The 115343-nt window shown below is 66.2% G+C and carries 104 protein-coding genes and 1 pseudogene (1 of these 105 running past the window's edge); 50 read left to right on the forward strand and 55 right to left on the reverse strand.

Annotation, left to right across the window (positions count from 1 at the left end; translation table 11 throughout):
• Positions 1–120: 120 nt before the first annotated feature.
• The 7 genes from paaE to CYD53_RS20610 form a co-directional block, all read right to left on the reverse strand.
• Entirely contained in the window at positions 121–1206 is a 1086-nt protein-coding gene (gene paaE / locus CYD53_RS20585; protein WP_103719963.1) for a 1,2-phenylacetyl-CoA epoxidase subunit PaaE, read from the reverse strand.
• Positions 1207–1216: 10 nt separating this feature from the next.
• Positions 1217–1708 (reverse strand): 1,2-phenylacetyl-CoA epoxidase subunit PaaD, encoded by a 492-nt coding sequence (paaD, locus tag CYD53_RS30540; RefSeq protein ID WP_210202399.1) that lies wholly within the window; start codon positions 1706–1708, stop codon positions 1217–1219.
• 26 nt (positions 1709–1734) lie between these two features.
• Positions 1735–2511 carry a 1,2-phenylacetyl-CoA epoxidase subunit PaaC gene (paaC, locus tag CYD53_RS30545; protein WP_210202394.1) on the reverse strand — a complete coding sequence of 259 codons (777 nt, stop codon included), beginning with the start codon at positions 2509–2511 and terminating at the stop codon, positions 1735–1737.
• Positions 2512–2521: 10 nt separating this feature from the next.
• Positions 2522–2809 carry a 1,2-phenylacetyl-CoA epoxidase subunit PaaB gene (paaB, locus tag CYD53_RS20595; RefSeq protein WP_069693210.1) on the reverse strand — a complete coding sequence of 96 codons (288 nt, stop codon included), beginning with the start codon at positions 2807–2809 and terminating at the stop codon, positions 2522–2524.
• 69 nt (positions 2810–2878) lie between these two features.
• Positions 2879–3868 (reverse strand): 1,2-phenylacetyl-CoA epoxidase subunit PaaA, encoded by a 990-nt coding sequence (gene paaA, locus CYD53_RS20600; RefSeq protein ID WP_103719964.1) that lies wholly within the window; start codon positions 3866–3868, stop codon positions 2879–2881.
• Positions 3869–3988: 120 nt separating this feature from the next.
• Positions 3989–4858 (reverse strand): phenylacetic acid degradation operon negative regulatory protein PaaX, encoded by an 870-nt coding sequence (gene paaX, locus CYD53_RS20605; RefSeq protein ID WP_103719965.1) that lies wholly within the window; start codon positions 4856–4858, stop codon positions 3989–3991.
• A 56-nt stretch (positions 4859–4914) separates the two neighbouring features.
• Positions 4915–5574, reverse strand: coding sequence for a TetR/AcrR family transcriptional regulator (locus tag CYD53_RS20610; protein WP_103719966.1), 660 nt, complete (start codon positions 5572–5574; stop codon positions 4915–4917).
• Positions 5575–5867: 293 nt separating this feature from the next.
• On the opposite strand from CYD53_RS20610, the gene CYD53_RS20615 reads away from it, so the two are divergent.
• From CYD53_RS20615 to CYD53_RS20635, 5 genes are all read left to right on the forward strand, one after another.
• Positions 5868–7043 (forward strand): ABC transporter substrate-binding protein, encoded by a 1176-nt coding sequence (locus CYD53_RS20615; RefSeq protein ID WP_103719967.1) that lies wholly within the window; start codon positions 5868–5870, stop codon positions 7041–7043.
• Positions 7044–7114: 71 nt separating this feature from the next.
• The gene (locus CYD53_RS20620) at positions 7115–7987 is read left to right on the forward strand and encodes a branched-chain amino acid ABC transporter permease (RefSeq protein ID WP_103719968.1); all 873 of its coding nucleotides are present in this window, start codon (positions 7115–7117) and stop codon (positions 7985–7987) included.
• Positions 7987–8934, forward strand: coding sequence for a branched-chain amino acid ABC transporter permease (locus tag CYD53_RS20625; protein ID WP_103719969.1), 948 nt, complete (start codon positions 7987–7989; stop codon positions 8932–8934). Before CYD53_RS20620 ends, CYD53_RS20625 begins: the two co-directional genes overlap by 1 nt.
• Complete coding sequence (locus CYD53_RS20630; RefSeq protein ID WP_103719970.1) at positions 8931–9719, forward strand: ABC transporter ATP-binding protein; 789 nt, start codon at positions 8931–8933, stop codon at positions 9717–9719. The genes CYD53_RS20625 and CYD53_RS20630 overlap by 4 nt, the downstream gene beginning before the upstream one ends.
• Positions 9706–10407: an ABC transporter ATP-binding protein gene (locus CYD53_RS20635; RefSeq protein ID WP_103719971.1), complete on the forward strand. Its 702-nt coding sequence runs from the start codon at positions 9706–9708 to the stop codon at positions 10405–10407. Before CYD53_RS20630 ends, CYD53_RS20635 begins: the two co-directional genes overlap by 14 nt.
• Before the next feature lie 60 nt (positions 10408–10467).
• On the opposite strand, the gene CYD53_RS20640 is transcribed toward CYD53_RS20635, so the two are convergent.
• Positions 10468–11493: a PdxA family dehydrogenase gene (locus CYD53_RS20640; protein WP_103719972.1), complete on the reverse strand. Its 1026-nt coding sequence runs from the start codon at positions 11491–11493 to the stop codon at positions 10468–10470.
• 77 nt (positions 11494–11570) lie between these two features.
• Between CYD53_RS20640 and CYD53_RS20645 the strand changes: the two genes are divergently transcribed.
• Both CYD53_RS20645 and CYD53_RS20650 read left to right on the forward strand, forming a co-directional pair.
• On the forward strand, positions 11571–12536 hold the full coding sequence (locus tag CYD53_RS20645) for an alpha/beta fold hydrolase (protein WP_245928357.1): 966 nt from the start codon (positions 11571–11573) through the stop codon (positions 12534–12536).
• Positions 12536–14134, forward strand: a complete 1599-nt coding sequence (locus CYD53_RS20650; RefSeq protein ID WP_103719973.1) for a rhodanese-like domain-containing protein — start codon at positions 12536–12538, stop codon at positions 14132–14134. Before CYD53_RS20645 ends, CYD53_RS20650 begins: the two co-directional genes overlap by 1 nt.
• Positions 14135–14194: 60 nt before the next feature.
• Here the strand turns inward: CYD53_RS20650 and CYD53_RS20655 are convergent, their stop codons facing one another.
• Positions 14195–15262, reverse strand: a complete 1068-nt coding sequence (locus tag CYD53_RS20655) for an isocitrate/isopropylmalate dehydrogenase family protein (RefSeq protein ID WP_103719974.1) — start codon at positions 15260–15262, stop codon at positions 14195–14197.
• A 2-nt stretch (positions 15263–15264) separates the two neighbouring features.
• Entirely contained in the window at positions 15265–16683 is a 1419-nt protein-coding gene (locus CYD53_RS20660; RefSeq protein WP_103719975.1) for an MmgE/PrpD family protein, read from the reverse strand.
• A gap of 136 nt (positions 16684–16819) precedes the next feature.
• Here CYD53_RS20660 and CYD53_RS20665 point away from each other — a divergent pair, with 136 nt between their 5' ends.
• Positions 16820–17506 (forward strand): FCD domain-containing protein, encoded by a 687-nt coding sequence (locus CYD53_RS20665; RefSeq protein ID WP_103719976.1) that lies wholly within the window; start codon positions 16820–16822, stop codon positions 17504–17506.
• On the opposite strand, the gene CYD53_RS20670 is transcribed toward CYD53_RS20665, so the two are convergent.
• From CYD53_RS20670 to CYD53_RS20680, 3 genes are all read right to left on the reverse strand, one after another.
• Positions 17507–19237, reverse strand: coding sequence for an ABC transporter permease (locus tag CYD53_RS20670; RefSeq protein WP_103719977.1), 1731 nt, complete (start codon positions 19235–19237; stop codon positions 17507–17509).
• Positions 19238–19351: 114 nt separating this feature from the next.
• Positions 19352–20413 (reverse strand): ABC transporter substrate-binding protein, encoded by a 1062-nt coding sequence (locus CYD53_RS20675; RefSeq protein WP_103719978.1) that lies wholly within the window; start codon positions 20411–20413, stop codon positions 19352–19354.
• A 52-nt stretch (positions 20414–20465) separates the two neighbouring features.
• Positions 20466–21527 (reverse strand): ABC transporter ATP-binding protein, encoded by a 1062-nt coding sequence (locus tag CYD53_RS20680; protein ID WP_103719979.1) that lies wholly within the window; start codon positions 21525–21527, stop codon positions 20466–20468.
• Positions 21528–21737: 210 nt separating this feature from the next.
• Here CYD53_RS20680 and CYD53_RS20685 point away from each other — a divergent pair, with 210 nt between their 5' ends.
• The 4 genes from CYD53_RS20685 to CYD53_RS20700 all read left to right on the forward strand — a co-directional run bounded on the left by CYD53_RS20685 (position 21738) and on the right by CYD53_RS20700 (position 25210).
• Positions 21738–22403, forward strand: coding sequence for an FCD domain-containing protein (locus CYD53_RS20685; protein WP_103719980.1), 666 nt, complete (start codon positions 21738–21740; stop codon positions 22401–22403).
• A gap of 11 nt (positions 22404–22414) precedes the next feature.
• A complete protein-coding gene (locus CYD53_RS20690; RefSeq protein ID WP_103719981.1) occupies positions 22415–23845 on the forward strand; it encodes an MmgE/PrpD family protein in 1431 nt (476 codons plus the stop codon).
• A gap of 140 nt (positions 23846–23985) precedes the next feature.
• A complete protein-coding gene (locus CYD53_RS20695) occupies positions 23986–24183 on the forward strand; it encodes a hypothetical protein (protein ID WP_146055960.1) in 198 nt (65 codons plus the stop codon).
• The gene (locus CYD53_RS20700) at positions 24164–25210 is read left to right on the forward strand and encodes a DUF2891 domain-containing protein (RefSeq protein ID WP_103719983.1); all 1047 of its coding nucleotides are present in this window, start codon (positions 24164–24166) and stop codon (positions 25208–25210) included. Before CYD53_RS20695 ends, CYD53_RS20700 begins: the two co-directional genes overlap by 20 nt.
• Before the next feature lie 17 nt (positions 25211–25227).
• On the opposite strand, the pseudogene CYD53_RS20705 reads toward CYD53_RS20700, so the two are convergent.
• The 5 genes and pseudogenes from CYD53_RS20705 to CYD53_RS20725 form a co-directional block, all read right to left on the reverse strand.
• Positions 25228–25401: pseudogene (locus CYD53_RS20705) on the reverse strand (SDR family oxidoreductase); the annotation flags it as partial.
• A gap of 229 nt (positions 25402–25630) precedes the next feature.
• Complete coding sequence (locus CYD53_RS20710) at positions 25631–26683, reverse strand: amino acid ABC transporter permease (RefSeq protein WP_103719985.1); 1053 nt, start codon at positions 26681–26683, stop codon at positions 25631–25633.
• A 5-nt stretch (positions 26684–26688) separates the two neighbouring features.
• Positions 26689–27687: an amino acid ABC transporter permease gene (locus CYD53_RS20715; RefSeq protein ID WP_181011956.1), complete on the reverse strand. Its 999-nt coding sequence runs from the start codon at positions 27685–27687 to the stop codon at positions 26689–26691.
• 167 nt (positions 27688–27854) lie between these two features.
• Positions 27855–28898, reverse strand: coding sequence for an amino acid ABC transporter substrate-binding protein (locus tag CYD53_RS20720; RefSeq protein WP_103719987.1), 1044 nt, complete (start codon positions 28896–28898; stop codon positions 27855–27857).
• A gap of 67 nt (positions 28899–28965) precedes the next feature.
• Complete coding sequence (locus CYD53_RS20725) at positions 28966–29895, reverse strand: aminotransferase class IV (protein ID WP_245928358.1); 930 nt, start codon at positions 29893–29895, stop codon at positions 28966–28968.
• Positions 29896–30178: 283 nt separating this feature from the next.
• On the opposite strand from CYD53_RS20725, the gene CYD53_RS20730 reads away from it, so the two are divergent.
• Positions 30179–31549 carry an aminotransferase family protein gene (locus tag CYD53_RS20730; protein WP_103719988.1) on the forward strand — a complete coding sequence of 457 codons (1371 nt, stop codon included), beginning with the start codon at positions 30179–30181 and terminating at the stop codon, positions 31547–31549.
• Between the two features lie 45 nt (positions 31550–31594).
• On the opposite strand, the gene CYD53_RS20735 is transcribed toward CYD53_RS20730, so the two are convergent.
• Positions 31595–32311: a GntR family transcriptional regulator gene (locus CYD53_RS20735; RefSeq protein ID WP_181011957.1), complete on the reverse strand. Its 717-nt coding sequence runs from the start codon at positions 32309–32311 to the stop codon at positions 31595–31597.
• Positions 32312–32544: 233 nt separating this feature from the next.
• Positions 32545–32817 carry a hypothetical protein gene (locus tag CYD53_RS30760; RefSeq protein WP_245928359.1) on the reverse strand — a complete coding sequence of 91 codons (273 nt, stop codon included), beginning with the start codon at positions 32815–32817 and terminating at the stop codon, positions 32545–32547.
• Here CYD53_RS30760 and CYD53_RS31040 point away from each other — a divergent pair.
• Positions 32720–33076, forward strand: coding sequence for a hypothetical protein (locus tag CYD53_RS31040; RefSeq protein ID WP_425428330.1), 357 nt, complete (start codon positions 32720–32722; stop codon positions 33074–33076). The genes CYD53_RS30760 and CYD53_RS31040 overlap by 98 nt on opposite strands.
• Here the strand turns inward: CYD53_RS31040 and bamA are convergent.
• Together bamA and pepT are read right to left on the reverse strand one after the other, a co-directional pair.
• Positions 32971–35478 carry an outer membrane protein assembly factor BamA gene (bamA, locus tag CYD53_RS20745; RefSeq protein ID WP_103719990.1) on the reverse strand — a complete coding sequence of 836 codons (2508 nt, stop codon included), beginning with the start codon at positions 35476–35478 and terminating at the stop codon, positions 32971–32973. The two genes, CYD53_RS31040 and bamA, sit on opposite strands and share 106 nt — an antisense overlap.
• A gap of 344 nt (positions 35479–35822) precedes the next feature.
• Entirely contained in the window at positions 35823–37070 is a 1248-nt protein-coding gene (gene pepT / locus CYD53_RS20750; RefSeq protein ID WP_103719991.1) for a peptidase T, read from the reverse strand.
• A gap of 274 nt (positions 37071–37344) precedes the next feature.
• Between pepT and CYD53_RS20755 the strand changes: the two genes are divergently transcribed.
• From CYD53_RS20755 to CYD53_RS20775, 5 genes are all read left to right on the forward strand, one after another.
• Positions 37345–38748, forward strand: a complete 1404-nt coding sequence (locus CYD53_RS20755) for an FAD-binding oxidoreductase (RefSeq protein ID WP_425428329.1) — start codon at positions 37345–37347, stop codon at positions 38746–38748.
• Between the two features lie 2 nt (positions 38749–38750).
• Complete coding sequence (locus tag CYD53_RS20760) at positions 38751–39281, forward strand: TRAP transporter small permease (protein WP_103719993.1); 531 nt, start codon at positions 38751–38753, stop codon at positions 39279–39281.
• Positions 39278–40558, forward strand: coding sequence for a TRAP transporter large permease (locus CYD53_RS20765; RefSeq protein ID WP_103719994.1), 1281 nt, complete (start codon positions 39278–39280; stop codon positions 40556–40558). The genes CYD53_RS20760 and CYD53_RS20765 overlap by 4 nt, the downstream gene beginning before the upstream one ends.
• A 24-nt stretch (positions 40559–40582) precedes the next feature.
• Complete coding sequence (locus CYD53_RS20770) at positions 40583–41605, forward strand: TRAP transporter substrate-binding protein (RefSeq protein ID WP_103719995.1); 1023 nt, start codon at positions 40583–40585, stop codon at positions 41603–41605.
• A 162-nt stretch (positions 41606–41767) separates the two neighbouring features.
• Positions 41768–42430 (forward strand): GntR family transcriptional regulator, encoded by a 663-nt coding sequence (locus CYD53_RS20775; protein ID WP_103719996.1) that lies wholly within the window; start codon positions 41768–41770, stop codon positions 42428–42430.
• A 30-nt stretch (positions 42431–42460) separates the two neighbouring features.
• Here CYD53_RS20775 and CYD53_RS20780 read toward each other — a convergent pair whose 3' ends face one another.
• Positions 42461–43333, reverse strand: a complete 873-nt coding sequence (locus tag CYD53_RS20780) for an undecaprenyl-diphosphate phosphatase (protein WP_103719997.1) — start codon at positions 43331–43333, stop codon at positions 42461–42463.
• A gap of 343 nt (positions 43334–43676) precedes the next feature.
• Between CYD53_RS20780 and CYD53_RS20785 the strand changes: the two genes are divergently transcribed.
• Complete coding sequence (locus CYD53_RS20785) at positions 43677–44996, forward strand: hemolysin family protein (RefSeq protein WP_103719998.1); 1320 nt, start codon at positions 43677–43679, stop codon at positions 44994–44996.
• A gap of 115 nt (positions 44997–45111) precedes the next feature.
• Here CYD53_RS20785 and CYD53_RS20790 read toward each other — a convergent pair whose 3' ends face one another.
• From CYD53_RS20790 to CYD53_RS20820, 7 genes are all read right to left on the reverse strand, one after another.
• Positions 45112–45975 carry an alpha/beta hydrolase gene (locus CYD53_RS20790; protein ID WP_103720089.1) on the reverse strand — a complete coding sequence of 288 codons (864 nt, stop codon included), beginning with the start codon at positions 45973–45975 and terminating at the stop codon, positions 45112–45114.
• On the reverse strand, positions 45975–47969 hold the full coding sequence (fhuB, locus tag CYD53_RS20795; protein ID WP_103719999.1) for a Fe(3+)-hydroxamate ABC transporter permease FhuB: 1995 nt from the start codon (positions 47967–47969) through the stop codon (positions 45975–45977). The genes CYD53_RS20790 and fhuB overlap by 1 nt, the downstream gene beginning before the upstream one ends.
• The gene (locus CYD53_RS20800) at positions 47962–48867 is read right to left on the reverse strand and encodes an ABC transporter substrate-binding protein (RefSeq protein ID WP_103720000.1); all 906 of its coding nucleotides are present in this window, start codon (positions 48865–48867) and stop codon (positions 47962–47964) included. The genes fhuB and CYD53_RS20800 overlap by 8 nt, the downstream gene beginning before the upstream one ends.
• A 16-nt stretch (positions 48868–48883) precedes the next feature.
• Positions 48884–51295, reverse strand: a complete 2412-nt coding sequence (locus CYD53_RS20805) for a TonB-dependent siderophore receptor (protein WP_103720001.1) — start codon at positions 51293–51295, stop codon at positions 48884–48886.
• A 113-nt stretch (positions 51296–51408) separates the two neighbouring features.
• A complete protein-coding gene (locus CYD53_RS20810; protein ID WP_103720002.1) occupies positions 51409–52371 on the reverse strand; it encodes a FecR family protein in 963 nt (320 codons plus the stop codon).
• Positions 52372–52473: 102 nt separating this feature from the next.
• Positions 52474–53049, reverse strand: coding sequence for a sigma-70 family RNA polymerase sigma factor (locus CYD53_RS20815; protein WP_181011958.1), 576 nt, complete (start codon positions 53047–53049; stop codon positions 52474–52476).
• 332 nt (positions 53050–53381) lie between these two features.
• Positions 53382–54593, reverse strand: a complete 1212-nt coding sequence (locus tag CYD53_RS20820; protein ID WP_103720004.1) for a M24 family metallopeptidase — start codon at positions 54591–54593, stop codon at positions 53382–53384.
• A 248-nt stretch (positions 54594–54841) separates the two neighbouring features.
• Between CYD53_RS20820 and ggt the strand changes: the two genes are divergently transcribed.
• A complete protein-coding gene (gene ggt, locus CYD53_RS20825) occupies positions 54842–56449 on the forward strand; it encodes a gamma-glutamyltransferase (protein WP_103720005.1) in 1608 nt (535 codons plus the stop codon).
• A gap of 31 nt (positions 56450–56480) precedes the next feature.
• On the opposite strand, the gene CYD53_RS20830 is transcribed toward ggt, so the two are convergent.
• On the reverse strand, positions 56481–57071 hold the full coding sequence (locus CYD53_RS20830; protein WP_245928360.1) for a TetR/AcrR family transcriptional regulator: 591 nt from the start codon (positions 57069–57071) through the stop codon (positions 56481–56483).
• A 258-nt stretch (positions 57072–57329) separates the two neighbouring features.
• Between CYD53_RS20830 and CYD53_RS20835 the strand changes: the two genes are divergently transcribed.
• The 3 genes from CYD53_RS20835 to CYD53_RS20845 are packed head-to-tail and all read left to right on the forward strand — an operon-like array spanning position 57330 to position 63158.
• A complete protein-coding gene (locus tag CYD53_RS20835) occupies positions 57330–58508 on the forward strand; it encodes an efflux RND transporter periplasmic adaptor subunit (protein ID WP_472837395.1) in 1179 nt (392 codons plus the stop codon).
• A 2-nt stretch (positions 58509–58510) separates the two neighbouring features.
• Positions 58511–61660 (forward strand): efflux RND transporter permease subunit, encoded by a 3150-nt coding sequence (locus tag CYD53_RS20840; RefSeq protein ID WP_103720008.1) that lies wholly within the window; start codon positions 58511–58513, stop codon positions 61658–61660.
• A 34-nt stretch (positions 61661–61694) separates the two neighbouring features.
• Positions 61695–63158, forward strand: coding sequence for an efflux transporter outer membrane subunit (locus CYD53_RS20845; RefSeq protein ID WP_245928362.1), 1464 nt, complete (start codon positions 61695–61697; stop codon positions 63156–63158).
• Positions 63159–63220: 62 nt separating this feature from the next.
• Here the strand turns inward: CYD53_RS20845 and CYD53_RS20850 are convergent, their stop codons facing one another.
• Genes CYD53_RS20850 through CYD53_RS20900 form a run of 11 tightly spaced genes read right to left on the reverse strand, consistent with a single transcriptional unit; the run spans position 63221 to position 76621 of the window.
• Positions 63221–64519, reverse strand: a complete 1299-nt coding sequence (locus tag CYD53_RS20850; RefSeq protein WP_103720009.1) for an aspartate aminotransferase family protein — start codon at positions 64517–64519, stop codon at positions 63221–63223.
• A 48-nt stretch (positions 64520–64567) separates the two neighbouring features.
• On the reverse strand, positions 64568–66832 hold the full coding sequence (locus CYD53_RS20855) for a molybdopterin-dependent oxidoreductase (RefSeq protein WP_103720010.1): 2265 nt from the start codon (positions 66830–66832) through the stop codon (positions 64568–64570).
• 10 nt (positions 66833–66842) lie between these two features.
• Positions 66843–68348 (reverse strand): ABC transporter substrate-binding protein, encoded by a 1506-nt coding sequence (locus CYD53_RS20860; protein ID WP_103720011.1) that lies wholly within the window; start codon positions 68346–68348, stop codon positions 66843–66845.
• A gap of 56 nt (positions 68349–68404) precedes the next feature.
• On the reverse strand, positions 68405–69319 hold the full coding sequence (locus CYD53_RS20865; RefSeq protein WP_103720012.1) for an ABC transporter ATP-binding protein: 915 nt from the start codon (positions 69317–69319) through the stop codon (positions 68405–68407).
• The gene (locus CYD53_RS20870; protein ID WP_103720013.1) at positions 69316–70329 is read right to left on the reverse strand and encodes an ABC transporter ATP-binding protein; all 1014 of its coding nucleotides are present in this window, start codon (positions 70327–70329) and stop codon (positions 69316–69318) included. Before CYD53_RS20870 ends, CYD53_RS20865 begins: the two co-directional genes overlap by 4 nt.
• 11 nt (positions 70330–70340) lie before the next feature.
• Positions 70341–71516 (reverse strand): M24 family metallopeptidase, encoded by a 1176-nt coding sequence (locus tag CYD53_RS20875; protein WP_103720014.1) that lies wholly within the window; start codon positions 71514–71516, stop codon positions 70341–70343.
• A gap of 2 nt (positions 71517–71518) precedes the next feature.
• Positions 71519–72370 (reverse strand): ABC transporter permease, encoded by an 852-nt coding sequence (locus CYD53_RS20880; RefSeq protein WP_103720015.1) that lies wholly within the window; start codon positions 72368–72370, stop codon positions 71519–71521.
• Position 72371: 1 nt separating this feature from the next.
• Positions 72372–73292, reverse strand: coding sequence for an ABC transporter permease (locus CYD53_RS20885; protein WP_103720016.1), 921 nt, complete (start codon positions 73290–73292; stop codon positions 72372–72374).
• The gene (locus CYD53_RS20890; RefSeq protein WP_103720017.1) at positions 73289–74152 is read right to left on the reverse strand and encodes an alpha/beta fold hydrolase; all 864 of its coding nucleotides are present in this window, start codon (positions 74150–74152) and stop codon (positions 73289–73291) included. Before CYD53_RS20890 ends, CYD53_RS20885 begins: the two co-directional genes overlap by 4 nt.
• Positions 74139–75626 (reverse strand): NAD(P)-binding domain-containing protein, encoded by a 1488-nt coding sequence (locus CYD53_RS20895; RefSeq protein ID WP_103720018.1) that lies wholly within the window; start codon positions 75624–75626, stop codon positions 74139–74141. Before CYD53_RS20895 ends, CYD53_RS20890 begins: the two co-directional genes overlap by 14 nt.
• Positions 75623–76621 carry a LysR family transcriptional regulator gene (locus CYD53_RS20900; RefSeq protein WP_103720019.1) on the reverse strand — a complete coding sequence of 333 codons (999 nt, stop codon included), beginning with the start codon at positions 76619–76621 and terminating at the stop codon, positions 75623–75625. Before CYD53_RS20900 ends, CYD53_RS20895 begins: the two co-directional genes overlap by 4 nt.
• Before the next feature lie 143 nt (positions 76622–76764).
• On the opposite strand from CYD53_RS20900, the gene CYD53_RS20905 reads away from it, so the two are divergent.
• From CYD53_RS20905 to CYD53_RS20955, 11 genes are all read left to right on the forward strand, one after another.
• Entirely contained in the window at positions 76765–77880 is a 1116-nt protein-coding gene (locus tag CYD53_RS20905) for a PLP-dependent cysteine synthase family protein (RefSeq protein ID WP_103720020.1), read from the forward strand.
• Positions 77881–77918: 38 nt separating this feature from the next.
• Entirely contained in the window at positions 77919–78398 is a 480-nt protein-coding gene (locus tag CYD53_RS20910; protein ID WP_103720021.1) for a CMD domain-containing protein, read from the forward strand.
• Positions 78395–78970, forward strand: a complete 576-nt coding sequence (locus CYD53_RS20915; RefSeq protein WP_103720022.1) for a peroxidase-related enzyme — start codon at positions 78395–78397, stop codon at positions 78968–78970. Before CYD53_RS20910 ends, CYD53_RS20915 begins: the two co-directional genes overlap by 4 nt.
• Positions 78971–79274: 304 nt before the next feature.
• Positions 79275–80600 (forward strand): LLM class flavin-dependent oxidoreductase, encoded by a 1326-nt coding sequence (locus tag CYD53_RS20920; protein ID WP_103720023.1) that lies wholly within the window; start codon positions 79275–79277, stop codon positions 80598–80600.
• 502 nt (positions 80601–81102) lie between these two features.
• Positions 81103–81309 carry a hypothetical protein gene (locus CYD53_RS20925; protein ID WP_103720024.1) on the forward strand — a complete coding sequence of 69 codons (207 nt, stop codon included), beginning with the start codon at positions 81103–81105 and terminating at the stop codon, positions 81307–81309.
• Between the two features lie 40 nt (positions 81310–81349).
• Positions 81350–82309, forward strand: a complete 960-nt coding sequence (locus tag CYD53_RS20930; protein ID WP_103720025.1) for a sulfonate ABC transporter substrate-binding protein — start codon at positions 81350–81352, stop codon at positions 82307–82309.
• A gap of 46 nt (positions 82310–82355) precedes the next feature.
• On the forward strand, positions 82356–83303 hold the full coding sequence (locus tag CYD53_RS20935) for a sulfonate ABC transporter substrate-binding protein (protein ID WP_103720026.1): 948 nt from the start codon (positions 82356–82358) through the stop codon (positions 83301–83303).
• Positions 83300–84475: an FMNH2-dependent alkanesulfonate monooxygenase gene (gene ssuD, locus CYD53_RS20940; RefSeq protein WP_103720027.1), complete on the forward strand. Its 1176-nt coding sequence runs from the start codon at positions 83300–83302 to the stop codon at positions 84473–84475. Before CYD53_RS20935 ends, ssuD begins: the two co-directional genes overlap by 4 nt.
• Entirely contained in the window at positions 84472–85308 is an 837-nt protein-coding gene (gene ssuC, locus CYD53_RS20945; protein ID WP_103720028.1) for an aliphatic sulfonate ABC transporter permease SsuC, read from the forward strand. Before ssuD ends, ssuC begins: the two co-directional genes overlap by 4 nt.
• A gap of 10 nt (positions 85309–85318) precedes the next feature.
• Positions 85319–86149, forward strand: coding sequence for an ATP-binding cassette domain-containing protein (locus CYD53_RS20950; protein ID WP_103720029.1), 831 nt, complete (start codon positions 85319–85321; stop codon positions 86147–86149).
• Positions 86150–86163: 14 nt separating this feature from the next.
• Complete coding sequence (locus CYD53_RS20955) at positions 86164–86733, forward strand: flavin reductase family protein (RefSeq protein ID WP_103720091.1); 570 nt, start codon at positions 86164–86166, stop codon at positions 86731–86733.
• A gap of 166 nt (positions 86734–86899) precedes the next feature.
• Here CYD53_RS20955 and CYD53_RS20960 read toward each other — a convergent pair whose 3' ends face one another.
• The 10 genes from CYD53_RS20960 to CYD53_RS21005 all read right to left on the reverse strand — a co-directional run bounded on the left by CYD53_RS20960 (position 86900) and on the right by CYD53_RS21005 (position 95802).
• Positions 86900–87679 carry a VOC family protein gene (locus CYD53_RS20960; RefSeq protein ID WP_103720030.1) on the reverse strand — a complete coding sequence of 260 codons (780 nt, stop codon included), beginning with the start codon at positions 87677–87679 and terminating at the stop codon, positions 86900–86902.
• A 200-nt stretch (positions 87680–87879) separates the two neighbouring features.
• The gene (locus CYD53_RS20965) at positions 87880–88194 is read right to left on the reverse strand and encodes an NIPSNAP family protein (protein WP_103720031.1); all 315 of its coding nucleotides are present in this window, start codon (positions 88192–88194) and stop codon (positions 87880–87882) included.
• A gap of 5 nt (positions 88195–88199) precedes the next feature.
• The gene (locus tag CYD53_RS20970) at positions 88200–88799 is read right to left on the reverse strand and encodes a nitroreductase family protein (RefSeq protein ID WP_103720032.1); all 600 of its coding nucleotides are present in this window, start codon (positions 88797–88799) and stop codon (positions 88200–88202) included.
• A gap of 202 nt (positions 88800–89001) precedes the next feature.
• The gene (locus CYD53_RS20975; protein WP_103720033.1) at positions 89002–89541 is read right to left on the reverse strand and encodes a flavin reductase family protein; all 540 of its coding nucleotides are present in this window, start codon (positions 89539–89541) and stop codon (positions 89002–89004) included.
• Positions 89538–90446 (reverse strand): NAD(P)-dependent oxidoreductase, encoded by a 909-nt coding sequence (locus CYD53_RS20980; protein ID WP_103720034.1) that lies wholly within the window; start codon positions 90444–90446, stop codon positions 89538–89540. The genes CYD53_RS20975 and CYD53_RS20980 overlap by 4 nt, the downstream gene beginning before the upstream one ends.
• The gene (locus tag CYD53_RS20985; protein WP_245928363.1) at positions 90443–91795 is read right to left on the reverse strand and encodes an LLM class flavin-dependent oxidoreductase; all 1353 of its coding nucleotides are present in this window, start codon (positions 91793–91795) and stop codon (positions 90443–90445) included. The genes CYD53_RS20980 and CYD53_RS20985 overlap by 4 nt, the downstream gene beginning before the upstream one ends.
• A 36-nt stretch (positions 91796–91831) precedes the next feature.
• The gene (locus tag CYD53_RS20990) at positions 91832–92632 is read right to left on the reverse strand and encodes an ABC transporter ATP-binding protein (protein ID WP_103720035.1); all 801 of its coding nucleotides are present in this window, start codon (positions 92630–92632) and stop codon (positions 91832–91834) included.
• 28 nt (positions 92633–92660) lie between these two features.
• A complete protein-coding gene (locus tag CYD53_RS20995; RefSeq protein ID WP_245928364.1) occupies positions 92661–93482 on the reverse strand; it encodes an ABC transporter permease in 822 nt (273 codons plus the stop codon).
• Positions 93482–94471, reverse strand: coding sequence for an ABC transporter substrate-binding protein (locus CYD53_RS21000; protein ID WP_103720036.1), 990 nt, complete (start codon positions 94469–94471; stop codon positions 93482–93484). The genes CYD53_RS20995 and CYD53_RS21000 overlap by 1 nt, the downstream gene beginning before the upstream one ends.
• A 92-nt stretch (positions 94472–94563) precedes the next feature.
• Positions 94564–95802, reverse strand: coding sequence for an MFS transporter (locus tag CYD53_RS21005; RefSeq protein WP_103720037.1), 1239 nt, complete (start codon positions 95800–95802; stop codon positions 94564–94566).
• Positions 95803–95894: 92 nt separating this feature from the next.
• On the opposite strand from CYD53_RS21005, the gene CYD53_RS21010 reads away from it, so the two are divergent.
• Positions 95895–96938 carry a substrate-binding domain-containing protein gene (locus CYD53_RS21010; RefSeq protein ID WP_103720038.1) on the forward strand — a complete coding sequence of 348 codons (1044 nt, stop codon included), beginning with the start codon at positions 95895–95897 and terminating at the stop codon, positions 96936–96938.
• A gap of 58 nt (positions 96939–96996) precedes the next feature.
• On the opposite strand, the gene CYD53_RS21015 is transcribed toward CYD53_RS21010, so the two are convergent.
• The 3 genes from CYD53_RS21015 to CYD53_RS21025 are packed head-to-tail and all read right to left on the reverse strand — an operon-like array spanning position 96997 to position 99220.
• Positions 96997–97839: a transporter substrate-binding domain-containing protein gene (locus CYD53_RS21015; protein ID WP_245928365.1), complete on the reverse strand. Its 843-nt coding sequence runs from the start codon at positions 97837–97839 to the stop codon at positions 96997–96999.
• Between the two features lie 47 nt (positions 97840–97886).
• Positions 97887–98537 carry an amino acid ABC transporter permease gene (locus CYD53_RS21020; RefSeq protein WP_103720039.1) on the reverse strand — a complete coding sequence of 217 codons (651 nt, stop codon included), beginning with the start codon at positions 98535–98537 and terminating at the stop codon, positions 97887–97889.
• An 11-nt stretch (positions 98538–98548) separates the two neighbouring features.
• Positions 98549–99220, reverse strand: coding sequence for an amino acid ABC transporter permease (locus CYD53_RS21025; RefSeq protein WP_103720040.1), 672 nt, complete (start codon positions 99218–99220; stop codon positions 98549–98551).
• Positions 99221–99566: 346 nt separating this feature from the next.
• Between CYD53_RS21025 and CYD53_RS21030 the strand changes: the two genes are divergently transcribed.
• The 14 genes from CYD53_RS21030 to CYD53_RS21095 all read left to right on the forward strand — a co-directional run.
• A complete protein-coding gene (locus CYD53_RS21030) occupies positions 99567–100709 on the forward strand; it encodes an acyl-CoA dehydrogenase family protein (protein ID WP_103720041.1) in 1143 nt (380 codons plus the stop codon).
• A gap of 279 nt (positions 100710–100988) precedes the next feature.
• Entirely contained in the window at positions 100989–102512 is a 1524-nt protein-coding gene (locus tag CYD53_RS21035; RefSeq protein WP_103720042.1) for a xylulokinase, read from the forward strand.
• A complete protein-coding gene (locus CYD53_RS21040) occupies positions 102509–103288 on the forward strand; it encodes an SDR family NAD(P)-dependent oxidoreductase (RefSeq protein WP_103720043.1) in 780 nt (259 codons plus the stop codon). Before CYD53_RS21035 ends, CYD53_RS21040 begins: the two co-directional genes overlap by 4 nt.
• Before the next feature lie 4 nt (positions 103289–103292).
• The gene (locus CYD53_RS21045) at positions 103293–104249 is read left to right on the forward strand and encodes an ABC transporter permease (protein ID WP_103720044.1); all 957 of its coding nucleotides are present in this window, start codon (positions 103293–103295) and stop codon (positions 104247–104249) included.
• 22 nt (positions 104250–104271) lie between these two features.
• Positions 104272–105213 carry a sugar ABC transporter substrate-binding protein gene (locus CYD53_RS21050; protein WP_103720045.1) on the forward strand — a complete coding sequence of 314 codons (942 nt, stop codon included), beginning with the start codon at positions 104272–104274 and terminating at the stop codon, positions 105211–105213.
• 166 nt (positions 105214–105379) lie between these two features.
• Positions 105380–106144, forward strand: coding sequence for an ATP-binding cassette domain-containing protein (locus CYD53_RS21055; protein ID WP_103720095.1), 765 nt, complete (start codon positions 105380–105382; stop codon positions 106142–106144).
• A 4-nt stretch (positions 106145–106148) separates the two neighbouring features.
• Complete coding sequence (locus CYD53_RS21060) at positions 106149–107075, forward strand: nucleoside hydrolase (protein ID WP_103720046.1); 927 nt, start codon at positions 106149–106151, stop codon at positions 107073–107075.
• 76 nt (positions 107076–107151) lie between these two features.
• Positions 107152–107673, forward strand: coding sequence for a hypothetical protein (locus tag CYD53_RS21065; RefSeq protein ID WP_146055961.1), 522 nt, complete (start codon positions 107152–107154; stop codon positions 107671–107673).
• Between the two features lie 232 nt (positions 107674–107905).
• On the forward strand, positions 107906–109498 hold the full coding sequence (locus tag CYD53_RS21070; RefSeq protein WP_103720096.1) for an ABC transporter substrate-binding protein: 1593 nt from the start codon (positions 107906–107908) through the stop codon (positions 109496–109498).
• Positions 109499–109699: 201 nt separating this feature from the next.
• A complete protein-coding gene (locus tag CYD53_RS21075; protein WP_103720097.1) occupies positions 109700–111316 on the forward strand; it encodes an ABC transporter substrate-binding protein in 1617 nt (538 codons plus the stop codon).
• A 159-nt stretch (positions 111317–111475) separates the two neighbouring features.
• The gene (locus CYD53_RS21080; protein WP_103720048.1) at positions 111476–112486 is read left to right on the forward strand and encodes an ABC transporter permease subunit; all 1011 of its coding nucleotides are present in this window, start codon (positions 111476–111478) and stop codon (positions 112484–112486) included.
• A gap of 13 nt (positions 112487–112499) precedes the next feature.
• On the forward strand, positions 112500–113411 hold the full coding sequence (locus tag CYD53_RS21085; RefSeq protein WP_103720049.1) for an ABC transporter permease subunit: 912 nt from the start codon (positions 112500–112502) through the stop codon (positions 113409–113411).
• Between the two features lie 4 nt (positions 113412–113415).
• Complete coding sequence (locus CYD53_RS21090; RefSeq protein ID WP_103720050.1) at positions 113416–114441, forward strand: ABC transporter ATP-binding protein; 1026 nt, start codon at positions 113416–113418, stop codon at positions 114439–114441.
• A protein-coding gene (locus CYD53_RS21095; RefSeq protein ID WP_103720051.1) for a peptide ABC transporter ATP-binding protein crosses the window boundary here: on the forward strand, positions 114438–115343 show its 5' portion. Its footprint extends 75 nt past the window's final position; the window shows 906 of its 981 coding nt (coding positions 1–906); it begins with the start codon at positions 114438–114440; its stop codon lies beyond the right edge, outside the window. Before CYD53_RS21090 ends, CYD53_RS21095 begins: the two co-directional genes overlap by 4 nt.

The raw sequence follows: 115343 nt of genomic DNA on the forward strand, positions 1-115343 counted from the left end.
CGCACCAACAGGCCGGACACATGACCGCAAGCGACCAGATCAACCAGACGCTTCCATCTTGCAAACAACGGGCCGTCCACACATGGATTGCTTCGCTCCGCTCGCAATGACGCGCTGCAATCAAACCTGATCGAAATCCACCACCACCCGCGCGCTGGTCGGATGAGCCTGGCAGGTCAGGATGAACCCGGCCTTGAGCTCCCATGGCTCCAGCGAGTAGTTCACCGTCATCTGCGCCTCGCCCTCGACGAGCTTGGCCCGGCAGGTCGAGCACATGCCGCCCTTGCAGGCGAAGGGCAGGTCCATGCCGGCGCGCAATGCCGCGTCGAGGATGGCTTCGCCCGCGGCGATCGGGATTTCGCGGCGCTTGCCATCGACGATCATCGCCCCGAGATGGGCGGGCGGAGCGCTCGCCTCGACGATGACGGGTTTGGGCCGAGGCCGGCCGCCGAGTGCCGAGACGAAGCGCTCGACATGGATGGCGTCCTCGGCAATGCCGATCTCCCGCAGGGTCGCTTCCAGATCCTCGCTCATCGCGGCCGGGCCGCAGATGAAGACATGGTCGACCGCGGCCGCCGGGATGATGCTGCGCAGCAGGAGCCGCGCCTTCTCGCCATCGAGCCGTCCGTTCAGGATCGGCAGATCCTGCTCCTCGCGCGACAGCACGTGAAAGATCGCAAGCCGCCCGAGGAAGCGATCCTTCATCTCCTCGAGGCTCGCCCGGAAGAGAATGTCCTGCGTCGAGCGGTTGCCGTAGAACAGGAAGAAGCGGCTCGTCGGCTCGCGCTGGAGCACGCCACGGATGATCGACAGGATCGGCGTGATGCCCGAGCCCGCCGCGAAGCCGACATGGACGCGCCCGTCGCCCGGATCGCGCTCCAGGCCGAAGCGGCCGGTCGGGGTCATCACATCGACCGCATCGCCGATGGCGATATTGCCGTTGATCCAGGTCGAGAACAGGCCGTTATCGACCTGCTTGACTGCGATCCTGAGTTCGCCGTCCTGCGGACCCGAGCAGATCGAGTAGGAGCGGCGCGTGTCCTCGCCTTCGATTGTCGCGCGCAGGGTCAGATACTGACCGGGTGCGAAATGATAATCGGCGGCGAGGTCCTCGGGCACCGCGAAGGCGATCGAGACAGCGTCCTGCGTCTCACGCTTCACTTCGCGGACGGTCAGGCGATGGAAGCGGGGTGTGGCGGTGGACATGGCGCCCCTACTAATGGCAGCGGAAATAGTCGAAAGGCTCCAGGCAGGCATTGCAGCGCCAGAGCGCCTTGCATGAGGTCGAGCCGAATTCGGCGAGCCGGGATGTATCGAGCGAGCCGCATTGCGGGCACGCGACCTCTTCCGCGCCGAACAATGCCCGTCGTCCGGCGCCTCTCACAGGGGGCGCGATGCCGTATTCGGTCAGCTTGCGCCTGCCGTCTTCGCTCATCCAGTCGGTGGTCCAGGCCGGCGACAGCACTGTCGCGACCGTGACGGGGCCGAAGCCGGCTTGCTCCAGCGCGAGTTCGATCTCCAGCGCGATCATCGTCATCGCCGGGCAGCCCGAATAGGTCGGCGTGATCAGGACCTCGATCCTGCCGTCATTGAGGCGCACTTCGCGCAGCACACCGAGATCGGCGATCGACAGCACCGGAATTTCGGGATCGACGACGGCGCCCGCGATCCGCCGGGCCTCGTCGAGCCGGACCTCGTCGATCACAATGGCATCGCGATGGAGCGCGAGGGCGTTCACCAGACGGCACCGGGGAAAGAGCGCTGCAGATATTGCAGCTCGCTCAAGAGATGGCCGAGATGCTCGGTATGATGGCCGTTGCGCCCACCCTTCTGCATCCAGTCGTTTTGCGGCACGGCAAGCGTCGCCTGGGCCAGCACGCTGGCGACGGTCTCGCACCAGCCGGCGCGCAGGCTCTCGGGCTCGATCGCCACGCCTTCTGCAATCAGCTCCCGCTCGCTCGGATCGACCTCGAACATCTCCCCGGTAAAGGGCCAGAGCGCATCGAGCGCGGCTTGTGCCCGCCTGTGGCTCTCCTGTGTGCCGTCGCCCAGCCGCACCACCCATTCCGAGGCGTGGCGCAGATGGTAGGCGCTCTCCTTCTCCGCCTTGGCGGCGATCGCAGCCAGCGTCGCATCGGTACTATCCATCATGGCGCGCCACCATGGATCGATGAAGGCCGAGTAGAGAAACTGGCGCAGCATGGTCTGGGCGAAATCGCCATTGGGCTGCTCGACCAGGAGGAGATTGCCGTAGCCGCGCACGTCGCGCAGATAGGCATAGGCATCCTCGTCGCGACCGGCGGCTTCGACCCTGGCCGCATAGGCGTAGAGCGAGCGCGCCTGCCCGATCAGGTCGAGGCCCATATTGGCCAGCGCCATGTCCTCTTCCAGCATCGGCGCGTGGCCGCACCATTCCGAGAGGCGATGGCCCAGGATCAGGGCGTCGTCAGCGCGCCGCAGAGTGTAGCGCAGCAGCGGCGTGTCGGAGACGGAGATCGATGCGACCGGCATGGCGATGTCCTCACATATGCCCGACATCGTCGGGCACTTCGTAGAAGGTCGGATGCCGATAGATCTTCGTCTCGGCCGGCTCGAACATCATGCCGGCATCGCTCGGGTCCGAGGCGATGATGGCGGTCGACGGCACGACCCAGATCGAAAGCCCTTCGCCGCGCCGCGTATAGACGTCGCGCGCCGCCTGCAGCGCCAATGTGGCATCTGCGGCATGAAGCGAGCCGACATGCTTGTGCGCGAGCCCGTTGCGGCTGCGGATGAAGACTTCCCAGAGCGGCATCATCGGCCCGGCCATGCGTTATCTCCCTTGCCGCGATGCCATGCCGGCCCGCGCTTCTTCAGCGGATGTGCCGATGACGGCGTTTCAGGCGGCGAGCGCCTTGTCGCGCTGCTTCTGCGCGTAAGCGAGCGCCGCCTCGCGCACCCACTCGCCTTCGTCATGGGCCTTGCGCCGCGCCGCCAGCCGTTCCCGATTGCACGGGCCGTTGCCGGCGATCACCTGCTTGAACTCGTTCCAGTCGATCTCGCCATAGCGCCAGTGCCCGGTCTCCTCATCCAGGCGAAGCTCCGGGTCGGGCAGCGAAAGCCCGAGAATCCGCGCCTGGGGCACCGTGGCATCGACGAATTTCTGGCGCAGCTCGTCATTGGAGAAGCGCTTGATCTTCCACAGCGTCGAAGTGTCGGAGTGCAAGCTGGCGGCATCGGGCGGCCCGAACATCATCAGGCAGGGCCACCACCAGCGATTGAGCGCATCCTGCGCCATGTCCTTCTGCTCGGGCGTGCCGCGCGACAGCGTCAGCATGATCTCGTAGCCCTGGCGCTGGTGGAAGGATTCCTCTTTGCAGACCCGGATCATGGCGCGCGCGTAAGGCCCATAGGAGCAGCGGCAGAGCGGGATCTGATTCATGATCGCCGCGCCGTCGACGAGCCAGCCGATCGCCCCGATATCGGCCCAGGTCAGCGTCGGATAGTTGAAGATCGAGGAGTATTTGGCCTTGCCGCTCAAAAGCTGGTCGACGAGTTCCTCGCGCGAGGAGCCGAGCGTCTCGGCGGCGGCATAGAGATAGAGGCCGTGGCCGCACTCGTCCTGGACCTTCGCGAGCAGGGCGGCCTTGCGCCGCAATGAGGGCGCCCGCGTCAGCCAATTGCCCTCCGGCAGCATGCCGACGATCTCGGAATGGGCGTGCTGCGAGATCTGACGGGTCAAGGTCCGGCGATAGGCGGCCGGCATCCAGTCGTTCGGCTCGATCCGCTCCTCGGCGTCGATCCTGGCCTGAAACCGGACCGTGAGATCGGCATCCTCAAGCTGGCGTTCGCCGGAATCGGGGCGGATGTTGAGGGCCTGCGTATACATGCGCTCCTCCTCTTATTCTCGTTGGTCCAATTCATATGTAACAAAAAATCTATTGTCAATAATTTCCTGTAACATGTTGTGATGCAACGAAGCGTGCGACCGCGCACCGTAGCCCTAGGGTCAGGTCGTGAACCGGCTCCCGATCTCGCTCGAACGCGGCAGCGGCTCGCCGCTCTCATCTATCGCGTTCTGGTCGAGCCAGCGTTCCGAGCCGGGCAGCACCTGGCGATAGATCACGGCGCACAGGCTGCGTGCCGACGCGCCCGGCCAGTCCTCCGGCAGGATATCGGCGGGCAGGACGGGATCGCGCAGCACGACCCGGCGGTATTCGTGAATCAGCAGGATGCGGGCGACGAGCGCGTCGAGATCGGACAGGTGAACGCCGCCCTCGAGGCCGGCCGCGAGCGGCTCGAACGCGGCCTGGAAACGGCGATAGGCTTCGGCGATGGCGTCGAGAGGCCAACTCCTCGCTGCAAGCGCTCGATTGGTCGAAGGGTCGCCGCTCGCTTCGAAGCGCAGCGCGCCGTTTGCCAGGTCCGGCAGCGCGGCGCCCGCTGGCGCAAGCCACAGACCGGGCGAGGCGACCCCGAAGCCTGCGGTCTCCATCGCCGCCTTCGTGGTCTCGCGGTCGGCGCCGCCGTCGAGCAGCACCATGTCGAAACGCCCCGGCCAAGGCGGCGAATGCAGCGAATAGATCTGCTCCGACGCGTGCCGGAAGGTATCGCGCCCCTTATCGGCCAGTCGGTAGAAGCTGTTGCGGCCGACCTTGATGCGCTCCAGCCAGCCATCGGTCGCCAACCGGGACATGGCCGTGCGGACAAGCCCGTCTGACAATCCCATCGCCCGGAAGAAGGCAAGCAGGGTGCCGAGCCAAACGCAGCCGCCGCGCGGCACGATCGCGTCGCCATAGATGGTGATGATGATCGACCAGGTCCGCGAAGGCTCGCCGCGAAGATGGTCGAGGATCGGGTCGAGGGTCGCGCGAGACATCGGCGATCAGTAACGCACCGCAGCGCAACCGCAAGCCACACGATCTGTAAGCCGCTTTACGCCCCGCGCTTGCCGGATACGGCTTGAGGTCGAAGCGTCTTTGGGGTGCCAGGCGCCACAGCCTCTGCCGCAGCCGCTGCTCCGGCGGTGATGAGTTGCGAAGCCATCAACGCATATTGCTGGCGCGACAGGCCCTTGCCCTCGCGGAACCAGAGATAGTGCCAGTTCAGCATGCCGAACAGGGACATGGTCAGCGGCTTGAGCAGAGGCCCATGCCCCACCTCCGGAACCGACTCGGCGATGGCCTCGGCGAAGATCGCCACAAGCCGGCGCTCCAGGGCACGCAGCGTCTCCTGCCGGTCGTCGCTCAGGAATTTGAGACTGGCGATCTGCACCTGATGCTGGGCGTCGGCGTCGCGATAGGCTTCCAGCAGCGCGGCCGAGAGGGCGTAGAGGCGCTCCTGCGGATCCCTCGCCGCAAGCGCCGTGTCCTCGACGACGGCGACCAGTTCGTTGAGATGATCGAACAGGATGTCGAACAGCACCGCGACCTTGTCGGGATAATAGTGGTACAGCAGTGCCTTGGAGACCCCGCAGGCCTCCGCGATCATCGTGATCGAGGTTCCCGAATAGCCGTACTGGGCGAAGAGCTCAGCCGCGCGGTGCAGGATCGCTTGCCGCTTGGCGTCGTAGTCTTGTGCGCGGGTGCGAGCCATTGCCTGTCGTGTTCCTGAGTGGCGGTTCCGGCGCAGCCTTCACCCGGCTTGATACCGCCGGTTCGGCCTTGCCGCTTTCCAGCATCCATAATCGGCCTCGTCGATTCTGAATACCAAAGACTGTCCGAATGGTCGATCAATGATAGGCGTGCGACCTCGCTTTTAAGATTGACCAATCGGCCGGTTAATTTAGCTTGCCACCGTATCGGCGTCAGCTACGATGCCGACGGGAATAAAACGGCGGGCCAACCGCCGCGCTTGATCCAGCTCAGGCCTTCTTGGAGGAACGCCCCATGACGAAATCCGCCTTCGGACGGCAGTCCTTGCGCGCGTCCGCGCTGCAAGCCCTTGCTGTCACAACCTTGCTGTCGCTGCCGGCTCTTGCCGCCGACCCGATCAAGATCGGCGCCGTCCTTTCCGCAAGCGGCCCTGCCGCTTTCCTTGGCGACCCCGAGGCGAAGACCCTCAAGATCTATGTCGAGGAGCTGAACAAGAAGGGCGGCGTGCTCGGCCGACAGATCGAGCTCGTGCTCTATGACGATGGCGGCGACGCCAACAAGGCGCGCACCTTCGCGACGCGGCTGATCGAGGACGACAAGGTTGTCGCCATGGTCGGCGGCTCCACGACAGGCACGACCATGGCGATGATCCCGGTCTTCGAGGATGCCAAGGTGCCGTTCGTCTCCGTCGCCGGCGCGATCGAGATCATCGAACCCGTGCGCAGCTTCGTGTTCAAGACGCCGCATACCGACAAGACCGCCTGCGAAAAGATCTTCGAGGACATGAAGGCGCGCAGCCTGACCAAGATCGGCATGATCTCGGGCACCGACGGCTTCGGCAAGTCGATGCGCGCCCAGTGCCTGCGGGTCGTGAAGGATTACGGCATCGCGATCGTGGCCGACGAGAGCTATGGCGCGACCGATTCCGACATGACGCCGCAGCTCAACAAGATCAAGAACACCGCAGGTCTCCAGGCGGTGGTCAACCCAGGCTTCGGCCAGGGCCCGGCGATCGTGACGCGCAACTATGGCCAGCTCAGCATCGGGCTGCCGCTCTACCAGAGCCATGGCGTCGCCTCGAAGAGCTTCATCGACCTCGCCGGCCCCGCCGCTGAAGGCATAAGGCTGCCCGCCCCTGCCCTGCTCGTCGCCGACAAGCTCGCCGACACCGACAAGCAGAAGACGGTGGTGACGGCTTATAAGACATCCTACGAGAAGGCCGTCGGCCAGCCCGTCTCCACCTTCGGCGGCTATGCCTTCGACGGCATTCAGCTCGTGGTCGAGGCGATCCAGAAGGCCAAGGGCGCCGAGCCGCAGAAGATCCGCGACGCGCTCGAAGCCACCAAGGGCTATGTCGGCGTCACCGGAATCTACACGATGTCGGCGACCGACCATCTCGGGCTGGGCACCGAGTCCTTCCGGATGCTGGAAGTCAGGAACGGCGGCTGGGTCGAGGTCGGCGCGCGCTGAGGCGCAGCCGACCTGGTACCCCTACCCCGGCCGGGGCATAAGCCCCGGCGCCAGCGCATCTGCGAGACGCCATGGCCGAATTCCTGCAACTGCTCTTCTCGGGCCTGACGGTCGGCGCGGTCTACGCCCTCGTCGCGCTCGGCTTCACGCTGATCTACAATGCCTCCGACGTGATCAATTTCGCCCAGGGCGACTTCGTCATGATCGGCGGCATGGGCACGGTGTTTCTGGCGGCGGCTGGCCTGTCCCTGCCGCTCGCCGCCTTCATCGCGATCCTGGCGGCGGTCGCCGTCGGATTGCTGCTGCATCGCCTGGCGATCGAGCCGGCGCGCGGCGCCTCGCCGGTCGCGCTGATCATGATCACGATCGGCGCCTCGATCTTCATCAAGGGCGTCGCCCAGGTCGTCTTCGACAAGCAGTTTCACTCGCTGCCCGCCTTCACCGGCTCGGATCCGATCGCGCTCGGCGGCGCGACCATCCTGCCGCAGAGCCTCTGGGTCGTCGGCGGCGCAATCGTGCTGTTTGTCGCCCTCTATCTCTTCCTGGAACGGACCCTGCTCGGCAAGGCGGTGCTCGCCACTGCCGCCAACCGCCTTGCGGCGCGTCTGGTCGGGATCAACGTCAAGGTCATCCTTGCGCTCGCCTTCGGCGTCTCCGCCGCCATCGGTGCGATCGCCGGCGTCCTGGTCACGCCGATCACGCTGACGCGCTACGACATCGGCACCTTGTTCGCCTTGAAGGGCTTCGCCGCCGCGATGGTGGGCGGCATGGGCCACCCGCTCGGCGCCGTGGTCGGCGGCGTCCTGATCGGCCTGATGGAAGCCTTTGGCGCAGGCTATATCAGCTCGACCTATAAGGACGGCGTCGCCTTCCTCGCCATCCTTCTGGTGCTGTTCTTCATGCCGCGTGGCCTGTTCGGCGGCGGCAGCGTGGAGCGCGTCTGATGCTCAAGAGCGCATTGCGGTCGCGCTGGGCGACACTCGCCGTCCTGGCGCTGATGATCGCGATCGTGCCGCTGATCGCCCCGTCGGCCTTCTATCTGCGCGTGGCGGCGCTGGTCTGGATTTTCGCGCTGGCCGCGCTCGGGCTGACGATCCTGATGGGCTATGCCGGGCAGGTCAGCCTCGGTCATGCCGGATTTCTCGGTATCGGTGCTTATGGCGTGGCGATCGGCCCGACCCATCTCGGCCTCTCGCCGCTGCTGTCGCTGATTCTGGCTGCGGCATTGTCGGGCGTCATTGCCTATGTCGTCGGACGGCCGATCCTGCGATTGAAAGGCTATTACCTCGCCATCGCTACGCTCGGCTTCGGCCTCATCCTGGCGTTGATCTTCCAGAGCGAAAGCGCGGTCACGGGCGGGCCCGACGGCATGGCGGTGGCGCGCCTCACAGTGTTCGGCTGGCGCATCGCCGGGGCGATGCAGTGGTACTGGGTCAGCGCCGGCGTGCTGCTCCTCGGGGCCTGGATCGCGCTCAACATCGCCGACAGCCCGTCCGGCCGGGCGCTGCGCGCCTTGCATGACAGCGAGGTCGCAGCGGCGGGCGCAGGCGTCGACGTCGCGGCCAAGAAGCTCGCCGCCTTCGTGGCCGCCGCCATCTATGCCGCCATCGCCGGTGGGCTGCTTGCCTGCATGAACGGCCTGATCACGCCCGATGCGGCGAGCTTCATGCACTCGGTCGAGTTCGTCGCGATGGTGATCATCGGCGGGCTCGGCTCCGTGCTGGGAGCGGTCGTCGGCGCGGCGTTCCTGATCGTTCTGCCGCAGGCGCTGACCTCCTTGCAGGAATACGAGCAGGCCGTGCTCGGCCTGCTGATCATGGTCTTCATGATCGCGCTGCCCATGGGGATCGTGCCCTCCCTGCGCAACTGGCTTACGGAGCGCCTCGCATGAGCCTGCTCAGCGTCTCCGATCTCGGCATCAGCTTCGGCGGCGTCGTCGCCGTGGATGGCGTCGGCTTTTCGGTCTCGCCGGGCGAGGTCTTCTCGATCATCGGTCCCAATGGCGCCGGCAAGACCACCTTGTTCAACCTTGTCACCGGAATCTATCGCCCACAAAGGGGCGATGTCCGGCTCGCTGGGCAGTCGCTGATCGGGCTCTCCCCGCATCTCCTGGTGCGGCGCGGCATGGCGCGGACCTTCCAGAACCTGCAGATCTTTTTCCGGATGACGACGATCGAGAACGTCATGGTCGGCCGCCACCTCGCTGAGCGCTCGTCCTTCCTGTCGGACCTTCTCGGCCTGCCCCATGTCGCCAGGCAGAACCGCCTGACTCGCGACGCGGCCTTCGCTCTGCTCGAGCGTGTCGGCCTTGCCGCCCACGCCGACGCAAATGCCGGCTCGCTGCCCTATGGCGCGCTCAAGCGCCTGGAGATCGCGCGTGCGCTCGCCGCCGAGCCGAAGGTGCTCCTGCTCGATGAACCGGCGGCCGGCTGCAACGCGATCGAGACCGAGGCGATCGACGCGCTGATCGTCGAGATCGCCCGGGCGGGCACGGCCGTCGTCCTGATCGAGCATGACATGAAGCTGGTGATGAAGATTTCCGATCGGATCCTGGTTCTGGCGCAGGGCCGCCCGCTCGCGGAGGGGACGCCGCGCACGATCCGCGACGATCCGGCTGTGATCGCGGCCTATCTCGGCGATCACGGCAGCAGGGAGGCCGATCGTGCTCACGGTTGAGGGATTGTCCTCGGCCTACGGCCGGATCGTGGTTTTGCACGAGGTCAGCCTGACCGTGGCGCAGGGCGAGATCGTCGCGCTCGTCGGCTCGAACGGCGCCGGCAAGACGACGCTGCTGCGGACGATCTCCGGCGTGCAGCCGCTGACGGGAGGGCGCATCCTGCTCAAAGGGCGGCCGATCGAACGCATGCCCGCTCACGCCCGTGTCGGACTCGGCATCGCGCAGTCGCCCGAGGGGCGGCAGGTCTTCGGCCCGCTCAGCGTCGAGGACAATCTGCGCCTGGGCGCGTTCCGCAGACAGGATGCCGGCCTCGCTGAGCGGCTGGCACAGGCCTATGCGATGTTCCCGATTCTTTGGGAGAAGCGGGCCATACCGGCAATGAGCCTGTCGGGGGGGCAGCAGCAGATGCTCGCGATCGCTCGCGCCCTGATGGCCGCGCCGAAGCTGCTCTTGCTCGACGAGCCGTCTCTGGGCCTCGCCCCGCTGCTGGTCGACCAGATCCTGAATGCCGTCGTCTCGCTGCGGGATCAGGGGATGACGATCCTCCTCGTCGAGCAGAACGCCTCGGCGGCGCTGGCCATCGCCGATCGCGGCTATGTGCTGGAAACCGGCAAAATGGTGCATCAAGGCGCGGCTCAGTCATTGCTGACCGACCCCAGGATGCAGGCTGCCTATCTCGGGCTTTGAACGGGGTTTCCCATGCCGCGACACGCTGCGGATGGCGGTGCCGTCCGAATGTGGCGTGATCTAAGGCGTGCTGCCACGGCCCCGCGCCGCGGCCAGCCGGCCGGCCAGTTCGATGGCAGTCTGGAGCGCGCCTGGCGAGGCTACGCCCTTGCCGACGATATCGAAGGCCGTGCCATGGGCGGGCGTCGTGAAGATGATGTCGAGCCCGGCCGTCACCGTGACGCCGCGGTTGAAGCCCTTCAGCTTCGTCGCGATCTGGCCCTGATCGTGATACATCGCAACGACGCTGTCGAACTCGCCGCCAAAGGCGCGGATATAGACGGTATCTGCGGGGTAGGGGCCGGTGCAGGCGATGCCAGTCGCCGCGATCCGCTCCACTGTCGGGCGGATCAGTTCGATCTCGTCGCGGCCGAACAGGCCGTTCTCGCCGGCATGAGGATTGAGCGCGGCAACGGCGATGCGCGGCTTTGCGATGCCGGCGCTTTTCATCATCCGGTCCACCAGCTCCACCGCATCCGTGATCGCGCGCGCATCGATCAGGTCGAGCGCTTCGCGCAGCGAGACATGGGAGGTCACGCGCGACATCCATTGGCCGTCGAGCACGTTCATCTCCGAGAAATAGCCCTGGTGCTTGAGTAGATGTGCGAACATCTTGTGCTCGTCGGGAAAGCGCCAGCCGCCTGCGAACATCGCCGCCTTGTTGAGCGGCGCGAAGGTGATGGCGTCGAGCTTGCCCGCCTGCGCGAGGCCGATCGCATGAGCCAGCGTCTCGCCGGTTATGCGACCGGATTCGGCTGACATCTCTCCCCGTCCAAGCAAGGCGGGATCGGCATTGCCGAGATCGATCAGCGGAACCTCAGGCGCGTTCCAATCGATCTCGTTGCCCTCAGCGACGCTGGTCCAGCGCAATTGCACCCCGGCATCGCGCGCGCCCTGCTCCAGCACGCGCCGGTCGCCGATCGCAACCAGCCGCACATGATCGCGCCAGCCGCCATCGGCCAGCACTTTCGCCGCGATCTCGGGGCCGATGCCGGTCGCGTCTCCAAGGAGGAAGCCGAGGCGAGGCTTGTCTTGCATGGCGGCCATGACGTCCCCTAGATTCAAGATGCTTATTGTCGACAATATGATATTCATCGCATGGGATCTGGCGAGGAGCAATGCCGATGATGCTGGAACGATCGGACGGCGGCACGAGCCGGCCACCTTTATTGCCGCATGGCCCCGTGCTGATGGCGGGCTTCGAGCGGCGCAGGCTGCGCACCCGCGGCGCCGAGATCGAGGTCGCCATCGCCGGCAGCGGACCGCCGCTGCTGCTGATCCACGGCAACCCGCTCAACCTGGCGAGCTGGCACAAGATCGCGCCCTCTCTGGCGCAGAGCTTCACGGTGATAGCGACCGACCTGCGCGGCTATGGCGACAGCTCCAAGCCGGAGGGCGGCGGAGACCATTCCGAATACAGCTTCCGCGCCATGGGCGAGGACAATTTCGACGTGATGGATGCACTCGGCTTCGAGACCTTCGCAGTCGCGGGACATGACCGGGGCGCACGCGTCGCCTTCCGCATGGCGCTCGACCAGCCGCATCGCGTCACGGCGCTGGCGGCGCTCGACATCGTGCCGACCCACCATGTCCTGACCCATGTCAGCCTGGGCTGGGGGCTGGAATCCTATCACTGGTTCTTCATGGCGCAGAAGGCGCCCTTCCCCGAGCGATTGATCTGCGCCGATCTCGACTATTACATCCGCTACAAGCTCAACAAGAAGGGCGTCGGGCTCGAGATCTTCACGCCCGAGGCGCTGGCCGATTATGCGCGCTGCACGACGCCGGAGCAGATCCACGCGGTCTGCGAGGACTACCGCGCCACGGTGACCCTCGACCTCGCCATGGACACGGCCGATTACGGCAAGCGCAAGATCGACTGCCCGGTCCTCGTGCTATGGGGCTCGAACAGCCATTGCGGCCGGCATTTCAGGCCGATCGAGGCCTGGAGCGAATGGGCAAGCGACCTGCGCGGCTGGGCGATCCCGACCGGGCATTACCCGGCCGAGCACAGGCCCGACCTCGTCTATGCCACCTTCCAGGAGTTCTTCTCCGGCCAGGAACCCGCGCCCTACAGCGAAGCCGCCTGATGGCTGCGATCGATCCGCTTGGGGCAAAACGGCGTCTGCATGCGCCCGGCGAAATCGCCTGTCTCGATGTGCGCGAACACGGCCAATACGGCGAGGGTCATCCCTTCCTCGCCGTGCCCTGCCCCTATAGCCGGCTTGAGGCCCTGGTTACGGCGCTCGTGCCGCGCCGTGACGTGCCGATCATCCTGGTCGACGAGGGCGACGGCGTGGCGTCACGCGCCGCGGCGCGTCTGGCCGCGCTGGGCTATGCGGATATCGACTGGATCGATGGCGGCGCCCCCGCTTGGGCGGCCGCGGGCTACACCCTGTTTAAGGGCGTGAACGTGCCGAGCAAGACATTGGGTGAGCTGGTCGAGGCGCAGTGGCACATTCCCGCCATGGGACCGGATGCTCTCGAGGCCTGGCGGAGCGCGCACCGGTCCTTTCAACTGTTCGACGGCCGCCCGGCCGTCGAATTCGCCAAGATGACCATTCCCGGATCGCGCTCCATGCCCAATGGCGAGGCGGGTCATCGCTGGGACGCGCTCGCCCTGGAAGCCGGCCCGGTCGTGATCAATTGCGCCGGGCGCACGCGCAGCATCATCGGGGCCGCAGGCCTTGCGATCCTGCAGCCGGGATTGCCTGTGCTTGCACTGGAGAACGGCACGCAGGGCTGGGCCTTGTCGGGCCGCGCGCTGGCATATGGCCGGGCCGCCGCGCCCCTGCCGGCTGCGCAAGCCATGGCAAGTCGACAGCGCGCCGATGCCTTCATGGCGGCGCATGGCCTCCTGCAGGTCGATCGCGCCGAAGCCGAAAGGCTCGCGCGGGAGCCAGACCGGACGACCTATCTCCTCGATGTGCGCGATCCCGCCGAGCATGCGGCCGCGCCGCGCGCCGCCGCGCCCTCCGCGCCGGGGGGCCAGCTCGTCCAGGCCACGGATCAATGGATCGGCGTGCGCCGCGCCCGCGTGATCCTTGCCGACGATACCGGCTTGCGGGCGGCGCTTGCCGCCTTCTGGCTGCGCCAACTCGGCTACGAGACCTATGTGCTCGCCGGCATCGACGAGTGGCCCACCGACTGGCGCCTGCCCGCCGAGCCCTTTGGGCCGCTGCATCCTGCCGCACTGCCTGAGGTCGCGGCGAGCGAAGCCGCCTCGCGAGCCCGGGATGGCGACCTCCTGCTCGATCTGCGCGGCTCGCTCGACTATCGCGCGGGGCATCTGCCCGGCGCGGCATGGTCGATGCGGCCTCGCCTGCCGGCGGTGGCCGGACGCCGCCTCCTGCTGGCAGGGGAAGCGAATATCACCGCGCTGGCCGCCGTCGACCTGATCGAGGCCGGCGCTGTCTCGGTGCACAGGATCGCGGGCGATGCGCAGGCCTGGCGCAATGCAGGGCTTGCCCTGGAAACCTCACCGGGCGCCCCCGTCGACGCTGAGGCAATCGACTTCCTGTTCTTCGTGCACGACCGGCATGACGGCAATCTCGATGCCGCCCGGCGCTATCTCGCCTGGGAAATGGGCCTCCTCGCCCAGCTCGACGACGCCGAACGCGGCGAGTACCGGCTGGATGCGATCGACCTCAGAGACCTCTCTGATTTGAAAGGTGAGCCCTCATCCTGAGGAGCTGCGAAGCAGCGTCTCGAAGGATGAGGGCTCGGGAGATTTCCAAACAGAAGCCTCTCAGCCGATTGCGCTGACGATCGCCTCGGTCATGGCCCGCGTACCGGCCGTACCGCGGATGTCGCGCGTGCGCGTCTGCGGTGAGGCCAGCGCCTTGTCGATCGCGCGCTGCATCGTTCGCGCGGCGTCCAGCGCCTGCGGGAGCGTCCTGGCGCGGCCGAGATGCTCGATCAGCATCCGCGCCGATTCGATCATCGCATAGGGGTTGGCGATGTCCTTGCCGGCGATGTCGGGGGCCGAGCCATGCGTCGCCTGCGCCATGGCCAGCCCACCCTCCCCGATACAGAGACCTGGCGCCATGCCGAGCCCGCCGACGAGCCCTGCAGCTTCGTCGGTCAAGATGTCGCCGAACATGTTCGTCGTCACCACAGTATCGAAGCTCTGCGGATCACGGATCAGGCGCATGGCGAAGGTATCGACGATCACCTCGTCGACCGTAACGTCGGGATAATCCTTCGCCACCTCGTAGCAGCTCTCCACGAACATGCCGCAGCCGAGCTTGAACACGGTGTTCTTGTGCACGAGCGTCAGGCGCTTCTTGCGCGAGCGGGCAATATCGAGGGCGGCGCGCGCGACCTTGCGGCTGCCCTTGCGCGAGATGACGCGCACCGAGATCGTCAGGTCGTCATTGGGCCTGAACTCGCCGGAGCCCATCACCACATTGCGGTCCGGTTGGAAGCCCTCATTGTTCTCGCGCACGATGACGAGGTCGATATCGTCATAGATGCAGCCGATGCCGGGATAGGAGCGCGTCGGGCGGACATTGGCGAACAGGTCGAAATGCTTGCGCAGGATCGGATGCGGATTGATCGCGCCCGGCCCCTTCGGATAGGCCTGATGGCCGATCGGGCCGAGAATGAAGCCGTCGAAGGTCGCGAGCGTCTCCAATGTGCCCTCGGGCATCGTGGTGCCGTGGCTGTCGAGCGCGGCGCGGCCGATGGGCATCGGCCGCCAGTCGATCTCCAGCCCATGCCGGGCAGCGGCAGCCTGCACCACCGCCACAGCCGCCGGCACGATCTCGTGGCCGATATCGTCCCCGTCGAGGGCGCCGATGACGAGCTGAGCCATGGTCACAGCCGCAAGGGCGCCATCAGGCGCTCGATCGAGGGCAGCGTCTCCAGATCGCGCACCAGGGCGATCACGTCTTCGATCCGCTCCGGCGCAAGCTTGGCGAAGCCTGCGGTCTCGCGGAACTTGTAGGAGACGTCCTCATAGCTCATCGGGTTGGTCGGGCTGCCCTTGCCGAAATCGGCCCGGCCCGAGATCGTCCGGCCGTCCTTCAGCGTGATGGCGATCAGGGTCGTCATCTTGTCGTAGCCGGCGGCCTCCGCCTCCTCGTCGACGACGAAGTCGATGCGCTCGATCATCGCCTTGACGTCGGGGCGGTTGACCACCTCGTCGGTGAACTCGGCAAGGCCGGCTTTGCCCTCGATCAGCAGGGCCGCCATGCAGAACTCCATCGAGAACTTGGCCTGGAGCTCGTTGGTCGGGCGGTGGTGGATCAGGGCATTGGGCATGTTGTGGTTGGTGCCGACGCGGACCCGCTCGACGTCGCCGGCCGTGATCCTGTTCTCGCGGATGAGGCGCAGCATTTCGGTCATGCCGGGATGGGTGAGCGAGCCCGACGGATGCGGCTTGATCGAGATACCTGGCGTCGCAAAGGTCCAGGGCGCGCCAAGCTGATTCAGGATCGCAGCCTCGTCATAGCCGCCGCCGGCGGCACGGAAGAAACCACGCGGCGCCTCCAGAATCTTGTCCGTGGCGCTCCAGCCATATTCGGCGAACTGGGCCGCCGCGACGCCGCTCTCCGACGAGCGCCCGGCATGGAAGGGCTTTGTCATCGTGCCGAAATTCTCGCGCAGGCCAGCCGACTGGCTGCCGGCGATGGAGAGCGCGCGCAGGGTCTGGTCGAGGTTGAGCCCCATCAGCTTGGCGCTGGCGGCGGCGGCCGCGAAGGTGCCGCAGGTGGCGGTGGCGTGGAAGCCGGTCTGGTAGTGGCGCGGGTTGATCGCCTCGGCGATCTTGCACTCCACCTCGACGCCGAGATGATAGGCGAGCATCACCTCGCGCCCGCTGGCACCCTTCGCCTCGCCCATCGCAAGCGCTGCCGGCAGCGCGGGCGCGGTCGGATGAGTGAGCAGTCCGTAAACCCGGTCCTTGGCCACTGCGAGCTGGGTGTCGTCATAATCATCCGCATGAATGCCGACGCCGTTGGCGAAGGCGGCGAAACGCGGCGCGACCTTCAGTTTCGAGCCGATCACGGTGGCCGGCCCTTCCCCGAGATTCAGATCCAGCAAATGCCGGCGGACATAGTCGCCGCTATGAGCAACCGAGCCCGACAGCGCCAGCCCGAGCCCGTCGAGGATCGATTTCTTGCCGAGCGCCACGACATCACCGGGCAAATCCGCCGGTGAGGCCTCGCAGATGAAGCGCGCGACATAGCGCGTCAGGCCGTTATCCGAAGGCGAAAGATTATCGGGCGTCTTCATGGCGTCCTCCAGGATCGGTCATCAGCGTCTAATTGTCTTTTGCCGATTGTCAACAGTTTAAGATTCGATGGCATCCCGCAACTGCGGCTGATAGATTGCGGCAACCGCACGGAACCCTTTGCAGGAACCCCATGGCATGAGTCTCGATATCGATTCCGCCCTCCAGCTTCGCCGCAACCAGTCGCTGACCTCGATCATCCGCCGTGAGCTGGAGCAGATGATCGAGCGGGGCGAACTGAGTGCCGGCGAGCGGCTCAACGAGAATGCGCTGGCCGCCAAGCTGGGGGTCAGCCGGGGGCCGATCCGCGAGGCCTGTCGCGGGCTGGAGCAGAGCGGGCTGGTGAATGTCGTCGTCAACCGCGGCGTGTTCATCCGCGCACTCGATGGGCGCGAGGCGGCAGAACTCTACGAGATCCGGGCGGCACTCTATGGCCTGGCTGGCCGGCTGCTGGCACCCATCGTCACCGACCAGCAGGTCGCCATCCTCACCGGTTATGTCGAGGAGATGGACGCCGCCATGGCGGCCGGCGACCTGAACAGCTTCTATCCCGGCAATTTGCGCTTTCACGAGGCCATCGTCGAATTCGGCGGCAATATGCGCCTGGCGGCCGAATGCGCCGCGATCCACCGCGAGATGCATCTGCTGCGCCGCCGCACCCTCGACATGCCGGGCCGGATGGCGACCTCCAATGACGAGCACCGCGCCATCCTCGAACGCATCGCTGCACGCGACCCCGCTGGGGCCGAAGCTGCGCTGGAGGAACATGTCCTGATCAGCCGCAACGCGCTGTTTGGCCCGCTCGGTCATTATCCCGACGCCTGATCAGCCACGAACCGGCCCAACTCTCATGCCCCCGAGAAGCGGCAGGCGATTGGCGAGGAACACGACGGCGAACGAGACCATCAGCAGCATGATCCCAAGCACGGAGATCGCGCCGAGATCACCGGATTCGTTCAGGTCGTAGATGATGACCGAGACGAGCTTGGTGTCCGCCGTCGTCAGCAGGATCGTGGCGGAGAGTTCGCGGATCGTGCCGATGAAGACGAAGCACCAGGCCGCCACGACATTGGAGCGCAGCAGCGGCGCGGTGATGGTGCGCAGCGTCGTCATCCGCGTCGCACCCAGAATGCGCCCCGCCTCCTCCAGCTCGACATGCACGCTTTTGAAGGCCGAGGAGAGCTGCTGGTAGCCTGCCGGCATCTCGATGGTCAGGAAGGCGATCAGCAGGATCCAGAGCGTGCCGTAAAGCGGCAGGATCGGGCTGGAATAGCTGAGGAAGAGGCCGACACCGAGCACGATGCCGGGAATCGCGATCGGCGCGGTCGCGAGGTAGCCGAGATAGGGCGCTGCCCGCGAGGTGCCGCGCGTGACGAGATAGGCCACGACGAGCGCGATCGCCGTGCCGATGGTCGCGGTGAGAAAGCCGAGCAGGAAGGTGTTGCGCAGCGCCAGCTGCGTCGCGGAAAACTCGAAGAACACGAACCAGATATGATGGAGCGTGAAGCTCTCCAAGGTAAGCGGTTCGGCCACTGTGCGGGTGAGCGCAGTCTTCACCAGCGCTGCATAGGGCATCAGAACCGTCAGCGAGAGGATGAGGACGGTGAAGCCGAGCGCCAGCCATTTCCAGCGCCCGAGCACGGTGATGCGCACGCTCCCGCTCTTGCCGCCGAGTGTGGTGTAGCCGCGCCGGCCGAGGATGCGCCGCTGCGTCCACAGCAACAGGATGGTGACGAGAAGCAGCGGCAGCGCGGCCGCGGCGGCAAGCCCTGGCTTGGGCGGATATTGGAACAGGCTCCAGATCTTGGTGGTGATGACATGGAAGTTCGCCGGCAGCGCCAGGATGGCCGGCGAGCCGAACATCGTCAGTGCCTGCAAGATCGCGATGAGCGAGCCGGCGAGCATGGCGGGCAGCACGAGCGGGATCGTCACCTTGCGCAAGGTCGGCCAAAGGCCGCCGCCGAGGATGGCGGAGGCCTCCTCCAGCTCGGTCGGCACACGTTCGAACGCGTTCGTCACCAATGTGAAGACATAGGGAAACGTGTAGCAGGAGATGGCGAAGACCAGCCCCGAGAGCGTGTAGATGTCGACGAGGTACTCGTAAGGGTCGAGGCCGAACAGCCAGCGATAGACGGCGTTGATGATGCCGCTATTGGGCGCGGCGAGAATCTCCCAGGCGATGGCGCCGAGGAAGGGCGGCGTCACGAAGGACGCCATGACGAGCCCGCGCACCACGGTGCGGCCCGGCATGTCGGTGCGCGCCACGATCCAGGCAAGCGGGACCGCGATGACGCAGGACATCGCCCCGACGCTCAGCGACATGGTGATGGCGACGATGAAAGGCCGGCGCAACGTCGCATCGGTGACCAGCGCCCTGAAATTGGCGAGGCTCAGGCTGCCCGTCTGATCCGTCACCGCATAATAGCCGAGCCAGCCGAGCGGCAGCACCACCAGCACCGCCAGGATCACCGTGAGCAGCACGAAGATCGGTCGCGACCAGTCGAAAGTGATGCGGCGCGTGGGAATCCCGGCGTCGATCCCGGTTATCGCAGTCATGCGGATCTCCGTACGCAGCCAGCACGCGACGCGAAAATGCAGAGTGCTGATGTCGTCATAAGGCGAAGCGACGGCGCGGAACGCCCGCGCCGCGGAAGGACGGCCTCGACCGGATCAGGTGCCGAAATACTCTTCGTATTTCTTCTTGATCATCTCGATATTGGGCTCGAGCTTGACCGGGTCGGAATAGAGCAGCTTGATCTTGGAGAGCGGCGTGCGCGTCTCCTTCTCCTTGACGCGCGGGTGGAAGGAGCGCAGCCCGCCAGAATCGCTGTTGAGCTGCTGCGTCTCCTGATCGAACAGGAAGGAGTAGAACAGCTTCGCGGCATTGGGATGCGGCGCGTTCTTGAGCAGGCCGCCATGGCCGATGGCGATTGGCGTGCCCTCCGTCGCATAGACGATCTCGACGGGAACGCCGCTCTCCTTCAGCATGAACATGTTGTATTCGTTGCCGTCAGCCTCGATGGAGCGCTCGCCCTGGGCCAGTTTCTTCGGCGGCTCGGTCGATGACTGCACCTGCATGATGCGCTGCTTGCCGAGCTTCTCGAAAAAGTCCCAGCCGAGCGCCTGGCTCAGCACGTCGGTCCCGGTCATCACCGTGCCGGAATAGCCGGGATGGGCTTTTACGATGCGGCCGCGCCATTTCGGATTGAGCAGATCGGCGTGGCTCTTGGGCGCCTCCTCGGCCTTCACCTGTTTGGTGTTGTAGCCGATGACCGAGAGATGCGCGCGATAGGCGGCGTAGTAGCCGTCCGGATCTTTGGCCTCCTTCGGCCAATCCTTGGCGACCTCTGCCGGCACGGCCTGAGCCAGCCAGCCATTGCGCTTGAACAGCACGAAGTGCACCGCATCCGAGGTTTCCACCACATCGGCGTTGTAGATCGAGCTGCCGTACTCCTGGCTGAGGCGCTGGAACACGCGTTCCGAGCCTGAGCGCTCGACCTTGACCTTGATGCCGGGATATTTCGCCTCGAAGGCGCTGCCGACCCGCTCGGCAACCACGACATCGGTGGCGGTATAGAAGGTGACGGTGCCTTCCTTCCTCGCCGCCTCGATGAGCTCCGGCGTGACGTCATAGGGTGCGGGGGCCTGCGCAAAGGCGGGCAGGCCGCCCAGAGCCGTGGAGAGAAGAAGGCCGGCCATCACGGAGCGTCTGTCGAACGTTGGGCGTTTCATTTTCGTTCCTCCCGATTGTTATGGTTGGCTAAAACGGCCTTTGGGCCCCTGTTCAGCGAGCCAGGGCGCGGCAATACTCCTGCGGGAAGTGCAGCCAGACGGGCTGGCCGCGATCGATGGACAGATGAGGTTCGGCCACCGTGCGAATCTGCGCACCGCCGGGAAGCTCGATCAGGTAGTCGCGATGCGAGCCGAGATAGACCTGGCGCAGGACCGTGCCCTGCGTCCGGTTGGGGCCGTCGCCCTGGGGCTTGGAGTCCAACACGATGTCGTGGTGGCGCACCGAGACGACGCCGTCCCCGCCGGCGGAGAAATCGCCGGCACCGCAACGCAGTTTCAGCGGACCGCATTCCACCGTATCGGCATCGAGCCAGCGGCCCTTCAGGATATTGGTGCCGCCAAGGAAGCGCGCGACGAATTCTGACTGCGGCCGCTCGTAGATATCCTCGGGACTCCCGGCCTGCTCGATGCGACCCTGGTTCATCACGACGATCAGATCGGCCGTCGTCATGGCCTCGGCCTGATCATGCGTCACATAGACCGTGGTATAGCGAAAGGCATCGTGCAGGCGGCGGATCTCGAAGCGCATCTCCTCGCGCAGATTGGCGTCGAGATTGGAGAGCGGCTCGTCCAGCAGCAGGATCTCGGGCTCGACGACGAGCGCGCGGGCCAGTGAGACGCGTTGCTGCTGCCCGCCCGAAAGCTCTCCGGGATAGCGCTCGGCAAGCGCCTTCAACCGCGTGACGTCGAGAATCTTGTCGACGAGCCGGGCAATCTCGGCGGCCGACATCTTCCGGAGCATCAGGCCGTAGCCGATATTCTCGCGAACAGTCATGTGCGGCCAGAGCGCATAGCTCTGGAAGATCATCGACATGCCCCGCCGCTCCGGAGGCTCGCTCCACCCGGCCGACGAGATCGTGCGGCCGCCGACGTGAATTTCACCGCCCTTTGGTGTGATGAAGCCGGCGATCAGTCGCAGCGTCGTCGTCTTGCCGCAGCCCGATGGCCCGAGCAGGCAGACGAGATCGCCCTTCTCGACTTTGAGGTCGACGCGATCGACCACGGTCAGCGCGCCATAGCGCATGGTGAGGTCGGCCAGCTCCAGAAACGCCAATGCATCCTCCCAGACGCCGTTTCGTCGCAAGATCAGCTCGGGCGTTGCGCATCCTCCGGCATTGCGCCGGGCTACGTCCGCCTCTGTGTGAGCTATCGATCTAAGGCTACGAACCTCCGGTTAGATTGTCAACAATAAGCATTTCATTTTGCAGATTGTTGACATTCTTCAGATGACATTTTACCGACGATTGTAGAGGAAGGAAAGCCAATGCTCGCCCAAGCCATCGAGCTGTTGAGGGATCGCTCCCTGCCGATGCTGATCGAGCAGGAGATCGAGCGCGTGATCTTGGGCGGCGAATACGCACCCGGCGACAAGATCAACGAGCAGGCGCTGGCTCTGCGTTTCGGCATCAGCCGCGGCCCCATTCGCGAGGCTCTGCGCTCGCTCGACCGCACCGGCCTGATCGACACCATTCCCAACCGCGGCGTCTTCGTGCGGCGGCTCACGGCCGCGCAAGCCGCCGATATCTACGACGTACGCGCCGCGCTTTTCGCCCTCGCCGGGCAATGTCTCGCCATCCGGGCCAGTGAAGCGGATGTCGAGCGCCTGCGCAGCCATGTCGCGGCCATGGACGAGGCCGTCGCGCGCGACGATTTCGAGACCTACATCACCGAGAATTTCGCGTTGCACGAAGCGATCGTCACCCGCGCCGGCAACGCCACGCTCGCCGCGCATTATCTCGCGCTCGTCAAGCAGTTGCGGCTCTATCGCACCCGCAACCTGATGCTGGCGGATTCCGTGCACGCCTCCAACGAAGAGCATCGCGAGATGGTGGAAGCCATCGCAGCGCGCGACCCCGCCCGCGCCTATGCCGCACACTTCAACCACGTGGCCACGGCCAAGACACGCCTGATGGCGAACCATCTGACTTGAGAGGAACTCCCGTGAGCGCAGCCGCCAGCAACATCACCCGCCAAGCTCTCCGCTTCGTCGAGACCACCAGCTATGCCGACCTCCCGGACGAGGCTCTGCGGATCGGACGACGCTGCATCGTCGATGCGCTCGGCCTCTATCTCGCGGGCAGTCGCGAGCATTCGGTCCAGATCCTCATCGCTGACGCCCTCGAACAAGGCGGGCGGGCCGATGCGCCACTGCCGGCAGCCGGCGCTCGCCGCGTGCCGGCGGCGCTCGCAGCCCGTGTCTGGGGCACCGCCGGCCATGCGCATGACTGGGACGACACACAGGTCTCGCATGATCCCGCCCATATCTACGGGCTGCTCACGCATCCGACCGTACCGCCGCTGACGGCGGCGCTGGTCACGGCGGAGCGGATGGGCATCCGCGACGGCAAGGCGGTGATGCTGGCCTTCCAGCTCGGCTTCGAGGTCGAGTGCAAGATCTCGGAGTGGATGACGCCACGGCACTACCGGCGCGGCCATCACACAAGCGGCACGGTCGGAACATTCGGTGCCTGCGTCGCCGCCGCCCATCTCATGGGCCTGTCGGGAGACCGGCTCGCCCATGCGCTGGGAATGGCAGCGAGTTTCGCTGCCGGCATCCGCTGCAATTTCGGCACGATGACCAAACCGCTGCATGTCGGACGCGCCTGCGAGAATGGCGTCACCGCCGCGCTCCTCGCCGCCCGAGGCTTCGACGCCGACCCTGCGGCGCTGGACGGGCCCTGGGGCTTTTTCTCGGTGATGGGCGAAGGTTTCGACGCGCAGAAGGCCAAAGAAGGCTTCGGTCGGCCGCTCACCATCGAGAACCCGGGAATCTCGATCAAGCCCTACCCGTCCGGGATCCTGACGCATCAATCCATGGATGCGATGCTGAAGCTCGTCCTCGATCACGACCTGAAACCGGAGCAGGTGGAGCGCGTGCGCTTTTTCGCCGGCAAGAACATCATCGAGCCGATCCGCTATCCGATCGCCAGGAACCATCTGCAGGCCAAATTCTCCATGCCGGCGCTGCTGGCGATGATCGTGCTCTGCCGGCGCGCCAGCCATCACGAGTTCGAAGACGCCTTCGTGGCCGGAGAGGCGATGCAGGACCTGCAGGCGCGCACCGATGTGATCAACGATCCCGAGATCGACGCCAGGGGCTACGACCTCATCCGCTCGCGCATAGAGGTCGAGACAAAAGACGGGCGCATCCTCGTGCAATGGGCCGACGAGCGCTATCGCGGCGGCCCGCTGAATCCGATCAGCGACGCCGATCTCGATGGCAAGTTCCGCATGTGCGCCGAGGGCGTGCTCGACAGCGCAGCGCAGGACGAGATCCTGGCGCTGGCCCGGAGCTTCGATACCGGCGCCGATCTGTCGCGCCTGATGGCCTTGATGACCGGGACCGCACAGCCCGTCTATTCGGCGGCCTGACGCCTTCCGCGCAGGATCTGTCCGGCCGCATCGCACGCATTGCCGGCGCGGCCCCGAAAATCAGCCGCTCCATCGCGCTCGCACTGGGGCGAGCGCCCCCCGTTGTCGTCGCCACAAGTTCGCTCCGTCAGCGTTTGACCGTGGGGCTCGCGCTTGGCAACCGCAATGTCGGCCTGGTCTGGTCGGCGCTGGGCACTGGCGCGGCCCCGTCGATCTCGCTGTTCTTTGCCGCAACCCAATTGCCGATCTATCTGCTGCTGTTGCTGATCGAATGGATCGTCCGTGTCCGCAGAAGCAGCCTCGCCAAGGAGACACAGCATGCCGACAGAACCCCGTGAGCTGACCGCCGAGATCGCCGAACGCTTCGCGCGGATCGCGCTTGGCCATGTCGGGCGCGAATATCCCAACAAACCCGACCATGTCCTCGCCGGGCCGCAGGATGCGCGCACGCCGCGCGAGCTGCACCCCATCTTCTACGGCAGCTATGACTGGCACTCCTGCGTCCACAGCTACTGGCTGCTCGCCCGGGTGCTGCGACGCTTTCCGGAGACCGCCGCCGCCAGCGAGATCACGGCGCTGTTCGACGCGCAGTTCACCGCGGACAAGGTCGCTGCCGAATGTGACTACCTCGCCACGCCGACGGCGCGCGGCTTCAAGCGCCCCTATGGCTGGGCCTGGCTGCTGAAGCTCGCAGCCGAGCTCTCCGGCTTGCCGCGCCAGGATTTGCCGCTCCAGGACTGGTCCGTCAGGCTCGCCCCGCTCGCCGAGGCTTTCGCCCAGCGCTTCCGCGACTTCCTGCCGCTCGCGACCTATCCGGTCCGCGTCGGCACGCATTTCAACACCGCCTTCGGCCTCAGGATGGCGGCCGATTATGCCGAGGCCACGCAGGATGCCGCGCTCACCACGCTGCTGCGCGAGACCGGCCTGCGCTGGTATGGCGAGGACGCCGACTGCCCGGCCTGGGGCGAGCCAAGCGGCGACGATTTCCAGTCCTCGGCGCTGATCGAGGCCGAATGCATGCGCCGCCTGCTGGCGCCGGAAGCGTTCCTGCCCTGGCTCGCGCGTTTTCTGCCGCGCATCGAGAACCGCCAGCCACGGACCTTGTTCGAGCCTGCCTCCGTCAGCGATCGCAGCGACGGCAAGATCGCCCATCTCGACGGCCTCAATCTCAGCCGGGCCTGGTGCTGGCGCGCGCTGGCGGCGAGCTTGCCCGCCGATGATCCGCGCCGCGAGATGGCGCTGGAGGCGGCGCAGCGCCATCTCGCGGCCGGGTTGCCGCATATCGCCGGCGACTATATGGGCGAGCATTGGCTCGCGACCTTTGCCCTGCTCGCGCTCGAGGCCGGCGATGCCCCCGCCGGGTGACGTCGCACCCGAGCAGGCTACGGCATCAGCAGGCCGCCATTGACCTCCAGCACCTGGCCGGTGACGTAGCCGCTGAGCTCCCCCGAGGCCAGGAAGAGAAAAGCTCCGACGCAGTCATCCGAGGTGCCGACGCGGCCCATCGGCACCGCTCGGCGCATCGCCTCAATCTGCTCGGCATTCGAAAAGCGCTCGCGCTAATCACCGACCGCGAGCCGAATGAGCAGATTTCGGCGCCGATCCGGCGCGCAGGCTGCGAACTCGTGGTGACCGGCTGAAGCGCTTTCGAGCGCGGCGGACACCGGTTCGCGTGAAAACAGCGCGTCGGAACAAAGAGCTGGAGCTGTCGAACGATCCCATTGGATCGGAAACGGCTCTAGCCGGGCTGGCCGCAGCGCTTTCCCGGCATCATCGCGCGATCGCTCAATAGCGCAGATGGCGGTTCAGGCGATGCTCGAGGCGGCGGCTGAACAGCGACATCCCGAAGCAGCACAGGAAGAACACGACCACCGCGAAGGCATAACCCTCCCGCGCCATGCCAAGCCAGGCCTGGTCCTTTTGGGCCTGAGTGATCACGGCGAGAAGGTCGAACAGGCCGACGATGCTGACCAGCGTCGTGTCCTTGAACAGGTCGATCACCGTGTTGACGAGGCCGGGAATGACCAGCCGGAGCGCCTGCGGCAGGACGATGAAGCACTGGATCGCCCATGGCCGCAGGCCAAGCGCGGTCGCGGCCTCGGCCTGGCCGCGCGGGATCGCCTGCAGGCCGCCGCGCACGATCTCCGCCATATAGGCCGCCGTGAACAGCGTCAGCGCCAGCATCGCGCGCAGCAGATTGTCGATCGTCGCGCCATTGGGCATGAACAGCGGCACCAGCAGCATCGCCATGAAGAGCACGGTCAGCAATGGCACGCCGCGCCACAGCTCGATGAACAGCATCGAGAACAGGCGGATGACCGGATATTTCGAGCGACGGCCGAGCGCCAGGAAGACGCCGAGGATGAAGCCGCCACCGCCCGCAACCGCAGTGAGCAGGATGTTCAGCATCAAGCCGCCCCAGAGATTGGTGGCGATATAGGCAAGTCCGAACAGCCCGCCGACCAGGAGGATGCCGGCCACCGCGGGCACGAAGCCGAGCAGGATCAGCGCGAGCCAGCCCTGCCAGCGCGGCGGCGCAATGAGCGTCGCCGCCGTGGTGCCGACGACCAGAGCCAAGGCAAGGTCGACCCGCCAGCGCTCGGGCGAGGGATAGCGGCCATAGAAGAACAGATCGAACCTGACCTTGATGAAGGTCCAGCAGGCGCCGCCGGCATTGCAGGCGGCGCGCGTGGTGCCGGAGATCGTTGCGTCCGTCACCGCCCAGTCGAAGATCGCTTTGACCAAGACAATGATCACACCAGCCAGAACCAGCGTCAGCAAGCCGCTGGACAGCGATGGAAACAGGTTCCGTTTGACCCAGACATGCGTCGGCGCCATCGCGATCAGCGCTCCATGATCGCGACATGGGCATTATACCAGGCCATGAAACCGGAGATGGCGAGGTTGATGCCGAGGAAGATGATCATCACCAGGAACATGGTTTCGAGCGCACGCCCGGTCTGGTTGAGCACCGTGCCGGCATAGATCTGGACCAGCTCCGGATAGGCGATCGCAGCGCCGAGCGAGGTGCTCTTGGTCAGGTTGAGATACTGGTTCGTCAGTTGCGGGATCATCACCCGCAGGGCCTGCGGCAGGATGACCAGGAACAGCGCCTGCGCTCCGGACAGGCCAAGCGAGGATGCCGCTTCGCGCTGGCCCCTAGCGATGCCCTGGAGCGAGGCGCGCACGATCTCGGCGACGAAGGCCGACATGTAGAGCGACAGCCCGGCGACCAGCGCGATCAATTCGGGCGGCACCACGACGCCCCCGACATAGTTGAAGCCGCGCAGCGTCGGGTAATCGAGATGGTCGATCGACAGCAGGACGAGCACAAGCGCGAGAGCGGGCAGCAGCGGCGCGGCCCAGCCGAAAGCCCGATGCCGGCGGCGCAGCCCCCTGAACACAGGGACGAGGCACAGCGTAGCCACCAGCAGCAGGAACGGCCACAGGCCGGCAGCGCCCATCTCCATGCTGGGCATGTTCAGGCCGCGGACGCTGAGGATCATGCCGCCCGGCAGAGCCAGGCCGTTGCGCGGCGGCGGCAGCGCCTGGATCATCACCACATACCAGAAGATGATCTGCAGCAATTGCGGGGTGTTGCGCACGATCTCGATGATCGCCAGCGACAGGCTGCGCGCCAGCCAGTTTGCCGAGAGGCGCATCACGCCGAGCAGGAAACCCAGCAGCGAACCCAGGACGATGCCGATCGCCGCGGCGAGCAGGGTGTTGAGCAGGCAGACCCACAAGGCCCGGCCATAGCTATCGGCCGTCGACCAGGGCACGATATGGAAGGGGATGTCGAAACCGGTCCGCTGGGAGAGGAAAGCGAAGCCGAAATTCATGTTCCGCGCCGCCAGATTATCCGACGCGTTGGCGATGATGAACCATGCGAAGAGGGCGAGCGCGCACAGGAAGAGGCCTTGCCAGGCAAAGGCGCGGAAAGAACCGCGCCTTTGCTGTCTCGGGGCTGGCTGTCGCGCGATCAGGACCGCGGTGTCAGCCACAGCCATCAACGCAGCGGCAGGGCATATTGAAGCCCGCCCTTGGTCCAGAGATTATTGGTTCCACGCGGCAGGCCGAGTGCCTTAGGGCCGAAATACTCGTCATAGATCTCGCCATAATTCCCCACGGCCTTGATGATGCGGTAGGACCAGGCGCCGTCGAGGCCCAGCTGCTTGCTGAAGTCCTCGTCGAGGCCAAGCAGGCGCTGCATGAAGGGATCGACCGGCTTGCTGGCCTTGATCTGGTCGGCATTGGCCTTGGTGACGCCCATCTCCTCGGCCGTCAGCAGGATCATATGCGTCCATTTCAGGATATCGCCCCATTTCTCGTCGCCTTCGCGCGCGAAGATGCCGAGCGGCTCCTTGGAGATGATCTCGGGCAGGATCACCCAGTCGTCAGGCGTCTTCATGGTCGAGCGCGCGGCGGCGACGCTGCCGGAATCATCGGAGTAGCCGTCGCAGCGCCCCGCCTCCGCCGCCGCGAAGGCCTCTTCCGGCTTGTCGAACAACAGGGAGTTGATCTTGATGCCGTTGGCGGCGCCGTAATCGGCGATGTTGAGCTCGAGCGTGGCGCCCGTGAGCATGCAGATGGTCGCGCCGTTCAATTCCTTCGCGGAGGCGACCTTCAGGCTCTTCTTCACCATGAAGGCCTGGCCAGCGTAGAAGTTCACCGCGATGGGTGAGAGGTTGAGCTGCGTGTCGCGCGTGAAGGTCAGCGTGCTGTCGCGGATCAGGACATCGATCTCGCCCGATTGCAGCACGGTGAAGCGGACCTTGGTGGTCACCCCGACATATTTGACCTTCTCCGCATCGCCCAGCACCGCTGCCGCGATGGCGCGGCAATAGGCGACGTCGAGCCCCTTCCATTTGCCGGTCGAATCCTGGAAGGCGAAGCCGGGAATGCCGGTATCGACGCCGCAATTCAGCTCGCCGCGCTTCTTGACCGCGTCCAGCGTTGGACTCTTGACCTGGGCTTCGGCGGACAGGCCCGCCGCACCTAGTCCGCAAACGGCAAGCGCCGCCGCATAAGCCAGTTTCCGCAAGCTCGTCATGACCCGATCACTCCCTGCCTGAGACAAAAGACAAAATCGAAGGCGACGCGGGGCTCTCGCCCCGAAACTAGCTGGCGGCGCTGTAGTCGATCGGTTCGGCATGCCAGCCTTGATGCCGTTTTGCCCAATAAGCCTCGCGCAAACGCTCCGAGATCGGTCCCGGGCGATCATTGCCGAGAATGCGCCCGTCGAGCCTGGTTACGGGAATGATGCCGCCTGCAGTGCTCGTGGCGAAGATCTCGTCGGCCTGGCGAAACTCCTCGACCGGCACCGCCCTCGCCTCGCAAGGCAGCCCCAGCTCGGCACAAAGATCGATCGCGCTCAGCCGGCTGATCCCGTGCAGCACGTTGCGGTCGGCGGTCGCGACCTTGCCGTCGGTGATGCAGAAGATGTTGTAGCCCGGACCTTCCGTGACGTTGCCATCAAGATCGAGCAGGATCGGGTTGTCGGCGCCCTTCTCCTCGGCCTCGAACATCGCCGCCGTCATGTCGGCCCAGTGGAAATTCTTGATGCGGGCGTCGAGGCAGACATCGGGAATGCGCGGCGTCGAGGCGATGATCATATGCGCGCCGCGCGCGATGACATCGGGCTTCATCTGCCAGACATAGGGAATGGCGAAGGCGGCGAGATAGCTGCGCGCATTGACCGGGTGATAGCGCTGCTCGGGGCTGGGCCGACCGCGCATGCAGTCCATCGCCACATAGGCCTCGCGCAGGCCCGACAGCCGCACGAGCTCGTGCAGGATCGCGCGGATGTCCGCGTCGCTCTCCTTCGGAGTGAAGCGCATGGCTCCGATCGAGGCGCGGAAGCGGGCGAGATGATCGTCGAGACGAAAGAACGCACCATCCCAGACGCTGACGACGTCATAGGTCACGTCCGAGCGACGATAGCCCCAATCGGTGATCGAGAGCTTGGCCTCGGAGACCGGCATATAGGCCCCGTCGAGATAGGCAGCGCCCTTCGACCAATCGACGTTCCCTGCGGTCGCAGTCTCCATCGTCATTCTCCGTATCGCGATCGGCATCTCGAAGGCGGAATATGTGATCACATCAGGCGAGATATCGCCGCCAGCGTCAAGATCGGGCCGTTATCGGGCGCGGTCATTTTCAGCATTTTGAGCTGCAAAATTGAGCAATATGACCAAGCTTGCAGCGCATGAGCTTTTCGCTCCAATCTCTCGACAACCGGCAGACGGCATGATGTGATCACACTATCGGCAGCAATCCAAGCTGCATCAATTCACCCATCGCGGATTATGCGCAAGCCGGCAGGAGAGCGACATGGCCTCGACCAAGCTGAACTACCGCAACGACACCCTGATGCTCGGCTTCAGCGACCTCAAGCGGCTACGCTCGGAGCGGCCGCTGGTCCTGACGGGTGGGCGCGGCATCCGGGTCTTCGACGAGCGCGGGCGTGATTACATCGAGGCGGTCTCGTCCTTCTACTGCGTCGCGCTGGGCTATAGCGACGAAGAACTGATCGAAGCCGCCATCGCGCAAATGCGCGCCTTGCCGATCTATCCCTCGGCGATCGACCGCACGGTTCCCGCCGTCATGGAGCTGGCGGAGAAACTCGCGGCCCTGTCGCCGATGCCGCAAACCCATGTCACCTTCGCCACCACCGGCTCCGAGGCGAATGATCACCTGATCAAATTCATCTGGTACGCGAACGGCTTCTCCGGCGAGCCGAGGCGGCGCAAGATCATCAGCCGCTGGTCGAGCTATCACGGCAGCACGATCCAGTTGACGGCGCTCGGCGGCGGCTCCGATCTGCATCGCTCCTTCGCGGTGCCGACGGATGAATGCCTTTATGTCAGCCATCCCAATTGGCCAGGCGGTGCCGAGCCGGGCGAGAGCGAGTCGGCGTATGGCGATCGCCTGGCCGCCGAACTCAGATCGGTCATCGAGCAGGCCGGCCCGGAAACGGTCGCGGCCTTCTTCGCAGAGCCGGTTTCCGTATCCGCCGGCATGTACGTTCCGCCAGCCGGCTACTTCACCAAGATGAAGGCGGTGCTCGACACTTACGGCATCCTGCTGGTCGCCGACGAGGTGGTTACCGGGTTCGGCCGGACCGGGCAGTTCTGGGGCACCCAGACGCTGGACATCAAGCCCGACTGCATGACCTCGTCAAAAGCGCTGTCGAGCGCCTATCAGCCGATCTCGGCGATCCTGATGTCGGGCGATTTCTACGACCGGCTGGAGCGCGGCAGCACCGAGAAGGGCTGGTTCGCCCATGGCGGCACCTATCATGCCCACCCGGTCGCCGCCGCGGTGGCCCTGAAGACGATCGAGATCTATGAGCGGCGCAATCTCGTCGCTCATGTGCGCGCCATCATGCCGGCCTGGGCGCGCGGTCTTGCCGCGCTGAAGGACCATCCGCTCGTTGCCGAGACGCGCTGTTTCGGGCTGCTGGGCGCGGTGCAATTGAAGCAGCCCGGCGATGGCGGAGCGGTCCCGGCCTCGCTGCGCATCGGCGGCTTGCCGGCGCAGGTCTATCAGGCCGGCCTCGAGGCAGGCATCATCGTCCGGCCATTGGCGAACTGCCTCGTGCTCTCGCCGCCGTTGATCATCACCACCGCGGAAATCGACGAATTGTTCGAGCGGCTGACGCGAGCGCTGGATCAGGTGCTGAAGGACATGCCGGCCGAGTAGCCGCAACGCGCGAAACAAGCCTGCAGAGCCATTCCGAGGCTTGGACTAGCCGGCGACCAGCGCGCGATGCGTGAGCCCGAGCCGCTGATACAGGTCGCGCTGGAAGGTGAGGATGTCGGCACGCCGCAGGTCGCGAGCCCTGACCGGATCGCGATCCCGAAAGGCCAGGACCATCTCATGATTGATATGGACCGTGAAATGCAGAAAGTCGGGATCGGGCGCGACGGGCACGGACATGGCCTCGGCGAGATGCGGCCCCAGCCGCAACCGCAATGTGAAGATCGCCGATTGCAGCACGCCCGACGACGACCCCCGCGCGATCCGCAAGCCCCAGGCCTGGATGGATGTGACGATCCTCACCACATCCGAGCTGTCATAGGCGAGACGAAGCTCCTCGTTGATCCGCGACAGGATCGCGACATCCTCCTCGGAGGCACGCTCGGCAAAGCGCGCCGCCGCCTCCCCTTCCACCAGGACCCGGGCCGCGTGCAGATCGTCGAGCTCGGCGCGGGTCAAGACCGGCACCAGGATGGAGCGGTTGGGGGTGGCGTGCAGCGCGCCATCCGCCGCGAGCCGCACGACAGCCTCGCGAACCGGCTGGATGCTGGTGTTCAGGGACGTCGCCAGGCCGCGCAAGGTGAGCCTCGTGCCGGGCAGCAGATGCCCGTTCAGGATGGTTTCCTGCAATTGCCCATAAACCTGTTGCCCAAGCGTCCTCTGCGGCACGGTGCGGCGGATGCTGTCGGCTGGGTTCTGGGCCAAGGATAACCTCGCGTTTTCACATGAAGAATCCCTGGCCTTTTCGGCCGTAGGATCATCATCGAAGGGCACTATAGTGCAGACCGCAATAACCCGGCCAACTCAACGGGCATAGGTGCTGGCACCTGCATTTTCTAATTTGGGAAACGCTGGATTCGGTTATGCGCCTGATGCCGGAGGCGTCTCGTCTTCAACTAACGATCAGCGGCCGCCCGGCGCCGGCGCGACGAACCCGGCTAACGCACGAAGGTGCGCGACAGCCCGGCGCTGCGGTCGACGATCAGGACCACGACCAGCGTCAGCACGATCAGCAGGGCCGAGACGCTCGCCACCAGCGGGTCGGCGCTCGTCTTCCAGGCCGCGCATCTGGTGATCACCGTCGGGGCGATCGATGCCGACGGCGTCTCCGATATCAATCCGGAAGAGGCCGAGATCGCCCAGGCAATGCTCGGCCAGAGCCGCACCCTGACCGTCGTCGCCGACAGCTCCAAGCTCGGGAAAACCGCCATCTTCCAGGTCTGCGACCTCAAGCGGATCCAGCGCATGGTGCTGGACGAGCCTGGGCAAGCCCCCTTGCCCAGGCCCTGTCGGCGGCGGGCATCGAGATCATCGTCGCGGAATGATCGCGTCTGCGGCGGTCCTCCACCGCAGACGCGCCAGCTTCAGAAGCGCGTGCCGCCCGAAAAGCGGAAGGCCTGGATCTTGTCGCCACCATATTTGATGCCGGTCGTCGGGTCGCGCCAACCGTCATCCTTCGTCAGCGCATAGGCGTAGTCGAAGCGGATGGGACCGAGCGGCGACTGCCAGAGCAGGCTCACGCCGATCGACGAGCGAATGACGTTGTTGTCGCGGACGCAGGCGATGTTGGATTGATAGCTCGAGCTCGTCGAGACCTTGTACTGCCTGGCATCCGAGCCGGTCGGGCAGCCTGTATAGCTCGCGCTCGTGATCGTCTTCGAACCGCCGTCATAATTGAACAGCGTGCCGGCATCGGCGAAGATCGCGCCGCGCAGGCCGACATCGCGCGGCAGGCCCGGCAATGGGAACTGCATTTCGAGCGTGCCGCCGACATAGGTCGTGCCGCCGAGCGCGCTGCCTGTCAGCACATCGCGTGGGCCGATACCGGTGGAGGAGAAGCCGCGCACCAGATTCGACCCCATGGAATAGTGGTCGATCATGCGCAGATCGCCGCTGGTCGCCTGGACATGGCCGCCCTGGAACCGCACGAAGCCGACGACATCGTCGAAGAGCTCACGGTAGTAGCGCGCATCCGCCGCGACGCGCAGGAATTTCGAATCGCCGCCGAGGCCGGCATATTCGGGTTTCAGTTCGGCAACGAAGCCGTTGCGCGGTTTCTGGATGTTGTCGAGTGAGTTGTAGTTCAGGTTCAGGCCGATCAGGGAGGTGATGGTCGAGCCTTGCGCCTCCTTGACCGCGACCGACGCCTCGCCATTGGTGAGGCAGTTATAGGTCGAGCTTTCCGCAGTTGCGCCGGTTGTCCCCGGCGTCGTTCCCGTGATCGCGTTCGTACAGTCGTTGTAGGGATAATCCGTCGAGTTCGGGACCTTGATCTCGGTCGTATAGAGCGAATAGCGCGGCGTGATCGAGAACTCCTCCGTGATCGGAAGGGTGAAGCGCAACTGCCCGCCGGTCACGCGGCTCGAATAGCGGCTGGTGCTGTAATAATCGTTGTATTTCGAGAACAGGTCGAACCCGGCTGCGACGCGATGGCCGAGGAAATAGGGCTCGGTGAAGGAGAAATCGACGCCCTGGGTGCGCTGGCCAAGTGTGCCGGCGATGCGCACGAACTGGCCACGGCCGAGGAAGTTCGCTTCCGACAGCGAGACCTCGCCGATGACGCCGTCTGAGGTCGAATAGCCGCCGCTGACCGAGAACGAGCCAGTCGCCTTGTCCTCGACATCGATATTGACGATGACGCGGTCAGGGGTCGAGCCCGGTTCGTTAGTGATACGGACCTTGCTGAAGAAGCCGAGATTGTTGAGACGCCGCTCGGCCCGGTCGACCAGCACCTTGTTGTAGGCGTCGCCCTCGCTGAGATCGAGTTCGCGGCGCACGACATAGTCGCGCGTACGGGTGTTGCCGCGCACATTGATGCGCTCGACATAGACGCGCGGCCCCTCATCGACGACATAGGTGATGCCGATGAGATGGCCGGCAGCGTCGCGGTCGCCGCGCGGGCGGACCTGCGCGAAGGCATGGCCACGACGCGACACCTCCATCGTCAGGGCCAGCAACGACTTCTCGACCGCTTCGGCGTTGTAGGTGTCGCCGGAGGACGTCGCGACGATGCGCTGCAGGGCCGCAGGGTCGACGTCGCGCAGGCTGGAATCGACCGCGACATTGCCGACGCGGTATTTCGGCCCCTCCTCGACCGCGATGTCGATGATCCAGCCGCCTTGCGCCTCGTCGAAATGGGCCTTGTTCGAGACGATCTGGAAATCGGCGTAGCCGTTCTTCAGATAGTAGCGGCGGATGATTTCGAGGTCGGAGGTGATCCGGTCCGCCTCATAGACGTCCGAGGTCTTGATGAAGCTGAGGAAGTTCGACTCAGTCGAGGTCATCAGGTCGCGCAGGCGACCCGACGAATAGACGCTGTTGCCGCTGAAATTGATCGATTTGATGCCGGTCTTACCTGCTTCGGAGATCGTGAAGACCACATCCGAGCGCCCATTCGACAAGGTGTTGATGCGCCCGCTGACCGAGGCCAGGCCGTAGCCGGCGCGGCGATAGGCGTCCTTCAGCCGCTGAACGTCGGCATCGATCAGCGCCCGGCTCAGCGGGCCGTTGGCCTTGGACTGGATCTGCTGCAGCAGAACATCGCTCTTCAGCCGGCGATTGCCCTCGAAGGCGACGCGGTTGACCGCCTCGTTCTCGCGCACGGCGATGACGATCTGCGAACCGCGCCGGCTGACCTGGACGCTGGAGAACAGGCCGCTCGCGACCAGCTTCTGTCGAATCTGCTCGGGCGTTCCGGCCTCGGGGTCGCTGGCATAACCCCGGATCGTCTCCGCATCGACGGTCCTGTTGCCCTGCACGACCACGGATTGTGCGAGCGCGGCACCGCTGCTGAGGACCAGCAGGAACATGGCAAGCCCGGCCGACAGAGAGAGCCACGCCTTGAAAGCCCGGCTCGGGGAGATCCACGTCATTCTATCGCCTATCGCATTACCGGTTACGCCGGCAGCAGGCTAATCAGCGACTAAAGGCGAAGAATCGACGAGATTGATTCCAATTGCTTCCAACCATTTCGCGCGGTGTCTGAACGACTTCGCCGCGCCTTATTTTCGAAGGGCGGCAACGGTTGATTTCAAGATCCGCACATAAGTCTGGAATGAATTTCAAAAAAATGCCGCAATAATGCGGCGACATCAGCAGAAGATCTGCCTTCTACGGATTATCCGCTTGCCATCGATGAGACTTTTGGCAACACAGCCTTCACCCTGAGGAACACGCAGGCAGCCCTGTCGCACTCGCCCCCACGTCCTAGAGGCCGTTAGACCTTGCCAGCCCGCGCCAGCGGCTGCGCCGCCAAGCTGCAGATCATCCGCGCGACCTCGAAGGACTTCTCGAAGGCCGGGACGGGCAGGAACTCGAAGCGCGAATGGAAATTATAGGCCCCGGTGAAGAAGTTAGGGGTCGGCAGCCCCTTGGCGGAGAGCGCCGCGCCATCCGTCCCGCCCCGCATCGGAATCAGCTTCGGCTCGATCCGCAGCGCCGCCAGCGCCGCGAAGAGCAGGTCGATCGAGCGGCGGTCATCGCCCAGGCTGTCATGGATATTGCTGTAGGTGTCGCTCACCTGGCAATCGACGCGACCTTTCGGATATTGCGCAGCGATCAGCGCCGCAACTTCGCCAAGGCGCGCCTTGCGCCGCTCGAACGAGGCTTTGTCGAAGTCGCGGATCATCACCCGCAACCGCGCCTCGCTGACATTGGCGACGATGTCGTGGAACCAGATATAGCCTTCGCGGCCCTCGGTGTGCTCGGGCGTCTGCGCGCGGTCGAACTGGCTGATGAAGTCGTGCGCCATCAGCAGCGGGTTGACCAGGACATTCTTCGCCGACATCGGGTGGGCGCTGACGCCGGTGAAGACAAGGTCGGCGGCCGCGGCGTTGAAGTTCTCGATCACGACCTCGCCGAGTTCGCAGCAATCGATCGTATAGGCGAAATCGCAGTCGAACCGGGCGAGGTCGAGGGCCTTGGCGCCGCGCAGGCCGATCTCCTCGTCCGGAACGAAGGCGACCAGGATGTCGCCATGCGCGTCCTCGGGGCGCAGATTGGCAAGCAGCGTCATGATCACCGCGATCGCGGCCTTGTTGTCGGCTCCCAGCACGCTCGTGCCATCACTCGCGATGATATCCGCGCCGGCCCAGGGGCGGATCTCGGGATGCTCCGCCACGCGCAGCCAGATGTCCTCTTGCCGGTTCAGGCAGAGATCCTCGCCCTCGAAGCGCAGGATCTGCGGGCGGATTATTGGCGAAAGGCCGGAATCGACCGTGTCGACATGCGCGATGAAGCCTATCCTCGGCGCGCCCGGCCGCGTGCCCGGCTTTAGCGCCGTGACGGTAGCATGATCGTCGATGATGACCTTCTCGAGCCCGAGCGCGCGCAATTCCTCCGCCAGCAAGGCGGCCATACGCTGCTGGCCCGGCGTGCTCGGCAAGGCCGTGGATTTGGCGTCGCTCTGACTCTCCACCGCCAGATAGCGGAAGAACCGCTCGATCAGTTGCGCGCGAATGCTCATCCTGCCTCCGTCCGGCCATCGAGGCGTTCTCCATCGCCTCCGTCACAACGACCCTACCGCAATGACGGGCACGAGACAGTGCCGGAAAGGCGGGCCGCGCCCTCGCTGGCCGCATCCGTCTCTCACCAAAGAGTGAGAACGGGATCGATACGAGAAGTCGGCGCCCACTTTTTTCGCATCCGGCTCTTGTGCGCCGCCGCCCCTTGACCTGCGTCATCACGCTCCATAGAAAGCTGTACCTTACATACAAGAGGGCGGTCGCGCGATGCATGCGATGAACCAACCCCGTCGCGCGGAGGATGCGCTCGAGGATCTGAAGGCCGGGCTCGGGGCGCATACCGTCCTGACCGGGGCCGATGTCCCTGCGCGCAACTGCAACGATTGGAGCGCCCAGCTCCCTCGCCGGCCTTTGGCCGTCGTGCGACCGGTTGATGCAACAGGAGTGTCCCAGGCGGTCGCCGCATGCCGTGCGGCGGGCCTGCCTTTCGTGCCGCAGGGCGGCATGACCGGGCTCTGCGGCGGCGCCACGCCCGAGGCGGGCTGGGTCGCGATCTCGCTCGAGCGCATGAGCGGCATCGAGGAGATCGATACCGCCAGCGCCACGATGACGGTGAAGGCCGGCACGCCGCTGGAGGTGATCCAGAACGCGGCCGATGCCGCCGGCTTCCTCTTCCCGCTCGATCTCGGCTCGCGCGGCTCCTGCGCCATCGGCGGCAATCTCTCGACCAATGCCGGCGGCAACAGGGTCATTCGCTATGGCATGACGCGCGACCTCGTACTCGGGCTCGAGGTCGTGCTCGCCGACGGCACGGTCGTCACCAATCTGAACAAGCTGCTCAAGAACAATGCCGGCTACGATCTGAAGCACCTCTTCATCGGCTCGGAGGGGACGCTCGGCATCATCACCCGCGTCGTGCTGCGGCTGTTCCCCAAGCCGCGCTCGACCATGGCCGCGCTCTGCGCGCTCTCAGACTACGACGCGGTGGTGACGCTGCTGGGCGAGGCGCGCAACGGCCTTGGCTCGAACCTCTCGGCCTTCGAAGTGATGTGGCCGGATTACTGGCAGGTCGTCACCGAGCGCGTCGGCGTACGCGCTCCGGTCGGAAGCGGCCATGGCTTCTATGTGCTGGTCGAGACGCATGGCTCGGACGAGGTGGCCGACAGCGCGCGCTTCCAGGCCTGGCTCGAAGGCATGATGGAGCACGGCGTCCTCGCTGACGCCGCCGTTGCCCAATCGCATGCCCAGACGCAGGCCTTCTGGGCGGTCCGCGATGCCTGCGCCGAATTCGGCCAGGTTCTGGGCCCGCATGTCTCCTACGATATCGGCCTCGTGGTGGCGCGCATGGACGCCTTCGCGACGCGCTGCAAGGCAGCGCTGAGCGCTGGCATCCCCGACTGCGAGAGCGTCTATTACGGCCATATCGGCGACGGAAACCTGCATCTCGTCGCCTGGGTGCCGGAGCTTGCCATCGAACAGCAGCCGAAGGCGGCGATGGACGCGATCATCTACGGTCTCGTCCGCGAACTCGGCGGCAGCATCTCGGCCGAACACGGCATCGGCACCCTGAAGAAGCCATGGCTCGGCCATGCCCGCAGCGAGCCGGAAATCGCTTTGATGCGGACGCTGAAGACGGCGCTCGACCCCGACAATTTGCTCAATCCCGGCAAGGTGATCTGACCATGGCGCGTGGTTTCAAGCTCATCGAGGCGTTGCTGGCCGCGCTGCTGCTGGCCATGGTGGTGATGGTCTTCGGCAATGTCGTGCTGCGCTATGTCTTCAATTCCGGCATCGTCGTCTCGGAAGAGCTGTCGCGCTTCTGCTTCGTCTGGCTGACCTTCATCGGCGCGGTGCTGGCCATGCGCGACGGAAGCCATCTCGGCATGGACACCGTCGTGCGAGCCCTCTCGCGCCGCGGGCGGTTGATCTGCTTCGCCCTGAGCCAGGCCCTGATCCTGACCTGCTGCATCATGCTGTTCGAGGGCACCTGGGTCCAGCATGAGGTGAACTCGACCACGGCAGCGCCGGTAACCGGGCTGCCGATGATCTGGGTCTATGGCGTGAGCTACGTCACCGCGCTCGGCATCGGCTTCCATGCCGCGGTCAAGCTCTGGCGCGTCGCCACCGGTGTGATCCGGGACGATGAATTGATCGACGTCAGCGAGAGCGAAGAGATGCCCCATCCGCCCGTCGCCGGAGAACTGCGCCCGTGACCGTCGTCGTCTTCACGACCTCGCTGCTCGGCGCCATGGCGCTGGGCATGCCGATCGCCTTCGCGCTGCTGGTCTGCGCGGTCGCCCTCATGCTGATGCAGGGCAATATCGACACCGCCATCCTGTCGCAGAAGCTGATCGAGGGCGCCGACAGCTTCCCGCTGCTGGCGATCCCCTTCTTCATGCTCGCCGGCGAATTGATGAACGCCGGCGGCATCTCCAGGCGCATCGTGGTCTTCGCGCTGACCTTCGTCGGCCATCTGCGCGGCGGGCTCGGTTTCGTCGCGATCTTCGCCTCCGTCGTCATGGCCGCAATCTCCGGCAGCGCGGCGGCAGACGCTGCGGCGATCGGCGCCTTGCTGATCCCGATGATGCGGCAGGCCGGCTACGACGTACCGCGCTCGGCGGGCCTGATCGCCGCCGGTGGCGTCATCGCACCGGTGATCCCGCCATCGATCGGATTGATCGTCTTCGGCGTCATCGCCAATGTCTCGATCGGCAAGCTCTTCCTCGCCGGCATCGTGCCCGGCCTGATGATGGGCCTGGCGTTGATCATCGCCTGGTTGTGGGTCGCGCGGCGCGACAAGGTCACGGTTTTGCCCCGCCAGGATTGGGGCGCGCGAGCGCGCGCCGGCATCGACGGCATTTGGGCCCTCGTCATGCCGCTCGGCATCATCGGCGGGCTGAAATTCGGCGTCTTCACGCCGACGGAGGCCGGCGTCGCGGCTTGCGTCTATGCCTTCGTGATCGGCGCCTTCGTCTATCGCGAGCTGCCGCTGCGCCAGCTCTATCCGCTGCTGGTCGCCGCGGCCAAAAGCACCTCGGTCGTGGTCTTCCTGATCGCGGCCGCCTTGATCTCGGCCTGGCTGATCACCTTGTCGGAGCTGCCCGAGCAGGTCGCGGCGATGCTCAGCCCCTTCATGGGCAACAAGATCCTGCTGATGTTCGTCATCATGGCGATCGTGGTCGTCGTCGGCACGGCGCTGGATTTCGCGCCGACGCTGATGATCCTGACCCCCGTGCTGATGCCGGTGATCAAGCAGGCGGGGATCGATCCCGTCTATTTCGGCGTGCTCTTCATCATGAACAACGCCATCGGCCTGATCACGCCGCCGGTCGGCATCGTGCTGAACGTGATGTGCGGCGTCGCCAACATTTCGATGAGCGAGTTGATGAAGGGGCTCTGGCCCTTCCTCTGGGCAGAGCTCGTCGTGCTGTTCCTGCTCGTTCTGTTTCCCGGGCTGGTGATGGTTCCGCTGGCCTGGTTGTCGCACTGATTTCAAAAAGGGAGGATCAAGAAAATGACGAAAAAATCGCTGCTTGTGAGCTTGCCCGCCGCACTTGCCGCCGTAGCCCTGGCTTGCGTCGCCGGTCCCGCTGCGGCCCAGTTCAAGGAGCGCAACATCCGCGTCTCCAACGGCGTCAGCAAGGAACACCCCATGGGCAACGGCCTGGCCGCCATGGGCGCCTGCACGCTGGCGAAATCCGGCGGCAAGCTGAAGATCCAGCCCTACTGGGACGGAGCGCTCGGCAACGACCTCACCGCCACGCAGAGCGTGCGTACCGGCTCGCTCGACATGGTGCTGACCTCGACCGCGCCATTGACCGGCATCGTGCCGGCACTCGGCGTGTTCGACCTGCCGTTCCTCTTCAACGACGAGAAGGAGGCCGACCAGGTTCTCGACGGCAAGTCCGGAGCCTGGTTCTCGGACAAGCTGCCTGCCGTCGGCGTCATCAATCTCGCCTGGTGGGAGAACGGCTTCCGCTACACCACGAATTCGCGCCGGCCGATCACCAAGGCCGAGGATTTCCAGGGCGTGAAGATGCGGGTGATGCAGAACACCATCTTCATCGACACCTTCAAGGAGCTCGGCAGCAATGCCGTGCCGCTGGCCTTCTCGGAGGTCTATTCGGCGCTGGAGACCAAGACGGTCGACGGGCAGGAAAACCCCTACAACAACATCGAGAACATGAAGTTCTACGAGGTCCAGAAATACCTCACGCTGACCAAGCACGCCTACAGCCCGACCTTGGTGCTGTTCTCCAGGAAGATCTGGGACACGCTCTCGCCGGCTGAGCAAGGCGTGCTGAAGGAATGCGCCATCGTCGGCCAGGCCGAGCAGCGCAAGGTCAACCGCGAGAAATCCGATCTGAGCCTGGCCAATCTCAAGGCGGCAGGCATGCAGGTCAACGAGATCTCGCCCGAGGAAACCACGAGGCTGCGCGACAAGCTCAAGGTCATCTACGAGCGCAACGCCGCCTCGATCGGGCAGGAGGCGCTCGATCTCGTCCTCGGAGATCTCAAGCGCATTCGCGGAAGCTGAATTTCGGCCCTCGCAATCTCGGGAGCGGCTTACGGATCGCGGCCGGCCCGGCCATGCGTTCCCGCGCAAATCTGTTACTGAGAATGCCCGAAGCCTCCCCGGCTTCGGGCATTCCCGCTCCGCTTCCTCTCGCCCTCCTCACGAGGCGAAACCAACCTCGCCATGCTGTCACTGAAGCTCCAGCCCACGAAGTCATTGGCGCAGAAGGCGGTCGCGCGTCTCCGCCAGGCGATCATCGAAGGCGAGCTGCCGCTCGGGGCCTTCATCGCCGAGGAGATGCTGGCGCAGTCCTTCGGCGTCAGCCGGACACCGGTGCGCGAAGCGCTCAACCAGCTTCAGTTGCAGGGCCTGGTGGTGATCAAGCCGCAGGTCGGCAGCTTCGTCTTCAGCCCCGATGCCGAGGACATCGCCACGATCTGCCAGTTCCGGATCATCCTCGAGCCCAAGGCGGCCGAACTCGCCTATCACCACGACCGCGACAGGACCGTCGCCGAGATCGAGGCGGCGATCGCCGGCATGGAACAGGCGCTGAAGGCCAGGGACAATGTCGCCTATGGCCGTGCCGACACGGCCCTGCACGAGGCCTTCTTCAACCATTGCGGCAATCGCTATCTGCAGGAATCCTACCGGCTCGTGGCCGGGCGCGTCGCGGCGCTGCGGACCAATCTGAGTTCGCCCATCGACGTCCAGACGCCGCGCTCCTTCGAGGAGCATCGCGCCATCCTCGGCTTCTTCCAGGCCGGCGACTTCGCCGGCTTCACCAGCCTGATGACCGCGCATATCGCCAATTCCGGCCAGACCTATGCGAAGGCGCTCCTGGTCTGAGGGGGTGAGCCTTCGCCCATCGCTCAACCGCTAATGCAGCCAGCCCCCAGCGATTCCAACGAGGAGCAGGATACCCATGCAGCCGCGATAGAGGACGAACGGCCAGCTCGACGTCCGTTCCAGAAAACGCATGAGGCCCCAGACCGCGGCAAACGACGCCAGCGAACCGGCGACGAGGCCCACCAGCAGCAGAGCCACGGCATGTACATCGATGCCGGCCCTGGCGAGCTCGACCGCTTCCTTGAGGCCCGCCAGCGCGATCGCCGGCAAACCGATGAGGAAGGACAGGCGCGCGGCCTCCATGCGTTCGAAGCCCAGGCCCAGTGCTGCAGTCAGCGTCGATCCCGAGCGGGACACGCCGGGGATCAGCGCACCGACCTGGGCCACGCCCACCAGGAGGAAATCCCGAAGCCTGGCCTGCTCGGCGCTGCGATCATGACGGGCCAGCCATTCGGCGAGGGCCAGGAGCAGCGCCATCGCGATCGAGCTGGCGCCGATCACCCAGAGCGAGCGCAAGGGCGAGCCGCAGGCATTGAGCAGCGGGGCGAGCAGCACGCCCGCAATAACGATTGGAACCGTCGCCAGCACGATGCCGACCGCCAACCTGATGTGAGGCCCGCCGGTCTTGCGACGCCTCAGCGCGAGCCAGGATCCGGTCGCGATCTCGCTGACGTCGCGCCGGAAATAGGTCACCACGGCGGCAAGCGCCGCCAATTGCATCAGCGCCGAGAAGGCCGATCCCGGATCCGGCCAGCCCAGCACGGCCGGGACGACGCGCATATGGGCCGTCGAGGAGATCGGCAGCAACTCGCTGACGCCCTGCACGAGGCCCAGCACGACCATCTGCCCAAAATCCAACGCGGCGAATCCGGTATCGATACCGGCCGAACATGCATTCGCCATCGCGAAGGCTCTCCATCCGAAAACGCGCCGTCTCCTATACGCTCGCGACGGGGCTGTCGCTCAATGCGGCGTTGTCCGAAGGTCCCGATGCCAGCCTGGCGTGCCGGAGCCGCCTGAAACCCGGATCGGCTGTCAGGCTGGAAACGGCAGCGCTCCCAGCGTCTTGCCGCAAGCTGTCTGGCATAGCCGAATAATCATCGCTTCGCGCCAAGAGCCCTCAGGCTCGAGCGAAGCATCGCCCCGGCCTGATTGCCGCATAAGTGGTCACATGCGTGGGGCAAAGCCGTGCTATATGGGGAGCTCCAGCAATAGTCCGTGGCGGCCCGCCGCCCAAAAGGAGACCATGCCTAGTTCCGATGGCAGTATGCCCGATCTGATCGGGATACTCGCCGTACTTGTTCTGGTTGCCGCGAACGGCTTTTTTGTCGCAGCGGAATTCTCTCTCGTCGCTGTCCGCCGCAGCCGCGTGACCGAACTGGTCAATGCCGGCAGGACCAATGCCGGCGCCCTGAAGCGGGCCGTCGACAATCTCGACGCCAATCTCGCGGCCACCCAGCTCGGCATCACGATTTCGTCCCTGGCGCTCGGCTGGATCGGCGAACCGGCGCTCGCCCATCTGATCATGCCCCTGCTGAACGCGCTGCCCGGATCCCTGGCCACGGCCAGCTCCCATGCGATCGCGGTCGCGATCTCCTTCATCATCATCACCACGCTGCATATCGTGCTGGGCGAACTCGCCCCCAAGAGCCTTGCCCTCCAGCGCAGCGAAGGCACTGCGCTCTGGGTCGTGCGCCCTCTCGGCTTGTTCCTGTTCCTGCTCCGGCCGGCGATCATCGCACTCAACGGCCTCGGCAACCTGCTGCTGCGGCTATGCGGCCTGCGGCCAGGCACGGGTGAGGACGCGCTGCATTCGCCCGAAGAGCTCAAGCTCCTGATCCAGGCCAGCCAGGAAGCCGGCATCCTCCAGCAGACGCAGCAGGAGGTCGTCGAACGCGTCCTCAATATCGGCGACCGCCGCATCGGCGACATCATGACGCCGCGCCGCGACATCGAGTGGATCGACGCCGACGACAGCCCGGCCGAGATCCTGCGCACCATCCGCACCTGCCGCCACCAGCAGCTTCTGGTCGGGCGCGGCGATGTCGACGAGCCCCTGGGCATGATCCTGAAGAAGGACCTGCTCGACCAGGTGCTCGACGGCAAGACGCTCGACCCGATGGCCGTCATCCGCGAACCCATGATCGTTCACGAAAGCGTGCCGATCTTCCGCGTGCTCGACCAGTTCAAGAAGGCCCCGGTCCGCCTGGCCATCGTCATCGACGAATATGGCAGCCTGGAGGGAATCGTCACCCAGACCGACCTGCTCGAGGCCATCGCCGGCGACCTCTCGGATGCCGAAGGCGAAGAACCCGATATCGTCGAGCGGGAGGATGGCTCGCTGCTGCTCGACGGCGCAATGCTGGCTCACGACGCCTTCGCCCGCCTCGGCTTCCGGCCGGGATCTGTGGAGGGCGATTTTCACACCATCGCGGGCTTCGCCCTGTTCCAGCTCGGACGGCTTCCGGAGGCCGGCGACCATTTCGACTATGAGGGCTGGCGCTTCGAGATCGTCGACATGGACGGCAAACGGATCGACAAGCTGCTCGCGACAACAGCGCGCTGATCGGCGGCCAGCCCAGCAACCGAGGGGCACGGCTGGGCACGCACGAGTCTGGCTCGGCTTAAGCCGCGCCCGGAGATCGCGAAGGCCACCGCGTCGAGATCGAACAATGGCGTCGTCACGCAGCCTGCACGCCGAATACGAAGCGCACAGCCAGATTGAGCGCGGATGGCAACACGGACATATGGGTCTCGCCGGGAAGGAACTGGAATTCCGTCAGGAGGTTCGGGGCGCGCGCGAGCCGTTCCGCCATCGCCCGCGCATTGTCGACGATGCGGCTTTCCGCAAAGCCCTTGATGCGCTTTTCCGCGTCAGTCGCGCCAATCTGGAACGGCGCGAGCGCCTGCTCATACTCGCCCGCCTGCAGGAGCACGCGCCCTCGTCGGTTGATCTCCCCACGCCCCAGGAAGCTTTCGGCCTCGGTGACGATGCCCGCCCCCTCCCACCAGATCGCCGGGCTCGCCGAGACCCAGGCGGAAAAGGCGTCCGGGCGGCGAAACAGCGCATGCAAGACGAAGAGTCCCCCGAAGGAATGGCCGAAGATCGCCTGGCGCTGCCGGTCGATCATGACGCGCCGGTCGATCTCGGGCTTCAACTCGTCCTCGATGAAGGCAAGGAATTCGTCGGCCCCGCCGGTACGGACATCCGGGCCGCCTTGGATGTGAGGCGGATAGACCTGGCCCGGCGGGGGGCCCATGTCCCAGGAGCGCCTGACGCTGTCATAGGCCGCTTCCGTCGGGTAGCCGATGCCGACCACGACGCCGTCAGCGATGCCGGTCCCGAGCGGATAGGCTGCCTGAACGCGCAAGATATCGGCCGCTGTGGCGATCATCGCATTGGCGTCGAGCAGATAGAGCACCGGCCAGCCCTGCGGTGGCCGCGTGCTCGTGGGAATGCGCAGGAAGATCCGGTAAGGCGCACCGCCCGAACGTGGCGCCAGATCGAAATGGATCGTGTCGGGAATGAGCGCTTGTGCCGCCATCAGGAAGACCTTCGCGAGAGGAGCCACAACAACACGGGACAGCCGATCATCGAGGCGGCGAGCCCCGCCGGAATCTGCCAGGGAAAGGCGATGCTGCGGCCGACCCAATCGGCCGCGACCATGACGAGGCCGCCCGCGAGGGCGGCTCCCATGAACTCAGGCAGAGCCCGCCGCAGGCCGAGTTGCCGCGCCAGGTGCGGCGCCATCAGGCCCACAAAGGTCAGCGGGCCGACGATGAGCGTCGCAATCGCCGTCAGGACGGCGCTCGATGCCAATATCACCGCCTGGCTGCGCCTGGGGTGAAGCCCCAGCGCCAGAGACGTCCCTGCCCCGAGCGGCACGATGTCGAGCCAGCGCGCGCCAAGCGGCAGGAGGACGAGCAATCCCGCCGCTGCGGCAAGGGCGACGGCGGCGCCCCTTGCATCGATCGCGTAGGTCGAGCCGGTCATCCAGTTCAGCAGCAGCACGGCCCTGGGGTCGCCGCTGGCCATCAATGCCGTCACGACCGCGTCGAACAACGCGCCGAGCGCGATGCCGACGAGCAGGGTCGATCCCGATGAGCCGCCCCTCCCCCGCCCCAGCGCGAGGATCGCCAGAAGCGCGACCAGCGCTCCGACGGAGGCGGCGAGAAGCTGCGCGCCCCGCCCGACCTCGGACAGCGTGAACAGCGCGACGGCGAAGCCGAAGGCCGCGCCGGCGCTGACGCCCAGCACCTCCGGGCTCGCCATCGGATTGCCCGTCAGGCGCTGGAGCATGCAGCCGGCACCGGCGAGCATCGCACCTGCCGACAGGGCGGCAAGCGCGCGCGGCAGGCGCAAGGGCAGCAGGAGATCGAGCTCGCCGCCCAGGCTCAGATGCCAGCCGTCGAGGCCGCGCCCGACCATGACGGAGAACACAGTCGCAATCACGAGCAGCACCCCGAGACAGCCAAGCACCCGCCCCGCATGGGCGCTGCGGCGAGACGCCGGTCCGATTGAGGAGAGCGGCGCGCCTTGCTGGGACTGGTGCAGGCGCGGCAACAGCCACAGCAGCAACGGCGCGCCGAACAGGGCCGTGACCACGCCAGTCGGCAGCATCGTGCCGTCGGCGCCGGCCGCAAGCTGCACGCATTGGTCGGTCAGCCAGAGCAGGGCCGCCCCCAGCAGCGCCGACCAGGCCAGGCGCTGCCCGACCCGCCTCGCCCCCGCGACATGAGCCAAGGCCGGCGCGGCGAGGCCGAGGAAGCCGATGATGCCGACCGTGCTGACGACGCATGCCGTCAAGGCGACGGCGAGGATGAGCGCGGCGAGCCGGGCGGCTCCGATCGACAGGCCGAGATTGCGCGCATTGGCGTCGTCCAGGCTCAGCAAGGTCAAGGGGCGCACCAGGAAGGCGCTCAATGCCGCAACGGCCACGAAGCGCGGCGCGAGGAAGACGGCGGCCGACCAGTCCTGCTGGCTGAGCGATCCGCTCCCCCACATGAACAGGCCGGCGAGGTAATGCGTCTTGAACAGGACGAGCGTCGCGACGACGGCGCTGCAGGTGAGGCCGATGACGAGCCCGGATAGCACGACCGAGACCGGCGCCAAGCCCTTGCGCCAGGACAGGGCGAGCACGCCGGCGACAGCGAGCAGCCCGCCCGCCAGCGCCGTCCATTCCCGGCCGAAGGCGAGCAGCCCAGGGGCCCAGAGCATGGCGACCGACAAGGCGAGATTGGCCCCCGCCTCGACCCCGAGCGTGGTCGGCGAGGCGATCGGATTGCGCAGCACCAATTGCAGCAACACCCCGGCAAGCCCCAGCGCCGCGCCGCACAGGATGCTGGTGACGAGCCGCGGCAGGACGCTATAGGCCGCCAGCATCTGGCGCGCATCGGCTGGGTCCGGCCCGCGCAGGGCGTCGAACCACAGCCCCGGCGGCAGCAGCTTCACGAGCGCCCACAGGCTCGCCACGCCTGCCGCGACCAGGAGGAACGCGACGATGCCGGCGGGGCCCTTGCGATGGAGAGCCTCAGCCACTGGACCGTTCCGTCGCGGAAAGATGTTCGCCCAAAAGCGCGGCGAAGCGCATGGCCGAAGGCAGCATGCCGAACATCAGCGCCGCCGGCAGCCGCTGGATGCGCCCGGCGCGGACGAAGGCCAGGCTGTTCCAGAGCGGGCTGCCTGCGAGCTTTGTCAGGACATCGCCGGAAATCGGCTCCAGATAGACCAGCCTGCTCTCCGGCACGGCCGCCAGGACCTCGATGCCGACCGTGGCGAAGCCCCAGTAATTGCACGGTCCCCGCCAGCCATTCGCAAGGCCGCAGCGCTTCAGCGTGTCGTCGAAGAGGCTGCCGGCGCCATAGACCCGGACATGATGCGCATCGAGGAAGCTCACGATCAGCAGCGGGATATCGGCCATTGCCCGGAGCCTGGCGCGGATCTCCGCCATCCGCGCCTCGGCCCGCGCGATCAGCGCCTCGCCTTCCGCCGCGCGGCCGAGCAGACCAGCCAGTTCGCGCGTCGCCGCGATGCTCAGTTCATAGGGTCGCCCTCCCGGCGGGGCATAGATCGAGAAGGTGCGGGTCGGAGCAAAGCGCTCCAGAACGGGGCGGATAGCGGCAAGATAAGGCGTCGTCACGATCAAATCCGGCCTGATCGCTGCCAGCAATTCGAGATTCGGCTCGCGGTCGGCGCCGAGGTCGATCATGCCGGCCGGCAAGGCGGGCTCGACCACCCAATCCGCCCAGGCGCCCACCTGCACCATGCCGATCGGCGCGATGCCGAGCGCAAGCAGCGTCTCGGTCAGGCCATAGTCGAGCGAGACGATGCGCGCCGGCGGCGAGGGCTCGCTGGCACGAACCACCCCGCCGCGCGCAGCCATGCAGCAAGCGGCGGCGAGGAGGGTCCGGCGATCGAGGCCGGCTGGGCTGAGCATGGCCGGGTCCGCACCCTCACCAGCGATAGCGCAGGCTCGCGATGACGCTGCTGCGGGTGCCCTTGTAGCAATAGCCGGCCTCGCAGGTCGTATATTTGGTATCGAACAGGTTCTGGGCGTTGACCTTCGCCGACCAGCCCTTCAGCGCGGGGTTCACCCGCCCGAGATCGTAGTTCAGCGTGGCGTCGACGAGTGCGACCGCATCGTTCTTGAAGGTGTTCTGGGCGTCGCCATAGCTGGACCCGGTGTAGCGGACACCCACGCCGAGCCCGAGCCCGGCGAGCGTCAGCCCGTCCGGCACGGTATAGTCGGTCCAGGCCGCGAAGCTGTGGCGCGGCGTCGCCACGGGGACCTTGCCGACCGTCCCCGCGGCGCCGGTGATGGTCTCCAGATCGAGATAGGCATAGGAGCCCCTGACGCGGAAGCCCGCCCCGAGATTGGCGACCGCCTCCAGTTCGAGCCCCTGGCCCCGCACTTCTCCGCGCTGGACCTGCACATAGGGGTTGGCGTCGGAGGCGACGAGGCCGCCATCCTGCGTGATCCGGAAGAGCGATGCGGTGAAGAAGCCGTCGAAGCCGGTCGGTGCGTATTTCACGCCGACTTCAGCCTGCTCGGCGGTGGTCGGCTTGAAGGGCACACCCGACGGATCGACGCCGAGATTGGGCGCGAAGGAGGTCGAATAGCTCGCATAGGGCGCGATGCCGTTGTCGAACTGATAGGTCAATCCGACGCGGCCGGTGAAGGCCTGGTCGTCGGCCTCCTGCCGGCTGGTGCTGACGCGGTCCACCGTCTTCGTCCGCACCCAATCCTGCCGGCCGGACAGCGTCAGCGTCCAGCGGCCAAACTTGGCCTGCTCCTGGATATAGGCGCCGATCTGATCCTGGGTCTGCCTGTTGATCGTGCTGAAGGCCGGGTCGGTGAAGCGGCCGAGCGATTGCAGCGTCACCAGGCTCAAGCCCGGCGCGGTGCCATAGCCGATCCGGTCGCTGAGCCTGAGATGGGTGTAGTCGAGGCCTGCGAGCAGGCGGTGCTGGATCGGCCCGGTGCCGAAATCAGCCTGCACCTGATTGTCGACCGCGAACGAATTCAGCACGTCGTGCACATAGCCGGTGTAGCGATTGAGGACCGTGCCGCTGGCATCGACGCCCGAATCGCCGGTGAAGCGGTTCTTCGTATCGACCTGGCCCCAGCGCAGGTTCTGCCGGACCGTGAAGACCTCGTTGAACTTGTGCTCGAACTGGTAGCCGATGCGGTTCTGGGTCTGCGCCAGGCTGTTGTAGTCCGGGTCGCTCCCCAGGAAGGTCTGCGACCGCGCGCCATTCCAGGCGTAATATGGAAATCCACCCGGATTCTTCGAATCCTGGAATTCGCCGAGGATGGTCAGCTTCGTCTGGTCGTTCGGGCGCCAGGTGAAGGCCGGGGCGAGATTGAGCAGGTTGTCGTCGCCCCCCACCACATTGGCCGTGTGGCTGTCGCGGACGGAGCCCGTCAGGCGGTAGAGCAGGGTTCCGTTGGGATCGAGCCGGCCGCCCACATCGAAATTGCTCTGGACGCGATTCTTGCTGCCCGCCTGCAATTCCACTTCGCCGAAAGGCTGATCGACCGGGCGCTTGGATGTGATGTCGACGAGCCCGCCGGGCGAACCGAGGCCATAGAGCGCCGAGCTCGGGCCGCGCAGCACGGTGACGCTCTCCACGCCATAGGGCGCGACCTTGAACACCGCCATATTGTTGCCGGGCAGGCGCAAGCCGTCGCGATAGACCCCGTTATAGGTCGCGTTGAAGCCGCGGATGTAGAAGGCGTCGAAACGGGGATCGAAGCCGGACGATTCGGAGCGCACGCCCGGCGTATAGGCCACCGACTGAGTCAGCGTCTGCACATTGCGGTCGTCGAGTTCCTGCCGTGTGACCACGGAGACCGATTGCGGTGTCTCGATCAGCGGCGTGCTGGTCTTGGTGCCCGCCGCGCTGCGCGTCGCGACATAGCCGACGTTGCCGTCAGCCGATCCCTGCACATCGATCGTATCGAGCACCACGGCGCCGTCTGCCCCGACAGAGCCGTTGCCCGCCGCACGCGCCGAGATCGCGACGGTGGTCGGATTCGGGAAGGAGTAGACCAGCCCCGAGCCCTGGAGGATGCGCGTCAGCGCCTGCTCCCGCGTCACGGCGCCCGAGACGCCGGGCGAGGTCTTGCCGGAAGCGACGGAGGCCAGATAGGTGATCTGGAGGCCCGACTGACGCCCGAAAGCGGTCAGGGCCTGGTTCAGCGGGCCGGCGGGAATGGAGTAGCTCGTCCGCGCGGCCTGGGCGAAGGCGCTGGGCACTAGCGCCGTGACGCCAGCGCCGATCGATGTCGTCGCCAGCAGCGCCGCAAGCAACGCCTTGCGTCCGGCTGTCCCGCGCGAACTGATCTCCGCCCCTTGCCCCATGGTGAAGCCGCTCCTGTCGATTGCATCGGGAGGGCGTGCCGAAGTGAATGGCGCAGCCCTTGAAGCTGATACAAACGGGAGCCCGATTTTTTCTGCTTTTCGCCCGACTTTTTTCAGAAGGCCGAAATCACCGTCAGGAACGACGAGATCCGACGGACATGGCCGCCGGTCGGATGCACCACCGCATCGAGCGCCCGCGCGGGATCACGCAGGTCGAAGAGCCCGCTCACCTTTTGCGAGCCGCTGAGCGACCCCGCGACGACGATGCGTCCGGGCAGCCAGCGGCCGATCCGGGCGATCAGCGCCGAGACCGGCTCCTGCTCGGCCACGATCAGACGGTCGCGCCACATCGCGACCTGGCCCGCCTCGCGCCTTCCGCGATCGAGGCTCTGCGAGGCTGCATCGAACGCCATCCAGTCTCCGGCGCCCAGCCGCTCGCCCGAGACCAGTGCCGAATCCGGAACCCGCGCCTCGACCAGCCCATGATCGACGGAAACCGTCACGATCCCCGCATCGCTGGAGACATCGAAGGCCGTTCCAAGAGCCGTCGCCGCAAGATATCCCGTCTGGACTCGGAACGGGCGCGCCGCATCCGGCGCAACCTCGAAGAACGCCATGCCCTGCAGCAGCGTGACACGACGCTCGCCGGGCCCATAGGCGAGCGCGAGCGCACTGTCGGGGCCGAGCGTCGCCATGCTGCCATCGGGAAGCGCGACCTGGCGGATCTCGCCCTTGGCCGTGCGATGATCGGCCCGCGGCTGGAGCAGAGCGTCCGACATCATCAGCGAGCCGGCGCCTACGGCGCCCAGGCCGATAGCACCGCCAATGACGAGGTTACGGCGGCTCAGCCCCAGCGCCGCGCGCTGCTCGGCCTTCCGGCGATCGGTCAGGACCTTGCCAGCCATCCCGTGGGCACTGGCGATGCGCGCCCAGATCTGCTCATGCGCCGGGCCCCTCGCCCGCCACGCTCTAATCATCTCGACGGCAACGGGGTTGCCGGGATCGTTCTGCAAGCGAATGACGAGGTCGATCGCCTCGTCGAGCAAGCGATCGAGATCCGGCGCAGCCTCGGTCATTCCAGTCCTTCCGGCATGGGCGCAGCCACCTGTTCGGCTTGCCTCTCCCATCCTCTACTACAGCCGGACGGCCGCGTTTTTCTCTCCCTGAGATATTTCCAATTACAAGTTTTCAGTGCGCATGACGATGTGGCGGTAGGCATCCCGGATCAAAGTCCAGGTCCGCGTCACCGACAGGTCGAGCTCGCGGGCGACCTCGCTGATGGTGCGCTCCCCCAGGCGATGCATCTCGAAGGCGGTGCGCGTGCGGGCAGGGAGCTCGGCCAGCGCAGCTTCCACCAATTTCAGACGCTGACGGTCATGGACGATGGTTTCGGGAGAGGGCAACGGCTCGGCAAGCTGCGCGAACGCCTCGTCGTCGAGCTCCACCTGCTCGACCAGGCGCTCGCGCCTGATGTGGTTGATGCTGAGATTGCGCGAGACCCGGTAGAGATAAGCCTTGGGATTATGATGCGCCGCATCGTCCCTGGGCGGCGACGACAGCACGCGCAGGAAGGTGTCCTGCGTCAGGTCGGCTGCCATCTCGGCCGTCAGGCCACGCCGCCGAAGCGACCGCGCGATATCCTTGGCGTGATACCGGAACAGCTTCTGAATATCCCAGACCACCCAGTCCCGCCTCCATGCCCCCGGTGTTCGGGCGCAGCTGGATGTAATCCCGCCGCCTGCCCGCACCGCCATCCCGAGGCTTCCAGGTTCACACCAGCCCCAAGCGCTGCAGCGCAGTAGCGTGAATTCAAATTTCCCTGCAAGTACAGATATTTAGATGGATTCTAACCTGCTTTCCGCAGAAACAATTGCCATGCCGGCTGCCGGCCGGGAAAACCAAGCATTCTCCGGGAGATACCGGCATTCGGCTCGCTCGGGCCGGCTCCCGCCAGCGGGGGACAGCACTCCGGACAGCGCGGAGAATTGCCGCAAACCGTTGCCCGGCTGCAACGGGTGCGCCCGGCAGCTGATCAGGGGATGACAAGAGCCTCGCACGGAGGCCCCGGTCACCGGTCTCCGCGCGTTCAGGCTTCGTAGCCGAAGGGATCGTCCACGGAATGGGCCGGCTTGGTGAACCAATGCGCCCCGTCCTCGGCCATGTAGATGATATCCTCCAGACGCACGCCGAACTCGCCATAGATGCAGATCATCGGCTCGTCGGAGAAGCACATGCCGACCTGGAGCGGCGTCTTGTTGCCCTTCACCATGAAGGCTTCCTCATGCACGTCGAGGCCGAGCCCATGGCCGGTGCGATGGGGCAGACCCGGCACCTTGTAGCCCGGGCCGAAGCCCGCCGCCTCGATGACGCCGCGCGCCGCCGCGTCAACCGCCTCGCAGGGCGCACCCAGGACAGCCGCATCGAATGCCGCCAGTTGCGCCCGCTTCTCCAGGTTCCAGATCTCGCGCTGGCGCGGGTTGGCCTCGCCGAAGACATAGGTGCGGGTGATGTCGGAGCGATAGCCGCCGACCTTGGTGCCCATATCGATCAGCACCATGTCGCCCTCCTGCAGCGTCTGCTCATAGGGCACGCCATGGGGATAGGCCGTCGCCTCGCCGAACTGGGCGGCGCCGCTGGTCCAGCTCATGCCGAGCTTGCGATGCGCCTGGTCGAGGAACAGCTTGACCTGAGCGGTGGTGACGCCGACCTGCAGCGCCCGGGCCGCAGCCCGGTGGACCTCCATGGTGATGTCCATGGCGCGCTGGATCAGAGCGATCTCGGCGGCCGACTTCAATTGCCGGCAAGCCGCGGTGATCACATTGCCATGGCTGAAGGAGAAGCGGTTGCCGGCCTTGCGCAACCCGTCGACGATATAGAACGGCGTATGCGGATCGAGCGCGACCTGGCCGCTCTCATAGCCCAGGCTGCGGATGGTCTCGATCACCAGCTCCGTCGGATCCTCATGCTCCTCCCAGCAGCGCACCTCCTCGCCGAAGCGCATCAATTCCCGCGTCTTCGGCTCCTCGAAGGTCGGGCTGAGATAGACGATCTCGCCCTCGGCCGGGATGACCGCGCCATGCAGGCGCTCGGACAAGGTGAGCTGGATGCCGGTGAAGTAGGCAAGGCTCGTGGAGGTATCGAGATAGAGCGCCTGGAGACCCTGCTCGCGCAGCAGCGCCTGCGCCTTGGCGATGCGAGCCTTGAACTCGGTCACCGCGATCGGCTCGATGCCATCAGTCATCGGTTTCAATTTGGCGAGCTCGGCCTCGAAGCTCGATCCGCCCACTCCGATCGTCATAGGTCGTGTCCTCATTCGTCTGGTCGCAAAAGCATTGGGCCGATCAGTCGCTTGTGGCGGGTGACCGATCGGAGCGGCGAAGGGCTTGTTTATGGACCGCATCCGCGGGAAACGGCACCCGCGCTGTCAGCTGAAAGCGCATGCGGAATTGCGGGTGGCGGACAGCAAGCCGACGCGCGATGCTGCCTCTTCCAGAACGACGGACGCTGGCCCAGGGCGGCCATGCGCGGCAGGACCGGGAGACATCGATGCGCGGCATGATCGTAGCGGCCCAGCCAGAAGCGGCCGAAGCCGGCGCGGACATCCTGCGCCGGGGCGGCAACGCCATCGACGCCGCCATCGCCTGCGCCTTCAGCCAGGGCGTGGTCGACCCGCAGATGTGTGGAATCGGCGGGTTCGGCGCGATGCAGATCAGCATGCCCAAACGCGGCGTGCACACCGTGCTCGAATTCCTGGCACTGGCGCCGCTCGCGGCCACGCCAGAGATGTGGGCCGAGCGTTTCGTCGGCCAGACCCGCGACGGCTTCGTCTTCCTGCTCAGCGACCACGCCAACGAGCTCGGCCATCTCGCGGCCGGCACGCCGGGCAACGTCAAGGGCTACACCGAGGCCCTGTCGCGCTTCGGCACGATGGAGCTCAGGGATGTCATGGCACCGGCGATCCGGCAGGCGCGCGAGGGTTTCACGATCCGCCCCTATGTCCACTACTACTGGACGATCGACCAGCGCAGCACCGGCCAGATCAACACCGAGGACAAGCTCCGCCACAGCGAGACCGGGCGCGCGATCTATTTCCAGCCCGACGGCACGCTGAAGCGCCCCGGCGACGTCATCACCAATCCCGACCTCGCCCGCACGCTGGAGCGCATCGCCGCCGCCGGCCCCGAGATCTTCTACACCGGCGCGATCGCCGAGGAGATTGCCGCCGACATGGCGAGGCAAGGCGGGCTCCTGACGAAGCGCGATCTCGCCGAGTACAAGGTGCGCGAGAAAGAGCCCGTCTGGGGCGCCTATCGCAGCCTGCGCATCGCCGGCAACCCGCCCGCAGCGGGCGGTGTCTTGCTGATCGAGCTCATGCATATCCTGCAGGAGTTCGAAATCGGCGCCCTCGAGCACAACAGCGCCGAGCACATCGCAATCCTCGCCGAGGCGATGAAGTGGATGACGATCGACCGCGACGCCCATATCGGCGATCCCGATTTCGTCGATGTGCCGATCGACAGGCTGCTCTCGCAGGCCCATGCCGCCGGCCATGCCAGCGCGATCCGGTCGGGTGAGAAGGCGCGCGTGGCGCGCTCGGAATTGTCCAGGGATCCGCCGGACACCACCGTCGTCTGCGTCATGGACGAAGAGGGCAATGCCGTGACGCTGACCCACACCCTCGGCCAGCCATCGGGCGGCATCACCCCCGGCCTGGGCTTCATGTATAACGGCTCGATGAGCGGTTTCGACCCCCGTCCCGGCCGCGCCGGCTCGATCGCTCCCCGCAAGGCCCGCGGCAGCGCCATGGCGCCGACGATCATGTTCAGGGACGAGAAGCCCATCATCGCCATCGGCGCGCCAGGCGGCACCTTCATCGTGCCCGCCATTGCCCAGGCGCTGAGCAACGTCATCGATTTCGGAATGAGCATGTTCGAGGCGGTCGCCGCGCCGCGCATCGTCTGCCTGAGCGACACGATCGACGTCTCCAACCGCATCGAACGCCGCGTCACCGCCGCCTTGGAAGCTGATGGCTACGCCGTAGGCCGGTCCTACCAGTCCTTCGCCTTCGGCGCGCCGCATGGCATCCGCGCGGAGGGAGCAAGCTGGTCGGGCGGCGCCGATCCGCAGCGCGACGGCATGGCCCTGAAAGTCTGAAGCCGGCGCGCCCGGCACGCGCTCCGCGCTTTCAGCGGCGGGCGACGCCGTTGACGAAGATGTCGATGCACATCCGCAGATAGGCGCGGCGCTCCTTGCGCGAGCCCCACTCGCCATGGTGACGCCGGCGCGAGAAAACGCCGAACACCATATCCATCAGCATCTGCGCGGCCTTGGACGGATCGGCGAGCGCGATGAGACCGCGCTCCACCTGACGCATCAGCCATTCCGCGAGAAGGCGACGCGACGCCTCGGCGCCGTCGCGCAGGATCAACAGCTCGATCTCGGGAAACCGGGTCGATTCCGTGATGACCAGGCGAATGAACGCGATGCGCTCGCGATCGGCGGCCTCATCGATATCGATCCTGAAGATCGCTTCGAGGGCTTCGGCCACGGGCAGATCTTCATCGTCGGGGCGCGGCAGATCCAGCATCGACTGCCGGTGCAGGATGACGACTGCCGTGAACAGATCGGTCTTGCCGGGGAAGAGGCGATAGAGCGTCCGCTTCGAGATACGGCAACGTGCCGCGACGAGATCCATCGTCGTGCCGGCATAGCCGACCTCGAGGAAGGCATCCCTGGCATGGGCCACGATCATCGCGCGCACAGCCTCGTCGGCCATGGTTTTCGGGCGCCCGCGCGCGGGCGTTCCCTTGGCGGCCGCTGCCGCGTCCTCACACGTTATCGCCAGACCCTGCGCCATGTGTTTCCCCTTATTTCACCTCCATGCGATTGACAGCGGAAGATTGCAAGCCATAAGGGTACTCTTAAGTTTCCAAAATAGGGTGATGCCGTGCAGCGCTTGAGGATGCAACATCGCGAGATCAGCTTTGTGCGCTGCAGCATGCCCATATTGCGTGGTCGAATCGCGGTCGCAGCCATGGCAGTGGGGCTTCTGCTCTCGGCCTGCAACGAGAAGGCGGCCAGCCCCGCTCCACCATCGGCGCAGATGCCGGTCAGCGTCGTCAGCCTGCGTCCGCAGCCCGTCGCCATCACGGCCGAACTGCCGGGCCGGGTTTCGGCGAGCCTGGTCGCGGAGGTGCGTCCGCAGGTCAACGGCATCATCAAGTCGCGCCTCTTCAAGGAAGGCGGCGAGGTCACGGCCGGGACCGTGCTCTACGAGATCGACCCGGCGAGCTACCAGGCGTCCTATGACAGCTCCGCCGCAGCCTTGCAGAAAGCCGAGGCCGCTGTGCCGAGCGCCCAGGCAAAGCTCGACCGCTACCGCGACCTGGTCCGCCAGAGCGCCGTCAGCAAGCAGGACCTCGACGATGCGATCTCGGCCCTGGCCCAGGCCAATGCCGATGTCGCCTCGGCCAAAGCGAGCCTCGCCACGGCGAAAATCAATCTCGACTACACCAAGGTCGTCGCCCCGATCGGTGGGCGGATCGACAAATCCTCCCTGACGCCAGGCGCCCTGGTGACGGCGAGCCAGACCGACGCACTCACCACGATCCGCCAGCTCGACCCGATCAATGTCGACATCACCCAGTCGAGCACAAATCTGCTGAAATTCCGCAGCGCCCTCGCCGAAGGGCGGTTGAAGCTGAGCGGCCCCAATGTCGCGGTCAAGCTCAGGCTCGATACGGGCACGCTCTACAACCAGGACGGACGCTTCGAATTCGCCGAGGCCAATGTCGACCAGACCACCGGCACCTTCACCTTGCGGGCGGAATTCCCCAATCCCGACCGGCTGCTGCTGCCCGGCATGTATGCGCGCGCCATCCTCCAGGAGGGCATCGCCGAGAACAGTTACCTGGTGCCTCAGCGCGCTGTCGGCCGCAACACCAAGGGTGAGGCGACCGCCAAGTTCGTCAACAAGGACGGCAAGGTCGAGGAGCGCGTGCTCGTGACCCGTCGCACCATCGGCAACAACTGGCTGGTCGATACCGGCCTCAGTGACGGCGACAGGGTGATCGTCGAAGGCGGGCAGCTCGTGCGCGTCGGCCAGACGGTCACGGCCAACGAGGTCACGATCGACGAGGCAAGCGGGGAGCTGCGCCCGGCGGCGCAGCGCGCGGCCGCCGAAACGGACACGCCCGGCACGGTGAAGAACTGAACATGTCACGCTTCTTCATCGACAGGCCGATCTTCGCCTGGGTCGTCGCCATCGTCATCATGCTCGCAGGCCTTTTGGCGCTGCAGTCCCTGCCGATCTCGCAATATCCGCAGATCGCGCCGACGACCGTCAACATCAGCGCAAGCTATCCCGGCGCCGACGCCCAGACGGTCGAGAATTCGGTGACCAAGGTCATCGAGCAGGGCATGACCGGCGTCGACAACCTGCAATACATGACCGCGACCTCGACCTCGTCGGGCAATGCCTCGCTGACGCTGACCTTCACCAATGCGGCCAATCCCGACGTCGCGCAGATGCAGGTGCAGAACAAGCTGCAGCTCGTCACCTCGCAATTGCCGCAGACGGTCCAGAACACCGGCATCACCGTGTCGAAATCCTCGACCGGCTTCCTGATGGTCATCGCCTTCGTCTCGCGCGACGGCAAGATGTCCTCGACCGACCTCGCCGACTATGTCGACTCGACGCTGAACGACACGCTCAAGCGCGTCCCCGGCGTCGGCTCCAGCCAGCTCTTCGGCTCCGGCTATGCGATGCGCATCTGGCTCGACCCCGACAAGCTGCAGAAATATGCGCTGATGCCGAGCGACGTCTCCAACGCGATCACGGCGCAGAACACGCAAGTCTCGGCCGGCCAGCTCGGCGGCTTGCCGCAGAAGCCCGGCCAGCAGCTCAATGCGACTGTGACGGCGATGAGCCGCCTTCAGACCGTCCCGCAATTCGAGAACATCATCCTGAAGAGCGGCAGCTCCGGCTCGATCGTGCGGCTGAACGACGTCGCGACGGTCGAGCTCGGCGCCAAGGACTACCGCACGGCCGCCCGCTACAACGGCCAGCCCACGGCAGCGCTCGCGATCAGCCTGGCGACCGGCGCCAACGCCATCTCGACCGCCGAGGCGGTGCAGAAGGCGATCACGCGACTGTCGCAGACCTTCCCCGAGGGCGTCGAGGTCGTCTATCCCTACGACACCACACCCTTCGTCCGGCTCTCGATCGAGAAGGTGGCCGAGACCTTGATCGAGGCGATCGTGCTCGTCTTCGTGGTGATGTTCGTCTTCCTGCAGAATCTGCGCGCGACGATCATCCCGATGCTCGCCGTGCCGGTCGTGCTGCTCGGCACTTTCGGCGTGCTGGCGGTCGCCGGCTATTCGATCAACACGCTGACCATGTTCGCCATGGTGCTCGCCATCGGCCTGCTCGTCGACGACGCGATCGTCGTCGTCGAGAATGTCGAGCGCGTGATGCAGGAAGAGAAATTGTCGCCGAAGGAGGCGACGATCAAATCGATGGGCGAGATCACCGGCGCGCTGGTCGGCATCGCCACCGTGCTCTCGGCGGTATTCGTGCCGATGGCCTTCTTCGGCGGCTCGGTCGGCGTGATCTACCGGCAGTTCTCGGTCACCATCGTCACCGCCATGATGCTCTCGGTGCTCGTCGCGCTCGTGCTGACGCCGGCGCTCTGCGCCACCATGCTGAAGCCGCCGGCGGACCATGCCACCCAGAAGGGCCCCTTCGGCTGGTTCAACCGCAATTTCGACAAGGCGACCCACGGCTATCGCAGCGGCATCGCCGGCATGATCGCGCGGCCGTTCCGGTTCCTCGCCGTCTTCCTGCTGATCGGCGTCGGCATGGCGGTGCTGTTCACGCGCCTGCCCAGCTCCTTCCTGCCGGAAGAGGACCAGGGCACGCTGTTCACCATCGTGCAGATGCCGGTCGGCGCGACGCAGGACCGCACCTTGCGCGTGCTCGACCAGATCCGCACCCATTACCTCGACAAGGAGAAGGATCTGGTCGAGGGCGTGCTGACGGTCGCCGGCTTCGGCTTCGGCGGCGAGGGCCAGAATGTCGGCCTCGCCTTCATCAGGCTGAAGCCCTTCGCCGAGCGCAAGGGCAAGCAGGCGACGGCGCAGGCCGTGGCGATGCGCGCCATGGGAGCGTTCCGCTCCATCAAGGACGGCATGGTCTTCGCGCTGGCGCCGCCCGCGATCCAGGGCTTCGGCAACACGGCGGGCTTCGACTTCTACCTGCAGGACATCGCCGGCGCCGGCCATGAGAAGCTGATCCAGGCGCGCAACCAGCTCCTCGGCCTCGCCGGCAAGAGCTCGGTCTTGTCCGGCACCCGGCCCAACGGCCAGGAGGACACGCCGCAATACTCCGTCGAGATCGACCAGGAGAAGGCGAGCGCGCTGACACTCTCGCTCTCCGACATCAATACGACGCTCTCGACCGCCTGGGGCAGCGCCTATGTCAACGACTTCATCGATCGCGGCCGGGTGAAATCGGTCTATGTCCAGTCCGGGGCGCCGTTCCGGATGCAGCCGCAGGATGTCGACAAATGGTATGTCCGCAACTCAGGCGGCACGATGGTGCCGTTCTCGGCCTTCTCCTCGGGACGCTGGACCTACGGCTCGCCCCGGCTCGAACGCTATAACGGCTCGGCGGCGGTGGAGATTCAGGGCGCGGCCGCGGCCGGCGTCAGCTCGGGTGCGGCGATGGACGAGATCGATGCCCTGATGAAGCAACTGCCGGCCGGCTACGCTCATGAATGGACCGGGCTGTCCTATCAGGAGCGACTCTCCGGCAGCCAGGCGGCGGCGCTCTATGCGCTGGCCATGCTGGTGGTCTTCCTCTGCCTGGCCGCGCTTTATGAGAGCTGGTCGATTCCCTTCGCCGTCATGCTCTCGGTGCCGATCGGCATCTTCGGAGCGCTGCTGGCCGCGACCTGGTTCGGGCAGACCAACGACGTCTATTTCAAGGTCGGACTGCTGACGACGATCGGCCTTGCAGCCAAGAACGCGATCCTGATCGTCGAATTCGCGATCGAGCAGCAGCAGGCCGGCAAGGGGCTGGTCGAGGCGACATTGGAGGCTGCGCGCCAACGCCTGCGGCCGATCCTGATGACCTCGCTCGCCTTCGTCCTCGGCGTGACGCCGCTGGCGGTCGCGACCGGCGCGGGCTCGGGCAGCCAGAACGCGATCGGCGTCGGCGTGATGGGCGGCATGATCGCCGCCACCGCGCTCGGTGTGTTCTTCGTGCCGCTGCTCTTCGTCACCGTGCGCCGCCTCGTCCAGGGCAAGGGTGCGCAGGGCAAGCGCACCGATGAGCCGGTGGCCGAGCCGGCAAAGGCAAGCTGAGATGGCCGCAACGATGACCGGAAGCCGCGCGACAATGAAACGCCTCAGCCTGGCCCTGCCGCTCTGCCTCATGCTGGGCGCCTGCGCGGTCGGGCCCGATTATGCCGGCCCCTCCCTGAGCCTGCCGGCGAAATGGGGCAACGCGCCGGCCTCAAAACGGCCGCTGGCGTCCAGGACGCTGGATGAGTGGTGGAAGCGTCTCGGTGACAAGACGCTGAATAGCATCGTCGAGGAGGCCGTTGCCGGCAATCTCGACGTCGCCTCGGCGAAGGCGCGCATCCGGGAGGCACGGGCGACCAGGCGCCAGGCCGTCGGAGCGCTGTTTCCCTCGCTCGACGGCACCGACTCGGCCACGCGGTCGCGGACGAGCGCTGCCACCTCCAGCACGGGCGGTAACGCCACCTCCAGCCTGTACAAGGCAGGCTTCGATGCAAGCTGGGAGCTCGACCTGTTCGGCGCGAATTATCGCGGCGTCGAGGCGGCGACCTATGGCGCTGACGCTGCCGAGGAGGACCTGCGCGCGACCCTGCTGACGCTCGTCGGTGACGTGACCTCGAACTATGTCGAGGCCCGCGGCTACCAGGCCCGTATCGCCCTGGCCAGGCGCACCGCGGCCTCGCAACGCGAGACAGAAGGGCTGACGCGGACCAAGTTCCAGGCCGGCTCGGCCTCGGCCGTCGACGTCGCCAAGGCGGCTGCGCAAGCGAGCTCGACCGAGGCGGCGATTCCGAGCCTGGAGGCCGCCTATGCCCAGAGCCTGCACCAGCTCGGCATCCTGACAGGGCAAGCCCCGACCGCGCTGGCCGGCCGGCTGGCACGTGGCGGCCCGATCCCGGCTGCGCGCAGCACGCCGCCTGCCGGCCTGCCCGCCGACGTTCTGCGCAACCGCCCCGATGTCCGCAAGGCCGAGCGCCAGCTCGCCCAGTACACGGCCAAGATCGGCCAGGCGGAGGCGGCGCTCTATCCGTCGGTCAGCCTCACCGGCAGTATCGCGACATCGGCCCTGAAGACCGGCGACCTGGCCAAGAACGCCTCGATCGGCTGGTCCTTCGGGCCGACGCTGAGCGTGCCGATCTTCAATGGCGGCGAGCTCCGGGCGGCTGTCGAGGTCGCCCAGGCCCAGCGCGACCAATATGATTCCGCCTTCAAGCTCTCGGTTCTGACTGCGATGCAGGACGTCGAGAACGCGCTGGTCTCGCTGGCGCAGGAGCGCCTGCGCGCGGGCAAGCTGTCTTCCGCCGCGACCTCCTATCGCGATGCGGCGCGCCTCTCCCGCACGCTCTACCAATCCGGCTCGTCGAGCTTCCTCGACGTGCTCGACGCGGAGCGCTCGCTCTACAGCGCCGAGGACACGCTGCTGCAGAGCCGGGTCGCCGTTTCCACGGATTTCATCGCCCTCAACAAGGCGCTCGGCGGTAGCTGGAGCAAGCCGGTCGACGTGTCCTCGCCGGCGGTCGTCGACGTCAACACCGGGCCGCATCCGCGCACGGGCTTCTGACGCCTGCTCTTTGAGCAGGGCAAGCTATTGAGGCAGGGCAACACGCCCTGCCCGTTTTGATCTCAGACGAGCAGGCTCCTGCGGGCGTCGAGGATGCGATCGAGCGCGTTCAGAAAAGCCGAAATCTCCTGGCCCCCGATCGGGAAGGACAGGGCGATCAGGCCGCGCGGCGCGAAATAGACACCGGCCTTCACGAGATCGAAGAACAGCAGGCTGCGCTTCGCATTCGCCACCCGCGGCGCGCCTTGCGGGTGAATGTTCATCAATGAGCCGAGGCCGGACACGGTGATCGGCACGGCCTTGGCCGCAAACAACGCGTTCAGATCGGCGCGGAAGCGGTCGCCACGCGCGTTCAAACCGTCGAGCGCCTCGGCCGTCAGGAGTTGCTCGACCGCCGCGAGCCCTGCCGTCATGGTCAAGGTGTTGTTGTTGTAGGTGCCGGCATGGCCGATCGAGGATGGCCGGCGCGGATCGAAGACCTGCATGATCTCGCGGCGGCCGCCGAAGCTGCCGAAGGCGAGGCCGCCGCCGAAGAATTTTCCGATCGTCGTCATGTCCGGCGTGATGCCGAGCAGCTGCTGACGCCCACCCAGCGAGAGTCGCGAGGTCTGGATCTCGTCGAAGATCAGCACGGCGCCCGTCTCGTCGGCGAGCCGGCGCAGGCCGGCAAGGAATTCGGGCGTGCCGGGAATGCAGCCACCCGCACCCTGCATGGGCTCGACCAGGATCGCCGCCAACTCGCCGCGATGCGGCTTGACGAGGTCGAGCGTCCTTTCAAGGTCGTTATAGGAGGCGACGACGAAATCGTGCGGCACGGTGACGGGCGCGCCGCCGGGCGGAAAGGTCAAGACGCCGCCATGATAGCCGCCTGCGAACACCAGGATCTTGCGCCGCCCGGTGAAGGTAAGCGCGGCGGCGAGCGCCATCAGATTGGCTTCCGTGCCGGAATTGGTGAAGCGCAGCAGGTCCATCGACGGAAAGCGCGCGCAGATGCGCTCGGCCAGCTTCCCTTCGATGGCGTTGTGCGAGGACAGGTTGATCCCGTCATCGAGCGCAGAGCGGATCGCCTGCTTCAGCACCTCGGGTGAATGGCCGAAAATGCCGGCAGTGAACTCGCCCAGGAAATCCAGATATTCGTGCCCGTCGGCATCGGTCAGGCGGCAGCCCTCGCCGCGCAGCATGCACAGCGGAAAGGGATCGTAGAAGAGCGAGGTCCGGGTGTTGCCGCCCGGCATCGATTCGGCCGCCGCCATGAAGCGCGCCCGGCTTTCGGGGTTGCGGCGCACATAGTCCTCGCGGGCCTCGACAAGCGCCAGATCAAGCGCTCCGGCTTCATGCGAATTGGCGGCAGTCAGGGGCATGGTCGGCCTCTTGCGATGCGAGATGGCGGGGGTGGATTCGATCGGCGATCAGGTTCCTGCCCGCTTGATCTCGATCAGGCAAGAATTGGGCGCGGTCGCCTGCGCCAGGCGCGAGGTCGGCATGCTGGAGGTGAGGCTGTTGGGATTGCCGCCACGGTCGAGGGGCAAGGCCCCGCCATCCTCAACCGGATCGTACCAGCCGCCGGTTGGCAGCACGGCGACGCCCGGCTCGACATCGCGCGTCGAACTGAGTGCCGCCAGGCAGCGGCCACGGTCGTTGAAGAGCTCCACGATGTCGCCATCCCGGAGGCCGCGCTTGATCGCCTCGGCCGGGTGCATCAGCACGACCTCATACCCGTCGCGCTTGGCCCCCTGGCTCGGCCCCGCCAGTTCCAGTTGGCTGTGCAGGCGATGCGCCGGCTGCGGCGAGAGCAGGTGCAGCGGGTAGCGCTGCGCCAAAGGCGAGCCGAGCCATTCCTCGGGCGCGAGCCAGGCTGGGTGGCCGGGACAATCGTCATAGCCGAAGCCGGCAATCGTCGCAGAAGCGATCTCGATGCGGCCGGACGGCGTCTCCAGCGGGTGGCCCTCGGGATCGGCGACGAAATCGGCCAGTGGCGTGACCGGGGCCGGCGCAGCCTGGCCTTGGTCGAGGGCGGCATAGCCGCGCGCCCAGAACGCCTCGAAATCCGGCAGCTCAGCATGGGCCGCGCGGTAGCCGTCATACATCCGGCGCAACCATTCCCGCGGCTCGCGGCCTTCGGTGAAGGCGTGCTCGAAGCCCATCTCGCGGGCTATGCGGGCCATGATCTGGTGATCGGACAGGACTTCGTCCGGCGGCGCGCAGACCTGCCGGCTGGCGATGAGCCAGTTGTCGCGGGAGGAGGCGGCGATGTCGTCGCGCTCGAACGGAAAGCTCGCCGGCAGCACGATGTCGGCATGGCGCGCGGTCGCGGTCCACATCGGTTCATTGGCGATCACAGTCTCCGGCCGCCGCCAGGCTTCCGCCAGGCCGGCGAGATCCTGATGGTGGTGGAACGGATTGCCGCCCGCCCACCAGACCAGACGGATATCAGGCAGCACCAGGCGCCGACCGTTATAATCCAGCGTCCCGCCCGGCTGCGAAAGGAGCTCGGTGATCCGCGCGACGGGGATGAAGCTTGCGACCGGGTTGCGCCCCTGATCGAAGGCCGGGCCCCGCAGCCGCCGGATCGGCTGGCCGACGGTGCTGACGGAGGTCAGGCCGAAGGCGATACCGCAGCCGGGCCTTCCGGCATGGCCGGCAATGGCCGCAAGCGCGATCGCCGCCCAATAGGGCTGCTCGCCGAAGCGCGCCCGCTGCAGCGACCAGGCCGCATTGACGAGCGCTGGCTCCGAGGCGAAGGCAAGGGCGAGATCCCGGATCGTCGCTGCCGGCACGCCGCAGATTTCGGCCGCCCACTCGGCGTCCTTGACCACCCCGTCGCTTTCGCCAGCCAGATAGGCTTCGAGCTCCGCAAGCCCCACCGTGCAGCGCGCGAGGAAGGCGCGGTCGGCCGAACCCTCCGCCAGCAGCGTCCGCGCCATCGCCAGCAGCATCGCCGTGTCGGTGTTGGGGCGGATCGCGATGTAGTCGATCGTTCCGCCCGGCAGGTCCGGGACATCGGTGCGCACCGGGCTGACGACGACGATCCTGACACCCGCCGCTGCAGCTGCCGCCAGCCCGCGCTCGGAGCGGTGCTGGCCAGTGCCGCCGGCCTCGACCTGCGCATTCGACAGGCGAAAGCCGCCAAAGGAGATCAGCAGCTTGGCATGGGTGGCGATCTGGTCCCAGCTCGGAGCGACATCGGTGGCGAATTTGAAGCGAGGGCCGATGACATGCGGCAAGATGACCGCGCCGGCGCCGAAGCTGTAGGTGTTGACGGCCGAGGTGAAGCCGCCAGCGAGGTTGAGGAAGCGCTTGAGCTGGCCCTGCGCATGGTGGAAGCGCCCGGCACTGGCCCAGCCATAGGATCCGCCGAAGATCGCGGCATTGCCGTGAACCGTGCGGACGCGCCCAACCTCGCCGGCAACGAGCCCCGCCGCCTCGTCCCAATTGATGCGGACGAACTCGTCGCGGCCACGGTCTCGGCCGCGCCCCTCCGGATTTTCTCGCGCTGCGAGCCAGCCCTTGCGCACCATCGGATGAAGGACACGCGCCGGATGGTCCTTGAGGTCGAGATAGGCCGCCCCTATGGGCGAGGGCTGCGGGTCGAGCCCGAAGCCCTGCAAGGCAGCCTGTCCGGAACTGTCGCGGACGACCTCATAGGTGCCGAAATGCGTCCCGAACAGGTGCAAGACCCGCCTCCTACTGAGCCGGCTTCATATCGAAGGAGCGAACCCAATCGTCGCCACGCGCCTGCCAGGTCACCCGCTTCGAGACGCCATAGGTGGTCGGCTGCGCATAGAGGAACAGCACCGGCGCCTCCTCGCACATGATCTTGGTCGCGTCCTTATAGGCGGCGAGGCGCTTGTCCTTGTCCATGGTCGAGCGCCCGGCCTCGAGCGCCTTGCCGAAGGCGGCATTATCCCAATAGGCGTACTGGTTGCCGGGCGCGAGCAGGGTCAGCTGGCCGTCGGCGTCCAGGGTCGGCCAGCCATGGGTCAGGAGCGAAGTCTGCGCCAGCGTCCGCGACCGCAGATATTTGTTCATATAGGCGCCGAAATCCATCTCGTTCATCTTCACCTTCAGGCCGGCGTCGCCGAGCATGGCGGCGACCGCCTGCGCCACTTCCTGCCCCTGGATGTAGGTCGCGACGGGGATGTCCATCTCGATCACCTGCTTGAGGTCGATGCCGGATTCCTTCAGCAGGGCCTGCGCCTTCTTCACATCGTAAGGATAGGGCTTGAGGTCCGGATTGAAGCCGAAATAGGACGGGGTCAGGATCTGGCAGGGCTCGATATAGGCCTGCCCGTCGAAGATCGAATCCCGGATCGCATCCTTGTCGATGGCGTAGTTCATCGCCTGGCGCACCAGCTTGTTGTCGAGCGGCGCCTTCTGGGTGTTGAACTTGATGAAGACGTTGCGCGTGCTCTGCACCGAGCCGGCAATGGCGTTCTTGCTCGCCTTGACCCGCGCAAGCTCCGAGGTCGGGATGCCGGTCACGAGATCGACCTCGCCGGCCAGCAGCGCGGCGATGCGGCTCGCCGGTTCCGGGATCGTCTTGAACACGACCGTGTCGAAATCAGGCTTGCCCTGCCAGCCTCCCGGATTGGCGGCAAGCGTGATGTGGTCGCCCGGCACGTTCTCGGTCATGCGGTAGCGGCTGCCCGACATCGTCTCGGTTGCCGGATTATGGCTCGCCGCCCATTGCGGCGGCAGCAGGAAGAACATCGAGAGCTGGTCGACGAAGGCCGGGAACGGCGCGCTGGTCTCGACTTCGACGGTCTTGGCGTCGATGACGCGGACCTCCTTGACCAGGTCGAACCAGGACTTGATCCGGGCATTGACCTTGGGATCACGCACGCGGTCGAGGTTCCATTTGACCGTCGCGGCGTCGAGCGGCTCGTCATTGACGAATTTGGCGCCCTCGACGAGGTCGAAGCGCCATGTCGTATCGTTCACCAGCGTCCAGGATTTCGCCAGCGCAGGCGCCAGTTTGAGGTCGGCGCCGCGGATGACGAGGGACGGGTAGATATGGCTCAGCAGGCTCATGTCGGAGCCGAAGGAGCCCGTCATATGCGGGTCGAAGGTGTTGACGTTGACCGAGAGCGCGATCGTCGCCGTACGCCCGGCCTGGGCAAGCGCCGGCGGAGCGGACAACGCGGCGGCCAATGCGGCAGCGCTGAGGGTCTTGATCCAGAACGATGTCATGTCACGGGCTCCAATGGCGGTGGCGAGGAATGGCAGCGAGCAAGGGCGATGAAGTCTCAGATCAGGACGAAATGACCGGGCGAAACCTCGGTCAGCACGGCATCGGGGGCAGGCTTCTGCGTCTCGTAGTCGAAGGCCAGCGGCCGCCTGGCGCGCTCGATGGCCGGGTTCGGGATCGGGATCGCCGAGAGCAGCGAGCGCGTATAGGCGTGGCGCGGATCGGAGAAGATCGCTTCCGTCGGAGCGATCTCGACCAGGCGCCCGCGCAGCATCACCGCGACGCGATGGCAGAGATAGCGCACCATCGACAGGTCATGCGCGATGAAGAGATAGGCCATGCCCAGCTCCTGCTGCAGATCCTGGAACAGGTTGATGATCTGGGCCTGGATCGAGACGTCGAGCGCCGTGATCGGCTCATCGGCGATGATCAGCTTCGGACGCATCGCGACGGCGCGCGCGATGTTGACGCGCTGGCGCTGGCCCCCGGAGAACTCGTGCGGATAGCGCGCCATGAAGCGCGGATCGAGCCCGACCTGCTTGAACAGGGCCGCGACGCGATCGTCGCGCTCCGCGCGGCTGGCGACAAGCTCATGCACGATCAAGGGCTCGGCGACGAAATCCCCCACGGTCATGCGCGGGTTGAGCGCGGCGTAGGGATCCTGGAAGACGACCTGCATCTGGCGGCGAAAGGCCTTCAATTCGCGCGCCGGCAAGGTCGTGATGTCATGGCCGTCGAAGCGGATCTCGCCGCCGGTCGGCTCTTCCAGGCGCAGCACGACGCGGCCGGTCGTGCTCTTGCCCGAGCCGGATTCGCCGACCAGCCCGACGATCTCGCGGGGCGCGATGTCGAAGGAGATGTCGTCGATCGCCTTGACGAGATGCGACGGCCCGCCGAGCCAGCCGCCGCCGCTGGTGTAATGCTTCGCCAGATTGCGGACGCTGAGGAGAGGATGCGTCGGCGACGTGCTCATGCCACGGTCTCCCTGCGGGCCTTCAGCGCGGCGGGCAGATCATACCACGCGGCGACGAGATGGCCCGGCACGCTGCCCTCGACCTGGCGCAAAGGCGGCATCTCCGTGAGGCAGCGCGGCGTCGCGAAGGCATTGCGCGGCGCGAAGGGATCACCCACCGCCGGCTTGTAGAGATCGGGCGGCGAGCCCGGGATCTGGTGGAGCCGCCCCTCGGCGCGGCGCTCCGCCGTGGGCAATGATTGCAGCAGGCCCCAGCTATAGGCGCTACGCGGGTCGGCGAAGATCGCATCGACCGGGCCGCGTTCCATGATGCGCCCGCCATACATCACCTGGATGGTGTCGGCGATGCCCGCGACCACGCCCATGTCATGGGTGATCCAGATCACCGTGGTGCCGAATTCGCGCTTCAGATCCTTGACCATGTCGAGGATCTGCGCCTGCACGGTCACATCCAGGGCCGTCGTCGCCTCGTCCGCGATCAGGAGTTTGGGCCGGCAGGCGACGCCGATCGCGATCATCACGCGCTGGCGCATGCCGCCCGAGAACTGGTGCGGATACTGGCCGATGCGGCGCGCCGCATCGGGAATGCGCACGATCTCGAGCAGTTCGATCGCCCGCGCCCGCGCCGCCCTGGCGTCGAGGGCGGTGTGCCGGCGGATCAACTCGACCAGTTGCCGTTCCACCGTCAGCACCGGGTTGAGCGAGGTCATCGGATCCTGGAAGACGAAGCCGATCTGCCCGCCGCGAATGTCGCGCAAGTCCCGCTCGGGCAGCGTCAGCAGGTCGCGCCCCTGGAACAGCACCTGCCCGGCAACGATGCGGCCGGGCGGGCGCGGAATCAGCCCGCACATCGCCAGCACATGCACGCTCTTGCCCGAACCGGATTCGCCGACGATGCCCAGCGTCTCGCCCTCGTTCAACCCATAGGAGACGTCGTTGACGGCATGGACCGTCCCGCCCGCCGTATCAAAGGCGACGGTCAGGTTCCTGACCTCGAGGAGCGGGGCCATGCCGGTTCGCCTCAGGCGTTCAACACGACGTCCGGCGCGCGCGTCAGGAACTCGCAACCGCCTTCCGTGATCAGGACGGTGTCGGAGAGCTGGGTCGCGGCGATGCCGGGGATGCGCAGATTGGGCTCGAGCGTCAGGATCATGCCGGGTTCGAGCAGGATGCCGGTCCTGGCGTCGAGGGAGGGGTGTTCATGCGCGCCGAGCCCGATGCCATGGCCGATGCGGCCCGGCAGGTATTTGCCGTAGCCGCGCGCCTCGAGCCCGGCCTTGGTCGCGCCGAACAGCGCGTTGATCGGCGTGCCGGGCTTCAGCAAGGTCGCGACCTCGTTGCGGATCTCGATGATCGAATCGAGCGCCCGGCGGCGCTCGTCATTCAGCGCGCCGACCGCGACCGTCCGCTCGTTCTCGGCATGGATGCCGTTGACGATCGTCCAGATCAGGATGCTGATCGCCTCGCCGGCTTCAGGCTTGCGGTTGGTCGGGTTGTCGCAGTTCATGAACATGCGGTCGCCGGCCAGCGCCCAGGCCCAGAGGCCGTTCTGCGCCCCGCCTTCGAGGCTGCCGAAATCGCAGACCTCCTTGTCGGGGAAGTTATCGGCCCAGAAGCGGTTCATCGCCGCCATGGCCGCGAGCGACACGTCACGCTCCGAGCCGCCCTGCCGGACGGCCTCGACCGCCGCGATCATGCCGGTATCGGCAATGCGGGCGGCGTCGCGGGCATTGGCGATCTCGTCGGCGTCCTTCACCAGGCGGGTCGTCATGATCATCTCGGAGGCGTCGCGGAAGGAGGCGCCGGGCAGGAGTTCGGCAAGCTGGCGCGCCCGCGCAACCGGCAGGAAATCCTCCTCGACGCCGATGACCGCCTTGGCGAGACCAGCCTCCTCCAGCATCGTCTTCAGCGCATCCTGCCAGTTCGGCCCCATCGTGACCTTGGTCGACCAGGCGCCGTAGAGGCGGATATCCTGGATGAAGGTCGAGGCGCGGGCATGGTCGTCGCGCAAGGCATGGATCAGCATCGAGGGCTTGCCCTGCGCCGGCAGGATCGCGATCACCGGATGGCTGTAGATGATCGGGTTGAAGCCCGTCAGATAGAAGCTGCTCTCGGGCTTGAAGGCGAGGATCACATCGAGACCGGCAGTGCGCATCCTCTGACGCAGGCGTTCCGTGCGGGGAGCGGTAGTGGTCATGGTCACGTCCTCAATTTCGGATCGAAATAGTCGCGCAGCCAGTCGCCGAGCAGGTTGACGCTCAGAACCGTCAGCAGGATGGCAAGGCCGGGAAAGGTGACGATCCACCAGGCCGTGGAGATGTAGACGCGCCCCTCGGCCAGCATCCGGCCCCAGCTCGCATCGGGCGGCTGCACGCCGAGCCCCAGGAAGGACAGGGCCGCATCCATGATGATGACGCGTGCGAGCTCCAGCGTCGCGACGACGAGCGCCGGCGTCAGGACGTTGGGCAGGATATGGTGCAGCATGATGCGCCAGGTGCTCGCGCCGATCGCACGGGCCGATTGCACGAATTCGCGCGAGCGCAGCGCCAGGACCTGCCCACGGATGATGCGGGCGTAGCGGATCCAGCTGGTGACGGCCAGGACGATGACCAGATTGGTCAGGTTGGGACCGAGCGCCGCGACCACGAGCAGCGCCAGCAGCATCAGCGGAATGGCAAGCTGGATGTCGACGAGCCGCATCAGGATGCGGTCGACGACGCCGCCGAAATAGCCGGCGACGATGCCGAGGAACACGCCGACGATGCCGCCCAGCACCACGGCGCAGGTCGCGACCGAAAGCGTGATCTGGCTGCCATGGATGATGCGGCTGAGAATGTCGCGGCCGAGCTGGTCAGCCCCGAGCGGATGCGCGCCCGGGCTGAACAGGCCCGTCCATGTCGGCGGCGCGAAGCGCCCGCGCAGATCCGAGCGCACCGGGTCGGGCAACCCCAGCAAGGGGGCCAGGATCGCCGCTCCGATGAACAGCGTCAGCAGGATGGCACCGAGCAGTCCGGTCCGGCTGCGAAGCAAGGCGCGCAGGAAGTCGGCCATCTCAGGCGCTCCCCTTGATGCGCGGGTCGAGCAGCGCATAGAGCAGGTCGACGATCAGGTTCGTCGCGACGTAGATCGCCGCGATCAGCGCGACGCCGGCCTGGATCACGGGAAAATCCTTGGTCTCGATCGCCTGGACGATCAGGCGGCCGACGCCCGGCCAGGCGAACACCGTCTCGGTGACGACCGAGCCGCCCAGGAGCTCGCCCGTCAGGATGCCGATCATCGTCACCACCGGGATCAGCGCATTGCGCGCGACATGCCAGGTGAAGACCGTCGCCGGCATCAGCCCCTTGGCGCGAGCAGTGCGGACATAATCCTCCTTGAGCACATCGAGCATGCTGGAGCGGAACAAGCGCGCGATCGAGGCGGAGACGAAGACGGCCAGCGTCAAGGCCGGCAGGACGAGATTGGCCGGGCTGCCATAGCCGCCGGTCGGCAGCCAGCCGAGATCGACCGCAAACAGCAGGATCAGCATGATGCCGAGCCAGAACACCGGCGTCGCCTGCCCCAGCAAGGCCAGCGTCATCACTACGAATTCGGCGACCGAGCCACGCCGCATCGCGGCGATCGCCCCGGCCGTGCCGCCGATCAGGACACCGAGCGCGATCGCGGTCAAAGCGAGCTGGATCGTCGCCGGCATCCGCTCCAGCACGACGCCGATAGCCGGGCGCCCGAACTGGAAGGACTGTCCGAAATTGCCGGTCAGCGCCTGGGCGAGAAAGGTGAGGTATTGCCGCCAGATCGGCTGATCGAGCCCCAGCTCGGCCGTCAGCGCCTGCATCTGCTCGGGCGAAGCCCCGACCGGCAGGAGCAGCGCGACCGGATCGCCGAGGAAGCGCGTGACGAAGAACACGATCGTCACCACGCCCCAGATCGCGACGAGGGCCTCGCCGAGCTTTCCGGCAAAGTAGCGCGTCACGGCGCCGTCCTCGCGAGGAAGTCCCGGACGGCCGACAAAACGCGCGCATTGGCCTCGATATGGACGGCGTGGTTGGCGCCCTCGATCTCCAGCAATTCCGCACCCGGAACCATCTCGGCGATCAGGCGCGACTGGCTCGGCGGGCAGATCCAGTCGGCCGCGCCGCAGATCGCCAGCGTCGGCACGTCGATGCCGGCGAGCTTGTCGCGCAGGTCGTAATCCTTGGTGGCGAAGAGCGCGTTATGGGTCTCGGCGTGCAGATGCAGCGTGCGCGTCTTCTCCAGCGCGGAGTCCGGGTCGAAGTCCTCGAAATAGAGCGGCTGCAGGGCGAGCCAGATCAGGCGCAGCTCGGTGTCGTCGATGATCTTGTCTGAGAACAGCTTCTCGACCATGCCGATCGAGGCGCAGGGCGCCTTGTGGAGGCGCGCCTTGAAATGCTCGATCGCCTCCGCCTCATGATGATGGCTCGGCGCGGTCCCGCGCAGGATCAGGCGCGACAGGCTGTTGCTGCCATGTTTGACGGCATGGGTCAGCGCGATCATGCCGCCGAAGGAGCCGCCGATCAGCACGATCTTGCGGCCGCCGCAGAGCGCCTGCCGGAAAGCCTCCACATCGTCGGCGAACTGCTCGAACAGGAAAGGTGGCGTCAGCGAGCTGCGGCCGCAGCCGCGCTGGTCGAAGGCCAGCACGCGATAGCGGTCCGACAGCGCCTGATAGGCGCCGAACTCGCCGCGATGGTCGCCGATGCCGCGCCCGCCATGCAGCACGATGATGGTCTCGTCATGGTCCTCGCCGGCGACGTCGTAGCAGAACGTCGCGCCGTTGAGCTCGATCCAGCGCGGGGCGTCATTCGGCGGCATGGGAAGCGTCCTGCGAGGGGGCGTCGGCATCGGTCCATTCGTCGCCCTGGAGCTCGGGCGTGTCGAAGGCCTGGAGGGTGGCGAAATGCGTCTCGCGATCGGCGACGAACAGGCTGCGGACGATGCCGCGCGCGAGGCGGTCCGCGCCTTCGCTGATCGCCGGGATGTCGCCCGAGAGCTTGCCATGGCTCAAGGTGGCGGGAAAATTGAAGCAGTGAATTGCCTTGAGCGCCGGGCAGGCGCCCGGCGTCTTCTCCAGGAACTCGAAGCTCTCGCCGAGATCGGGCGAGGTTTCGAGCTCCACATTGGGCATGTCGGCAGGGACCGGGAAGCGATCGCGCCAGAGCCGGATATGGGGCGCGAAATCGGCCAGCTCCGGGCGCGACATCAGGTCGACGCGGAAGCCCGTGCCGAAGATGATGAAATCAGTGTCGTAGCGCCCCTTCGGCGTGGTCAGGACGAGGTGTCCGTCGCGCTCCTCGATGTCGAGGATCGGGCTGCCCAAATGGAAATGCCCGTTGGGATGTTGCGAGACCCGCAAGGTGCTTGGGCGCGGCGGCGGCGTCTGCGCCCGCAGCGTATGGTCGAGGAAGCGCCATTTCCACTCATCGGGCAGGCCGGCGAAGCCATGCACGACGCCCTGGCTGCCAATGCCGGTGAACTTGTTGACGCGCGGTATGTCGGTGCGGCGGATGAACAGGTCGAGCCGCGCAGCACCTGCCTCCAGCGCGACGGCGGCATTGTCCATCGACGACGCACCGGCGCCGATGACGGCGACGCGCTTGCCTTTCAGCGCTTCGAAATCGATCGCGTCGGCGGTATGGGCCCAGTAGCGGCGGTCGATCGTCCCGGCAATCGGCGGAACATAGGGTCCGCCGAGCCCGTCGCGCCCCGTGGCCAGCACGACATGGCGCGCATGGACGGTCTCGGCCACGCCTGCCCTGACGATCCGGAGCGCGAGGACGCCATCGGGCCCGCCGTGGATCGCGGCCACCTCCGTCTCGTTCTCGACGGGCAGGTCGAGCACCCTGCGATACCAGATCAAATAATCCATCCAGAGCGCGCGTGGCGCCCTGTCGAGCGCGTCCCAGGCGGCCCGTCCGAACTGGGCCTCGTAAAAGGCGCGGAAGGTCAGCGCCGGCAGGCCCATCGCCGGCCCGGTCAATTGCTTCGGCGAGCGCAAGGTGCGCATCCGCGCGAAAGTCACCCACGGCCCTTCCAGGCCCGCGGGCGCGCGGTCGTAAAGCACGTGATTGTCGACGCCGAGGCGCTTCAGCATGCCCGACGCAACAAGCCCTGCCATGCCGGCGCCGATGATGACGACATCTAGCACGCGCCGCCCGTCGATCTCGCGCGGCGGCACCCAGGATTTTGCCGGAAGCTCCAGCCATTCCAGATCCTGCCGCAAGCGGGCTTCCAGCGCGGCAAGTCCCATCGCAGCAGGTCCCATCGGGGTCGCGGACGGCACGGTCATGAGCGCACCTCCTGGTTGTCCGCCGCGCCATAGACGGCATCGGCCAGCATTTCGGTGCCAGCCGCGTCACGCAGCACGAAGCCTGGAATGAGCGCAGCGGCAGATTTCAGCAGTGCCTCGTTCAGCGCTGCGATGCTGGGCGTGAGCGGGCGCGCGACAGGCGAGATCGCCCCGAACAGGAACGGGATCGTCACGTCGAGCGGGCGCAGCACGACGCCCTTGATGGGTAAACCACACGCCGCCGCCGGCTCGATGATGGCCACGCCCAAACCGCGACGCGCCAGGGCGAGCGCCGTGAGCGATGCGTTGGCGTCGATCAGTTCGCGCGGCGCGATGCCGGCTGCCGCGAAAGCCTCGTCCACCCGCCGGCGCAGCCGGTAGGGGTTCGCCATGGTGATGACGCGCCGCAAGGCGAGATCAGCGAGTGCGACGACGTCACGACTTGCCAGCGGATCGCTTTCCGCCATCGCCGCAAGGCAAGGCGCCTCGCCGATCCAGTGCACATCAAGGCCGGGATGTTCGATCGGCAGGCTGGCCAGGCCGAAATCGGCCGATTGCGACAGCACCTGCTGCACCACGCTCTCGGCCGCGAGCGCCTCGATATGGATCTGCCGCGGCAGGAGCGCAGGATCCATTGCGGCGAGCGCATCCGGCACGATGCTGGCCGCCAGCGCCGGCGTCGCCGCCAGTTCGATCGCGGGCAGTGCCCCGGCGCCGATCGCCGCCGCACGCTCGCGGATGTGCTTGAGGCCGAAGAACAGGCGCTCGACCTGGACATGGAACAGCACGCCGCGCGGCGTCGGGCTGATGCGCGGGCCGCTGCGATGCAGAAGCTCGTAGCCGATCTCCGCCTCGAGATCGCGGATCTGCCGGGTCACGGCGGGCTGGGAGCGGTCCAGCAAGCGCGCCGCGCCGGTGATGCTGCCGGCCGACATCACCGCAACGAAAGCCTCAAGCTGCCGGATGTCGAGGGCGTCATTATTCATATCTGACATGCTAGGTCGGCATTGATCCAGATCAAACATAAAACATTGATCGGTTCGCCGCTGATCCGAACTTTTTTGAATGACAAGAAGAGATTGATACCTATTTCGCATAATGAGAGATTGCTTTCCCCCGATCGGAACCCGACACAGCAATGCAAGTCTCCAGCTCTCCGCGCAGTTCTGACGGTTGCCCTCGCGCCTGGGTCGGAGACGCCATCGCCGTGCTCGAAGCCGACCAGCATCGCTCGGCCGATACGCATCTTTTCAAGCTCGGCTGTGCCGGCCTGAGCGGGATCGACATCTATCTGAAGGATGAGTCGACCCATCCCACGGGCAGCCTGAAGCACCGGCTGGCGCGGTCGCTCTTCCTCTACGCGCTCTGCAACGGGCATATCCGCGAGAACACGCCGGTCGTTGAGGCCTCCTCAGGTTCGACCGCGGTCTCGGAAGCCTATTTCGCGCAGATGATCGGCGTGCCGTTCTATGCGGTGATGCCGCGCTCGACCTCGGCGGAGAAGGTCGCAGCGATCGAGCATTACGGCGGAACCTGCCATTTCATTGATGACGGCCGGCTGCTCTACAGCGAGGCCGCCGCGCTCGCCCAGCGCCTGGGCGGCCACTACATGGACCAGTTCACCTTTGCCGAGCGCGCCACCGACTGGCGCGGCAACAACAACATCGCCGAATCGATCTTCGAGCAGATGCAGCGCGAGCGTCATCCCGTCCCGCGCTGGATGGTGATGAGCGCCGGCACCGGCGGTACCTCGGCGACGCTCGGGCGCTATCTGCGCTACAAGCGCCATGCGACCAAGCTCTGCGTCGCCGATGTCGAGCACTCCGCCTTCTTCGAGGGCTTCCGGACGCGCGACGCCGCCTGCTGCTGCGAGCGCGCCTCGCTGATCGAGGGTGTCGGGCGGCCGCGCGTCGAACCCTCCTTCGTTCCCGGCGTCGTCGACCGCATGGTCAAGATTCCCGATGCGGCCTCGATCGCGGGGATGAACGTCCTGTCGCGCCGGCTCGGCCGCCGCGTCGGCGGTTCGACGGGCACGAATTTCTTCGCGCTGTGCTGGCTCGCCAATGAGATGAAGGCGAATGGCGTCGAAGGCTCGCTCGTCACCTTGATCTGCGATTCCGGCGAACGCTATCTGAAGACCTATTACGAGCCCGAATGGGTCGTCTCGAAAGGCCTCGATCCCGCGCCCTATGAGGCCAGGATCGAGACCCTGCTGGCCGGCGGCGCGTTCGACTGCCATCTCGCAGAGGCCTGAGCCTCCACCCGATCGCAAGAGAGACGCAAGAGGGACATATGTCTTCCACCACTCTCATCGAGCAGCTTGCCGGCATTGAGCCCGGCTCGGCGCTCGCGCAGGCGCTCTCGACCCGCGCCGAGGTGATGCGCCTGAGCCAGGCGAGCCATGACGCCGTGATCATTCCGCGCGAACCGGGTGGCCTGAGCCATGGCCTGCGCGCTGCGCTCGCGGCCCGCATGGCGCGGCAGAACGCCGACCCTGCCCTGGCGGCACATTACGAGGCCTGCCTCGCCCGCACCGGCGAAGTGGAGGCCGTGCCCCTCTCCGAGCCGGAACGGCGGCGCGTCGTGGCGATCCTCCGCCATGCCGACATGCTGACCTTGTCCCCGCGCGACGCGACGCGGGCCGATATCGAGGCGCTGAAAACGGCCGGCGTCGAGGAGGCCGATATCGTCCGCCTCGCCGAACTCGCCGCCTTCGTAAACTATCAGGTCCGCGTCCTGGCCGGCCTCAAGGTCTTGAGGGGATCCCGATGAGCAACGTCGTCCACGCCTTCACCAGCACGGTTCCGGTCTGGTCGCCCTATGTCACGCCGGTCGACCTTGCCTCGGCCACGCCCGAGCAGATGGCGGCGATGCAGGTGACGCCCTCAAACAAGGGCGTCTCGAAATATGTCCTCACTTTGGCGCATGATCCGGAATCGCTGGCGGTGCGCTCGCCGCTGTTCAACCTGATCATGTATGGCAAGGACGGCCTGTCCTCCGCCGAGCGCGAGCTCGGGGCGGTCGGCGCCTCCATCGTCAACCGCTGCATCTATTGCGCGGCGGTCCATGCCTCGCGCTTCAACGGCCTGACCAAGCGCACCGAGGTGATCGAGGCGATCTTCAAGGACGAGCTCGACGCCAGGATCGAACCGCGCGAGCAGGCGATCTTTGATTTTTCGGCGCGGCTCTCGACGACGCCGTCACAGCTCACGCAAGGCGATGCGGACGCGCTGCGCGAGGCGGGGCTCGACGAACTTGAAATGCTCGACCTCGTGCTCTCCTCCGCCATCTTCGGCTGGGCGAACCGGCTGATGCATACGCTGGGCGAGCCGCTGGAGCCCTGAGAGCAGGATGCGAAAAAGTGGGAACCGGTTTTTCACAATCGATCCTGCTCTAACTTTGGTGAGAGACGGATTCAGATTTCAGATGGGATCACGCCATGATTCCATCTGAAATCATCCGGCTCTGAGATCCGGCGCCTGCGCGCCGGGCAGATCATTGCTCCACCCCAAGGCGTCGCGACAGGACAAATCCGCTGGCCCCGCGCCTATGGCCAGCGCGAATATCGCTTTGTACGATTCCTGCTAAAAAACGGAACGCCCCTGTCTTAAGTCTCGAGCGCTCGAGACCCTCACGACAGGCCGCTTCATGCCCGCTTCCCGCCAGCTTCATCTCGGCGCCTTCATGCGCCCGGTCAGCATCCATACCGGCGCCTGGCGCTATCCCGGCGCCTATCCGGATGCCAATTTCAACTTCGGGCACCTGAAGCGCTTCGCGCAGAAGCTCGAAGCCGGCAAGTTCGACGCCTTCTTCATGGCCGACCATCTCGCCGTACTGAACATGCCGGTCGAGGCGCTGAAGCGCAGCCACACCGTGACCTCCTTCGAGCCCTTCACCCTGCTCTCGGCGCTCGCCAGCGTCACCGAGCATATCGGGCTCGTCGCCACCGCCTCGACGACTTTTGATGCCGCCTACCATATCGCCCGACGCTTCGCTTCGCTCGACCACATCAGCGGCGGCCGGGCGGGCTGGAACATCGTCACCACCTCGAACCCCGACGCCGCGCTGAATTTCGGGCTCGACGAGCATATGGACCATGGCGAGCGCTATGATCGGGCGCGCGAATTCTACGACGTCGTCACCGGGCTCTGGGATAGCTTCGCCGACGACGCCTTCACCCGCGACCGCGAGAGTGGGCTCTTCTTCGACCCGGAAAAGCTGCATGTATTGGCGCATAAGGGCGAGCATCTCTCGGTGCGCGGCCCGCTCAACATCGCAAGACCGCCGCAGGGCTGGCCGGTGATCGTTCAGGCCGGCGCCTCCGAGCCCGGTCGCCAACTCGCGGCCGAGACGGCCGAGGTCGTCTTCGCCGCGCACCGGGCGCTCGACGCCGGCCAGGCCTTCTATGCCGATGTGAAGGGCCGGATGGCGGCGATCGGCCGCGATCCCGACCATCTCAAGATCCTGCCCGGCGTCCTCACCGTCGTCGGCGACACGATCGAGCAGGCGCAGGGGAAGCGCGCTTTGCTCGACAGCTTCGTGCATTACGACAGCGCCATCGCCTCGCTCTCGATCGCGCTCGGCCATGACGCCTCGGGCTTCGACCCTGACGGGCCGCTGCCCGAGATCCCTGAGACCAACCAGAGCAAGAGCGGCCGCGAGCGCACCATCGAACTGGCGCGGCGCGAGAATCTGACCGTGCGCCAATTGGCGCAGCGGCTGGGCGGCTATGGCGGGCTCGCCTTCGTCGGCACGCCCGAGACCATCGCGGATTCGATGGAGGAGTGGCTGACGACGCACGGCAGCGACGGCTTCAACGTGATGTTCCCCTATCTGCCGGAAGGGCTCGACGACTTCGTCGACAAGGTCGTGCCGGTGCTGCAGCGGCGCGGCCTGTTCCGGACGGAGTATGCCGGCAAGACCTTGCGCGAGAATCTCGGCCTGCCCCGCCCGGCGAACCGGTTCTTCGCCTGACAGCCGGACAACGCTCGCGCCCAAGACTCCTGCTGGGATACGAGACCGCCTGGATACGAGACTGCCCGGATAAGCGGCACCGAGCGAAAGGCTATCGCGGAGCGCTACCTGGAGAGGTCGTCATCCCTCTCGGACAGCAATCTTTGAAAGGACGTTTCATTGACCGGGCCCGATCGATCGAGAAATACTCAAGTATCGAAACGATGTCGTCCGGATCGATCGCGGGATTTGCTGGAGCAGCTTGCGCCGCGTCACCAACGCTAAAAGCACCACGATGAATTCGTGGGCTCCCAATGGATGGAGACACGGTCATGATCTATCTCAGCCACTTCGTGATACGAGGCTTGCTGCGCGTTTCCGCCTTCCTGCGCTCCACCCGATGTTGACCGCGCGCCCATTGCGCGCCCGACCCGGCTGACCGCCGAGGCTTCACTCAATCATCGCAGACGAAAAGGCGCCGATCCCGCTCGGCGAAGGCAAAGCCATGTCTCAAGGCAAAGTCATGTCCCAAGCCATCATCATCGAAATCTCCGGCACGACGGCCGGCATCATCGTCGGCTCCCCCGGCAACTTCCGCTTCTTCTCCTCCGAGCCGGCCTTCGACAGGCTCGACGGCCGGACCTTTCATTCCGCCGAGCAGGCGCGCCGCACCGCCGCCGCGCATCGCACCGCCCAGGCCCCCCGCAAAGACGCCCGCAAGGCCGCCTGAACCCTTATCGCCCCTCGATCCAGACAAGGGCCCTCAAGCCATGGACCGTAGAGATTTCATCGCCCGCTTAGCCGGCTCGTCGCTCGCCCTCACCTCGAGGGCCGCAATCGCTCAATCCAGCCTCTCGCCCAAGGAGCTGCGCATCGGCTTCCAGAAGAACGGCGTCCTGCTCATCGCCAAGCAGCAGGGCGTGCTGGAGAAACGCTTCAAGCCGCAAGGCATCGAGATCAAATGGGTCGAGTTCCAGTTCGGCCCGCCGCTGCTGGAGGCGCTGAACGTCGGCTCGATCGATTACGGCCCGACCGGCGACGCTCCCCCGATCTTCGCCCAGGCCGCCAAGGCGAACCTGCTCTATGTCGCGACGCAGGAGGCCGCCGGCTCCGGCGCCGCGATCCTGCTGCCGCCGAAATCGCCGATCCAGACGCTCGCCGAGCTCAAGGGCAAGAAGATCGCCTTCGCCAAGGCGTCGAGTTCGCACAACCTAACCATCGCGGCGATCGAGAAAGCTGGGCTCGGCTATGACGAGTTCACGCCGGTCTATCTGCCGCCGGCGGATGCACGCGCCGCCTTCGAGCGCGGCTCGGTCGATGCCTGGACGATCTGGGATCCGTTCTTCGCCATCGCCGAGGCCATTCCCGGCGTGCGCATCCTGTCGCTGTCGAAGGGCATCGTCTCGCAGAACTCGTTTTACCTCGCCAATCGCGACTTCACGGCGAAGAACCCCGAGATCGTCGCGGCGATCAATGACGAGCTCGCCAAGGTCGCGCGCTGGGCCGACAGCCATCGCGACGAGGTCGCCAGCGTCCAGGCGGCCGCGACCGGCCTGCCGATCGAACCCTGGAAGCGCTCGGTCGAGCGCTCCGATTTCGTCATCGCGCCGCTCAATCCACGCGTGCTCGACGAGCAGCAGCGCGTCGCCGATCGCTTCCACCGGCTCGGGCTGATCCCCAAGCCGATCAATGTCCGCGACATCGTCTGGGACTGGAAACCGACCGCCTGAGCGATCGGCCTCCTCCGTCCTGAACCCGAGAAAGATACCCCATCCGATGATTTCGAAGAGATCGTTCCTGACCCTCTCGGCCGCGAGCCTGGCGCTTAGCCTGTCCGCGACCGGGGCCTCCGCACAGGAGAAGACGCTGCGCGTCGGTTTCCAGAAATACGGCAAGATCGTCCTGCTCAAGGGCAAGGGCACGCTGGAGAAGGCGCTGGAGCCGCTGGGCTACAAGGTCACATGGACCGAGTTCCCGGCCGGCCCGCAATTGCTGGAAGCGATCAATGTCGGGGCGATCGACATCGGCAACACCGGCGAAGCGCCACCGATCTTCGCCCAGGCCGCGGGCGCGCCGCTGGTCTATGTCGCCTATGAGCCGCCCGCACCGAAGGGCGAGGCCATCCTCGTACCCAAGGGCAGCCCGATCCAGTCGGTCGCCGAGCTCAAGGGCAAGAAGGTCGCGCTGAACAAGGGCTCCAACGTCCATTACCTGCTGGTCAAGGCCCTTGAGAAGGCGGGCGTCGTTTATGCCGACATCACGCCGGTGTTCCTGACCCCGGCCGATGCGCGCGCAGCCTTCGAGCGCGGCGCGGTCGACGCCTGGGCGATCTGGGACCCCTTCCAGGCCGCGGCCGAGACAACGATCGGCGCGCGCACGCTCACCGATGGCACCGGCATCGTCGCCAACCACCAGTTCTATCTCGCCAGCGAGAAGCTCGTCGCCAATCACGACGCGGCCTTGAAGGTCTTCCTCAAGCAATTGAGCGATGTCGATGACTGGGCCAAGGCCGACATCACCGCCGTCGCCGAGGCGCTGAGCCCCTCGACCGGCATTCCAGCCCCGATCCTGCAATTGGCGCTGGCGCGGCAAAGCTACGGGATCAGGCCGCTCGACGAGGCCACGATCGCCGAGCAGCAGCGCATCGCCGACACCTTCCACGCGCTCGGCCTGCTGCCGAAGCCCGTCACCATCGCCAGCGCCGTGAAGAGGATCGCCTCATGAGCATCGCGCCTGCACACAGCGCCAATGTCCTCTGGTTCCTGCCGACCCATGGCGACGGCCGTTATCTCGGCACGGCCACGGGCGGCCGCCAGACCGATTTCGCCTATCTGCGCCAGATCGCCCAGGCCGCCGATACGCTGGGCTATTACGGCGTCCTGCTGCCGACCGGCCGAAGCTGCGAGGATTCCTGGATCGTCGCCTCGGCGGTCGCGCCGCTGACGCAGAACCTGCGCTATCTCGTGGCGGTCAGGCCCGGGCTGCAATCGCCGACATTGGCGGCGCGCATGACCGCGACACTCGACCGCGTCTCGAACGGGCGGCTGCTCGTCAATGTCGTCACCGGCGGAGATCCGGTCGAGAATGCCGGCGACGGCATCTTCCTGTCGCATGACGAGCGCTACGAGGTCACCCGCGAGTTCCTCTCGGTCTATTCCGCCCTGCTGCGCGGCGAGACCGTGCGGCATGAGGGCAAGCATATCCGCATCGAGGATGGGCAATTGCTCTATCCCTCGACGCAGGCCGGCGGGCCGCCGCTCTATTTCGGCGGCTCCTCGCCCGCCGCCATCGATGTCGCGGCCGAGACCATCGACAAATACCTGACCTGGGGGGAGCCCCCAGTGGCGGTCGCCGAGAAGATCGCGACCGTCTCCGCCGCGGCCAAAGCGGCGGGGCGGAAACTCTCCTTCGGCATTCGCTTGCACGTCATCGTCCGCGAGACCGAGGCCGAGGCCTGGGCGGCGGCCGACAAGCTGATCAGCCATCTCGACGACGCCACCATCGCCAAGTCGCAGCAGATCTTCGCCCGCATGGATTCCGAGGGCCAGCGGCGGATGTCGGCGCTGCATGGCGGCAACCGCGACAAGCTCGAGATCTCGCCCAATCTCTGGGCCGGCGTCGGCCTGGTGCGCGGCGGGGCCGGCACGGCTCTGGTCGGCAGCCCCGAACAGGTGGCGGCCCGGATCAAGGAGTACATGGCGCTCGGCATCGACAGCTTCATCCTGTCGGGCTACCCGCATCTGGAGGAGGCTTACCGCTTCGCCGAATTGGTCTTCCCGCTGCTGCCGCTCAACCACGGCAAGCCCGTGATCAACGGCATCGTCAATAACGGCCCCTTCGGCGAGACCATCGCCAATGACGCCAAGCCCGAGCAGAAGCGGGCCGCGAGCTCATGACCGACCGCGCAGAACCGATCCCGCGCCCGCAACGCGCCAGCCTGCGCCTGCCCGACCTCAAGCCGCTGCAGCCATGGCTCGCGCGCCTGACGCCCTGGCTGTTGCCGCTTGCGATTCTCGTGGTCTGGCAAGCAGCCTCGCGGCTGGGCTTCATCGCCGCCAACGTCCTGCCGGCACCGAGCGACGTGCTCGCCGCCGGCTGGCGGCTGACGCTCAACGGGCAGCTCGCCGAAAACATCGCGGTCAGCTTCAAGCGCGCCATCTCCGGCTTCCTGCTCGGCGGCTCGCTCGCCTTCGCGCTCGGGCTGTTCAACGGCCTGTCCAAGACCTCCGAGCGCGTCACCGACACCACCATCCAGATGGTGCGCAACATCCCGAACCTGGCGCTGATCCCTCTGGTCATCCTATGGTTCGGCATCGAGGAGGAGGCAAAGCTCTTCCTGACCTCGCTCGGCGTCTTCTTCCCGATCTATATCAACACCTTCCATGGCGTGCGCACCGTCGACAGCCAGCTCGTCGAGATGGGTCGCTCCTATGGCATGAGCAATTTCGAGCTGTTCCGCCGCGTCATCCTGCCCGGCGCCCTGCCCTCGATCTTCGTCGGCGTGCGCTATGCGCTCGGCATCATGTGGCTGACGCTGATCGTGGCGGAGACGATCGCGGCCAATTCCGGCATCGGCTACATGGCGATGAATGCGCGCGAGTTCATGCTGGTCGACGTCGTCGTGCTGGCGATCGTGATCTACGCGGCGCTGGGCAAGCTCGCGGACTCCGTGGTGCGCCTGCTGGAGCGGCTCTGCCTCTCCTGGCACCCCGCCTTCGAGAAGCCGTGAGGAGCCGGCCATGACGACAGCGACATTGGCGCCGGGCGCCCGGCTTTTCGAGGCCCTGTTCGAGGACCAGTCGGCGAAAGCCCGGGCCGCGCGCGGCCAGCCGATCGCGATACGGGGCCTGAAGAAGCGCTTCGGCGAGCTTGAGGTTCTGCGCGGAATCGATCTCGACGTGCCCGCGGGGCAGTTCCTCGCCATCGTCGGGCGCAGCGGCTGCGGCAAGAGCACGCTGCTGCGCATTCTCGCCGGGCTCGATACGCCAAGCGAAGGCACGCTCAGTTTCGGTCAGGCCGGCACCGCCGCCGCGACCCCGCGCATCATGTTCCAGGAGCCGCGCCTGCTGCCCTGGGCGCGCGTGCTCTCCAATGTCGAGGTCGGGCTGGGCGCCGAGCGCAAGCTGCCCGAGGCCGAGGAGCGCGCCTTCCAGACCTTGCGCGCCGTCGGGCTCGAAGCGAAGGCGCAGCAATGGCCCGCTCTGCTCTCCGGCGGGCAGCGCCAGCGCGTCGCGCTCGCCCGCGCCTTGGTCAGCCGGCCGCGCGTGCTGGCGCTGGATGAGCCGCTCGGCGCGCTCGACGCGCTGACCCGCATCGAGATGCAGGGGCTGCTGGAGCGGGTCTGGCTCGCCCAGGGCTTCACCGCGATCCTGGTGACGCATGACGTCTCCGAGGCGCTGACGCTCGCCGATCGCGTCGTGATGATCGACGAGGGCCGCATCACGCTCGATATCGCGGTCGACCTGCCGCGCCCGCGCCGGCGCGGCTCGGTCGACCTCGCCTTGCTCGAAGAGCGCATCCTCAAGGACCTGATCCGCGAAGACGCCAACCCGCCGGAATACGCGATCTGAAGGAGATGGAAGCGATGGCCGTCATCACCCCGCTGCCCAAGGCGATCCGCCCGGTCCACGACGATGTGGCCACCTTCCGCGCCGCCTTCCGCCATCGCGCCGGCGGCGTCAGCGTGATCACGACAGGGTACGGCGAAGACCGCACCGGCCTGACCGCGACCTCGGTCTCCTCGCTCTCGGCCGAGCCGCCGACCATCTTCTTCGGCCTCAATCTGAGCTCGTCGAGCTATCCCGTGCTCCAGCGTCACCGCAGCTTCGGCGTGAATTTCCTGAGTGCGACCCAAAAGCAGGTCGCCGATCGCTTCGCCGGCCGGGGCGGCGAGAAGGGCGCCGCGCGCTACGCCGATGCGGACTGGACGAGCGGTGTATCCGGCGCGCCGCTCCTGCTCGGCGCCCTGGCCAGCCTCGATTGCGAGGTCGAGGAGATCATCGAGCGCCACTCCCACGCCATCATCATCGGCCGGGTCCGGGAGGTCAGGCTCGGCCGCGACGACGCCGCCCTGGTCTACTGGCGCGGTGACTATGAACGGCTCGGCTGGATGATCGAGGAAGCGACCACGGCGCTGGGTTTGCGCGCTTATTAGAGACGTCCGAAGCTGCTTGGACTCCCTCTGAGCGTTCGTCCTGAGGGGCGGGCTTTAGCCCGCGTCTCGAAGGATGCTCCAGGAGGCTCTGGAACCATCTGGAGCATCCTTCGAGACGCCGCTTCGCGGCTCCTCAGAATGAGGGCCGGAGGTTCCAGACAGGCCCTCAGCGCTCCCTGACGATCTCCAGCCTCGCGCCATGGGCGAGGCTGGTGTCGAGCGCCTGGTCCTTCCCGCCGAAGAACGAGATCGCATAGGCGCCCTGGCCACGCTGTTCGAGATGGCGCGTTAGCCCTTCGCAGGCTTCGGCCCGCCCCTCGGCCAGCGACAGGATCTGGCGGCCGAGCTGGAATTGCACGAGCCCGAAGCCGAGCCCCGGCACGCCGCCGCTGGCGACAGGCGCCTGGCCGAGCAGGGTGCGATAGCGTGCTGCCGATACGCCAAGGTCGCGGACCGCCACGGTCACGCCGGCAACGCCCGTGACTCCGTTCGCATGCGTGCGGGCCGCACCCTCCGGCACGCGCAGCGCCCGCGCCGTGACATCCTCGCACAGGAAGGGGATGTCGCTTTCCGGCGGCCGCGCCGAGCGCCAGGCCAGGCGCGTGCCGTCGGGCTGCAGGCGCGCGCCGTCGATCGGGCCCTCCATCACGATTCCGCCGGCGCGGGCGCGAGCCAGGTCGAGATCGAGCGAATCCGGCAGCAGGGCGTAATCGACCAGCCCGTTGCCGGCCTCGTCCAGCACGCGCCACCAGCGGAAATCCGGCACCGGCCGGGAAAAGGCGATGATTTCGAGATAAGCGCCGTCCCCCAGCACCACGAGCGCATTGCGCGAGCCGCGCGGATGCTCGCCGCCGGGCAGCACCGTGAAGCCCAGCGCCTCATAGTCGCGAACGGCCTGATCGAGATCGGTGACGGCAATGACGATATGGTCGATCGAAAGCGGCATCGCGGGGCGTCCTTGTGAACGTGAGCGTTGTCGAGCGAAGTGGACACCGCTCTAGCGGGAGTGCGAAGCCGCCACCAGATCGGGCAGATCTGGCGGCGGATAAACGGCCCGGTCGCGGCTGAGCGCTCGACCAGAGCATCGGCCCGAAAAGTGGAGGCCGGTTTTCGGAAGAAGCCGATGCTGTAGGTGGAACGCGGCTTTCAGCGCAACGGCGAGAACGCCGTGGGGCGCAGGATGCGGCTGCGCATCTCCAGCACATAGGGCGCGGCCTTGGCGCGGAACTCCTGCCAGCGCGGATCGGCCTCCATCGCCCCACGCCGGCGCTCGCGATCGCCCGCATCCTCGAAGCGCCACATATGGACGACTTCGTTGACGACGCCCGTATCGGTGGTGAACCAGCCGATCAGCTGGCCGAGATGCGAGACCTGCAGCTCCATGCCCTCGCGGACATAGAGATCGAGATAGTCGCGCACATGGGCCGGCTTGATCGCGTAGGTGCGTTCATCGAGGATCATGATCGTCAGCCTGCCGGAAAGGCGCCTTCGAAGACGCTGGCCGAGAGCGGATTGCGCTGGCTCGGGGTTTCACGCGCCTGCAGCGCCTCTGGCAATTGCGTCTTGTCGCCCGGCTTGCCGATCGCGATCGCAGCCTCGACGCGGTAGCCGGCCGGCACGTTCAGTTCGGTCGCCGCGCGCGCATGATCGAAGCCGACCATGCCATGGGCCTGCCAGCCGGACCGTGTCGCCTGCAAGGCAAGCTGGGCCCAGGCCGCCCCGGCATCGAAGGAATGGCTGTAGGACGGCACCTCTTCGGTCTTGCCGGGAACGGCCATGGCCTGCTTCGAGACCACGATGACCAAAGCGGCGGCATGCTTGGCCCAGGAGGCGTTGAACTCGTTCAGCAGGCCGAGCAGCTTGTCCCAATGCGCCGTGCCGCGCCGCGCATAAACGAACCGCCAGGGCTGCGAATTATAGGAGGACGGAGCCCAGCGCGCCGCCTCGAACAGGGACAAGAGCCCGGCCTCCGAGATGCCATCGACGGTGAAGGCGCGCGGCGACCAGCGCTCAAGGAAAAGCGGGTCGATCGCATGATCGGCGACGCGATGATTGATGCTCGTCATGGAAACATATCCTGCAGAATGCGGAACAGTGGTGGATTGAGCCGCGTCTCGATCGGCAAGATAGTCCAGATCAGTGCATCGACGCCGCGCCTCTTCCATTAGCAAGAAGCGCGTTCGCGGCATATCGGCATATGCCGCATTTTCGGAGAGCGAGGCTTGCAATAACGCCTATGTGAACCACGGCTTCAGCGGCCGTGGCCGCTTATCGCGAACCGTCCAGGCTGCGATATTGCCCCCGGCAGAAGATCAGCGGCGCATCGATCGGCTCGCAATCGAAGCGAAGCACCTCACCGACGAAGATGACGTGGTCGCCGCCATCATGCTGCGCATAACAACGGCATTCGAAATGGGCGAGCGCACCGGGCAGCAAGGGCGCTCCGGTCCGGCCGGGACGTTGATCGACGCCATCCCATTTGGTCGCGACCGACTGGGCGAAGCGGTTGGAAATGGCCTCCTGCTCGCGATGCAGGATGTTGATGGCGAAGCTCTGCGCCTGCAGCAGATGTTCGAGGCTGCGCGCCTTGCGCGCGACGCTGAACAGGATCAGCGGCGGGTCGAGCGAGACGGTGTTGAATGAGCTCAGCGTCAGGCCGACCGGATCACCGCCGCGCTCATGCGTCGTCACCACGGCGACGCCGGTCGCGAATTGTCCGAGAGCGCGGCGCAGTTCGCGCGTGTCGAGCGCCACGCCGCCAGTGGCGTCGTCTTCGCGTTCCGTATTCGGCAGCTTGAGCGCGCTCATCGACACGGCAGTTCTCCAGATCGGGCGCGATAGGCGTCGAGGACGTCGTCGGCCGTGTAGCTTGTCCGCGCGACGAAGGCCTCGCGCTGACCGAGCGCGGCCGAGGCCCGCAAACGGGTGCAGGTCGCCTGCGTCATCACCGGATCCAGCCCGAGCTCGCGAATGCCCTCCGCGACGCCGTCCATCTCGACCGCACGCCGCTCGGCATGCAGCACATCGGTCCTGATGCACATGTCGACAAAGGTGCTGAAGCGCGTCGCGTCCATCGGCTCGCAGATCCCGCGCAGCGCCTGCGCCCGCACACCGGCAGCGGAGGCGGCCGTCATCGCCTCGATCACCAGGGCCTCGATGCCTTTGGTGACGACGCTGCGCAGCATCTTCACAGCCGCCGCGTCTCCCGCGCGCGGACCGGCGCTCTCGATGGTGAAGCCAAACGGGGCGAAGACGGCAGTGAAACGCTCGACCCCATCGCCCGAGCAATAGAGCGGCACCTTCGCGCCATAGATGCTGACCGCGCCCATCAGATTGGCGTCGGTATAGGCGCCGCCCCTGGCCTGCACCGCCTCGGCAACGGCGATCTTGCTTGATGGCGTCGAGGCGTTGATGTCGACGACGAGCGCGCCCGGCCGCAAGCCAGCCGCGATCGCAGCCCCGACTTCAGCGGCGGTCGCGACGACGACAGCCGAGATCACGATGTCGGCCCGTGCCAGCAGCGCCTCGAGCGTGTCCAGCAATTCTGCACCCGTTTCGCGCACCTGCAAGCGGAACGGCTCCGAATAGGGCGGGCGGTTCGTACGACCTTCGCAGAAGACCAGCGGCGCAGCAGCGCCGTTGGCGGTCAGATGGCGCGCGAAGCACTGCGCCGCCTCGCCGAAGCCGACGAAGCCGATGACGGGAGCCGTCATGCCGCCCTCCCCTGCGCGGTGTCGCGGGGCTTCGCTCCAGCCCGGAGGTTCTCCCGCAATGTCGCGCCTTCATAGGAGCTGCGCATCAATCCGCGCTTCTGCAGGATCGGCACCACGGCCCGCGAAAACTGCTCCCAGGTGCCCGGCGATACGGTCGGGGTCAGGATGAAGCCGTCGCAGGCCTCGCTTGTGAACATCGCCTCCAGCTGGTCTGCGACCTGCACGGGCGTGCCGACGATCTGCGGCGCGAGCTCGCTGGTCGCGAAGCGCTTTGCCGCCTCGCCCAGCGTCAACCCCTCGGCCCTGGTGCCTTGCAGAATCACCTCGAAGGAGCCGCGCGAGCCTTCCTCGAGCGGCAGGTCGACCACTGGCTGATCGATCGGAAAGCGCGAAAGATCGGTGCCGATATGCGAGGACATCAGCGCCATGCCCAGTTCGGGATCGACCAGGCTGTTGACGAAATCCTGCTTCTCGCGGGCGATCGAGACCGTCTCGCCGATGATGGGATCGACCGAGGGCAGCACGGCGCAATGATCGGGATCGCGGCCGGCAGCCTCGATCGCCGCGCGCATCTCGCTGCGGAAGCGGCGCATGTCCTGCGCCGTGTGTTGCAAGGTGAAGATCATCTCCGCCCAGCGCGCCGCGAAGGCCTTGCCGGGCCCCGACGAGCCAGCCTGCATGATCACCGGATGGCCCTGCGGCGAGCGCGGCACAGTCAACGGTCCGCGCGTCCTGACCCATTCGCCGCGGTAATCGGCATAGTGCAGCTTGGCGGGGTCGGCGAAGCGGCCGGTCTCCTTGTCGATAACGAGCGCTCCCTCGTCCCAGCTCTGCCAAAGCGCCATGCAGGCTTCCAGCACCTCATCGGCGCGGCCATAGCGTTCCTCCCGGCCCGGGATCGCCTCGAAACCGAAATTGCGGGCCTCCAGATTGCTCGCCGAGGTCACGACGTTCCAGGCCATGCGGCCCTTGCTCAGAATGTCGAGCGTGCCGAGCGTGCGAGCGATCTGATAGGGATTGTGGAAGGTCGTCGAGAGTGTCGCGCCCAACCCGATATGCCGCGTCACCCGCGCCATCATCGCCAGGATCGGCAAGGGATCGAGCAGGCTGAGCGCGCCGCCCTTGCCGACCATGGTCGCAAAACTGCGGTTGTAATAATCGTAGATGCCGAGCACATCGGCGAAGAACAGCCCGTCGAAGCAGCCCTTTTCCAGCACTCGGGCGATGTGCTCGTACCAATCGGGCTCGAGAAAGCCGTTATCGGTCTCGGGGTGCCGCCACATGCCGTGGTGGTGGCAGGTCGGGCCGGCCTTGAGAAAGGCAACGAGCCGCATCTGACGCTTCTGCATGGGGAGTTTGTGTCCTTCTCCGGGGCTCCGACTGTCTCAGGCTGGCTCGGCCAGGCGGGAGGCCGCCATGTGCTGCGTGACCTCCTCCTCGACATGGTTCCAGATCTCGTTCTTCAGCTCCGCGAAGGCCGGCGATGTCTGGACATGGATGTCGCGCGGCCTGGGCAAGGCATTGGGAATGATCGTGCGGATGCGCCCCGGCCGAGCCGACATCACGACGATGCGGTGTCCCAGCACGATCGCCTCGTCGATATTATGGGTGATGAAGACGATGGTCTTGCCGCTCCGCTCCTGGATGCGCAGCAATTCGTCCTGCATCACCTGGCGCGTCATCGCGTCGAGCGCCGCGAAAGGCTCGTCCATCAGCAGCACCTCCGGATCGGCGGCGAGGCTGCGCGCCAGCGTCACGCGCTGCTGCATGCCGCCCGAAAGCTCGGCCGGGTAATGGTCGGCGAAGCCGTTGAGCTGGACCATGTCGATGAAGAACTCGGCCATGCCCCGCCGCTCATGCCGCGGCACGCCGCGCATGCGCAGCGGGAATTCGACATTCTGGCGCACTGTCTTCCAGGGAAACAGCGCATAGGACTGGAACACCATGCCGCAACGCGGCTCGATGCCGGTGATCGGGGCGCCCCTGAGCAGGACGCGCCCGCTTGTTGGGCTGGCGAAGCCGGCAAACAGGTTCAGCATCGTCGATTTGCCGCAGCCCGAGGCGCCGAGCAGGCAGAGCAATTCGCCCTCCTCGACATCCAGCGACAGGTCGCGGACAGCGACGACATCGGCGCCGCCAGCGGGGTAGGATTTGGTCACGTGCTCTGCGCTGAGGATGGCGGGCATGGTGTGTCCGATCGTGACGGGGGCCGGCTCAGTGGCGCCGGTGGCGTTCCCAGGGCTGCAGCAGGATTTCGATCCGGTTCGCGAGGACGTCGGCCGCGAGCACGGTCAGCGAGATCGAAACCATGCCGACCAGCACGACGGTCATGTCGCCCCAGTCCTTGGCCTCCCAGATCAGCGAGCCCAGGCCGTTGCGCGCCGCGATCATCTCGGCCGAGAGCACGCAGGACCAGGCGATGGCGAGCGAGACCTTCAGCCCCGCCAGGATGCCGGGCAGCGCGCCGGGAAAGATCACCTCGCGCATCACGGTGAGATCACCCGCGCCGAGATTGCGCGCGGCCCGAACCAGGAGCGGGTCGACGCGCCGTGTCGCCTCATAGGTCGCGAGCAGGATGTAGACCCAGCTTCCCAGGAAGACGATCGTCACCTTCTGCTGCTCGCCGATGCCCAGCCACAGAATCGTCAGCGGAATCCAGGTGATCGACGGCAGGGGCCGCAGCAGCGAGATGAACGGGCTGACAATCGCCCGCACCGGCCAGAAGGTCGCCATCGCCACGCCGAGCGGAATTGCGACGATCGCCGCCAGGAAGAAGCCGGCGAAGACGCGGGCCGACGAGGCGAGCACCGCCCGCCAGAGATCGCCCGACAGCACCAGCTTGGCGGCCGCCTGCGCCACCGCGACCGGGGACGGCAGGAACAGCGGCGAGATCCAGCCCGTCGCGGTCGCAAGCGCCCACAGCGCGATGAAGACCAGGACCGAGGCCATGCTGACCAGAGTGGCCCGCCCCGGCCAGTCGATCGCCAAGCGCGGCAAGCGCCGCGTTCCGACCGCGATATGGTCGCGCATCGTCATCACTTCACCCCGGGCACGAAGCTGGTGTCGACCCAGAGGTCGGTGTCGGGAGCAGCCGGAATCTTGCCGGCGCCATGCAGCAATTTGGTCAGGTATTTGATCTGCCCTCGGTGCCGGCGCATATGCTCGGGCCAGCCCGCGCTGCCGAAGAACTGGAAGCCCTTGATTGCCGCCGTGACCTGTTCCGGCGTCTGGCGGAAATAGGTCGCGACTGCAGCCCCCGCCTCCCCGGGATTGGCGATGGTGAAGTCGGCCCCCTTGAGCACCCCTGCCGCGATCTTCTTGGCGGTGGCGGGATCCTCCCTAGCGAGCTTGCGCGAGATGATGACGATGTCGCCTGCGGCCATGGTGCCGAAATCACGATAGATCGCCGTGTCCTTGTCGGTTCCGAGCAGCTTGCCTTCGGGCACCGCCTGCTTCAGGCGATCAAGCAAGGGCTGCCAGACGCAGGCCGCCTGGACATCGCCATGGCTGAGCGCAGCCGCCATCTCGGTGCCGGGCAGGCTGCGATAGTCGGTGTCCTGCAATGTCATGCCGCTTTCGGAGAGAAGCCCCATCAAGGTGATCTCGGCCGAGGAATTGGCCGCCACCGGCTTGCCCTTCAGATCCTTGACCGAGGCGATGCCCGGGCGGGCCCAGCAGCCCTCCTGCCCCGGCGAGTCGTCGACATTGGCGAAGATCGAGAAGGCCTCGTTGCCGCGCGCCATCTCGCTGATCACCGAGACGCGGCCGAGATTGCTGAAGGCAGCATCGCCGGCAGCGATCGCGCGGATCCGGTCGGCGGAGTTGACGATGACCTGGACCTGCACGTCGAGCCCTTGCTCGCGGAAGAAGCCCTTCTCGATCGCGACCAGGATCGGCACTTGACCGATCCAGGTCACGGAGCCGGCGAAGTTCAGGCGCGGCAGGGTTTGCGCGCTCGCGGCCAGCGAGGCGCAGGCACAGGTCGATGCGACGAGAAGGCGGCCGAGGAGCAGGCGGAAGCGCATGGCAGTGGTCCCCTGGTGCAGCGATACCCACTCAGCTAATCACCACCTCTGTCGGCACACAATGAACCGGTTCATCAAAAATGCACAAATTTTTAGCGTGATGCATCGATAAGCGACGCCGACCGCCCGATCTGGCGCTCGAGCCGCGTGACGAGCCATAGCGAGACCCAGCACAGCACGATGCTGATCAGCGCCAGCCGCTCCATTCCGAGCAGATGCCCATCGGTGCGCTCTGACAGGAGCAAGGTCGAGCCGCCCGCCCCCGCCGCCTGGGCCAGGCTGGTCGCGGCCGAGACCAGGCATTGATAGGCCGTCCGCTCGCTGCAGCGCGGCACCCGGCTGGCGCTCGCCTGGGCGACGGTGCTGCGGGCGAGCTGCGCCGCCAGGATTAGGCCGAGGACGGGCGCCATGATCGGCAATGGCATGGGGAGCAGAAAGGCGCAGCTGAGAAGCAGCGTCAGCGCGACGCCCACCCCCAGCGACGCCGCCCGCGAGCCGATGCGGTCCATCACCCAGCCGGTGGAGCCCGTCGTCAGCAGCGCCAAACTGCCACCGATCAGATAGATCGAGCCGAGCTCGGCCGTGCTCGCCCCCAGATTCTTCAGCGCGAAAGTGCCGATATGCGGCGAGATCAGCAAGGTCGCGAAGGAGGCGCCGGCTGTCAGCAGGAGCCCCGTCAGGCTGCCGGGGCGCAGCAGGATCGCCCCGACATCGCGCAGCAGCGTGCGCCCGAAATCCGCTTGCGCGGCCCGTCTCGAGAGCCCCGGCAGGCCAAGCAGGACTGGCACGGCCAACCCCAAGCACAAGGCCGCCATGCCGATGAAAGGCGCGCGCCAGCTCCCCGCAGCCGAAATCAGCCCCAGCGCGAGTGGCGAGCCGAGCAGCAGCGCCAGACCATAGGAGCCGACGATCGCACTGACAGCGCGATTGCGCCCGCCCTTCGGCGCAAGGTCGGCGGCCGCAGCGAAGACCACCGCCAGGAGCGGCCCGGCGCAGAGACCGGCGCACAGACGGCCGAGCAGCAGCCAGAAGAAATCAGGCGCGAGCGCCGCGAGCCCGGTCGTGAGGCCCAGCCCGACAAGCGCCCCGAGCAGCGCGCTGCGGCGCTCGATCCGCCCCAGCAGCAGGGCTCCGACGATCCCGCCCAGCCCCGCCGCGCCATTGAAATAGACGCTGGTATAGGCGACATCCTGAGCTGGCACCCTCAGATCATCGGCCAGGAACGGCGCCAGCGGAAAGACCATCACCGAGCCCAGCGCATTGGCGAAGGCCACCGCGCCGAGCCAGAGGATGACCCAGACGCTACCAGCGGTTCGGGCTTGAGGCGTCATCCGTTCCGGCTAGGGTTGCGTTGCGAAAGGGGATCAATTATGAACCGGTTCACCGCAGTTTCGTCAAGTGCGGCCCATCCGACGGGAACTGCATGAGCACGCAAGCCAAGCCGAGGCAGGTCAAGCTGCGCGATGTCGCGCAGGCGGCGGGCGTGGCGGTCGGCACAGTCTCGCGCGTGCTCAACGCCAACCCGACCGTGACGGAGGCCGTCCGCCGCAAGGTGCAGGCAGCGATCGACGATCTCGGCTACGAGATGGATGTCGTCGCCCAGAGCCTGCGCGGCGGCACCACCAAGATGGTCGCCTGCGCCATCCGGGATTTCGACATTCCGCAATTCGCGACCTACATCAAGGAAGCCGAGCGGATCTTCCGCGAGAACGGCTACACGCTGCTGTTGTCGAGCACGACGAACCAGCCCGATGTCGAGATGGCGCTGCTGCGCGCCTTCGAGCGCCGCCGCGTCGACGGCATCATGATGACGATCAGCGACGAGGGTCATGCCGGCGTCGCCAGGGCGCTCGCCGAGGCGGGCGTGCCCGTGCTGCTGATCGACCGCGACCATATCGGGACGCTGGACCGGGTGACGGTCGATCATTTCGGCGGGGCCAGGGCCGCAACCCAGCATCTGCTTGGCCTCGGCCATCGCCGCATCGCCATGCTCGTCGGCGACCTCAAGGCCTTTCCCTCGCGCAGCCGCGTCGAGGGCTTTCGCGCGGCCTGCGCTGCGGCCGGGGTCGCGATCGATCCCGGGCTGCTGCGCGAGCGGGTCCTCGATCAGGAGGACGCCTTCCGCGAGACGATGGCGCTGCTCAGCCTGCCGGATGCGCCGACCGCCTTCTTCGTCGCCGCCATGGATACGCTGGGCGGCAGCCTGCGGGCGCTGCGCGCACTCGGCCGCGAGGTCGGCCGCGATGTCGCCCTTGTCGCCGGCAGCGATTCAGACCTCGCCGAGCTCTACTCTCCGGGCGTGACGGCGATCCGCTGGAACCTCGCCGAGATGGGCCGCCATGCCGCCACGATGCTGCTGGAGCGCATGCGCGGCGAGGCGCCAGCGACCTCGCGTGCGCTCAAGCTGCCGACCACCCTGGTTATCCGGCAATCCTGCCAGGCGGTCACCGCGGGCAATCGCGATTGAGCCGCTCGACGCTCGCGCGGCCGCCTTGTCCGGCAGCCGCGCGAACCGGCAACCTCGCTCAGAAGGTCGGCATCGGCGGGAGGGACGAGAGCGGGATGCCGAACCAGCGCTTGTTGATCTCGCTGAGCTGGCCATTGGCGGCGATCTCGGCGATGAACTTGTTCGACCATTCCGCCAGCGCGGTATCGGCCTTGCGGAAGGCCATGCCGTTGGCCTGCTCCTTCAAGGTGATCTTCGGCTCGATGTTGAGCTGGGGATAGTCCTTGTTCAACTGCGCCAGGATGGTGTTGCTCGCACCGATCGCCTGGATCTGGCCGGAGATGATCGCCTGCAGGGCGGTCGCATCGTCGTCATAGCGCTTGAGCTGGGTGCCGGGAGGCATGATCGCGCTGATCGCGGTGTCCTGCGTGCTGGCGCGCGCCGTGCCGATCGAGACGTTCTTCAGGTCCTCGGGCTTCTGGATGACGACGTTCTTGGGCGCCAGCACATAGATCGTCAGGGCGCTGTAGGGGTTGGAGAACAGCACCTGCTTCTGGCGCTCGGCCGTGATGCCGAAAGTGGCGATCAGGACGTCGATCTTGTTGGTCAGGAGATAGGGGATGCGGTTGGGGCCGGTTACCGGCACGAGCTCGAGCGGCACGCCGAGCGCCTTCGCCATCAGCACGGCGACATCGGCATCGTAGCCCGCCGGCTTCTGGTTGGCGTCGGTGCCGCCGAAGGGCGGGTAGTCGGTCAGCACGCCGACCAGAAACTTGCCGCGCGCCTTGATCTCGTCCGGCGTCGCAGCCGCAGCGGCGTTACGGCCGAACGGCAGCAGCGCCGCTGCGAGGCCGAGCGCCAGCGTCAGGCCCATGGCTCTGCGGAATATGGCCCTGCGCGATATCGTCTTCAGCATGGTCATGGTCGTTTCTCCTGTGATCGCGATGGTATTTTTCTAGTCGTTGACACTCACCGGCTTGCGACGGTCAGTCTCCGTTCCATGATCTTGCTATAGGCCGAGAGCGGCCAGCAGATCAGGAAATAGACGAGCGCGACGAGCGCGAAGATCGTGAAGGGTCGGAACGTCGCGTTGTTGATGATCTGCGCCGCGCGCGTGATCTCGACGAAGCCGATGATCGAGGCGAGCGAGGTGCCCTTGATCAACTGCACCAGGAACCCGATCGTCGGCGGAATCGCGATGCGGAAGGCCTGCGGGATGACGATCAGGAACATGCGCGGCACATAGGTCAGGCCGAGCGCGCGTGCGGCTTCGGATTGGCCGCGCGGCACGACCTCGATCGAGCCGCGCCAGATTTCGCCGAGAAAAGCGCTGGCATGCAGCGAGAGGCCCACCGCCGCGGCGCCCCAGGGATCGATGTCGATGCCGAAGATGCCCGGCACGAAGAAGGCCAGGAAGAGCTGCATCAGGAGGGGCGTGCCCTGGAAGATCTTGATGTAGCCGAGCGCCAGGAAGCGCAGCCATTTGAACTCAGCCGTGCGCGCCAGCGCCACGACGAGCCCACCGATGCCGCCGCCGATGAAGGCGGCCAGGGAGAGCAGCAGTGTCCAGCGGACGGCCGTCACGATGAAGAAGATGTCGCCTTCGTTGAGGACGCGCATTGTCGGCTCTCCTAGCGCAGGCTGGGTTTGCGCAGCCAGATGCGCTCGATGGCGGCGAAAGCGCCCCAGAACAGCACCGACATGGCAAAATACATGCAGGTCACGATGAAATAGACCTCGAAGCTGCGGAAGGTGCGCGACTGGATATCGCCGGCAGCCGCCGTCAGCTCGCTTGCCGCGATCGCCGAGCAGACGCTCGAATTCAGCATCAGCAGGATGAACTGGCTGGTCAGCGACGGATAGATCGCCTGGATCGCCGGTTTCAGGATGATGAAGCGGAAGATCTGCAGGGGCCGCAGGCCGAGCGACTTGCCCGCCTCGATCTGGCCCTTGGAAATGCTCTCGATGCCGGCGCGGATGATCTCGATGCCGTAGGCGCCGACATTGACCACGAGCGCGAGCAGGGCTGCCGTGTCCGAGGACAAGCGGATGCCGGCCGCAGGCAAGCCGAAATAGATCATGAAGATCTGGATCAGGAAGGGCGTGTTGCGGATCGCCTCGATATAGCCGTCGAGGAACCATTGCAGCCAGCGCGGGCCCGACGTCTTGCCGAGCGCGCCAAGCACCGCCACGACCATGCCGATCGCCATGGCCAGCCCCGACAGCACCAGCGTGTGGAGCGCGCCCGCAAGCAGATCCGGCCAATAGGCGAAGACATCCGCGAATTCGAATTGATAGCCCATCTCAGCGCCGCATCCGGACAGGGCGACGGGAACAAGCAGGCGGCGTAGGCTCGATCAAGACCAGGTTTCCTTATTCCCAGATCGTCAGGAGTCGGTCGAACCCGGCCACCGTGTTTTAAAGTCGCGCGAACCACATCGCTCCGGCAAGCGGCGCGGCCGATCAACTCGTTCCTTAGAGCATGACGCGTCAAAGGAGGAACCGGCTTTCGCACAAGGGCCGCCTTGTATCCCGCGCACAAGGCAAGCCTCATCTGGCTCTGAAGGCGAGGTGACAGCACCTCGCCAAGGGGTATCTCCAGAACGATCGAACCCTCGCTCCTCGCACCCCGAAAGCCCGGCCGCCGCCATGACGATCGACACCGCCATCTACGACCAGATCCGCGACACCACGCGCCGTTTCGCCGACGAGATCATCCGTCCCGCGGCAGTGGAACTTGACCGCAGCGAGGCCTTTCCAGCCGAGATCTACCAGCAGATGGCCGAGCTCGGCCTGTTCGGCATCACCGTCCCCGAAGCGCTCGGCGGGGCGGGGCTCGACACGCTGGCCTATACGATCGTCATGGAGGAGCTGTCCCGGGGCTACGCCTCGATCGCCGACCAATGCGGCCTGGTCGAGCTGATCGGGACGCTGCTCACGCGCTACGGCACAGCCGCGCAGCAGGCGCGCCATCTGCCGGACATCCTCAAGGCCCGCACCCGCGTCGCCTATTGCCTCACCGAGGCGGAGGCCGGCTCGGATCTGTCCAGTGTCAGGACGACGGCGACGCTCACGGCCGAAGGCTGGGTGCTGAACGGCGGCAAGCTCTGGATCCACAACGCGCCGGTCGCCGATCTCGGCTTCGTGCTCGCCTCGACCGACCCGCAGGCCGGGCATCGCGGCATGAGCATCTTCATCGTCGATCTGCACGCCAAGGGCGTCTCGCGCGGCCAGAAGGAGCACAAGATGGGCCAGCGCGCGAGCCAGGTCGGCGGCCTGAGCTTCGGCGATGTCCGGCTGCCTGCTGACGCCTTGCTCGGCGAGATCAATCGCGGCTTCCACATCATGATGAGCGTGCTGGAAAAGGGCCGCGTCGGCATCGGCGCGCTGGCGGTCGGCATCGCCCAGGCCGGGCTGCAGGCCGCGCTCGGCTACGCCCGGGAGCGCCGCCAGTTCGGCAAGCCGGTCCTCGAGAACCAGGGCCTGCAATGGATGCTGGCCGATATGGCCAAGGACATCGCCGCCGGCCGCGCCCTGGTCGAACGGGCTGCCGGCCTGATCGACGCCGGTGCCTCGGCGACCTCGGCTGCCTCGATCGCCAAATGCTTCGCGAGCGACATGGCCGTCGCCCAGACCGCCAATGCCGTACAGATATTCGGGGGCGCCGGCTACATCCAGGGCTTCGAGGTCGAGCGGCTCTACCGTGACGCCAAGATCACGCAGATCTATGAAGGCACGAACCAGATTCAGCGCACGATCATCGCCAGGGAGTTGATGAAGAACGGCGCCTGAACCCGACCAACCCCGGCCCCGCCATTCGGCAAACGACCCGGGGGACTGCAGCGGGCGCCGTTCGCGCCGGCTTGATTTATCCTGGGCTTGTCCCTCACATGCGGCGCTGGAGAGGGGCCGCATCGTGATCGATCGCCAGGACATCGTCGGCAACCTGAAGCGCGGCCTTCCGCCGACCGGCCGTGATCATCGAGATCGGCACTGACTTGACCCTCCAGACCGTCGACCGCCTCCTCATTCAGCGCCGGGCTCCGGACGTCGTGCCATGAGCGTCGAGCCATGAGCGTCGTCCTCGCCTGCGATCTCGGCGGCACCAGCTTCCGTGCCGCGCTCGTCGACGCCCAGGGCGCGACGCTGGCCGAGAGCATGATTCCGGGGCCGGCGAGCCTCGACCGTGGCGGCCGCTCGGAGATCGACGCAACCGCATGGTGGCGGATCCTGATCGAAGCCTGCGCCACTATCGCCAAGGCGCAGCCGGCGTTGTTCTCCCGCGTCCAGGCCGTGGCGATCTGCGGCGTCACGCGCACGCAAGTCTTTCTCGGACGCGGTGGAGAGCCGTTGCGCCCCGCCATGACCTGGAAGGATACGCGCTCGGAAGCCGCCGCCACCCGCCTGCGCGAGCGGCTCGGCGACGCGCATCCCGAAAGCGCGCGGATCAACGCCTTCCATCCCCTGGCGCGGCTCGCCTGGCTGCACGAGGAAGAAAAGGAAACGTTCCTGAACCTCGGCTCGGTGCTGGAGCCAAAGGACTATCTGAATTTCAGGCTGACCGGCCACCAGGCCAGCGATCCGATCTCGATGGCGCGCCTGCTCGCTTCCGCCGAGATCGTCGCGGGCATTGATCCGCTCGCCGCGGTCGGCCTCTCCCCTGCGATCCTGCCCGAGATGCTGGAGCCTTGCCAGGCCGTCGGGCCGGTCCAGGCCGGTTTGCCCGCGCCGTTCGACGTGCTCGCCGGCGTGCCGGTGTTCTGCTCGTCCAACGACACCTGGGCCGCTGTCGCCGGGCTTGGCGCCATGCGGCCGGGCTATGCCTACAACATCTCCGGCACGACCGAAGTGCTCGGCGTCGTCAGCGAGCGCGCAGCGGAAGCCGAGGGGCTGATGACCGTCGATTGGCGCGGCGTATCACAGCTCGGCGGGCCCAGCCAGAACGGCGCCGATACGGTGTCCTGGCTATTGTCGCTGCTGGCGCGCGGCGATGGCGACCACGCCACCATCGGGCGCGATATCGACGCCCTGCTCGCCGGTCCGCGCCACGCCCAGCCGCTGCTCTTCCTGCCCTATCTGCAGGGCGAACGCGTGCCTTACTGGAATCCGTCGCTGCGTGGCGCCTTCATCGGCCTCAACCGCCAGCATGGCGCAACCGACCTCGCCTGGGCCGTGCTCGAAGGCGTCGCCTTCCTCAACCGCATCGTGCTGGAGCGTGCCGAAGCCGCGCTCGGTACGCCGGTCTCGGAAATCCGCTTCGGCGGCGGCGCGGCCGCCAACCGGCTCTGGTGCCAGATCAAGGCCGATATCTGCCGCCGGCCTGTCGTGGTCGGCCAGGCGAAGGAGCCCGGCATCCTGGGCGCGGCGATCGTCGCCTGGACGGGGCTTGGCCGCTTCGCCTCGCTCGCCGAGGCGCAGGCTGAGCTGGTCAATGTCGCTGCACGCTTCGAGCCCGCCCCGGCGCGCGCCGCGCTCTACGACAGCCTGTTTTCGCTCTACCGCCGCAGTGAAGCGGCGCTCGCGCCGATCTCGACCGAGCTTGCAGCCCTGTCGCACGGCGCCGACTCCCCGACCACAAGGAGGCCCGCCCCATGAGCGCTCCCGTCACGCTCGTCACCGGCGCATCGGGCGGCATCGGCGGCGCGCTCGCCGCTATGTTGTCTGCTGCCGGACATCGGCTCGTGCTCTCCGGGCTCGACGCCGCACCGTTGGAGGAGATGGCCGAAGCGATCGCCCGGTCAGGCGGTGAGGTCGCGACGCTCGCCGGAAATGTCCGGGAACACGACCTGCCGCAGGAACTCGTCGACCTCGCCATCGCCCGCTTTGGCCGGCTCGACAACCTCGTCACCGCGGCGGGGGCCTCGCGGTCGGTCAAGCTCGTCGAGATGGAAGACGATGAGTGGGACAGGCTCGTCGACATCAATCTTTCGGCGGTCTTCCGCATCTCCAAGGCCGTGACGAAGCAACTGATCGCGCAGGGCGAGGGCGGCGCCATCGTCCACATCTCCTCGATCGCCCATGCCAATGGCGGTGCAAATCTCGCTTACGGCTCGGCCAAAGGTGGCGTTGCGACATTGACCTATGGCATGGCCCAGCAGCTCGGCCCGCACGGGATCCGGGTCAACGCCGTCGCGCCAGGCATCATCGACACGCCGATGGTGCGCGACGGCTTCGCGCAGCAATTCAACGCCCTGGTCGCAGGTGCTGCGGTCCGCACGCCACTCGGCCGGCTGGGCAGACCCGAGGATGTCGCCGCCGTGATCGCCTTCCTGCTCTCGCCCGGAGCCGCCTTCGTCACCGGCGCACTGATCCCGATCACCGGTGGAATCGAGATCCTGTCGCCGATCTCGACCATCGCCAAGGGGGTTTGAGGCCGTGCTTGGGCTCAACTGGCGCGATGTGGTCGGACATTACGGCACGGCGATCGCCGGGCTCGTCCTCATCGCCTTCTTCCTGGTTTTCGCGCCGAATTTCGCCAGCACGACCAATATCGTCAATGTGCTGAAGGATACGAGTTTCCTCGCCATCCTGGCGCTGGGCTTCGCGCTTGCCTTCACTGTCGCAGAGCTTGATCTCTCGATCGCCGAGACGGCGAGCCTGGCCGCCGTCGTCTGCGGCTGGCTGATCCAGTTGCAATATCCGCCCATCGCCGCCGTCGCGGCTGCGATCGGCGTCGGCCTCGCGCTCGGCGCGTTCAACGGCTTCGGCGTCACCGTGCTGCGCATCCCTTCGCTGATCATGACGCTGGGCACGGCGGCGATCGCCAAGGGCCTGGCCTTCATGATCACGCAGGGCATCGCCTTCGTCGGGCGCTGGCCGGTCGGCTTCACCGGGCTGGCGCGCGGCACCTCCTTCGGCCTTCCCAATCTCGTCCTCTGGATGGCGGCGGTCACGCTCTTCGCCTATGGCCTCGTCAAATGGACCCGCACCGGCGCACATATGGTGGCGACCGGCGAGGCCGATGAAGCCGCGCGGCTCGCCGGCATCGCGACCGGACGCATGAAGCGCATCGGCCTGCTCCTGACCGGTCTCTTCGCCGGCATCACGGCCATGCTGCTGGCGGCGAGCCTGTCCTCGGCCGCACCGAATATGGCGGGCGACTACCTGCTCTATGCGATTGCCGCCGTGCTGCTCGGCATGACCATGTTCGAACCCGGCAAGCCCAATGTGCCCGGCACGGTCTTCGCCGCTCTGGTGCTGAAGGTTCTCGGCAATGGCTTGGTCATGATGGGCGCACCCTATTACGCTCAGGATATCGTTCTCGGCGTCATCATCATCGGTTCGGTCGCCTTCTCGGCCAGCGCGATGAAGAAGGCGGCGTTCAAGGTCTAAGAAAGCAGGGGGAGAGTTCATCATGTCAGGTTTTCGCAAGTTCCTGGTCGCGACTGCGACGCTGATCGCGCTGTGCCAATCGGCTGAAGCCTTCGAGCTCGGCGTCATCGGCTTCCAGTTCTCCTCGGAGACGCATGCGCGCGTCGCCAATGCGGCCGCCACCGCCGCCAAGGCCAAGGGCTGGGGCGTGACGCTTTTGAACTCGGAGGGCTCGCTGCCCAAGCATGCCGAGCAGTTCGACGCGCTGATCGCCCGGAAGGTCGATGCGATCATCATCGCCATGGGCAAGCCGGTCGAGGCCGACGCGCAGTTCAAGGCGGCCAAGGACGCCAAGATTCCGGTGATTACCGTGCAGTCGGGCGCAAGCCCGCATGCGCTCTTCGACATCCAGAGCAATGAGTACAAGATCGGCGCCGATGCCGCGCTCTATCTGCTCGGCCAGCTCGGCTACCAGGGCAACATCGTCACCGCCCGCTTCGACCTCAACGTCGCCTCGCGCATCCGCGGCAAGGTGCTGGACAATGTGCTGGCCGAGAACCAGGGCGTGAAGGAGCTCGGCAAGTTCTCGATGGCCCGCACCCAGAGCTGGAGAGACGATGTCCGCGCCGGCATGCAGGCGCTGCTGCTGCAGAACCAGGGCAAGATCAACGGCATCTGGGCCTCCTTCGACGGCCAGGCCTACATCATCGACGACCTGCTGCAGGCCCAAGGCATCAAGAAGGGCCAGATCCCGCTGGTCTCGGTCGATGGCGGCAAGGAAACCTATGCCCGCATCGCCGACCCGGCCTCGACCTTCACGGCAACGGTCTCGATCCCGTTCGAGGAGATGGGCAAGCAGGCGGTCGACGCGATCCAGACCATCGTCATCGACAAGAAGCCGAAGGAGACAGTGACGAGCGGCCCCTATCTCTTCACCGAGGCCGTGCTGGTCGACAAGACCAATGTCGACAAGTTCCTGAAGTGAAGTTGTCACCCTCTCTGCATCGTCATTCCGGACAAGCCGCGCAGCGGCGCCGATCCGGAATCCATCTAAGAGCGTCGAACTCTACGATGGATCCCGGATCTCCGCTTCGCTGCGTCCGGGATGACGGCGCATATGAAGGTGAAGGATGCGCACGAGCGAACCGTCCATGACCGAATCCACCCCCCTCCTCTCGCTGCGCGGCGTCAGCAAGAGCTATGGCGCCGTCGCAGCCGTGCGCGAGGTCGATCTCGACATCTTCCCCGGCGAGGTCGTGGCCATCTGCGGCGACAATGGCGCGGGCAAGTCGAGCCTGATCAAGGTCATCTCCGGCGCGGAGGAGCCGACGGCAGGCGCGCTCGCCATGCGCGGCAAGCCGGTCGCTTTCGCCTCGCCGCAGGAGGCCCTCAAGCATGGCGTCGCAACGATCTACCAGGATCTCGCGCTTGCCCCGCGCCTCTCCATCGCCCAGAACGTCTTCATGGGCTCGGAGCTGACGCGGCCGGTCTTGCTGCCCTTCCTGCGCGTGCTCGACAAGGCGCGGATGCGGGAGCAGGCGCGCGGCTTCCTCTCGCAGCTCTCGGTCACGGTCGCCGACATGGACCGCCCGGTGGAGCGGCTCTCCGGCGGCCAGCGCCAGGCGGTCGCGATCTCGCGCGCCCTGCGCTGGAACGCCGAGATCATCATCATGGACGAGCCGACTGCGGCGCTCGGCGTCAAGGAGACGGCATTGGTGCTCGATCTGATCCGCAAGCTGAAGGCGGACGGGCGCACCGTGATCCTGATCAGCCACAACATGCGCGATGTCGTGGCGCTGGCCGACCGGGTCGTGATCATGGGAGCGGGCCGTAAATATGTCGACCGGCCGATCGGCGACCTCAGCGCCGACGACATCGCCCATATGATCATGAGCGGCAACGCCAAGGCGGCCTGAAGCGATGCGCGAGATGATCATCATCGACACCGACCCGGGCCAGGACGATGCGGTTGCCCTTTTGCTCGCCTTCGCCAGCAGCGACCAGCTCGACCTGCGCGCCATCACGACGGTCGCCGGCAATGTCCCGGTCGGCCAGACGACAGCGAATGCGCTGCGCATCCGCGAGCTTGCCGGCGCCAGGACACCCGTCCATCGCGGTGCCGAAAGCCCCCTGCTCTTCCCGCTCGAAACCGCCGAATTCGTCTGCGGGCCTGACGGGTTGGCCGGCGCCGACCTGCCGCCAGCCCAGGGCGAACCCGCCCCCGGCCACGCCGTCGAGGCGATCATCGCGCTCTGCCGCGCCGCGCCCGATGACAGCATCACGCTCTGCCCGCTCGGGCCGCTGACCAATCTCGCGCTGGCCTTGCGCCTCGCGCCCGACATCCTGCCGAAGGTGAAGCGCATCGTCTCGATGGGCGGGGCGCTCGGGCTCGGCAACATGACGCCGGCGGCCGAGTTCAACATCTATGTCGACCCCCATGCCGCCGCGATCGTCTATGCTTCAGGCCGGCCGATCGTGATGATGGGGCTCGGCGTGACGCATCAGGCGATCGCAAGCCATGAACAGGTCGCCGCGATCGGCGCGCTCGGCACCGCGACCGGCAAGGCGATCCACGGCATGCTGACACGGCCGCGGCCTGGTGGGCTCGGCACGACCGGCCACCCGATGCATGACCCTTGCGTCATCGCCTTCCTGCTCTGGCCCGAACTGTTCGAGGGCCGCGATTGCTTCGTCGCGGTCGAGACCTCGGACGGGTCGCAGCGCGGCCGCACGACGATCGACTGGAACGGCCGGCTGAAGCGCCCGGCCAATGCCCATGTCGTCGCGGGCGTGCAAGCACATGAACTGTTCGAGCGCATGACCGCGCGCCTTGCCACCCTCCCCTGACCGGAAGCCTCGGCGCGCGTTTTATTCATGCAAGCCGATGTCCACTTCGCTCGAAAACGCTCTCGAGGAGAACCGCATGCCCCATTTCGTCGAGGAGCTTCAGCAGGAAGCGGCCGGCGCCATCGCGCGCATGAAGCAAGCCGCGCTCGCCGCCCGCCATATCCACGCCCGCGCCGAATTGATGCGCCATATGCTGACGACCGCGAAAAAGGTCGCCGGCAAGCCAAAGGCCGAGGCCGTGGAGACCGTCGTGAGCGAGTGGATGCAGGCCTGGAATCTCGAACGCACGCAATGGCCCCATATCGCCCGCGAGATGGAGGCTTTCACCGAGGCCTTCCACGACTACGCCAACACCCCCTCGGACGTGCACGATGCCATTCTGCGCCAAAACTGCGAGGCTCTGGATGCCGCGCTCGCCCGCGAGGGCACCTCGATCTCCGACCAGATGGCCTGGCGCTCGCAATGCGCGCATGGCTGGTGGGACAAGGTCAGCCCGACGCCGGCCGACCTGCCGGGCGGCAAGCCGCGCCCGTCCATTCCGCAGCCGGAAGCCAATACAGCGTTCTGGGACCAGGCTTGCGCCGATTTCTGCCGCTGAAGCACCGGTCAAGACGATCCCGTGCCACACATCTGAGCAATTTGGATAAGACGCGTGGCCTTGCAACCCCCGCGAATCCGCTACCCAGCTTGCTCGCATTCCAATAAGCTCCGTCCCAATCGGGACCAAGTTCCGGCCGGGCCGAGGCTCGCGCCATGGTCCCATGAAAGATCGAACGGCGTTGGGCATGAACGACCCTGAACCGTGCGATCACAAACTGGGGAAGCTGATCATGAAGAAGATTTTGTTGGCCACGCTCTCGGCGTCGGCCCTGATGGCGGCACAGCCGCTGATGGCCAAGACCCTGGTCTATTGCTCCGAAGGCAGCCCCGAGAATTTCGCGCCGAGCATCAACACGACCGGCACCTCCTTCGACGCCAACACCCAGATCTACGACACCATCGTCCAGTTCGAGCGCGGCGGCACCAAGGTCGAGCCGGCGCTGGCGGAGAAGTGGGACATTTCGGCGGACGGGCTGACCTACACCTTCCACCTGCGCAAAGGCGTGAAGTGGCACAACACCCGCGCCTTCAAGCCGACGCGAGCCTTCAACGCCGACGACTTCATCTTCATGATCGACCGGCAGTGGAAGGAGAGCGACCCCTATTTCAAGGTCACCAGCTCGAACCACTCTTATTTCAACGACATGGGCATGCCCAAGCTGTTGAAATCAGTCGAGAAGATCGACGACTACACCGTCAAGATCACGCTTAACCAGCCCGAGGCGCCGTTCCTCTCCGACCTCGCGATGCAGTACGCCAGCATCCAGTCGAAGGAATATGCCGACGCCATGCTCAAGGCAGGCACGCCGGAGAAGATCGACCAGGATCCGATCGGCACCGGCCCGTTCTCGCTGGTGCAGTACCAGAAGGACGCGATCATCCGCTATAAGGCCTTCCCGGATTACTGGGCCGGCAAGGCTAAGATCGACGACCTGATCTTCGCGATCACGCCTGACGCCTCCGTCCGCTGGGCCAAGCTCCAGAAGGGCGAATGCCATGTCATGCCCTACCCGAATCCGGCCGATCTCGAAGCGATGAAGAAGGACGCCAATGTCCAGATCCTGGAGCAGCCGGGCCTGAACATCGGTTATCTCGCCTACAACACCACCAAGAAGCCCTTCGACAACGTCAAGGTCCGCCACGCCGTCAATATGGCGATCAACAAGAAGGCGATCATCGACGCGGTCTATCTGTCGAGCGGCATCGCCGCGATCAACCCGATCCCGCCCTCGATGTGGTCCTATAACGAGACGATCAAGGACGACCCCTTCGATCCGGAAGCCGCCAAGAAGGCGCTCGCCGAGGCGGGCTACCCCAATGGCATGGAGATCGATCTCTGGGCGATGCCCGTGCAGCGTCCGTATAATCCCAACGCCAAGCGCATCGCCGAATTGATGCAGGCCGACCTCGCCAAGGTCGGCGTCAAGGCCGAGATCAAGAGCTTTGAATGGGGCGAGTACCGCAAGCGCATGCAGAATGGCGAGCACCAGACCGGCATGCTCGGCTGGACCGGCGACAATGGCGATCCCGACAATTTCCTGCACACCCTGCTCGGCTGCGATTCCGCCAAGACCAACGGCTCGAACGTCGCCAAGTTCTGCTTCCCGGCCTTCGAGGAGCTGGTGCAGAAGGCCAAGACGATCTCCGACCCGGCGCAACGCACCGAGCTCTATCGCCAGGCCCAGGTGATCTTCAAGGAGCAGTCGCCCTGGTTCACCATTGCGCATGCGGTGCAGTTGAAGCCGATCCGCAAGGAGGTGAAGGACTTCAAGCTTTCGCCCTTCAGCCGCCATGTCTTCTACGGCGTCGACATCGCCAATTGAGGCCTTGGCCCGCCTGATGCATTGACGGCTGGGCGCGGCTTTCGAGCCGCGCCCGTTTTGCTAGAGCGTTTTCGAGCGAAGTGGCTACCGGTTCGCGTGAAGAAAACGCGTAAAAACAATGAGCCCAGAGCAGGTTTTGTCAAAGGCGGAAACCGGTTCTCGCGTCCAGCTCTGCCTTTGATCGTCTTCGGAGAGACCACCATGTCCGTTCGCATGTTCGCCGCCGCGGCGGCCTTTGGCCTGAGCGCCCTTCTGCAGCCGAGTGCGGCTGGCGCGCAGGCGCTTGTCGTTTGCTCCGAGGCCAGCCCCGATTTCCTCAACCCGCAATTCTCGTCGCAAAACACGGCCTATGATGTCGCGGCGCAGATTTACGACAAGCTGGTCACGACCGAGCGCGGCGGCTCCCAGATCATTCCCAGCCTCGCCGAATCCTGGACGATCTCGGATGACGGGCTGGTCTACACCTTCAAGCTGCGCAAGGGCGTGAAGTGGCATTCCAGCAAGATCTTCACGCCGACGCGCGACTTCAACGCCGACGACGTGGTCTTCACGATCACGCGGATGTTCGACGAGAACCACCCCTATTACAAAGTCGGCGGCTCGAATTATCAGTTCTTCGGCGAGATCGTGAAGCCGAGCCTGAAGGCGGTCGAGAAGCTCGACGACTACACGCTCAAGGTCACGCTGACCAAGCCTTATGCGCCGCTCCTGAGCGCGCTCTCGGTCGAGCCGATGTCGATTCTCTCGGCCGAATATGCCGATGCGATGATGAAGGCGGGCACGCCCGAGCAGGTCAATCAGGCGCCTATCGGCACCGGGCCGTTCTCGCTCGTCGTCTATCAGAAGGATGCGACGATCCGCTTCAAGGCGGTGCCGGACCATTGGACCAAGGCTGTCGGCAATCGCGACCGCATGGCGCTGGTCAACGATCTGATCTTCGTGATCACGCCCGACGCCTCGGTGCGCTATGCCAAGGTCAAGTCCGGCGAATGCCAGATCGCGCGCTATCCCAATCCAGGCGATCTGCCGGCGATGCGGGCCGACCCCAACCTGACCATGCTCTCGGGCAGCATTGCCGATCAGAGCTTCCTCGCCTTCAACCAGCAGAAGAAGCCCTTCGACGACAAGCGCGTGCGTGAGGCGCTGGTCTACGGCACCAATATCCCTGCCATCATCGATGCGGTCTATCAGGGCACCGGCAAGCAGGCGGCAGCGCTCGTGCCGCCTTCGCTCTGGTCGCATGACGACGCCTTGAAGCCGCGCCCCTACGATCCCGCGAAGGCCAAGGCTCTGCTCGCCGAGGCCGGCTACCCCAACGGCTTCAAGACCGTGCTCTGGGCCATTCCGGTGGTGCGCGCCTATATGCCCAATGGCCGGCGCGCCGCCGAACTGATCCAGGCCGACTGGGCCAAGATCGGCGTCCAAGCCGAGATCCAGAGCTATGAATGGGGCGAATATCTCAAGCGCGGCCGTGCCGGCGACCATGAAGTCGGCATGTTCGGCTACACCTGGGATTATCCCGATCCGAGCCAGATCCTGCTCTCGGGCTGGCATTGCGACGGCGTCAAATCCGGCGCCAACCGGGCGCGCTGGTGCAACAAGGAGTTCTCCGACCTCCTGACCAAGGCCAACACCATCACCGACCAGGCCGAGCGCACCAAGATGTTCGTGCGCATGCAGGAGATTTTCCAGGAAGACGTCGGCGGGCTGCTCTTCGCCAATGCGCAGGCTTTCACGCCGGTGCGCAAGGACGTCAAGGACTACAAGATCCACTTCTTCGGCGGCCAGCCCTTCGTCGGCGTCTCCTTGGCGAAATGACCGGAACAGCCGGGCGCGGACCTCTCAAAGCCGCGCCCGGATTGCCTAATCCACAGGCAGGATTTGCAGGCACGCTCGACCTCGTTGTAACAGGACCAAATAAAATCTGTCGCGACGATCGGTTCACGCGGCGAACAGGCCGACAAGACTGGGGCTCCGATGCTTCGCTTCATCCTCACACGCGTCAGTCTCGTGATCCCGACCTTCATCGGCATCACGATGCTGGCTTTCTTCCTGATCCGGCTCGTGCCCGGCGATCCAATCGAAACCATGGCCGGCGAGCGCGGCATCGACGCGACGCGCCATGAGATGCTGCGCAAGGAGCTCGGCCTCGACCAGCCGCTGCTGGTCCAGTACGGCATCTATATCGGCCGCGTGCTGCATGGTGATCTCGGCAAGTCGATCGTCACCCGCGAGAGCGTGATCTCGGAATTCAACGCGCTCTTCCCGGCGACGATCGAGCTCGCGCTCTGCGCCATCTTCATCGCGCTCGCAATCGGACTGCCCGCAGGCATCATCGCCGCGGTCAAGCGAAACTCCATCTTCGACCATGGCGTGATGGGCCTGTCGCTGACGGGCTATTCCATGCCGATCTTCTGGTGGGGCCTGCTGCTGATCCTGCTGTTCTCGGTCCAGCTCGGCATCACGCCGGTCTCCGGCCGCATCGCGGTGCAGTACTATATCGAGCCCGTCACCGGCTTCCTCACCGTCGACAGCCTGCTGGCAGGCGACTGGGACGCCTTCAAATCGGCGCTGTCGCATCTCGTCCTGCCCTCGATCGTTCTCGGCACCGTGCCGCTCGCCGTGATCGCGCGCATGACGCGTTCGGCCATGCTGGAGGTGCTGGGCGAGGACTATATCCGCACCGCGCGCGCCAAGGGCATGGCGCCTTTTCGCGTCGTCGCGCTGCACGCCCTGCGCAACGCCTTGATCCCGGTGATCACGGTCATCGGCCTGCAGGTCGGCGTGCTGTTCACCGGCGCGATCCTGACCGAGACGATCTTCTCCTGGCCGGGCATCGGCAAATGGCTGATCGAGGCGATCAGCCGGCGCGACTACCCGATCCTGCAAGGCGGCACGCTTTTGATCGGCGTCGTGGTGATGAGCGTCAATCTCTTCGTCGATCTGCTTTACGGCCTGATCAACCCCCGCATCCGCCATGCACGTTGAGGGGCGCTGAACCATGACCGCCGAAACCCTGGAAGCCCCGAGCGCAACCGCCCCCGCCGGCGCCCCGCCTCATCCCCTGCGCGAGTTCTGGAGCTATTTCAGCGCCAATCGCGGCGCGGTTGCAGGCCTCGTCGTCATCGTCCTCGTGCTGCTGGCGGCCGTCTTCGCCGAGGTGCTGGCGCCGCATTCGCCCTATCTGACCAACAACGCCGTCTTCCTGAAGCCACCGGCCTGGCAGGAAGGCGGCTCGTGGAGCTATCCGCTCGGCACCGACGCGATCGGCCGCGACATCCTCTCGCGCCTGCTCTATGGCGCGCGCCTCTCGCTGGTCATCGGCATCGCTGTCGTGGCGCTCGCCATGGCGCTGGGCATCGTGCTCGGCCTGGTCGCGGGCTTCTTCAAGGGCGTCACCGAAATCGTCATCATGCGCTTGATGGACATCGTGCTGACGATGCCGAGCCTGCTGCTCGCCATCGTCATCGTCGCGATCCTGGGGCCGGGCCTGATGAACGCGATGCTGGCCGTCGCGATCGTGGTTCTGCCGCATTATGTCCGGATCACGCGGGCCGCGGTCATCGCCGAGACCTCGAAGGACTATGTCGTCGCCGCCAAGGTCAGCGGCGCGGGCACCCTGCGACTGATGTTCAGCGAAGTACTGCCCAACTGCACGGCCCCCTTGATCGTGCAGGCGACGCTCGGTGTCTCCACGGCGATCCTGGACGCCGCAGCGCTGGGCTTCCTCGGCCTGGGCGCACAGCCGCCGACGCCGGAATGGGGCACGATGCTGGCCGATGCGCGTGAGTTCGTGCTGCGCGCCTGGTGGGTGGTGACGCTGCCGGGCCTGGCGATCCTGATCACCGTGCTCGCTTTCAACCTGCTCGGCGACGGCTTGCGCGACGCCCTCGACCCCAAACTGAAACGCTAGAACCATGCCGCTGCTCGAAATCGAGAATCTGAGCGTCGAATTCCCGACCTCCGCCGGCACGCTGAAAGCCGTCGACCGCATCAGCCTGACGCTCGACGAGGGTGAGATCCTCGGCGTCGTCGGCGAATCCGGCTCCGGCAAAAGCGTCACCATGCTCGCGCTGATGGGCCTCGTCGCCTATCCCGGCAAGATCACCGCCGACCGCCTGATGTTCGGCGGACGCGACCTGCTCGCCATGTCCGACCGGGAGCGCCGCAAGCTCACCGGCAAGGACGTCGCGATGATCTTCCAGGAGCCGAGCACGAGCCTCAATCCCTGCTTCACCATCGGCTTCCAGATCGCCGAGACACTCAGGAAGCATGAGGGCATGGACGGCAAGGCAGCGCGCCGGCGCGCGATCGAGCTGCTCGAGCAGGTCGGCATTCCAGCGCCCGAGAGCCGGATGAAGGCCTATCCGCACCAGTTGTCGGGCGGCATGAACCAGCGCGTCATGATCGCCATGGCGATCGCCTGCAATCCGCGCCTGCTGATCGCCGACGAGCCGACCACCGCGCTCGACGTCACCATCCAGGCGCAGATCCTCGATCTCCTGATCTCGCTGCAGCGGGAGCGCGACATGGCGCTGGTCCTGATCACCCATAATATGGGCGTGGTCGCCGAGACGGCGCAGCGCATCATGGTGATGTATGCCGGCCAGATCATGGAGGAGCGCAACGTCGCCTCGCTCTTCGCGGCCCCGCAGCACCCCTATTCCGCCGCGCTGCTGGCCGCCCTGCCCGAGCGCAGCGAGGGCGAGCATCGCCTTGCGACAATTCCCGGCATGGTGCCGGGCTTGCACGACCGGCCCAAGGGTTGCCTGTTCAGCCCGCGCTGTGCCTATGCCACCGATCATTCCCGCCTGGTCCAGCCGGAGCTGCGGCCCTGGCAGGACGGGCAGATCCGCTGCCACTACCCGCTCGGCGATCCGCAGCGCGACGCCCTGCGCGCGGCCGGCGGCAATCGGCTCGCGGCCCCGGAGACGACGCCGTGACGAACCCGGTCATCGATGCGCGCGAACTGACGCAAACCTACCCGGTCAAGCGCGGCCTGTTCCGCGCTCCGGCGAGCCTGCAGGCCGTCAGCCGCGTCTCCTTCACGGTCGACCCCGGCAAGACGCTTGCCGTGGTCGGCGAATCCGGCTGCGGGAAATCCACGCTCGCGCGGATGGCCACCCTGATCGAGGCCCCGACATCGGGCGCGCTGACGCTCGACGGCCTCGACGCGATCCACCCGCCCTCCTCGGAGAAGACGAGGCTGCGCCGTACGGTGCAGATGGTCTTCCAGAACCCTTACGGCTCGCTGAACCCACGCAAGCGCATCGGCGCGATCCTCGAAGAGCCTCTGCTGATCAACACCAAGCTGAGCAAGGCCGAGCGCACCGAAAAGGCGCGCGCCATCATGGCCAAGGTCGGCTTGCGCCCCGAGCATTACAGCCGCTACCCGCATATGTTCTCGGGCGGCCAGCGCCAGCGCATCGCGATCGCCCGCTCGCTGATCCTGTCGCCGAAACTGCTGGTCGCCGACGAGCCGGTCTCGGCGCTCGACGTCTCGATCCAGGCTCAGGTGCTGAACCTGCTCGCCGATATCCAGGACGAGTTCGGGCTGGCCTATCTCTTCATCTCGCATGATCTCGGCGTCGTCCGGCACATCGCCCATGACGTGATGGTGATGTATCTCGGCCATGCCATCGAACATGGCCCCAAGCAGGCCATCTTCGCTCGCCCGCTGCACCCTTACACCCAGGCTCTGCTCGCCTCGACGCCGCGCGTCACCACCGAAAAGCGCGAGCGCATCGTGCTGAAGGGCGAATTGCCCTCGCCGCTGAACCCGCCCAAGGGCTGCGTCTTCTCGACCCGGTGCCCGCATGTCACCGATCTCTGCCGCAGCGAGCGC

Source organism: Allobosea psychrotolerans (genome assembly GCF_002917105.1).
In the GTDB taxonomy this organism is placed as follows: Bacteria; Pseudomonadota; Alphaproteobacteria; order Rhizobiales; family Beijerinckiaceae; genus Allobosea; species Allobosea psychrotolerans.

Coding starts and splice junctions, on each gene's coding strand:
- bamA (WP_103719990.1), bottom strand. CDS start 35,478: ATGACGTGGATCTCCCCGAGCCGGGCTTTCAAGGCGTGGCTCTCTCTG.
- CYD53_RS20990 (WP_103720035.1), bottom strand. CDS start 92,632: ATGCCCGCCATCCTCAGCGCAGAGCACGTGACCAAATCCTACCCCGCT.
- CYD53_RS20960 (WP_103720030.1), bottom strand. CDS start 87,679: ATGCCGCTTTCGATCGACCATATCGTCATTGCCGTCACCGATCTCGAT.
- paaE (WP_103719963.1), bottom strand. CDS start 1,206: ATGTCCACCGCCACACCCCGCTTCCATCGCCTGACCGTCCGCGAAGTG.
- CYD53_RS20930 (WP_103720025.1), top strand. CDS start 81,350: ATGGACCGTAGAGATTTCATCGCCCGCTTAGCCGGCTCGTCGCTCGCC.
- CYD53_RS20800 (WP_103720000.1), bottom strand. CDS start 48,867: ATGCTCAGCCCAGCCGGCCTCGATCGCCGGACCCTCCTCGCCGCCGCT.
- CYD53_RS20650 (WP_103719973.1), top strand. CDS start 12,536: ATGGCTGCGATCGATCCGCTTGGGGCAAAACGGCGTCTGCATGCGCCC.
- CYD53_RS20920 (WP_103720023.1), top strand. CDS start 79,275: ATGCCCGCTTCCCGCCAGCTTCATCTCGGCGCCTTCATGCGCCCGGTC.
- CYD53_RS20950 (WP_103720029.1), top strand. CDS start 85,319: ATGACGACAGCGACATTGGCGCCGGGCGCCCGGCTTTTCGAGGCCCTG.
- CYD53_RS20875 (WP_103720014.1), bottom strand. CDS start 71,516: ATGACCACTACCGCTCCCCGCACGGAACGCCTGCGTCAGAGGATGCGC.
- CYD53_RS20770 (WP_103719995.1), top strand. CDS start 40,583: ATGACGAAAAAATCGCTGCTTGTGAGCTTGCCCGCCGCACTTGCCGCC.
- CYD53_RS20955 (WP_103720091.1), top strand. CDS start 86,164: ATGGCCGTCATCACCCCGCTGCCCAAGGCGATCCGCCCGGTCCACGAC.
- CYD53_RS20780 (WP_103719997.1), bottom strand. CDS start 43,333: ATGGCGAATGCATGTTCGGCCGGTATCGATACCGGATTCGCCGCGTTG.
- CYD53_RS21005 (WP_103720037.1), bottom strand. CDS start 95,802: ATGACGCCTCAAGCCCGAACCGCTGGTAGCGTCTGGGTCATCCTCTGG.
- CYD53_RS20710 (WP_103719985.1), bottom strand. CDS start 26,683: ATGGCGCCGACGCATGTCTGGGTCAAACGGAACCTGTTTCCATCGCTG.
- ssuC (WP_103720028.1), top strand. CDS start 84,472: ATGACCGACCGCGCAGAACCGATCCCGCGCCCGCAACGCGCCAGCCTG.
- CYD53_RS20835 (WP_472837395.1), top strand. CDS start 57,330: ATGGCAGTGGGGCTTCTGCTCTCGGCCTGCAACGAGAAGGCGGCCAGC.
- CYD53_RS21025 (WP_103720040.1), bottom strand. CDS start 99,220: ATGGGCTATCAATTCGAATTCGCGGATGTCTTCGCCTATTGGCCGGAT.
- paaX (WP_103719965.1), bottom strand. CDS start 4,858: ATGTCTCGCGCGACCCTCGACCCGATCCTCGACCATCTTCGCGGCGAG.
- CYD53_RS20725 (WP_245928358.1), bottom strand. CDS start 29,895: ATGGAGACTGCGACCGCAGGGAACGTCGATTGGTCGAAGGGCGCTGCC.
- CYD53_RS20905 (WP_103720020.1), top strand. CDS start 76,765: ATGCAAGTCTCCAGCTCTCCGCGCAGTTCTGACGGTTGCCCTCGCGCC.
- CYD53_RS20625 (WP_103719969.1), top strand. CDS start 7,987: ATGCTCAAGAGCGCATTGCGGTCGCGCTGGGCGACACTCGCCGTCCTG.
- CYD53_RS20845 (WP_245928362.1), top strand. CDS start 61,695: ATGAAACGCCTCAGCCTGGCCCTGCCGCTCTGCCTCATGCTGGGCGCC.
- CYD53_RS20760 (WP_103719993.1), top strand. CDS start 38,751: ATGGCGCGTGGTTTCAAGCTCATCGAGGCGTTGCTGGCCGCGCTGCTG.
- paaB (WP_069693210.1), bottom strand. CDS start 2,809: ATGGCCGGGCCGATGATGCCGCTCTGGGAAGTCTTCATCCGCAGCCGC.
- CYD53_RS21015 (WP_245928365.1), bottom strand. CDS start 97,839: ATGACCATGCTGAAGACGATATCGCGCAGGGCCATATTCCGCAGAGCC.
- pepT (WP_103719991.1), bottom strand. CDS start 37,070: ATGAGCATTCGCGCGCAACTGATCGAGCGGTTCTTCCGCTATCTGGCG.
- CYD53_RS20820 (WP_103720004.1), bottom strand. CDS start 54,593: ATGACGATCGGAGTGGGCGGATCGAGCTTCGAGGCCGAGCTCGCCAAA.
- CYD53_RS20985 (WP_245928363.1), bottom strand. CDS start 91,795: ATGCAGAAGCGTCAGATGCGGCTCGTTGCCTTTCTCAAGGCCGGCCCG.
- CYD53_RS20640 (WP_103719972.1), bottom strand. CDS start 11,493: ATGGCCGCCATGCAAGACAAGCCTCGCCTCGGCTTCCTCCTTGGAGAC.
- CYD53_RS20615 (WP_103719967.1), top strand. CDS start 5,868: ATGACGAAATCCGCCTTCGGACGGCAGTCCTTGCGCGCGTCCGCGCTG.
- CYD53_RS21020 (WP_103720039.1), bottom strand. CDS start 98,537: ATGCGCGTCCTCAACGAAGGCGACATCTTCTTCATCGTGACGGCCGTC.
- CYD53_RS21030 (WP_103720041.1), top strand. CDS start 99,567: ATGACGATCGACACCGCCATCTACGACCAGATCCGCGACACCACGCGC.
- CYD53_RS20655 (WP_103719974.1), bottom strand. CDS start 15,262: ATGGCTCAGCTCGTCATCGGCGCCCTCGACGGGGACGATATCGGCCAC.
- CYD53_RS21090 (WP_103720050.1), top strand. CDS start 113,416: ATGCCGCTGCTCGAAATCGAGAATCTGAGCGTCGAATTCCCGACCTCC.
- CYD53_RS20805 (WP_103720001.1), bottom strand. CDS start 51,295: ATGGGGCAAGGGGCGGAGATCAGTTCGCGCGGGACAGCCGGACGCAAG.
- CYD53_RS20675 (WP_103719978.1), bottom strand. CDS start 20,413: ATGAAACGCCCAACGTTCGACAGACGCTCCGTGATGGCCGGCCTTCTT.
- CYD53_RS20830 (WP_245928360.1), bottom strand. CDS start 57,071: ATGGCCGACGAGGCTGTGCGCGCGATGATCGTGGCCCATGCCAGGGAT.
- CYD53_RS20980 (WP_103720034.1), bottom strand. CDS start 90,446: ATGACGGCTCCCGTCATCGGCTTCGTCGGCTTCGGCGAGGCGGCGCAG.
- CYD53_RS21080 (WP_103720048.1), top strand. CDS start 111,476: ATGCTTCGCTTCATCCTCACACGCGTCAGTCTCGTGATCCCGACCTTC.
- CYD53_RS21040 (WP_103720043.1), top strand. CDS start 102,509: ATGAGCGCTCCCGTCACGCTCGTCACCGGCGCATCGGGCGGCATCGGC.
- CYD53_RS20900 (WP_103720019.1), bottom strand. CDS start 76,621: ATGTCAGATATGAATAATGACGCCCTCGACATCCGGCAGCTTGAGGCT.
- CYD53_RS20660 (WP_103719975.1), bottom strand. CDS start 16,683: ATGAAGACGCCCGATAATCTTTCGCCTTCGGATAACGGCCTGACGCGC.
- CYD53_RS21085 (WP_103720049.1), top strand. CDS start 112,500: ATGACCGCCGAAACCCTGGAAGCCCCGAGCGCAACCGCCCCCGCCGGC.
- CYD53_RS20630 (WP_103719970.1), top strand. CDS start 8,931: ATGAGCCTGCTCAGCGTCTCCGATCTCGGCATCAGCTTCGGCGGCGTC.
- CYD53_RS20995 (WP_245928364.1), bottom strand. CDS start 93,482: ATGACGATGCGCGACCATATCGCGGTCGGAACGCGGCGCTTGCCGCGC.
- CYD53_RS20915 (WP_103720022.1), top strand. CDS start 78,395: ATGAGCAACGTCGTCCACGCCTTCACCAGCACGGTTCCGGTCTGGTCG.
- CYD53_RS20670 (WP_103719977.1), bottom strand. CDS start 19,237: ATGACTGCGATAACCGGGATCGACGCCGGGATTCCCACGCGCCGCATC.
- CYD53_RS20790 (WP_103720089.1), bottom strand. CDS start 45,975: ATGGCGGCACAAGCGCTCATTCCCGACACGATCCATTTCGATCTGGCG.
- CYD53_RS20870 (WP_103720013.1), bottom strand. CDS start 70,329: ATGGCCCCGCTCCTCGAGGTCAGGAACCTGACCGTCGCCTTTGATACG.
- CYD53_RS20700 (WP_103719983.1), top strand. CDS start 24,164: ATGCCGACAGAACCCCGTGAGCTGACCGCCGAGATCGCCGAACGCTTC.
- CYD53_RS20890 (WP_103720017.1), bottom strand. CDS start 74,152: ATGCCGCCGAATGACGCCCCGCGCTGGATCGAGCTCAACGGCGCGACG.
- CYD53_RS20775 (WP_103719996.1), top strand. CDS start 41,768: ATGCTGTCACTGAAGCTCCAGCCCACGAAGTCATTGGCGCAGAAGGCG.
- CYD53_RS20975 (WP_103720033.1), bottom strand. CDS start 89,541: ATGAGCGCGCTCAAGCTGCCGAATACGGAACGCGAAGACGACGCCACT.
- CYD53_RS21075 (WP_103720097.1), top strand. CDS start 109,700: ATGTCCGTTCGCATGTTCGCCGCCGCGGCGGCCTTTGGCCTGAGCGCC.
- CYD53_RS20925 (WP_103720024.1), top strand. CDS start 81,103: ATGTCCCAAGCCATCATCATCGAAATCTCCGGCACGACGGCCGGCATC.
- CYD53_RS20910 (WP_103720021.1), top strand. CDS start 77,919: ATGTCTTCCACCACTCTCATCGAGCAGCTTGCCGGCATTGAGCCCGGC.
- CYD53_RS20865 (WP_103720012.1), bottom strand. CDS start 69,319: ATGAGCACGTCGCCGACGCATCCTCTCCTCAGCGTCCGCAATCTGGCG.
- CYD53_RS20645 (WP_245928357.1), top strand. CDS start 11,571: ATGATGCTGGAACGATCGGACGGCGGCACGAGCCGGCCACCTTTATTG.
- ggt (WP_103720005.1), top strand. CDS start 54,842: ATGCGCGGCATGATCGTAGCGGCCCAGCCAGAAGCGGCCGAAGCCGGC.
- CYD53_RS21000 (WP_103720036.1), bottom strand. CDS start 94,471: ATGCGCTTCCGCCTGCTCCTCGGCCGCCTTCTCGTCGCATCGACCTGT.
- CYD53_RS20685 (WP_103719980.1), top strand. CDS start 21,738: ATGCTCGCCCAAGCCATCGAGCTGTTGAGGGATCGCTCCCTGCCGATG.
- CYD53_RS20720 (WP_103719987.1), bottom strand. CDS start 28,898: ATGACGAGCTTGCGGAAACTGGCTTATGCGGCGGCGCTTGCCGTTTGC.
- CYD53_RS21010 (WP_103720038.1), top strand. CDS start 95,895: ATGAGCACGCAAGCCAAGCCGAGGCAGGTCAAGCTGCGCGATGTCGCG.
- CYD53_RS20730 (WP_103719988.1), top strand. CDS start 30,179: ATGGCCTCGACCAAGCTGAACTACCGCAACGACACCCTGATGCTCGGC.
- CYD53_RS20665 (WP_103719976.1), top strand. CDS start 16,820: ATGAGTCTCGATATCGATTCCGCCCTCCAGCTTCGCCGCAACCAGTCG.
- CYD53_RS21050 (WP_103720045.1), top strand. CDS start 104,272: ATGTCAGGTTTTCGCAAGTTCCTGGTCGCGACTGCGACGCTGATCGCG.
- CYD53_RS20860 (WP_103720011.1), bottom strand. CDS start 68,348: ATGACATCGTTCTGGATCAAGACCCTCAGCGCTGCCGCATTGGCCGCC.
- CYD53_RS20755 (WP_425428329.1), top strand. CDS start 37,345: ATGAACCAACCCCGTCGCGCGGAGGATGCGCTCGAGGATCTGAAGGCC.
- CYD53_RS20850 (WP_103720009.1), bottom strand. CDS start 64,519: ATGCCCCTGACTGCCGCCAATTCGCATGAAGCCGGAGCGCTTGATCTG.
- CYD53_RS21035 (WP_103720042.1), top strand. CDS start 100,989: ATGAGCGTCGTCCTCGCCTGCGATCTCGGCGGCACCAGCTTCCGTGCC.
- CYD53_RS20840 (WP_103720008.1), top strand. CDS start 58,511: ATGTCACGCTTCTTCATCGACAGGCCGATCTTCGCCTGGGTCGTCGCC.
- CYD53_RS30760 (WP_245928359.1), bottom strand. CDS start 32,817: ATGGCGGTTTTCCCGAGCTTGGAGCTGTCGGCGACGACGGTCAGGGTG.
- CYD53_RS20935 (WP_103720026.1), top strand. CDS start 82,356: ATGATTTCGAAGAGATCGTTCCTGACCCTCTCGGCCGCGAGCCTGGCG.
- CYD53_RS20895 (WP_103720018.1), bottom strand. CDS start 75,626: ATGACCGTGCCGTCCGCGACCCCGATGGGACCTGCTGCGATGGGACTT.
- CYD53_RS20785 (WP_103719998.1), top strand. CDS start 43,677: ATGCCTAGTTCCGATGGCAGTATGCCCGATCTGATCGGGATACTCGCC.
- paaC (WP_210202394.1), bottom strand. CDS start 2,511: ATGCCGGTCGCATCGATCTCCGTCTCCGACACGCCGCTGCTGCGCTAC.
- ssuD (WP_103720027.1), top strand. CDS start 83,300: ATGAGCATCGCGCCTGCACACAGCGCCAATGTCCTCTGGTTCCTGCCG.
- CYD53_RS20880 (WP_103720015.1), bottom strand. CDS start 72,370: ATGGCCGACTTCCTGCGCGCCTTGCTTCGCAGCCGGACCGGACTGCTC.
- CYD53_RS20715 (WP_181011956.1), bottom strand. CDS start 27,687: ATGAATTTCGGCTTCGCTTTCCTCTCCCAGCGGACCGGTTTCGACATC.
- CYD53_RS20620 (WP_103719968.1), top strand. CDS start 7,115: ATGGCCGAATTCCTGCAACTGCTCTTCTCGGGCCTGACGGTCGGCGCG.
- CYD53_RS21070 (WP_103720096.1), top strand. CDS start 107,906: ATGAAGAAGATTTTGTTGGCCACGCTCTCGGCGTCGGCCCTGATGGCG.
- CYD53_RS21065 (WP_146055961.1), top strand. CDS start 107,152: ATGCCCCATTTCGTCGAGGAGCTTCAGCAGGAAGCGGCCGGCGCCATC.
- CYD53_RS20610 (WP_103719966.1), bottom strand. CDS start 5,574: ATGGCTCGCACCCGCGCACAAGACTACGACGCCAAGCGGCAAGCGATC.
- CYD53_RS20965 (WP_103720031.1), bottom strand. CDS start 88,194: ATGATCCTCGATGAACGCACCTACGCGATCAAGCCGGCCCATGTGCGC.
- CYD53_RS20815 (WP_181011958.1), bottom strand. CDS start 53,049: ATGGCGGTGCGGGCAGGCGGCGGGATTACATCCAGCTGCGCCCGAACA.
- CYD53_RS21055 (WP_103720095.1), top strand. CDS start 105,380: ATGACCGAATCCACCCCCCTCCTCTCGCTGCGCGGCGTCAGCAAGAGC.
- CYD53_RS20810 (WP_103720002.1), bottom strand. CDS start 52,371: ATGACCGAGGCTGCGCCGGATCTCGATCGCTTGCTCGACGAGGCGATC.
- paaA (WP_103719964.1), bottom strand. CDS start 3,868: ATGTATACGCAGGCCCTCAACATCCGCCCCGATTCCGGCGAACGCCAG.
- CYD53_RS21060 (WP_103720046.1), top strand. CDS start 106,149: ATGCGCGAGATGATCATCATCGACACCGACCCGGGCCAGGACGATGCG.
- CYD53_RS20970 (WP_103720032.1), bottom strand. CDS start 88,799: ATGACGAGCATCAATCATCGCGTCGCCGATCATGCGATCGACCCGCTT.